The following is a 115,343-nucleotide window of genomic DNA, read 5'->3' as shown; positions in this document are numbered from 1 at the left end:
AATGAACGTCACGCCGCTGGTGGACGTAATGCTCGTGCTGCTGGTGGTGTTCATCGTCACCGCGCCGCTGATGACCAATGCGATCAAGGTCAACCTGCCGAAAACCGACGCCGTCGCCCCCGCCGAAAAGAAAGACCCGGTGGTGGTCAGCGTCGATCAGGACGGCAAGTTCTTCCTGGCCAAGACCGAGCTGGCGCCGGAATCACTGGAGGCCAGCCTCAAGGAGGTCAAGGCCAAGGACGCCGAAGTGCGCGTGCAGCTGCAGGCCGACTCCGCCGTGAATTACGGCCAGGTAGCCAAAGCCATGGCGTCCATCGAGCGCTCGGGCATCACCAAAATATCGGTGATGACCACCCGCTGACGGCGGTGCCGGGCGCGCTGTGAGGGACGCGCCCGACACCGTTCGTTGAATCCCGTCGCAATCGGCCGACCGAAAAAACGCACCGCGTCTTCGGAGGGGATCGGCTTGCTTGAAGAAAGTGGTTTTCGCGGCGCGGCACCACCGTGCTCCGTGCAAAGAGGGCTCACAAGGCCATTTCGATAAACGTCTAACAAAGTCGGAAACAACCATGCTGATGAACACTCCACGCTTCACGCTCAAACCCTTGGTGGCGACGATTTCCCGCCACCGTTTCGTTCCGTTGTACCTGGTGGCCATGGGGATGGGCGCCGGGGTTCAGGCTGCCGAGGACGACAACAGCGTCCCGGCCGCCGCTGCGGTGGTCGCGCCGACCACGCAACTGCAACGGGTCGAAGTGACCGGTTCGGCGATCCGTCGGGTCGATGCGGAAACGGCGGTGCCGATCACCGTGCTCAAGGCCGAGGAACTGCGCAAACAGGGCGTGACCACCACCGCCGAACTGGTGCAGCGCATCACCGGCAGCCAGTCGATCAACAACAGCGCAGGCTCGGTCGGCGCGGCCACCGGCGGCGCATCGTTCGCCGACATGCGCGGCATCGGCGCGAACAAGACGCTGGTGCTGCTCAACGGTCGCCGGCTGGCGAACAACGCCCTGTCGGGCACCAACTCGGCCGGCGGCGCGGTGGATCTGAACATGATCCCGTTTGCCGCGATCGAGCGCGTGGAGGTGCTGCGCGACGGCGCCTCGGCCCTGTACGGCACCGACGCCATCGGCGGCGTGATCAACTTCATCACCAAGAAATCCATGACCGACGGTCAGCTCACCCTCGGCGGCGAAACCCCGACCCACAGCGGCGGCGGTGCGACCAAGGACATGAGCGCCAGTTGGGGTTACGGCGACCTGGAGCAGGACCGCTTCAACGTGCTCGGCGTGTTCAACTACAACAAGCAGCAGAACCTCGACGCCAACGACCGCTCCTTCGCCCGCGACTACGTGCCCGGCCGTGGCCTGGACCAGACCTCCGGCACCGCGTTCCCCGGCAACTACAGCCAGAACGGCAACGCCACCAACCCGCTGGCCAACAGCAATTGCAACGGCCCCAACCTGGTGGCCCGTGACGGCCTCTGCCGCTTCAGCACCCGCGAATACATCGACCTGGTGCCGCAGACCGAGAAGACCTCGTTCTTCGGCAAGACCACCGGCAAACTGGCCGATGATCACAACGTCAACCTCGAATACTTCTGGTCGCGCAACAACAACGCCACCGCTGTCGGCCCGGCGCCATTGACCGGCCTGAGCCTGGATTCGTCCTCGCCCTACTACCCCGGCAACGGCATCACCCCGGCGCCCACCGGCTTCGCCCTCGACCCGACGCAACCGGTGGATGTGAACTGGCGCGAAACGGCTGCCGGCCCGCGCGAATCGAAAGACCAGAACACCAGTCAGCGCTTCCTGCTGAGCTTCGACGGTCTGGTTGGCGGCTGGGACTACAACGTTGGCGCCTCCTACAACCAGAACAAGATCGTCTCCAGCGTCACCAGCGGCTACGTCAGCGATCAGGCGATGATCAGCGGTCTGGCCAGCGGTCTGCTCAACCCGTTCGGGCCGCAGAGCAGCGCCGGTCAGCAATACATCGATCAGGCCATGTACCACGGCGCCTATTCCACGGCGGTCGGTCGGGTCGCCGGTTTCGACGGGCGGATCAGCCGCGAAATCGGTGACTGGTTCGGTGCCGGCCCGTCGGGTCTGGCGCTGGGCGGCGAGTACCGCAAAGAGAAATTCCACCAGGACTTCGAGCCGTTCGCCGGCGACATCCAGAGCCTGGGCATCGACCCGGCCGGCAGCGTTGAAGGCGACCGCAGCGTGAAAGCCGCCTACGCGGAAATCAACGTGCCGGTGCTCGACAGCCTGGAACTGTCCGCCGCCGTACGTCACGACAAATACAGCGACTTCGGCAGCACCACCAACCCGAAATATTCGTTCCGCTATCAGCCGCTCAAGGAGCTGGTAGTACGCGGCGCCTACAGCGAAGGTTTCCGTGCGCCGTCGCTGTATGAGTTGTATTCGCCGCGCAGCATCACCTACACCCAGGGCTACTACAACGACCCGGTGCTGTGTACCGGCGGTGTCGTGCAACCGGGCGGCAACGGCGGGCGCGATTGCGGTCAGCAGTTCCTCAACCAGATCGGCGGCAACGAAGACCTGGCCCCGGAGAAAGCCCGCAACGTGACGCTGGGCTTCGTCTATCAGCCGCTCAGCAATCTGTCCGTGGGCCTGGATTTCTGGTGGATTCACATCTCCAACCAGATCCAGCCGTTCCCGGAATCCACCGTGTTCGATCAGGCCGGCAGCTACCCCGACCGCTTCGTGCGCAACGCCGACGGCACGCTCAATTACATCGTCACCGGCAACGCCAACCTCGGCATCGTCGAAACCAACGGCGTCGATGTGTCGCTGGACTATCGCTTCCCGAACACGCCGTACGGTCAATTCGGTCTGGGCCTGCAAGGCACTTATGTCGACGAGTACGACTTCCAGAGCACCATCAAGGGCCCGTTCACCGACAAGGTCGGCGACTTCAAGGGCGACGGTGTGATTGCCCGCTGGAAACACAACCTGACCGGTTCCTGGACCTTCGGCGCCGCCCGTGCGGCGCTGACCAACCGCTTCACCACCGGCTACAACGACTACGACCGCGAAACCAACGCGCGGGTCGCGTCGTATTCGGTGTGGGACCTGTCGGCCGGTTACACCTTCGACAAGGTGCTAGACGTCGATGCCGGGGTGAAGAACCTGTTCGACCGTGATCCGCCGTTCTCCAACCAGGCCTACAACTTCCAGAGCGGCTATGACCCGCGCTACACCGATCCGCTGGGCCGCACGCTGTTTGCGCGCATGACGTACCACTTCTGAGTCACGGTCGGGGCCGAGCAAGACTCCGGCCGGCCCCCTCCCCTTGCGAATTCGCATCCCGCAGCGGCCAGCCGCCGCTTCGGGTTTTTCCGGCTCCAGAGGAACGACTTCATGACATTCATGCGCAACATGGCCGGCTTGCTGCTCGGCAGCGCGCTGCTGTGCAACGCGGCATCTGCGCTGGCCGGCGGCAGCTACGCGATGACGGTGTACGGCGAGGCGCCGAAATACTCCGCCGGTTTCCAGCACTTCGATTTCGTCAATCCTGACGCCCCGAAGGGTGGCTCGCTCAGCCGCGCCTCGATGGAAATCGGTCAATACAACTACATCACCCCGTATGCCGATCAGGGCATTTCCGTGGTGCAGGTCAACGATTGGGTGTATTCGCCGCTGGCGTTCCGTTCGCTGGACGAGCCCTACACCGTCTACGGTCTGGTGGCGCAATCCATGGAGCGCGATCCCGGCGGCCTGTGGGTGCGTTTCAACCTGAATCCCGAGGCGCGTTTCGCCGACGGCACACCGATCACCGCCGAGGACGTGCGCTACACCTTCGAGTTGTTGATGACCAAGGGCAGCCTGAGTTATCGCCAGCAATACGCCGACGTGCAGGATGTGCTGATCGAAGGCCCGTGGCAGATTCGCTTCACCTTCAAGAACAACCTCAACCGCACGCTGGCGCTGGATCTGGCGTCGCTGCGACCGGTGCCCGAACACTGGTGGAAGACCCGTGACTTCGCCAACGGCGGCGGTTTCGAACCGCCGCTAGGCAGCGGCCCGTACCGGGTGAGCAAGGTCGATGCGGGGCGAAGCATCGGTTTCCAGCGCGATCCGCATTGGTGGGGCAAGGACCTGCCAGTCAGTCGCGGCATGTACAACTTCGACAGCCTGACCGTGAATTTCTACGGCGACACCGACGTCGCCCGGCAACTGCTGCAGGCCGGCGCGTTCGACTACAACCGCGAGTTTTCCTCGTCTGGCTACGTGGTCGGCTACGACAGTCCGGCCCTGCGCGACGGACGCCTGCAACAGGCGATTCTCGCCCCGGACAAACCGACCAGCGCCCAGGGTTTTGTGTTCAACCTGCAGAACCCGCTGTTCAAGGATCGCCGCGTGCGTCAGGCGCTGAGCCTGCTGTGGGATTTCGAGTGGACCAACAAGCAGATGATGCGCGGCTTCTACGTGCGTCAGAACAGCTACTGGCCAAAGAGTGAAATGGCTGCCACCGCACTTCCCGACGCCGGGGAACTGGCGATCCTCGAATCGCTGCGCGGACAGATTCCGGACGAGGCTTTCAGCAGGGTCTATCAGGCGCCTAAAACCGATGGCAGCGGCTACATCCGCGACAAGCAGTTGCAAGCATTAAAGCTGCTGGCCGAAGCCGGATGGACGCCGAAAAACAATCGGCTGGTGAACGCCGCCGGCGAGCCATTCGAATTCACCTTCCTCGACGGCCAGGGCGGTTTCGACCGCATGCTGCTGCCGTACAAACGCACCCTCGCGCAGATCGGCATCACCCTGAATCTGCGACGCATCGATTCGGCGCAGTACATCAACCGGCTCAACGCCCGGGACTACGACATGATCGTCACCAGTTTCCCACGCAGCGGCGATCCGATCGTCTCGCCGGGCCGCGAGTTGTACAGCCTGTACGCCTCGCAGAGCGCCACGCAGGTCGGCAGTTCCAATTCCATGGTGCTGACTGATCCGGCAGTGGACCAACTGATCGACGGCCTGGTGCAGGCCAATACCCGCGACGCCATGGTGCGTTACGCCCGCGCCCTCGACCGGGTGCTGCAATGGGGTGACTACATGATTCCCAACTACTACTCCAAAGGCACGCCGACGGTGTATCAGAACCGCTTCGGCATGCCGCCGGTGCAGCCGATCTACAGCGAAGGCCTCGACACCTGGTGGGAGGTCTCGACCAAGCCGCTGACCAACCCGCAAATGAGTGCCTTGCACCAACTCGCGGGGGGCCAGTGACATGTGGTGTTATCTGAGTCGACGTCTGTTGCTGATCATCCCGACGCTGCTGTGCATTCTGGTGGTCAACTTCGTCATCGTGCAGGCCGCACCCGGCGGCCCGGTGGAACAGGCCATCGCCCGCCTGCAAGGCTTCGGCGGGCACAGCATGGGCGGCGCCAGCGAGGTAACCGCCATCGGCGGTGCCGGGCGCAGCAGTCGTGGCCTGGACCCGGCGCTGATCGAAGAAATCAAACACCACTACGGCTTCGACAAACCGATGCACGAACGCCTGTGGCTGATGCTCAAGAACTACGCGCAACTGGACCTGGGCAGCAGTTTCTTTCGCGGTGCGAAGGTGACGGATCTGATCGTGCAGAAACTACCGGTGTCGCTGTCCCTCGGCCTGTGGGCAACCTTGATCACCTACCTGATCTCGATCCCGCTGGGCATTCGCAAGGCGATCCGAAATGGCAGCGCATTTGATGTCTGGAGTAGCACGGCGATCATCGTCGGCTACGCAATGCCGGCGTTTCTGTTCGCGATCCTGTTGATCGTGGTGTTCGCCGGGGGCAGCTACGTCAACTGGTTTCCGGTGCAGGGGCTGGTCTCGGACAACTTCGACAGTCTGAGCCTGTGGGGCAAGGTCGGCGACTACCTCTGGCACCTGGTGTTGCCGGTGACGGCGCTGGTGATCGGCGGTTTTGCGACGCTGACGATCCTGACCAAGAACAGCTTCCTCAACGAGATCAGCCGCCAGTACGTGATCACCGCGCGCGCCAAGGGGCTGACCGAAAGACGTGTGCTCTACGGCCATGTGTTTCGCAACGCGATGCTGCTGGTGGTGGCCGGTGTGCCGTCGGCGTTGATCGAGGTGTTTTTCGCCGGTTCCCTGCTGATCGAAACCATCTTCAACCTCGACGGCCTCGGGCGCATGAGCTACGAAGCGGCGGTGTCGCGGGACTACCCGGTGGTGTTCGGCACGCTGTTCCTGTTCACCCTGTTCGGCCTGTTGATCAAGCTGATCGGCGACCTCTGCTACACCCTGCTCGACCCGCGCATCGACTTTTCGGCGAGGACTGCCTGATGTTCACACTCTCCCCTCTGGACCGGCGGCGCATCGCGCAATTCAAGGCCAACCGTCGCGGGCGCTGGTCGCTGTGGCTGTTCATCGGGCTGTGCCTGATCTGCCTCGGCGGCGAACTGATCGCCAACGACAAGCCGCTGGTGATCCGCTACCACAACGCCTTTTACTTCCCGATCCTCAGCGATTATCAGGAAACCGATTTCGGCGGCGAACTGCCGTTCCAGCCGGATTACGCCAGCAATTACGTACACAGGCTGATCGAGGATCAGGGCGGCTGGATGCTGTTCCCGCCGATCCCGTTCAGCTACGACACGGTCAATTACGACCTCACGGAACCAGCACCGAGTCCGCCGTCCTCCAGCAACTGGCTGGGCACCGACGATCAGGCGCGGGACGTGTTGGCGCGGGTGATCTTCGGCACACGAATTTCGATTCTGTTTGCGCTGATCCTCACCGCCGTCAGTGCGCTGGTCGGCATCGTCGCCGGGGCGTTGCAGGGTTACTACGGCGGCTGGGTCGACTTGCTCGGGCAACGGGTGCTGGAGATCTGGTCGGGGCTGCCGGTGTTGTACCTGCTGATCATTTTGTCCGGGTTCGTCTCGCCGAGTTTCTGGTGGCTGCTGGGGATCATGGCGCTGTTTTCCTGGCTGGCACTGGTGGACGTGGTGCGCGCCGAGTTCCTGCGCGGGCGCAGCCTGGAATACGTCAAGGCTGCGCGGGCGTTGGGTCTGACGGACAGCGAACTGATGCGCCGGCACATTCTGCCCAACGCCATGACCTCCACCCTCACCTACTTGCCGTTCATTCTGACCGGCGCCATCGCCACACTCACCGCACTGGACTTTCTCGGCTTCGGCATGCCCGCCGGCACCGCGTCGCTGGGGGAACTGATCGGCCAGGCCAAGCGCAATCTGCAAGCGCCGTGGCTGGGGCTGACGGCGTTTTTTGCCCTGGCGCTGATTCTGTCCTTGCTGGTGTTTATCGGCGAAGCCTGCCGTGACGCGTTCGATCCGCGATCCTGATCCCCGGAGCTGAAATGACCGATAACCTGATTGAAATCCGCGACCTGCGCGTCGCCTTCGCCGGGCATGAAGTGGTGCACGGCGTAAACCTCGACATCCGCCGTGGCGAGTGCCTGGCACTGGTCGGCGAATCCGGCTCGGGCAAATCGGTGACGGCGCACTCGATTCTGCGTTTGCTGCCAGGCAAAACCGTCAGCAGCACGGGCAGCATCCGCTACAACGGCGTGGACTTGCTGCACGCCAGCGAAAAACAACTGCGCAGCTTGCGCGGCAATCGCATCGCGATGATTTTCCAGGAGCCGATGACCTCTCTGAACCCGTTGCACACGGTGGAGAAGCAGATCAGCGAAGTGCTGGAGATCCACAAGGGGCTCAAGGGTCGCGCCGCTCGCCAGCGCACGCTGGAGCTGCTGGAACTGGTGGGGATTCGCCAACCGTTGCAACGGTTGAAGGCCTATCCGCACCAGCTCTCCGGCGGCCAGCGGCAACGAGTGATGATCGCCATGGCGCTGGCCAATGAACCCGAATTGCTGATCGCCGATGAGCCGACCACGGCGCTGGACGTGACCGTGCAGCAGAAGATTCTGGAGCTGTTGATCGAGTTGCAGCAACGCCTCGGCATGTCGCTGCTGCTGATCAGTCATGACCTCAATCTGGTGCGGCGCATCGCCCAACGGGTGTGCGTGATGCGCCACGGGGAAATCGTCGAACAGGCCGATTGCGAAACGCTGTTCCGCACCCCGCAGCATCCTTACAGCCGCCTGCTGATCGAGGCGGAACCATCCGGCGCGCCGGTGCCGAGCCGCTACGATCACAACCTGCTGGAGGTGGACGATCTGAAAGTCTGGTTCCCGCTGCCCAAGGCGCTGTTCAGCCGCACCCAGGAATACATCAAGGCGGTAGACGGCGTGAGTTTTCGTCTGCAACGGGGCAAGACCCTGGGCATAGTCGGCGAGTCCGGCTCGGGCAAGTCGACGCTGGGCCAGGCGATTCTGCGGCTGGTGGAATCCGAGGGCGATATTCGGTTCGGCAACAAGCAATTGAGCCTGCTCAATCAGCGTTTGATGCGCCCGTTGCGCCGGCAGATCCAGGTGGTGTTCCAGGATCCGTTCGGCAGCCTCAGCCCACGGATGTCGGTGCAGCAGATCATCGCCGAAGGCCTGCTGACCCACGGCATCGGCACGGCCGAGGAACGTGAGGCAGCGGTGATCCGCGTCCTGGAGGAAGTCGGCCTCGACCCGCAGAGCCGACACCGCTATCCCCACGAATTCTCCGGCGGCCAGCGCCAGCGTATTTCCATCGCCCGGGCGCTGGTGCTGGAACCGGCGCTGATTCTGCTCGACGAGCCGACCTCCGCGCTGGACCGCACGGTACAGAAACAGGTGGTGGAATTGCTGCGGCAGTTGCAGATCCGCCATGGGCTGACGTATCTGTTCATCAGCCATGACCTGGCGGTGGTGCATGCGCTGGCGCACGACTTGATGGTGATCAAGGATGGCAAGGTGGTGGAACAGGGAGCGTCGCGCGAGATTTTTGCGGCGCCGCAGCATGCCTATACCCAGGCGTTGCTCAAGGCTTCCGGGCTCGTGCAGGCACGCCAAATTGAGGGATCTGCAACGGCTGCAAAAAATTTCTCATGAGCCCTGCATCCAAACCGTTCCGTCACGGGTAGTCCCTGTAACAGCCCTCTTTCGGCTGTCAGCGGTTTACCCTTTTCGGAGAAACACTGATGAACATCACCCAATTGATTGGCCTCACCGGTTTGCTCGCTGTCGCCTCGACAAGCTTTGCCCAAAGCAGTTATCCCGACGCGATCAAGGTGCCGGACGGCCACAAGATCGCCCTGGAGACCACGGGGGTCGGCGAGATCACCTACGAATGCCGGGACAAGGCCAATGCCGCCGGGCAGACCGAGTGGGTGTTCGTCGGCCCGAAGGCGGTGCTCAATGATCGCAGCGGCAAACAGGTCGGCACCTACTTCGGCCCACCGGCCACCTGGCAGGCGCAGGACGGTTCGAAAGTCACCGGCACGCAACTGGCCGTTGCCCCCTCAAGTCCGGGCAACCTGCCCTATCAACTGGTGAAGGCCAACCCCGCTGAAGGCAAAGGCGCGATGAGCGGCGTGAGCTACATCCAGCGCGTCGCCCTCAAGGGCGGTGTGGCGCCGGGCAGCGAATGCACGGCCGCAAACAAGGGTAAACAGGAAGTGGTGAAGTACCAGGCCGACTACATTTTCTGGGCGGCGAACTGAGCCTGACTGGACGTTTGGTCGATGCTTGCTAGATTGCAGGACATGCCCTTGCCCGAAAACCTGTTCGATTACGAAGCCCGCCTCGCCGCCTGTACTCGCGGCGAGCGCGAGGCGCTGCGCGAATTGTACGTGCAGGAAGGTCCGCGGCTGCTCGGTGTGGCCCGGCGTCTAGTGCGTGATACGGCGCTGGCGGAGGACATCGTCCATGATGCGTTCATCAAGATCTGGGCCGGCGCGTCGGGGTTCGATCCGTCGCGCGGTTCGGCCCGCGGCTGGATGTTCAGCGTGACCCGGCATCTGGCGCTGAATGTGTTGCGCGATCATGGCCGGGAAACACCGCTGGACGACAGCAACGAATCACTGGCGAGTGATGACGGCTTCGACACGCTGGCGCAATCGACGCGCATCCACCGCTGCCTGCATCAACTGGAACCGCAACGGCGCCGCTGCATCCTTCACGCCTACGTCGACGGTTACAGCCACGCGCAGATCGCCCAACGCCTCGATACGCCGCTGGGCACCGTCAAAGCCTGGATCAAACGCAGCCTCAATGCGTTGCGGGAGTGCATGGGATGACCACCGAATCGGCGCAGGAACGCGATGAACTGGCGGGCGAATACGTGCTTGGCACGCTCTCGGCCGAAGAACGCGCCGAAGTGCAGCGACGCCTGCCGAACGAGCCCGAGCTGCAAGCGGCCGTGGATGCCTGGGAACGGCGTCTGCTGGAACTGACCGACCTCGCCCCGGCGCATCAGCCCTCGTCGCAGTTGTGGCAACGCATTGAACGCAGTGTCGGGCAACTCACCCATAAGATGGCGCCAGAGATTTCATGGTGGAACCGCCTGTCACTGTGGCGCGGTTTGAGCGCTGCCGGGTTGGCCGCAACCTTGTTATTGGGTTCGATCCTGTTAACCCAGACCACGCCGAAACCGAGTTATCTGGTGGTGCTGGTCGCGCCACAAGACAAGGCACCGGGCTGGGTGATCCAGGCCAGCAGTCCCCGGGAGATTCAGTTGATTCCGCTGGGCGTGGTCGAGGTGCCGGCCGACAAGGCGCTGGAGTTCTGGACCAAGGCCGACGGCTGGCAAGGCCCGGTGTCGCTGGGTCTGGTCAAGCCGGGGCAAGCGCTGTCGATCCCGCTGGACAAGCTGCCGCCGCTGCAACCTAACCAGTTGTTCGAGCTGACGCTGGAAGGCGCCAATGGTTCGCCGATCGGCAAACCCACCGGGCCGATCCAGGCGATTGGCCGAGCGGTGAAGGTGCTCTGAAGAACCATCATCGGCGTCGATGTTCACCATCACGTCAATGAAGTTCTCTTAAAAAATGCCGGGCGTAACATCTGCTCCATACCAAACAAACAACACCCCCGGAGCACAAAATCATGAAACGCCAAGTCATCCTCAGCATTGCCCTTTCGGTTCTGGCCTTCAACGCATTTGCCGCCAAACCTGCCCACACCATGATCGCCGAAGGCGGTTCGGATCGGTTGATCGAACAGCGCGTTGCCGAGGGTGGTTCGGATCGTCTGCTAGAACGTCGAGTTGCCGAAGGTGGCTCGGATCGTCTGCTGGAACGTCGAGTTGCCGAAGGTGGCTCGGATCGTCTGCAAGAACGTCGCGTTGCTGAAGGTGGCTCGGATCGTCTGCAAGAACGTCGCGTTGCCGAAGGTGGCTCGGATCGTCTGCAAGAACGTCGTGTTGCCGAAGGTGGCTCGGATCGTCTGATCGAAAGCCGCGTTGCCTGAATGAAGGGCTTTACCGCAGCAATCCAGAAAAAACCCGGCTCCCGTCAGCCGGGTTTTTTTACGTCTTTTTTTGCCTCTTCAGTCCCTGGCCATGCAGCGCCGATAGCGCTCATCGACCCGTTTGGCGAACCACGCAGTGGTCAGTTTGCGGGTGATCTTAGGGCTCTGCAGAACGATCCCCGGCAGCACCGCCCGGGGCAATGATTTGCCTTCTGCCTTGTCCGCCAGTTCAAAGACCCGTTGATACAGCCTGGTCTCCTCGAATCCCAGCGTGTTGCCCTTCTCCAACTGGTCACGGATCTGTGGATTGCGCATACCCAATGACTTGCCGAGCCTGCGCACCGCCAGTTCGGTCGTGCCCGGCATGATCGAGTCGTAGCGGATCAGGTCGCCATCCAGTGCCAGCGGAACGCCCGAGGCGCGACTGACTGCATTCTGAAACGCCGCGTTGCGACTGGCGTACCACCCGGCATTGAAGTCGGCGAAGCGGTACAGCGGCTCGCGATAACTCACCGGATACCCCAGCAAATGGGCGATGCCGAAATACATGCCGCCACGACGCGTGAACACCTCATGGCGAATCGTGCCGCTCACCGGGTACGGATACCCCTTGGCATGCTGTTCGGCGAATTCGATGCTGACCTGCATGGGTCCCGCGGTGTGCACCGGGTTGAAGCCGCCAAACAGCGTTCGCCCCATCGGCACCATGCCGATGAAGTCATCAAAAATGCCGCTCAGGTCTTTCTCGGTGCGTGCCGCGCTCAGGCGTTCGCTGTAGCTCTTGCCGTTGGGCGAGCGCACCTGCAACGCGCCGCTGACCAACAGGCTCGGGATATGGACCTTGGCCGCGCGCCGGTCGATCTCGTCGCGGGCAATCTTGCCCAGGCCGGGCACCGACGGATCGACCTGAAAGTTGGATTCCTGCTCGGCGACGGCCAGCACCGAACACAGGTTTTGCGTGGTCGGGCTGATGCCCTGCGCGGCGAACGCGGTGTAGATGTCCGTGGCCCAGCCCTGGCGGTCGGCGGTTTTCGCTGGCAGCAAACGCACGATCTGCGCCTTGACCTCGGCCGGCGAACGCGGGGCCGGTTCCTGCCCGCGTTGGCCTGCGCAACCGGCCAGCACCAGCAATGCGGCGAGGCTGACGAATAATCGAGGGGTGTGCATAACGCTTCATCCAGTCCGTTGAGGCGGGTTAACCCTACGCTCAATCGCAGGGTGCAGGATAGGACTGCGGGCCGGCGGCGCTGTTCCATCGCCCCGTTTGGCAGGCCGACTGGCCGCCCTCGCCTGCTGATCCATACTTGCTGCTGCACACTCAGTGGCAAAGGGCACGCGAGGAGGACAGACCATGAACCGCAGTGACGTTCTGATCATCGGCGCGGGCCCCACCGGACTGGTACTGGCCCTGTGGCTGAGCAAACTGGGCGTGCGGGTGCGCATCATCGACAAGAACTCCGTGCCGGGCACCACCTCACGGGCGCTGGCGGTGCAGGCGCGCACGCTGGAGTTGTACCGGCAACTGGATCTCGCCGAAGCCGTGGTGCGCAACGGGCACCGGGTGGCGGCGGCGAATTTCTGGGTCAAGGGCAACCCCGTGGCACAACTGCCGCTTAACCGCATCGGCGAAGGCCTGACGCCTTACGCCTTCCTGGAAATCTACCCGCAGGACGAACACGAGCGGTTGCTGATCGACCGCCTCGAAGACTACGACGTGTTCGTCGAGCGCAATACCACCCTCGAAAGCTTCACGGAAAACGGCGACGGCCTCACCGCACATTTGCGCCTGCCGGATGGCGAGCAAGAGATCTGCCAGGCCTGCTACCTGGCCGGTTGTGACGGCGCCCGTTCGGTCGTGCGCAAAACCCTCGACACCGGTTTCCCCGGTGGCACCTATCAGCAGATTTTCTACGTCGCCGACGTGCAGGCCAGCGGCCCGGCGCTCAACGGCGAGTTGCATCTGGATCTGGATGAGGCGGATTTTCTGGCGGTATTCCCGCTGGCCGGCGAAGGCCGTGCGCGGCTGATCGGCACGGTACGCGACGAGCGTGCGGATCGCGCCGAAACCCTGGAATTCTCGGATGTCAGCAGCCGCGCCATCGAGCATTTGAACGTGCACATCGAGGACGTCAACTGGTTCTCCACCTATCGCGTGCATCATCGGGTGGCGGATCACTTTCGCAAGGGCCGGGCCTTTCTGCTCGGCGACGCAGCGCACGTGCACAGCCCCGCCGGCGGCCAAGGCATGAACACCGGCATCGGCGATGCGATCAATCTGGCGTGGAAACTCGCGGCGGTACTCAGCGGTGGCGCCACGGCGAAGCTGCTCGACAGCTACGAAACCGAACGCATCGCCTTCGCCCGGCGACTGGTGTCGACCACTGACAAAGTCTTCAGTTTTGTGACTGCCGAAGGCCGGATGGCCGATCTGTTGCGCACACGACTGGCACCGTTCCTGATCCCGAAAATGGCGTCATTCGAAACCAGTCGCGAATTCCTGTTTCGCACCGTCTCGCAAATCACCGTCAATTATCGGGGCATGGCGTTGAGCGAGGGAGTGGCCGGGCATGTGCACGGCGGCGACCGCTTGCCGTGGGCCCATGATGGCGAGGGGGATAATTACGAACCGCTGCGCAATCCATGCTGGCAGGTGCATGTGTACGGCGACACCAGCGACGAGATGATCGCCTGGTGCAATGAACACCACTTGCCGCTGCACGTGTTCGACTGGCGCCCGGCGTTTGAATCGGCAGGACTGGGGCGCAACGGCTTTTACCTGTTGCGCCCGGACACCTATGTGGCGATTGCCGACAACAGCGCGGATCCAAAGGTGATCGAACGGTATTTCCGTGACCACGGAATCCGGCCGTTTTTCAGTTGCCCCTGACGGATCAGATCCCGGCCAGCGCCAGATCCATCGCAAAGTAGGTGAAGATCAGATCCGCACCTGCGCGTTTGATCGCACCGAGGCTTTCGCGCACCACACGATCTTCGTCGATGGCCCCGGCCTGGGCGCCGAACTTGATCATCGCGTACTCGCCGCTGACCTGATACGCCGACAGCGGCAGGTTCGAGGCTTCACGGATATCGCGAATGATGTCCAGGTACGCGCCCGCCGGTTTGACCATCAGCGCATCGGCGCCTTCCTGCTCATCGAGCAACGATTCGCGCAGGGCTTCGCGGCGGTTCATCGGGTTCATCTGATAGCTTTTGCGGTCGCCTTTCAGCGCGCTGCCACCGGCCTCGCGGAACGGGCCGTAGAGCGCCGAGGCGAATTTGGTCGAGTAGGCCATGATCGGAATCTGCGTGAAGCCGGCATCGTCCAGTGCCCGGCGAATCGCCCGCACCTGACCGTCCATCGCGGCCGACGGTGCGATCACATCGGCACCGGCACGCGCTGCCGCGACCGCTTGTTTGCCGAGGTTGATCAGGGTCTGGTCGTTGTCGACTTCATGGTTGTGCATCACGCCGCAGTGACCGTGGTCGGTGTACTCGCAAAAGCACGTGTCGGACATCACGATCATTTCCGGCACGGCGTCCTTGGCGATCCGCGACATGCGCGACACCAGACCGTTTTCCCGCCAGGTGTCGCTGCCGTTGGCGTCCAGGTGATGGGATACGCCAAAGGTCATCACCGACTTGATCCCGGCCCGGGCGTAACGCTCGATCTCGCTGGCCAGTTTGCGCTCCGGAATGCGCATCACACCGGGCATGCTCTTGATCGGCACGAAGTCGTCGATCTCTTCTTCGACGAAGATCGGCAGCACCAGATCGTTGAGCGAAAACTCGGTTTCCTGGAACAGGCTGCGCAGGCTCGCATTGCGGCGCAGGCGGCGTGGACGTGCTTCGGGGAACTGACTGGACATGGGGCCTTTCCTGAAAACGGGCAGATGAGACGAAAGTCGTAGGGGGCGAAGCTTATGCCTTGCGGGGGACGGGGTACAAACCTGGATCAATCAACAGTGCATTACCGGGCGCGCAATAATCCGCGCACCCGGCTCCCACAGGGTTATGAGGGAATGGTCAGCCCGCGCACCACGGCCGGCCGCGCCAGAAAACGCTCCAGTACCCGGGTGACGTTCGGGAAGTCCTTGATGCCGACCAGATCGCCCGCCTCGTAGAACCCGATCAGGTTGCGCACCCACGGAAACGTGGCGATGTCGGCGATGGTGTAGCGCTCGCCCATGATCCAGTCGCGCCCTTCGAGGCGGGCGTTCAGGACGTTGAGCAGGCGTTTGCTTTCGTCGACGTAACGGTCACGGGGACGTTTGTCTTCGTAGTCCTTGCCGGCGAATTTGTTGAAGAAGCCGAGTTGGCCGAACATCGGGCCGATGCCGCCCATCTGGAACATCAGCCACTGGATCGTCTCGTAGCGCAGCGCGCCTTCCTGGGCCAGCAACTGGCCGCTTTTGTCGGCGAGATAAATCAGGATCGCACCGGACTCGAACAACGGCAGCGGTTTGTCATCCGGGCCGTGGGGATCGAGGATCGCCGGGATCTTGTTGTTCGGGTTCAGCGACAGGAACGCCGGGGACATCTGGTCGTTGGTGTCGAACCCCACACGGTGCGGTTCGTAGGGCAGACCGATCTCTTCGAGCATGATCGAGACCTTGACGCCGTTGGGAGTCGGCAGAGAATAGAGCTGAATCCAGTCAGGGTACTGCGCCGGCCATTTCTGGGTGATCGGGAACGCGGACAGATCGGTCATGTGTAGCATCCAGTCACAAAATGAAAGGCCTGAGCATAATCCACGTTTTCCGCTCTGGCTCGGGTTCTTTTTTGCCGTGGGCACCACGCTTACTTAATTCCGCAACATCCTGTCGCTAACCTTCCCTCAAGCCTTTGGGCGATGCCTTTAGAGTGCGCCCCGGCAGGCGGATCGAACCAAAAGGCCTGCGGGGGCTCCAAGCAAGCCAATCAAGACAGGGAAAAACACCCGGCCCCGGCAGCCCGTGGTGTAGAGGTTTGTCAGCCTTAACCGAACACGCTGAAGAATCCTGATCTCATGACGAACTTGATGAAAGTCGCCAAACGCTTCAAACATCGCGCCTACGTGGCCCTGCCCTCTCTGTTGGCGGTGAGCGCGCTGTTCCTGTCGCTCGAGTCCAGCGAAAGCCGCGCACAACCGGTGGACGGCACCCAGACCCTGATCTTCCTGCGCCACGGGGAAAAACCTGCCGGCGGCCTCGGCCAGCTCAACTGCCAGGGTCTGAACCGCGCCATCGAGCTGTCGACGCTGCTGCCGGAGAAATTCGGCAAGGCCGACTACGTGTTCGCCGCCAACCCGACGCGCAATGTCGAGGAAGGCGAGCTGGACAATTCCTACAGCTACATCCGCCCCTTGATGACCATCAGCCCCGCCGCGATCAAGCTCGGCCTGCCGGTGAACATCGAGTTCTCGGCCAACGACACCAGCGACCTGGCTCGGGAGCTGACCGCCGACAAGTATCACAACTCGACCATCTACACCGCCTGGTCCCACGGCTACCTGCCGGAGCTGATCAACAAGGTCGCCGGCAAGGCTGTTGGCGAGAAACAGTCCATCACCGAGGACTGGGCGTCCGGCGACTATGACTCGCTGTATGTGCTGACCCTGACCTGGCACAACGGCAAGGCCAGCCTGCAGAGCCACAGTTACAAGCAGGGGCTGGATAACGGCAAGGTCACTTGCCCGACTTGAGTGTTCTGGAGCCGGTGCCGGGTCTCCGGTTTCAGCGTTTCTGATTCAACCGCTCGCGCAGATACTCGATCACCGCCCCGCGCTCTCCGGCAAACTCGATCCGCGCGCCCTTCTTCTCGCGCTGAAACACATACATCGGGTCGTAATATTCGCGCAGTAATCCCTCGATCCAGCCTCGGTGCAAATCCACCGCGCCGCTGCGCCCCTGCTCTGCCAATGCGTCTTCCATCAACAGCAGCATCCGCCGATGGCGTTCGCCGCCCAGACGTTTCTGCACATTGTTCAGGCTCTCGAGCAACCGTTCAGAGAACAGCGCAAAACCCTGCTCGCCGTGCACTGCCGAAAACTCGGCCGACAGGTCCACCACGTAATCGCGCAGGATCCGCTGCACACGATCTTCAAAACTGTCCTCCAGCCAGACCATCGGGTAGTGCTGCATGCCCTGATACAACGGCAGCGGCAAGGCGCAGCTGCCGACCACCCGGCTCTCGTCTTCGAGCACGAACTGGCCGATGCCGGTGTCACGCTTCTTGAGGAGGTCGATGGCCAGGCGGTTTTCGAAGTCGATGTTCGACGGTTGCCCGGTGGCGCGTTTGCCGAAACTGGACCCACGATGGTTGGCGTGGCCCTCCAGATCCAGACCGTTGCCCAACTGCACCAGCAGTTCGGTCTTGCCGGTGCCGGTCATGCCGCCCAACAACACGAAATCGCACTGGGTCACGGCTTGCTCGAGGGTGTCGATCAGGAAATTGCGCAGCGCCTTGTAGCCGCCACGGATGCGCGGATAGTCGATCCCGGCCTCGCTCTTGAGCCATTGCCGGGTGATCTGCGAACGCAAGCCGCCGCGAAAGCAATAGAGATAACCGTCGGGATGGGCCCGGGCAAACTCGGCCCAGGCCTCGATACGTTCGGCCTTCACCGCGCCGGACACCAAGCGGTGGCCCAGTTCGATGGCAGCGTGTTGGCCATGCTGCTTGTAGCAAGTGCCGACCTTCTGCCGCTCCAGATCATTCATCAGCGGCAGATTGACCACGCCGGGGAACGCACCTTTGTGAAACTCGACCGGCGCGCGAACATCCATCAGCGGTCGGTCGTTGAGGAAAATATCCCGGTAATCGCCGTAGTCAGGGTCCATCAAGACACCTCGACGGCGTGGGTCTGTCGCTCGACCAGTTCACCAATCGGTTCCAGGCTCAAGCCCAGTTCCGCTGCCACGGCAAGGAATTCGGCGTTGCCTTGCGGGGTCACGGCCACCAGCAACCCGCCGCTGGTCTGCGGGTCGCACAACAGCCGTTTGTGCAGTTCCTGCACCCGCCCGAGCCGGTCCGAATAGCTGTCGAAATTGCGCAAGGTGCCGCCCGGCACACAGCCCTGTTCGAGGTAATATTCGACGCTGTCCAGACGTGGCACGCGGTCATAGACGATGCGTGCGGTGAGGTGGCTGCCGTCAGCCATTTCCACCAGATGCCCGAGCAGGCCGAAACCGGTGACGTCGGTCATCGCGGTGACGCCGGCCAGTTTGCCGAAGCGACTGCCGGGTTTGTTCAGCGTACACATCCAGTCCCGGGCCAGACCGATATCGGCATTGCGCAACTTGCCCTTCTTTTCGGCGGTGGTGAGGATGCCGATCCCCAGCGGTTTGGTCAGGTACAGCAGGCATCCGGCGGTGGCGGTGTCGTTGCGCTTCATGAAGCGTTTTTCCACCAGTCCGGTGACGGCCAGACCGAAAATCGGCTCCGGCGCATCGATCGAATGCCCGCCCGCCAAGGGAATTCCCGCCGCATCGCACACCGCGCGACCGCCACGAATCACTTCGCGCGCCACTTCCGGTGCCAGCACGTTCACCGGCCATCCCAGAATGGCAATGGCCATCAATGGATCGCCGCCCATGGCGTAGATATCGCTGATCGCATTGGTCGCGGCAATCCGGCCGAAGTCGAACGGGTCATCGACGATCGGCATGAAAAAATCGGTGGTCGACACCACGCCGCGCTCGGCATCGATCTCGTACACCGCCGCGTCATCACGCGAGGCGTTGCCGACCCACAATTTCGGATCAAGATTCTGCGCCCCGCTGCCGGCGAGGATCACCTCCAGCACTTTGGGCGAAATCTTGCAGCCACAACCGGCGCCGTGGCTGTACTGGGTCAGACGAATGGGCTCGCTCATCGGGGCAATCTCCGGGAAGGGACAGGGGCGAATTCTAGCAGAGGGCCTCAATGGAGCTGCGAGTGCGTCACACCCTGAACAGGATTGGGCATATTGACATCAGTGTGCAGTCCACCAGAATCGGCGCTCGCCGAGTGGACGGTCACGTCCCCCCGCTTCTACACCATTTAAGGAAGAACATGTCTGAGTTACTGGATGCAGTGGAAAAACACGGAACGCTGGCTGCCAAACTGATAGTGGCGCTGGGTATAGGAATTACCTGGGGCTACTGCGCCTTCATCATCAACTTCTTCCCCACAGGATTAACTCTCGCCGACAGCCTGGTGTTTATTTTTATCGCGCTTGGCTTCGGACTGCTCTATTTCTACTGGTTGCTTTTCGGATTTCTGGGCGTGTATTTCGCGCACGACTTCACTAAAAGCTCCAAAAAAATGGACAAAGCCTTCGCGGTTTTCATGTGTTTTGTTTTTATCGGCTGCCTGATCATCGTCGCCCTTTTAATGCATGATTTTTCACCACTCGCAGCGCCCGTCTTCAGTGGCGCCCTGTTGTTCCTTTCAATCATCTATTGGAAACCTGACGCTGCCGGCGCGACGATTGAACAGATTCGCCAACGTGCACGGATGCGCGTGGCCACGTTCATCACTGCCTTGATTCTGCCGATTGCAGTGGCGGTGCCTGTCATGGGCCTCATCATGGGCCTCATCATTGGCAGCACCTTCGGATTCATCGGCATCGCACAGAAGGATGTCTCGTTGGCGTTGAGTGAAGAGAACCAGAAAGTCGTCAGCGATGTTGCAAAGGAATTCGATATTTCCGTCTACGGATGCCTGAAAAGCGGCAGTCAAACCAACATCGTTCATCACTTCAATATTCTCTGGCATGGCTTGGGCGAACGGAGTCTCGTGGAAATACTTGCATACAACGGAAAAGACTGGTCACCAAAAGCCAGAATCGAGTTGGATCGCAGTGGTTTGAAAGTTTTGAAAGCCTCCAATAAGGAAGCCAGTTTCAGTACCTGCCACACGCTTAACTCCGATGCACTTTTTGACACTTACGAAGACGAAGTCAGCACAAGCGGAAAGCAACAATTGATCACCTTCAGCAGCGAAACCAAACAAAAGCTCGAAAAGGATCACTTACACATCCTGTCAGCAAAAATCATCGGATACACGGACAGAACACCGGTCATGAAATCGGGAGATTCAAACGCGGCCTTGTCTTTGCGACGCGCAGAAAGTGTGCATGCAGAGTTGGAGAGTCTGTTCATCGGCGTGCCAGCGGTCCCGGTTAAGAGTACTGGGCAAGGCTCGCTTTTTCCCAAATCGAACTGCCCCAGGAATCTCGGTTCCGTCGAGCTCAAAGAGTGCCTGGCCGCAGATCGGCGAGTAGAGATTGAGCTGCAACTGCAAATGAAGTCCTCCAGTGCGCGGGCACAACCTTCGACAGCAAGCAAAAGCGGAGCCTGGTATGACGCCATACTTTGCAAAGTCGGGTTCCAAACATGCGTGGATAAAACAACACCTGCCGCCGTTCTTCCTGCGACTAACCCGCCGAACTGACACTCATGATCCGAGATCACGGATTCGAGCGTATTTAGCCAAAAAAAACCGCCCTTTCGGGCGGCTAAAGTGCTTCGACCATGATCAGAAGCTTTGGCTGAAGCTGATGGTCATCGCGCTGTCGTTGTTGTCGCTGGACACCTGACCCGAGTAGCCGATGCCGAGCTTGCCGGTCGGGCTGATCTGGAAGTCCACGCCGGCTTCGAGCAGCGCACTGTCCTTGGCGATCGGCACGCCCTGGGTGCTGAACGACGCGCCGCCGTCGATGAAGGTCAGGTCGGCGTCAGGTTTGGTGTCGCCGTAGGCATGCCGCCAGCCGATCGCCGCCCGTGGCGTGAGTTGGCTGCCGTTGGCCAGGGTCACCAACTTGCCGATGCGCACACCGAGGGTCGAGTAGGTGATGTCCTGATCGGCATCGCCTTTCAGGCGCCCCACTCCGCCTTTTTCCTTGGCGGTGTCGCTGTCGTAGTTGACGTAGGCCAGGCCGGCGAACGGTTCGATGGCCACGCCTGCCGCATTGATGGCGTAACCCACTTCGCCGAACACCTGAGCACTGCGGGCATCGTAGTCAGCCTTCAGGCGATCGTTGTAGGCACCGACGCTGACGTCGCGTTTGGTCTCGATGCTGTGCCAGCTGTAAGCCGCGCCGAGGCGCACGGCCAGTGCATCGAACTGCGAACTCAGGTAACCCGCCAGGTGGTAGCTGTCGACCTTGGCATCGGAGTTGCGATCGTGGGCGTTGAGGTTGCCACGGGTGTAGCCCGCGGCCATCCCGGCGCGCCATTGATCGTCGAGTTGCTTGTCCGTGCCGAGCATGAAACCGCCGAGGCTGCGATCGACTTTCGCCGTGTTGCTGTCGCCGCCCATGTCGCCCCAGGCACCAATGGCCCGGGCCCAACCGACCATTTCACCGTGGCAGCCGTTACTGCTCAGTTGGGTGTCGCTCGGTGCCAATGTACGGCGTGGATCATCCGACGCGCTGCAGGTCGGTTGACGCATACGGTCATTGACTGCTTCACGCACAAAGCGTGAATCCTCGAGAACCGCGCTCACGGTGCTGGCATGGATCTCCCCGGACAGACTGTCGAAGGCGTGACGCGCGCCGGCCACGCTGAGGTTGACGATCTCGTTCTGCAACGCAGCACCCGCCGGCCCGTTGCTCATCAACGCCGAGGCGGTGTTGCGCTGGTTGCTCGTGGCGGCGACGTCGGCGAACGAATTGCCGTTGCGGCTGACCACCAGGTTCACCGCGTCAGGGCTGTACACCAGCGCCGTGTCGAGGAACGCATATTGCGGCAGATCGGCGGCGCTGAAGGTGCCGGTCACGCCACCGCCGGCGGTGATCAGCGAATACACGGTGTTGCCGGTGAACGGCGCCAGGCTGTTCACTTGCAGGCCACCGCCCAGAGTTGCGGTGCCACCAACGGCCAGAGGCGTAGCGGTGGGCGAACTGACGGTCAGGGTCAGCACGCCATCAGCGGCGTTGGTCAGGTTGCCCGCCACACTCAAGGTGCCGTCTGCGCCACCGGAGGCCACCACACCGTGGTTGACCACCGAACCGACGCTGCCGTTACCGCTCAGGGCCGCGCCGTTGGCCACGGTCACTTGTCCGCCCAGGGAGGCCCGCGCTGAACGGCTGCCGACCTGCAGCACGCCTTGATCGACCGACACGGTGCCGCTGAACGGTTGATCGCCGGTCAACAGCAAAGTCCCGACGCCACGCTTGGCCAGCGCACCGAGGCCGCTGAGAACACCATTGAACTGGCCATTGGTATTCTGCTGGAACACCAACGAAGCGTTATCGATGATGTTGCCTTGCAGGCTGGTGGTGTTACCGATCAGCGTACCGCCGCTGACCGTGGTGCCACCGCTGTAAGTGTTGGCGCCGGTGAGGATCAGCGTACCGGAGTCCAGTTTTTCGATACCGCCGGTACCGATCAGTGGCACATCAATCTGCGCGCTGGCGCCGGCATTCACGCGGATTGGCGCCGGGGTGCCACCAGGCCCGTTGACCGGGGTCAGCGTGTCGCCGGCATCCGGTTCCAGGCTGTAGCCGTTGACGAGGAATTGCAGCCCGGTGAAGTTCTGGTTGCCTTGGATGGTGACCGTCCCGCCCTGCCCGCCAAACACTGCGAACTGGCCGTTGGAGCCCAGTGCCTGAGTGCCGGTCGGGTCGGTCCAGTTGGTGCCAGGCCCCCACACGCCGTTGCCGCCACCGATGCTGCCGTCCGGGTTGGTCTTGCCACCGTTCCAGAACTGCACTTCGCCCGGCGTGCCTTGCACCAGCAGGTTGACCTGATTGGCCAGCGCAGTTTGCAGGGTCAGATTGGCCGCCGAAACCGGCAGGCTGCCGTAGACCAGACCGTTGTTGGTCAGCGTGCCACCGTAGCTGAACAGCTGATACACCCCGACGCCGAAGCCACCGGCGTTAGTGATGTTCAGCGTGCCGTCGAGGGTCAGGTTGCCGGCGACGTTGACCACAGTCGTGGAGCTGGCGGCCGAGCCGAGGGTGAAGTCCAGATTCGTCCCCGAAGACAACGCCAGTGAACCAACCGACAACGGTGCGGCGTTACCGCCGCCAAGCAGCGTCGCACCGCTGGCCAGTTGCACAGTCCCACCGAATTGACCGCTGCCACCGATCTTCGCACCGCTGGCGACATTGACGTTGGCGCTGTTGAGCACGCCGTTGACGTTGAGCGTACCGGCCTGCACGGCGGTGTTGCCGGTGAAGGTGTTGTTGCCGGTCAGCAGCAAGGCGCCGGTGCCGGTTTTGTTCAGGGTGCCGGCGCCCGTCAGATTGCCGGTGTAGCTGCCGTCGCTGTTCTGCTCGAAGGTCAGCGCCGCGTTGTTGACGATTGCACCTTGCAGGCTGCTGGTGTCGCCACGGGTGCTGCCGCTGTTCAGCGTCGTGCCGCCGCTGTAGGTGTTGGCGCCGCTGAGCACCAGGTCGCCAGCGCCGTTTTTCACCAGGCTGCCGCTGCCGGTGATCGCGCCGATCAGCGTGGTGCTCTGGTTGCCGGCCAGGGTCAGTTGCGCCCCCAGGTTGATGGCGTTGGCCAGTTGCAGCGCAGAGGTGCTGTCGAGGGTGCCGTTGCCCAGCACACTGAGAGCGCCGCTGCTGATCGCGCTGTTGTTGCCCAGAATCAGCGTACCGCCAGACAGCTGAGTACCGCCGCTGTAAGTGTTGCTGCCGTTGAGGGTCAGGCTCGATGCGCCGGTCTTGATCAGACTGCCGCTGCCGCTGACCACACCGCCGAGGGTCAATGCGTTGGAGCCGGCGACGGTGAGTCCGCCATTGAGCACCACATCGTTGGCCAGGCTGACCGCCGTGTTGCTGTCCAGCGCCGTGCCGTTGGCGGCGGTCAATACGCCAGTGCCGAGGGCCGCATTGTTGCCAACCACAATCTTGCCGCCGTTGAGCGCGGTGCCGCCGGTGTAGCCGTTGGCCGCGTTGAGCACCAGGGTGCCGGTGTCGTATTTGCCCAGCGTGCCGGCGCCATTGAGCGCGACGCCCACGGTCGCGGTGACGTTCGGGTCGACCCGCACGGTGGCATTGCCCAGCGAACCGTTGACCAGATTCAACGAACCGGCCGTGCCGTTCTGCAGGCTGTAGCCATCGGTGACGAACTGCATGCCGGTGATGGTTTGCGCGCCATTGACGGTCACGGTGCCCGCCGTGCCCTGGAACACCGCGAAACTGTTGGTCCAGGCCTGATTGGTGGTGCCGTTGACGTCGGTCCAGTTGGTGGTGCCGGTGCCCCAGGTGCCGCTGCCGCCATCCACCGAACCGTTGGCAACGAGTTGGTTGCCGTCCCAGAACTGCACGGTGACGCCCGGTGCGGTGACCAGCAGGTTGATCTGGTTGGCCAGCGCGGTCTGCAGGGTCAGATCGCCCGGCGTGACGCTGCCCGGCACGGTGCCGATCAGCATGCCGTTGTCGGTCAGGCCGCCGGTGTAGTTGATCAACCGGTACACGCCACTGCCGAAGCCGCCGATGTCGCTGACGTTGAGGGTGCCGTCGAGGATCAGGTTGCCGCCGACGTTGACCAGCGCGTTGCCGCCACCGGAAACCGGTGCGCCGAGGCCGACATCGAAGTTTGAGTTGGCGTTGAACACCAGCGAATTCACCGACAGCGTGCTGCCGGTGGCGCCGGCCAGATGGCCGCCGTCCGCCACGGTCACGGCCCCGCCGAGCGAGCCGCTACCGGTCAGGGTGCCGCCGCTGTTGACCAGTACGCTGGCGCTGTCCAGCGAGCCGCTGACGTTCAAGGTGCCGGCGTTGACCGTGGTGTTGCCGGTCAGGCTGTTGAGGCCGGTCAGGGTCAGCGTACCGATGCCGAGTTTGTTCAATTCGCCCGTACCGGTGAGCACACCGCCGAAAATACTGCTGGCGTTGTTGCCGCCGATGCTCAGCGTGTTGCCGCCGCCGATCAGGGCGGTGCCGCTGCCGGTCAGGCTGGCGAGGCTGCCCGAGCCGCCGAGGTTGAGGGTCGCCGCAGCGCCGAGATTGACCCCGGCGTTACTGCCCAGTGCCGAGTTGCCCAGGGTGGTCAGGCTGCCGGCCTGCACGTCGAAGGTGCCGCTGAAGGTGTTGTTGCCGGACAGCGTCAGGTCGGCCAGACCGTTCTTGGTCAGGGTGCCCGCCCCGGCAATCACGCCACCCAGGGTCAGGTTGTTGTTGCCGGCCACGGTCAGGTTGGCATTGACGTTGACGTTGTTGGCCAGCACCAGCGGCGCAGTGGTGTCGAGAGTCGATGCGCCCGCCACGGTCACCGCGCCGGAGCCCAGGCCCGCCGAGGTACCGAGGGTCACGGTGCCGGCGTTCAGCGTGGTGCCACCGCTGTAGGTGTTGATGCCATTGAGGGTCAGGTTGGAGGCGCCGTTCTTGATCAGTCCGCCGCTGCCGCTGACTACGCCGCTGAGGGCCACGTCGCTGTTGCCGGTGTTGGTCAGGTTGGCGTTGAGCACCACGTTGTTGCCGAGCGACACCGAGGTGTTGCTGTCCAGCGACGACGCCCCGGCCACGGTCAGGTTGCCCAGACCGAGGGCGCCGTTGCTGCCGGCGGTCAGGGTGCCGGCATTGAGGGTGATGCCGCCGAGGAAGTTGTTGGCCCCGTTCAGGATCAGGTTGGCCGCGCCGTTCTTGGTCAGGCTGCCGGCGCCGTTGATGGCTCCGCTGAGTGTCAGATCGTTGCTGCCGACGATGCCGAGGTTGCCCGCCAGGTTGATCGCGTTACCCGCCGTGAAGGCGCCACTGGCATCCAGGGTGGTGCCATTCGCCGCGTTCAGGGTGGCCGAGCCCAGCGCGCTGTTCGACGCCAGAATCAATCCGCCCGCGTTCAGTGCCACCGGCCCGAGGAAGGCGTTGTTGCCACCGAGGGTCAGGCTGGCCGAACCGTTCTTGATCAAGCCGCCAGTGCCGGAAATGACACCGTTGAGGGTCAGCGCATTGCTGCCGAGCACGGTGAGGTTGCCGTTGAGCGTGGCCGCGTTGGCCAGGGTCACGGCGGTGTTGCTGTCCAGTTGCGTACCGGCGTTGGCGATCAAAGCGCCAGTGCCCAGGGCGGTGTTGCTGCCGACGACCAATGTGCCGCCGTCCAGTTGCGTGCCGCCGGTGTAGCTGTTGGCGCCGTTGAGCACCAGTGTGCCCGCATCGAGTTTGTTGAGGATGCCGCTGCCGTCGATGTTCACACCGACCGTGGCGGTCACGCCCGGATCGACCCGCATCGCCGTGGTGCCGCCAGTGCCGTTGACGGCGGTCAGCAGACCCGACGTGCCGTTGACCACGTTGTAGCCATCGGTGAGGAATTGCATCCCGGTGAACAGTTGCGTGCCGTTGACCGACACCGTGCCCGCCGTGCCCTGGAACACCGCAAAGTCGCCGGCCCAGGTCTGGTTCACCGTGCCGCTGGAATTGGTCCAGTTGGTGCCGCCGGCAGTCCATGTACCAGTGCCGCCATCCACGGTGCCATTGGCGATCGTCTGGCTGCCGTCCCAGAAACGCAGGTTGGTGTTCGGCGCCGACACCACCAGGTTCACCTGGTTACCCAGGGTCTGCACGAGGATGTCGCCGAGGCCGTAACCCACCGGCACACCGGCCACGGTCAGGCCGTTGTCGGTCAGCGCGCCGATGTAGTTGAACAAGCGGTAGACACCGACACCGAAACCGCCGGCATCGGTGACGTTGAGATTGCCGTCGAGGGTCAGGTTGCCGCCGATGTTCATCAGCGAGCTGGTCGAAGGCGTGGCGAGGCTAGCGTCGACATTACTGTTGGCGGTGAGGATCAGCGACGAGGTGGACAAGGTGTTGCCCGAGGACAACGCCAGATGACCGCCGCTGTTGATGGTGATGAAGCCCAGCGCCGAACCGGTACCTGTGAGGGTGGCGCCGTTGTTGATGTTGAGCTGGGTGCTGGCCAGCGAACCGGTGAGATTCAGCGTACCGGCGTTGACGTTGGTGTTGCCGGTGAGGCCGCTGCTGCCGGTGAGGTTCAGCGTCCCGGTACCGACTTTGGTCAGGGCGCCACTGCCACCGAGGTCACCGTCGAAGGTGCTGGCGCCGCTCACGCCGCCCACCGTCAGGGTGTTGCCGCCGGCGATCTGCACGCTGCCGCTGCCGCTCAGCCCGTTGAGGCTGGCGCTGCTGTTGAGATAGAGATTGGCGCCGGCGCTGATGTTGGCGCCGGAGGTGTTGCCCAGCGCCCCGCTGCTCACGGTGGTGACGCTGCCGGAGGCGATGTTCAGCGCACCGGTGAAGGTGTTGTTGCCGCTGAGCGTCAGGTCGCCAAAGCCGTCCTTGGTCAGGCTACCGGCGCCATCGATCACGCCACTGAGGTTCAGGGTGTTGCTGCCGGCCAGGGTCAGGCCGGCGTTGAGGGTGATGTTGTTGCCGACGCTCATGCCGGTGCTGGTATCCAGCGTCGAAGCGCCACCGACGGTCAGATCGCCACTGCCCAACGCAGCGGCCGAGCCCAGTGTCAGCGTGCCCGCGTTGAGCGTGCTGCCGCCGCTGAAGGTGTTGGTGCCGTTGACAGTCAGGTTGGCTGCACCGTTCTTGATCAACTGGCCTGCGCCGCTGATCACGCCGCCAAGGGTCAGGTCCTGGGTGCCGCCGACGCTCAGCGCCGCATTGAGCACGACCGCGTTGGCCAGACTGGCCAGCGGCGAACTGCTGTCGAGCGTTGCTGCGCCGCCGACGGTCAAGGCGCCGGTCCCCAGTGCCGAGCTGTTGCCGACGGTCACCGTACCCGCGTTCAGCGTGGTGCCGCCGACGTAGGTATTGGTGCCATTGAGGTTCAGATTGGCTGCGCCGTTTTTCACCAGGCTGCCGGCACCGGCAACAGTGCCAGTGAGGGTCAGATCGGCGCTGCCGCCGATGTTCATCGCACCGGCCAGGTTGACCTGGTTGCCCAGAGTGACGGCTGTGTTGGTATCCAGTGTGGTGCCGGCCGCTGCGTTCAATGCGCCGCTGCCGATCGCGGTATTGCTGCCGACAATCAGCTTGCCGACGTTGAGTGCGGTGTTGCCGAAATAGGTGTTGGCGCCGTTGAGAATCAGGTCGGCGGGGCCGCTTTTGGTCAGGCCACCGACACCGGAGACCACACCCGCGAGCGTCAGCGCGTTGCTGCCGCCGATGGTCACGTTACCGCCGAGGTTGACGTTGTTGGCCAGGCTCGTCGCGGTGCTGGCGTCCAGCGTGGTGTTGTTGCCGGCGTTGAGCACGCCGGTGCCGAGGGCGGTGTTGGAGCCGACGATCAGTGTCCCGGCGTTCAGCGACGTCGCACCGGTGTAGGTGTTGTTGCCGGTCAGGGTCAGGGTAGACGTGCCGGTCTTGATCAGGTTGCTGCCACCGCTGATCACGCCGCCGAGGGTCAGCGGGTTGGCGCCACCGGCGGTGAGGTTGGAGTTCAGCGCAATCGCGTTGTTCAGCGTCACGTTGGCGCTGCTGTTGAGCGTTGCACCCGCCCCGCCCACGGTCAGCGTGCCGGTGCCGAGTGCCGCGCCGTTGCCGACGGTCAGGCTGCCGGCGTTGAGCGCCGTGCCACCGGTGAAGGTGTTGGCGCCGTTGAGGGTCAGGTTGGCGGTACCGTTCTTGATCAACTGACTGGCGCCGCTGAGCACGCCGCCCAGGATCATGCCGTTGCTGCCGCCGATGGCCAGGTTGCCGTTGAGGGCAACGTTGTTGTTGAGGATGACCGAAGTGTTGCTGTCGAGGGTCGCGGCATTCGCGACGGTCAGGGCGCCACTGCCCAGTGCGGCGGCGTTGCCGACAGTGAGCGTCCCGGCGTTCAGCGTGGTGCCACCACTGAAGGTGTTGGCGCCGTTGAGAATCAGGTTGGCCGCGCCGTTCTTGGTCAGCCCGCCGCTGCCGCTGACCACACCGCCGAGGGTCAGGTTGGCGTTGCCGGCGATGTTCAGGTTGCCGCCGAGGGCGACGGCGTTGCTCAGTGCCACGGTGGTGCTGGCGTCGAGGGTAGTGCCCGCCGCCGTGGTCAGTGCGCCGGTACCCAGCGCGGTGTTGGAGCCGACGATCAGCGTCCCGTTGTTCAGCGCCGTACCGCCGGAGAACGTGTTGTTGCCGCTGAGGGTCAGGTTCGCGGTGCCGCCCTTGATCAGGTTGCCGGCGCCGCTGATGACGCCGCTCAGGCCCAGGGCCTGAGTGCCGCCGATGGTCAGGTCCGACGCCAGTGCAACCGCGTTGGCCAGCGTCACCGCCGTCGTTGCATCGAGGGTGGTGCCGGACGCAGCGTTAAGTGCTCCCGTGCCGAGCGCGGTGTTGCTGCCGACGAACAAAGTGCCGCCGTTGAGCGCAGTGGTGCCACTGTTGGTGTTGTTGCCGGTCAGGGTCAGGCTGGCGCTGCCGCTCTTGGTGATTGCGCCGGTGCCGGAGACGATGCCGGACAGCGTCAGAGCATTGCTGCCAAGCACGTTCAACGCACCGGTGATGCCGACGTTGTTGGCCAGGGTCACGTTGCCGGTGCTGTCGAGGCTGGTGCCGTTGCTGGTATTGAGCACCCCGGTGCCCAAGGCGTTGTTGTTGCCGACGCGCAAGGTGCCGGCGCTGAGGCTGGTGATCCCGGTGTAGGTGTTGATGCCGTTGAGGGTCAGGCTGCCGCTGCCGGTTTTGGTCAGGTTCGCGGCGCCGCTGATCACTCCGCCCAGGGTCAGCGCACCGGTGCCGGTCGCGGTCAGGGTGCTGTTGAGCGTGATCGCGTTAGCCAGCGAAATCGGCGTCGTCGCCGAGATGCTCGAAGAGCCGCCAACGGTGATGCTACCGGTGCTGAACGCCTGGTTGTTGCCCACCAGCACCACACCGCCGTTGAGCACGGTATTGCCGGTGTAGGTGTTGATGCCGCTGAGGTCGATCTGGCCGCTGCCGATCTTGGTCAGGCCGCCAGTGCCGGAGATCACCCCGTTCAGAGTCATGCCGTTGATGCCCTGCAGGGTCAGACCGCCGGCGCCCAGGTTGATCTGGTTGGCCAGCGACAGTCCGGCGTTGCTGGCCTGGAGAATCCCGCCGTTGGACGTCAGTACGCCGCTACCGAACGCCGCGTTGTCGTTGAACTGCGCGACACCGCCATTGAGCGTGGTCGCACCGCTGACCAAGGGCCCCTGCAAGGTCCAGGTGCCGCTGTTGAGGGTCAGGTTGTTGAAGTTGACGTAGACCAGGCTGGATGCCGTGCCGGTGCCGGTGGTGCCGCCGCCAAGGCCGATCGGGTTTTGCAGGATCAGCGTGTTGGTACCGGCTGCGCCGCCATCGATCGTCCCGGTCGGGGCGAAGGTCAGGTTGACGCCGATCAAGCCACCGAGGCCGACGGACAATTGCGCACCGTCACCTTGGTTAACGCTGGAACCTGTGATCGCGTAGAAGGTGTTGGTGCTGCCCGCCCCCATCGACACGCCGCCAGTGATGTTACCGGCGTTGGTGAAAGTGTTGCCCGCCACCGACGTCTCGAACGCGACCCGGCCGTTGATCGTGCCGGTGGCGCTGTTGGTCATGTTGACTTGTGAACCGCCATACACCCCGACCACCGGGGTATCGGCCAGGGTGATCCCGCCGACCGACAGCCCGGTCGAGGTAATCGTGCCGTCGTTGGTGATGGTCGTAGTGCCCGACACCGAGTTGTTCACGGCTATCCCCAGCCCGTCGATGCTGGTCAGGTTGAGGCCGAGCAACATGCCGGTACCGCGAATGAGCCCGGTGGTGTTGTTGACGATGCTCACCGTGCTGGTCGCACCGGTGCCGATGAACGCGCCGCCACTGAGGATCGAGACCAGGCCCAGCAAGGCCGGGTCGAGGGTGCCGGAGTTGTTCAGGTTGATGTTGGCCCCGGTCAGGTTGATCACCTTGCCACCCAGGGTCGCGTTCATCTGTGCACCGTTGGTGACGTTGACCGTCAATCCGCTGGTGGCACTGCTGTAATCGTTGAGAAACAGCGGCAGCGTCGGGACGCCCGAACAGGTAATCGTGGAGCCTGCAGCCGAGCAGGTGGCGAACGCCTGCTCACTGACCCCGCCGAACAGTAGCCCGGCGACGCTCAGGTGCACAGCAAGGGAAAGTGGGGAAAAACGCGAAACGAGGGCGACACCAAACCTTGCTTCCACGGGCTACTCCTTTCGTGGCCAATTCATCCTTGAAGGCGTGCAACTGCGGCAAGATCCGACACGCGTATCAAGCGTATGACGGTCATCAGATAAACCGTCTATTCCCGAGACAAGCTAGTTGATGCCCTGCGATGGGGCACCGGTTAAATAGTGTTAATACTTTTGTGCGATAAGCCGGCAAGGCGATGCTCCGAGCCGTTCTGAGCACGGGCTTGAGTACTTTTGGGGAAGGCCTGAGCCATGCTTGACCGAAGGGCCAGGTAAATCACTGAATTGATCTGTTTTTCAGCGTCTTGCGAAACTGGTACGGGTTGTGCAAACGTTTGCGAGTCGCCGTTACTCACAATTTCGTTACAGAACCGTACAAGCCCGCTTTTTCGGGCCTTGATCCGCAAAAAGGACTTTGAATGCACGTTTCTTCCTGCCGCCGCCGTCGTGGTGCGCGCACCGTTGCTGTTTCCCTGCTACTGGCCGGCGTTACCGGAGTTCTCAGCCACACCGCGCTGGCGCAACCTGCCCTGCCCGAAGAATCTGCCCAGGGCGAAGCTCTCAGCCCCGAAGCCAGCCCGCCGAAAAAAGGCGCGTACCTGTCGGACTGGTACAACCAGGACCTGATGCTGATCGGCAGCAAGGACATCAGCTTCGGCCCGCAACCGGCCGACGATATCTATCTGGAATATGAGTACTTCGGGCGCAAGGGCCCGTTCGAGCTGTACGGCTACGTCGACATTCCGAAGATCTTCAACATCGGCAACAGCCACGACAAAGGCGTGTGGGATCACGGCTCGCCGGTGTTCATGGAACACGAACCGCGCATCTCCATCGACTACCTCGCCGGCCGCAGCCTGGCCATCGGGCCGTTCAAGGAATGGTACGTGGCGTTCGACTGGATCTACGATCACGGCAGCCGCAAGGAGAACCGTGCCAACACGCTGTACAGCGGTTTGGGTACCGACATCGACACCCACTCGCGGGTCAACCTGTCGGCCAACCTGTACGGGCGCTACCAGTGGGAAAACTACGGCGCCAGCAACGAGTATTCGTGGGACGGCTACCGCGCGCAGCTGAAGTACATCGTGCCGATCGACAAGTTCAGCAACGGTGCTTCGCTGACCTACATTGGTTTCACCAACTTCGATTTCGGCTCGGACCTGCACAAGGACAACCCGGCGCGCACCGCCAATGCCACGGTGGCGACCAACGTGTTGCTGTACTCGTTCACGCACCTGCGCTTCACCCTCGTCGGCCGTTACTTCCACAACGGCGGCAACTGGGAGGACGGCAGCGAGCTTAACTTCGGCGACGGCAACTTCCGCGCACGTTCCAACGGCTGGGGTTACTACGCCGGCATCGGTTATCAGTTCTGAATCCAGGAGCAATCATGAAAGCAATGACGCGTATATCTCTGGCCGCTGCTGCCCTGCTCTCTTCCACCGCCTGGGCGGCCGAGGCACCGATTCAGCCGAAAGTCGTGCTGATCACCATGTTCGCCCCGGAAGCTCAGCACTGGATCGATCGCCTCGAACTCAAGCAGGAAATCCGCGTGCCGGGCCTGTCCACCGAGTACCCGACCATCCGCTGCAACACGCAACAGGTATGTCTGATGACCACCGGAATGGGTCAGACCAACGCCGCCGCCTCGACCCTGGCACTGGCGCTGTCGCCGAAATTCGACCTGCGCAAAAGCTACTTCCTGATCGCCGGGATTGCCGGCATCAGCCCCAAACACGGAACCATCGGCACCGCTGCCTGGGCGCATTATCTGGTCGAGTTCGGCACCCAGTGGGAACTGGATTCGCGCGATGCGCCATCGAGTTGGCCGACCGGTTACCTCGGCATCAACACGAAAGGCCCGAATGAAAAACCGCCGCTGGACTACAAGACCGAAGTCTTCGAACTCAACCCGAAACTACAGGCCAAGGCCTTCGCCCTGAGCCACAAGGTCGAACTGAGCGAGAGCAAGGAATCGGCGGCGTGGCGCCTGAAATACCCGGCAGCACCGGCCAATCAGCCTCCGGTAGTCACCCGTTGCGACACGCTGGCGGGCAACACCTGGTTCTCCGGCACACGCCTGAGCGAACGCGCCGAGGTCTGGACCAAATTGTTGACCGACAACAAAGGCGAATACTGCACCACCCAACAGGAAGACAACTCCACCTACGAGGCCCTGCTACGCGCCAGCCGCGAGGGCCTGGTGGACGTGCAGCGCCTGGCCGTGGTGCGCGCCGGCTCCGACTTCGACCGCCCGGCGCCGGGCGGTAGCGAAGTGGACAACCTGCTCAAGTACGCCGATCAAGGCGGATTTGTCCCGGCACTGGAAAACCTCTACCGCGCAGGTCATCCGCTGGTGCAGGACATCCTGAAGCACTGGTCGGCGTGGGAGAACGGCGTCCCTGAAGCCTGAGGATCAAGGCATCAGGATGATCTTGTCGCCACTGCCCTGATTCACATCGGCATAGCGCGCCAGTCCTTCGGCCAGCGGCGCTTCGACAAGCCCTTGCGGCAGTGGCAGCAAGTCTTCGTCGAAGAACCGGCCGAACTGTTCGAGCATCGCCGCGCAAGCCTCAACGCCGTACAGCAGGGAGTTGATGCCAACCACGGAACCGCCCTTGCGATACAGGGCCAGCGCCGGCAGTTGCACATGCCCGTCCACCGGCGCAGCGATGATCGCGATGCGCCCGAAAGGTGCCAGCGCCGGCACCGAGGCCGGCAGCCAGAACCCGGTGGTGTCGAAGATCACGTCGGCACCACCGCGGTACACCGCGTTGACCTGAGCGCCGAGCTCCTCGGGCTTGTCCAGTTGGATCGTCTGATAACCCTGCGCCTGCAAATCCATGACCTGCTCCGGCCGCCGCGCCGCCGCCAGCAACTGCGCGCCACGCACCTTGGCCAGCGCCAGTGCCGCCGTCGCCACCGCCCCGCCGCCGATCACCAGCAAACGGGTTTCAGCGCTGACCAGACTGCGCTCCAGCGCATCCCACGCTGTGGTGTAAGGCACACCGAGGCTGGCGGCCTGGGTGAAACTCAGGTGCGAAGGTTTGTGCGCCACGCCATTGGCCGGCAGTTTGACGAACTGCGCATGGGAGCCGTCGGCGAAAAAGCCCAGCTCCCGGCCGGTGCCCCAAACCTCCTGACCAATCAACGCCTGCGGCCCCTCGACCACCACACCGGCAAAGTCCCGACCGGGAATACGCGGCAGCGTGGTGTAAGGGAAACGCCCGAGCACGTTCTTCACGTCGCTGGGGTTCAGGCCCGCCGCCTTGATCTGCACCAGCACCTCGTCGACCCCCGGCACCGGTGTCGGCACCTCGACGAAGCGCAGGGAAGACAAGTCGCCGGTTTTATCGAATTGCAGTGCTTTCATGAGTTGATCCACCGAATGAAAAAAGGAAATTCAGGACAGCCAGCCACTGACCAGTTGCCGGCCCATCGGCCACAACTGCTCGCCCGCCAGCATGCCCAACAGGCCGACCAGCGCGATGGCCGGTGGCGCCGGGGAACGGAAATCCAGCGCGCCATACAGCAGGCCGACGCCCAGACCGATGCCCAGGGAAATCAGGTAGTTCATGGGATCACTCCGCCACATAAAGGGAATGGGCAAAGTCTAGGGAAAGGCTGCGACCGGCACCGGCCAAGGACTTCTGAATTTCGGCCAAATCAGCCTGGAAGCTGCCCGGCACTGAACTGCGAAGGCGCGACACCCAACTCGCGGCGGAACATGTCGCTGAAACTGCTCGGCGAATAACCCAGCTCACGGGCAATCGCGCTGACCGGCACGCCCTGAATCAACTCCGCCACCGCCGTCGCCAACTGCACCTGCCGCCGCCACTCGGCAAAGCCCATGCCCAGGCCTTCCTTGAACAACCGTGCAAGCGTACGCACGCTGGCCCCGGCGTTTTCGGCGTGTTGCTCAAAAGGAATCTCCAGCGACGGCGCAGCCATCACCGCCTGACACAGACTCATCAGCCGCCGGTCGGCATCGTCCGGCAGCGGAATCTTCAACTGTGAACGCCTTGCGCGTCTCAGCTCCAGCAGCGCCAGCCCGACCAACGCTTCGTAATACTCGGCATCGCCGTTATCGCCCTGTTCCACCAGCCCGACGATCAACTCACGCAGCAGACCACCGACCTCGATCACCTGCACCGTTTCATCCAGCGTCGCCGCCAGCGCCGGGCGCAGGTAGATATTGCGCATCTGCAAATCCGACACCACGCGAATCCCGTGCGGCACGCCCGGCGGCAACCAGACCGCCCGCTGCGGCGGCACCACCAGCGCCTCGTGCGGGGTCTCGACCCACATCACGCCGCTCATCGCATACAGCAACTGCCCCCAGACATGCTCGTGCGGCTCGATGAACAACCCGCGCGGATACGTGCGGGCCAGCGGTTGCACCGGCACATCGGTATCACTCAGATCGGGGGGCGCGGCGAGGGCCATGGCGAACATTCATCGGGGTTGACGGAAACGCCATGGTAACCAGTCCGCCCCCTCGCTCGCCATTGATAGATACCGTCGGACAATCCGAGTGAATTTTCCCGGTGCGCGACGATCCTTCTATTACCACAGGGAGGAAGACGGGCTTTATGAACAACGCAAAACTGTTTGTCATCGAATACACCCTTCACGGCGCGCCGAAGTCGTTCATTATCCGCTCGGACAAAATGGACAACACCGAGGCGTGGCACTGGGCAAGCTGCGACGCCGGGGTGGGCCGCATCCCGCGTTTCGGCCGGGAAAAGGTGCAAAAGACCAGCAAGCCCGCGGCGGAAAAATTCGGCGTGGAAAACGTCACGTGGCGACCGGCAAGCTAAGCTGTGGCGCAGGTGGGGACTAATTCGGGGGAACACACATGACGACCATCAGCAGCCCGGCGCACCTGGACTACAGCCTGGACACCGCCTCCGGCAGAGTCACCAGAAGCATCGACTGCCCGGTTGGCCTGGAACCCGTCGAAAACGATCCCTACTGCTTCGCCCTGCGCGTCCCGGCCCCACAGCCGGAAGACCTCGAACAGGCCACAACCGTCGACGTCCGAGTCGAAGGCCGACGCCTGCAAGGCACCGTCCGCCACACCGAACGCCTGGACGACGACAGCCTGAAACTGGAAGTGGAGCCTGACTAGGCTCCACTGTTTCATACAGACCGTTATTTCGGGTGCGCGCACTGGCAACCCTTGCCAGAACACTCCTCGCCACTTTTGTGATGATGCGCGCAGGCCTCACAGCAATAATGCTTACCGTGCGCCACATAAGAATGCTCACCCTCCTTGATCGTGCAACGACATCCCGGACAATCGCATTTTCTATCTGCCATGGAACAGACTCCTTTGGTGGTGGTTGTCTGAGGCTGAAAGAACAAGCCGTGCTACCAGTGTAGAAGGTGAAAACCACCCAACAACCCAACAACCGAACCACTCACTCAACCATCCCCCACCACTCAACACGATGAGCGTTAGCTCGAGTACCGCTTTTGACGCACAGGCCCGTCGGCAGGCTGAGTGGAGGGATTGATCCGGGGGTGGGAGCGCAGCGACCGTGCGGCGAAGCCGCATGCATCGAGAGGAGGTGCAGCGAAGCAAACCGTAGGCGATGCCCCCGGATCAATCCCGGAGCGAAGGAACCCGAGCCACAGCGAGGGCCGTACGTCAGGGCACAGACCTTTTGGTTACTTTTGGGGCGTTTGCCAAAAGTGACCCGCCGTAAGGGCGGAACCCTAAGAAGCCGTTACCGCAGCAACGGATATGTACTCAATCAACCCCCCGCACGCTACTGCGATACATAAACACCAACGCCAACCCCAAACAAACCATCGCCAAAACCCGACTCGAAGACAGCTCAATCGCCGGATTCCCCAACCACCCAAAATTATCAATCAACATCCCCATCCCCAGTTGCCCGACAATCACCGCCACCGTCGCCACCGCAGTCCCCACCCGAGGCACCGCCCCCACCATCACCATCATATAAACCACCCCAAACAACGCCCCGCTCAACTGCCACTTCGGCACCTCCAACAAACTCACCACCTGCGCAGGCTCAAAAAACAGAATCAACAACCCCGTCGAAACTGCCCCCACCACAAACGTCAACAAACTGCTGCGCAGAACGCCGACGGTTTCACCCAGACGCCCATTGATCGCCGCCTGCACACTCAACACCGCGCCAGCCAACACCACCACCGCCAACAAAATAACCAGACTCATCACTTCACCCCCGCGCAATCAAAACCAAAGCCGCCACAATCAACCCCAACGCCAGCCAGCGCTCGGCATTGACCTTCTTGCGCGTAGCCCCAAACCAGCCGAAATGGTCAATCAGCACACTCTTGCCGACCTGCCCCGACAGAATCGCAATCATCGTCATCGCAATCCCGATATGCGGCGTCGCCAACGTCAGCACCACCACATACATCGGCCCCAGAAACCCGCCGATCAACTGCCAGCGCGGCAGATCGGTCAGCGCCGGCCCCTTCTGCGGCCCCGCAAACAGCAACAGCAAAAACAGAATCGCCGAGCCAACCCCGAAGATGCTCAAGGTCGCCCACAGGTGCCCGACCTGTTCACCCAGCGGCCCGAGCAACCCGGCCTCCACCGACAAACCCATGCCAGCCAGAATCACCAACGGCAACAGCAACAAGCGCAAACCGGACCGGACGACAGGAGCCGGCGCAGCACTCACTTCATCAAACGACTGCATCTAAAAAACCTCTGAAGGACACGATGGCGCGGATTATCGGCTGGCGCAGCTGTGCGATAAATGGGAGCATCCTGACAACACTTTTGCGCTACTCGCACAGCAGGACACACGATGCACGGGCTCAACGAACTGGGATTCAAGGCGCTAAGGCTGTTTGTGGCCGTGCTCGATCACGGCAGCTTTTCCGAAGTCGCCCGCCGCGAGGGCGTGGCGCCCTCTTCGATATCCCGGCAGATCCAGTTGATGGAGCAAGCGCTGAACCAGCAACTGCTTTACCGCCACACCCGCGCGGTCACACCAACCGAAGCCGGGCGCATGCTCGGTCATCACGCACGGTTGGTGCTGGTGCAGCTGGAAGAAGCCGAACAGGCGTTGCAGGAACAGCAAAGCGAACCGACCGGACTGGTGCGGATCAACGCCCCGGTGGTGTTCGGCCAGCGCCACCTGACACCGTGGCTCGGCCGTTTGTGCGAGCGCTACCCAAAGCTGCAACTGGACATCCAGCAGACCGACCACTACATCGACCCGCTGCAGGAAGGTGCCGACCTGCTGTTCCGCATCGGCCCGCTGCACGATTCGAGCATGCAGGCACGGATCCTCGCGCCGCACCGGTTTCAGGTCGCGGCCAGCCCGGCGTATCTCAAGCGCTTCGGCACACCGCAGCATCCCGAAGACCTCGCCCGCCACCAGTGCCTGGCCTACAAGGGCGCGACCGGCCAGCAGCGCTGGTTTTTCCGTCAGGATCAGGGCGAGTGGACGCCGTATTCGGTCAAGGGTCCGATCACCGGCAACCACGCGGACACCCTGACCCAGGCCGCCGAACAGGGTTTGGGGCTGGTGATGTTTCCGTCATGGCTGATCGGCGAGGCGGTGCGTGAGGGCACGCTGGTGCCGGTGTTGGGGGATTATCAGGTGTCGAACAGTGTCGAGCCGCAGCAGATTTCGGTGCTGTGGCCGGGGAGTCGGCGGTTGTCGGTGAAGGTGCGGACGGTGATTGATTTCTTTGTTGAGTGTTTTGGGGAGGTTCCTTATTGGGATCGACCCTGAAGATCAAAAGCCAGCCCTCACCCTAACCCTCTCCCGGAGGGAGAGGGGACCGATTGGGGGATATTTAAGAAATGCACCGACGTGAGCGATTAGCTTTGAATCCATAATCGACTGGTTTTTTCAGGTCGATGTATGACGCAAGACACTGCGGTCAGTCCCCTCTCCCTCCGGGAGAGGGTTAGGGTGAGGGGGCTTTCAGGGGTCAGATACGGAACTGCCCAACCAACTTACCCAGCCGCTGCCCCAAATCCGCCAGACTCCGCGAAGTCTGCGCCCCCAACTGGGTCTCATCCGCCACGTTATCCACCGCCACCGCAATCTGATGCACGCTGCGGTTGATCTCTTCGGCCACGGCCGTCTGCTCTTCGGCGGCGCTGGCGATCTGGGCGTTCATCGAGTTGATGGTCGCAATCAGATCCGCCATAGCGTCGAGCGACGCCCCCGCCTGATTGGCCTGGGCCGACGTGCCGTCACCCGCTTCACTGGAACGGCGCATCGCCTCGACCGCCGACTGCGTACCGGCCTGCAAGCGATCAATCATCCCCTGAATTTCCTGAGTGCTGATCTGCGTGCGTGAAGCCAGCGCCCGCACCTCGTCCGCCACCACCGCAAACCCGCGCCCGGCCTCACCGGCCCGCGCCGCTTCAATCGCGGCGTTGAGTGCCAGCAGGTTGGTCTGTTCGGCGATCGAGCGGATCACCCCGAGCACGCCGACAATCGACGACACGTCCTGCTGCAGGCTGTCGAGGGACACGCCACTGCTGCGGATGTCGTCCACCAGCGCATGAATCTGCTTGATGCTGCCGGCCACCACGCGTTTGGCGGTCTGGCCTTCTTCGTCGGTCTGCTGTGCAGCGACGGCGGCGTTCTGTGCGCTCTTGGCAACTTCCTGCGCAGCGGCGGACATTTCGTTGATTGCCGTGGCGACCTGATCGGTCTCGTGGCGCTGACGTTCCATGGCCTGATCGGAGCGCTGGGCCTGATCCGAGACCTGGGTTACCAGACCGGTCAATTGCGAGGTCATCTCGGTGATTTGCCGCACCAGGCCGTGAATCTTGTCGACGAAACGGTTGAACGAACCGGCCAGTTCGCCGAGTTCGTCCTGGCTGGTGATGGTCAGGCGACGAGTCAGGTCGCCCTCACCCGCGGCAATGTCGTCGAGGTTGGCTTTCATCAGGGTCAGCGGCCGCAAAATGGTATTGGCCAGCACCAGCCCCGCCACCGCGATCAGCAGCAACACGATTACCGCCACGCCGACGATGCTCAGCACCACGCCTTCCATTCGGTCCTGAACCTGGGCCTGAACCAGCGCCACTTGCGCCTCGATGCCGTCGAGGTTGACCGACGTACCGAACGCCATGTCCCACTTCGGCAGGTATTCGGTGTAGCCGAGTTTCGGCACCAGCACTTGCGCGTTACCCGGCAGTGGCGAGCTGTATTGCAGGTAGTGAGTACCGTCCTTCGCCACCTTTACCAGATCGCGGTTGACGTAGACGCCGTTCGGGTCGCGGTTGTCCTTGAAGCTCTTGCCCACGCCGTCAGGGTCGGTGGACTTGAACAGGCGCACAGTCTCGGAGTCGTAGCCGAAGAAGTAGCCGTCCTTGCCGTACTTGATGCTCGACAGCAGTTTGATCACCTGCGCCCGCGCGTCGGCGTCACCGGGGGCGGCAGCGTCGTACAGCGGTTTGATGGTGGTCATGGCCACGGCGACATAACTGGCCAGGGTGGCCTTGGCGTCGCCGAGCAGGCGTTCGCGGGTCTGTTCGACTTCCTTGTGCGCCTGCTCCTGGAGGATGAACAGCGTGGTCAGGCTGATCACCAGCGCAAAGAGCAAGACCGGAAGGACGGCAAGGGACAGGACTTTAGCCTTGAGACTCAGGCGCATGGGTGCTCACTCTTTTGGTTTTATTGGCGTGGTTAAAGGCGTTAACGGCACGCGAAAGCAAAAGTTGAGCTGGGTCTTAACCAGATCGTTACCACTCACTGAGCAGTAACGATCCGGTTTGGGCCTTACAAGACCATCGCGGCCATCCAGCCCGCCGCCAGCAACGGCAGGTTGTAGTGCAGGAAGGTCGGCACCACGGTGTCCCAGATGTGGTGATGCTGGCCGTCGATGTTCAGGCCGGAGGTCGGGCCGAGGGTCGAGTCCGAAGCTGGCGAACCGGTGTCGCCCAGAGCACCGGCCGTGCCGACGATGCAGACAATCGCCATCGGGCTGAAACCCAGCTGCACGCACAGCGGCACGAAAATCGCCGCCAGAATCGGCACCGTGGAGAATGAAGAACCAATACCGATGGTCACCATCAGCCCCACCAGCAGCATCAGCAGCGCGCCAATGGCCTTGCTGTGATCAATCTGCGCCGCTGCGCTTTCGACCAGTGTGCGCACCTCGCCGGTGGCCTTCAGCACTTCGGCAAACCCTGAGGCGGCGATCATGATGAAACCGATCATCGCCATCATCTTCATGCCTTCGGTGAACAGGCCGTCAGTCTCGCGCCACTTGACGATGCCCGACGCCGAGAAAATCAGAAACCCGGCCAGCGCCCCGATAATCATCGAATCCAGCAGCAACTGAATAATGAAGGCTGCGGCGATAGCCAGGCCGGCGATGCCGATCGTCATCGGGTTGTAGGCGACGCTGACCTGCTCCACCTGTTCGATCTTTTCCAGGTCGTAGACACGCTTCTTGCGGTAGCTGAAGAACACCGCCATCAACAGGCCGAACACCATGCCCGCCGCCGGGATCGCCATCGCATGCATGACGTTGACCTGGCTGATGTCCACGCCGGCCTTGCTGACGTTGGCCAGCAGGATCTGGTTGAGGAAGATGTTGCCGAAGCCGACCGGAAACACCATGTACGGCGTGATCAGGCCGAAGGTCATGACGCAGGCGATCAGCCGGCGATCCAGTTGCAGCTTGGTCAGTACATATAGAAGCGGCGGCACCAGCAACGGAATGAACGCGATGTGGATCGGCAGGATGTTCTGCGAAGCAATCGCCACCACCCACAACAGACCGATCAGCAGCCATTTGACGCTGCCGCCCCCGGTCGCATGCTGGCGATCGACCATCGCCAGGGCCTTGTCGGCCAGCGCATGGGCCAGGCCAGACTTGGCAATCGCCACCGCGAAAGCACCGAGCAACGCGTAGGACAACGCCACCGTCGCCCCGCCGCCCAGGCCACTGTTGAACGCCTTGAGCGTGGCGTCGATGCCCAGGCCGCCAGTCAGGCCACCGACCAGCGCACCGACGATCAACGCGATCACCACATGCACACGGGACAGGCTGAGGATCAGCATGACGCCGACCGCAGCAATCACTGCATTCATTTCACTACCTCAAAAACACGACGGTAAAGCCATTCACCGCCAGACAGGATGAGTCCGGCCGGCAAGCCACGAGGGTCGCCAGCGGATTTGCATAGAGGGTCTTATTAGAAGGGCGCGCACTGTGCCGCAGAGCGGGCGCAGTGTCAAAGCGACCGGTCGCGACACTGTGTAACTTTCCATGATCAAACTGCGAACGATGGCATATCCGCCACAACGTGCGTCAATTCGCCATATTGCATTTGCGCCATAAAGAAAGTCGAAACGCGGCCGTTACAGTGCAAAGTCTCAGATATTTATCGAATAAGGACGTCTCCATGTCGCTCAGACAACTTTCCATCCAATGGAAAATCACCCTGCTCGCCGGGCTCTGCCTGGCCGGTATCGTGACCCTGTTGGTGGGTCTTTCGCTGTATCGCATGGAGCACAGTTCTGAACTGGTGAAAGCTTCGAGCATGGAAATGCTCACCGAGTCGGCCCAGGCTCGCATCGAATCCCAGGGCGAAGTTCAGGCGGCAGGCATTCGCCAGCAGTTCATGAACGCCTATCAATATGGCCACGGCTTCTCGCGGCAGGTGCTGTTCCTGCGCGAACAGGCCGAGAAGCGCTTCCTCGATGCCTTCGACCTGCGCGAAGACATGACGCGTCAGGTGAAATCGGCGCTGCAGGCCAACCCGGAATTGCTCGGCCTGTCGCTGGTGTTCGAAGCCAACGCGCTGGACGGCAAGGATGAACTGTTTGCCGGCCAGGCCGAACTGGGCAGCAACGACAAGGGCCGCTTCGCCCTGTACTGGTCGCAGCCGACCCCGGGCAAGGTCACCTCGATGGCGCTGCCGGAAAGCGACATGGCCGACACCAGCACCGGCCCCAGCGGCCAGGCCGCCAACGCATGGTTCACCTGCCCGCGCACCACGCTCAAGCCGTGCGTGATCGAGCCGTACTTCTATGTGATCGACGGGCAAAACGTGCTGATGACCAGCATCGTGTTCCCGCTGATGGTCAACGGCAAAGTCATCGCCTCGCTGTCGGTGGACATCAACCTCAACAGCCTGCAAGCGATCAGCCAGGGCGCCAGCAAAAAGCTCTATGACGGCCAGACCGCCGTGAGCATCATCAGCCCTGCCGGCCTGCTCGCCGGTTACAGCCCGGACGCCAGCAAACTCAGCCAGCGCCTCGACGCCGTGGACACCACCAGCGGCGCTGAATTGCTGCGCCTGCTGGCCTCGAGCAAAACCGTCAGCAGCCTGCACAGCAATGCGCAATTGAAAGTGCTGTCGCCGTTCCAGCCGATTCCCGGTGGCCCGTCGTGGGGCGTGCTGCTCGATGTACCGGAGAAAGTCCTGGTCAGCCGCGCCGAAGCGCTCAAGCAGCAACTGGATGCCAGCAACACCTCGGGCACGCTGATCGAACTGAGCCTGGGCGTGCTCGCCGCGCTGGTCGGCCTGCTATTGGTGTGGCTGATGGCACGTAGCGTGACCAAGCCGATCCTTGGCGTGGCCCACATGCTGGAAGACATCGCCAGCGGCGAAGGCGACCTGACCCGTCGTCTGGCCTATGACAAGAAAGACGAACTCGGTCAGTTGGCCGGTTGGTTCAACCGCTTCCTCGACAAGCTGCAACCGATCATCGCCGAGGTGAAACGCTCGGTGCAGGACGCGCGCAACACTGCCGACCAGTCCTCGGCCATTGCCACCCAGACCAGCGCCGGCATGGAACAGCAATACCGTCAGGTCGATCAGGTGGCCACCGCGTCCCACGAAATGAGCGCCACTGCCCAGGACGTGGCCCGCAGCGCCGCGCAAGCGGCGGAAGCCGCCAAAGATGCCGATCGCGCTACCCGTCAGGGCCTGACCGTGATCGACCGCACCACCGCCAGCATCGACCACCTCGCCGCCGACATGAGCGCGGCGATGATCCAGGTCGAAGGCCTGGCCGCCAACAGCGAGAAAATCGGCGCGGTGCTGGAAACCATCCGCGCCATCGCCGAGCAGACCAACCTGCTGGCGCTCAACGCTGCCATCGAAGCCGCCCGCGCTGGTGAGGCCGGTCGTGGCTTTGCGGTGGTCGCCGACGAAGTGCGCAACCTCGCCCGCCGCACCCAGGAATCGGTGGAAGAAACCCGCCAGGTGATCGAACAACTGCAAAGTGGCACGCAGGACGTGGTCGGTTCGATGGGCAACAGCCATCGTCAGGCTCAGGGCAGCGTCGAACAGGTCGGCCAGGCCGTGACCGCGCTGCGCCAGATCGGCGATGCGGTGACGGTGATCAGCGACATGAACCTGCAGATCGCCAGCGCCGCCGAAGAACAGAGCGCAGTAGCCGAAGAGATCAACAACAACGTGGCGACGATTCGTGATGTGACGGAATCGCTGTCGGGGCAGGCGAATGAATCGGCGCGGGTGAGTCAGTCGCTCAATAGCCTGGCGAATCAGCAGCAGAGTCTTATGGATCAGTTCCGGGTCTGACGCTAAAACCCGCTCACCACAGATCCCTGTGGGAGCGGGTTTAACGCCGAGGCAACTGAATCTCTACCTTCAACCCACCCCACTCACTTTCGCCAAGCACCAAAACCCCGCCCCACGTCTCGACAATATCCCGCACAATCCCCAGCCCCAACCCATGCCCATGGGTCTGCTCATCCAGCCGCGTCCCCCGACTGAACACCTGAGCCCGCTGCGCCTCGGGAATCCCCGGCCCGTCGTCTTCCACACTCAGAACAAAGCCTTCAGCCGTCTCGACCACGCTCAGGCGCACCTCGGCATCCGCCCATTTGCAGGCGTTGTCCAGCAGGTTGCCGAGCAATTCCAGCAAGTCTTCACGGTCCCACGGCAATTGCAGCCCGGTCGGCGCGACGTAGCTCAATGCCAGGTGTTCGCCGTGGATCATGTTCAACGTCGCCAGCAGCCCCGGCAGTTCCGCATCGCAATCGAACAGCGCCCCCGGCAACGCATCGCCGGAGAGTCGCGCACGATTGAGCTCGCGGTTAAGCCGTTGCTGCACCTGTTCCAGTTGTTCCTTGAGGATCTTGCGCAACTCGGGATGAGCATCGAGCTTTTCGTTCGAGGCCAGGCTCAGCAGCACCGCCAACGGCGTTTTCAGTGCATGCCCAAGATTGCCCAACGCGTTTCGCGAGCGCTTGAGGCTGTCTTCGGTGTGCGCCAGCAAATGGTTGATCTGCGCCACCAGCGGCTCCAGTTCCGCCGGCACCTGTTCATCGAGTTGTGAGCGTTGGCCCTGCTGCAACTGGGCGATTTGCTCGCGAGCCTTTTCCAGTGGACGCAAGGCCCGATGCACGGTCAGCCGTTGCAGGATCAGGATCAGCAACAACCCGGCCAGCCCGAGCCCGAGCCCGACCTGACGCATGCGCTGGAAGCTCTCGCGCACAGGTGTGTAATCCTGGGCCACGCTGATCGAGATCGACTGGCCGAGCCGTTTGTAATCCGAGCGCAGCACCAGCAGTTGCTGACCGTCCGGCCCCAGTTGCAGATTGCTGTGCAGGCCTGGCCGTTCCAGCAGCGGCAGTTCCTGATCCCACAACGAACGGGAGCGCCAGTGACTCTCGGCGAAATCGATGCGAAAGTAATGCCCGGAAAACGGCCGCTGATAGGCCGGCGACAAGTGCCGCTCGTCCAGCTGCAAGCCTTGCGGGCCGCGCACCAGTGCCACCAGCAAGCTCTCGCTGTCGTTGCGCAGGCCGGCTTCGAGGTAACGCTGCAACCCCACTTCGAACAGCCACAGGCTGGTTTGCGCCAGCACCAGGCCGACGATCACCATCACGCTGATCAGACCCAGGCTCAAGCGGCGCTGGATCGATCTCACGAAGCTTGTCCGCCGAACAGATAACCCTGGCCGCGACGGGTTTCGATCACGCTTTTGCCGAGTTTGCGGCGCAGGTGGTTGACGTGGACTTCAAGCACGTTGGAGTCGCGCTCGGTTTCACCGTCGTAGAGGTGTTCGGCGAGGTGGCTTTTGGAAAGGATTTGCTCCGGGTGCAGCATGAAGTAGCGCAGCAGGCGGAACTCGGCGGCGGTCAGTTGAATATCGGCGCCGTCGCGCACGACGCACTGGCGGCCCTCGTCCAGATGCAGCCCCGCCGACTTGAGCGTCGGCTGGTTGGCCTGCCCCTTGGAGCGGCGCAGCAGCGATTGAATGCGCAAATGCAGTTCTTCCGGGTGGAAGGGTTTGGTCAGGTAATCGTCGGCACCGGCCTTCAGGCCTTCGATGCGCTCGGCCCAGGAATCCCGGGCAGTGAGGATCAGCACCGGCGTCGCCAGCCCACCGGCGCGCCATTGCGCCAGCACTTCAAGGCCCGGCACGCCCGGCAAGCCAAGGTCGAGAACGATCAGGTCGTACGGCTCGCTGCGGCCCTGATAAACCGCATCACGGCCGTCCGCCAGCCAGTCCACGGCGTAGCCCTGGCGTTGCAGGCCGGCGATCAGCTCATCGGCCAGAGGAACGTGGTCTTCCACCAGAAGCAAACGCATCGGTCAATCTTCCTTGTCTTTCAGTAAACGGCCGGTGGCGGCCTCGAGATGCAGCTCGCGTGTCACACCGTCGACGGTCAGCAACTCGACTTCGTAAATGTAGACGTCGTGTTTTTCTTCCAGCTCGACTTCCAGCAGTTTCGCGCCGGGGTAGCGATCCAGCGCGTTATGCAGCACCTGCTCCAGCGGCAGAATCACCCCCTGCTGACGCAGGCGCAGGGCCTCGTCCTGGTCGAGGTCGCGGGCCACCACCGCCGAGCAGACAATCAAAAGCGCCAACGCAGTTCGACTGGCGGCGCGAGCATTAAGCTTCATTACGTATCCTGATGATCCTTGAGCACTTGCCCGCTGACGGCGTCCAATTCCAGATCCCATTCCAGCCCCTGCGGATCACGCAGATCGACCTGATAGAGATACTTGCCGTACTTCTCCTTCAGTTCGGAGTCGGTAATGGTGGAACCCGGATGCCTGGCCAGCGCCGTGGCATTGAGCTTCTCGAAGGGCACGATAGTACCAGCGTCGTGCAAACGTTGGGCTTCGTCCGGCCCTAGATCGCGTGCATGGGCCAGGCTGACGCCCAGACCGATGAACGAGGCGAGGCTCAGGGCAGTCAGGGTTTTCATGGTGTCTCCGTGTTTTATGTGTCGCTACGGTCGGCACCATAACGGTGCGAACTTAACTGAAACTGAATGGCCATCATCGGGCCCGCTCCTGCAGGGCTGGCAACATGTGTTTATAATTCTTCGCTTGCTAACGATCGAGACCGGTATGACAGCCATCCACATCAAGTTCCCTGCCCTCACCCTCAAGGCTGGCCCGCGCGCCATGGCACGCATTCGTGCTCAAGGCCTGAACGCCGCCGACGTCGGCACGCTGCCCGGCGCTGCCGGTGGGCCGAAGGCGTTGGGGATTCAGGGGCTGGATCTGGCGCTGTTCGGCGAGTGGCTGCCGGCCGCACCGCGCGAGCGCTCGCTGATCGGTGCGTCGGTGGGCTCCTGGCGCTTCGCCAGCGCCTGCCTGCCGGATGCCGCCGAAGGCATTCGTCGCCTCGGTCATCTGTACACCGAGCAAAACTTCAACAAAGGCGTGACCATCGGCGACGTCAGCCGCAGTTCGCAGCGCATGCTCGATGACCTGCTTGACGGTCGCGATGCCGTACTGCTCGACAACGCCCATTACCGCTTGAACATCATGGTGGTCAAAAGCCACGGGCGGCTGGCGGACGATCATCGCGGCCGGCTCGGGCTGGCGCTGGGTTCAGTGATCGCCGACAACCTGCGGGGACGGGCGCGGCTGTCGCGGCACTTCGAACGGCTGATCATCCACGACCCGCGCCTGGCGCCGCCGGTGCATGCGCTGAATGACTTCCCGTCGCGCTTTGTTGCCCTCGATGCCGGCAACCTGCGTCAGGCGCTGCTGGCGTCCGGTTCGATCCCGATGGTCATGGAAGGCGTGCGCGACCTGCCGGGCGCCGGAGCCGGCACGTTCCGCGATGGCGGTCTGCTGGACTATCACCTCGACCTGCCCTACAACGGCGACGGCATCGTGCTCTATCCGCACTTCACCGACCGGGTGATTCCGGGCTGGTTCGACAAGACCCTGCCCTGGCGCAAAGCCTCGGTGGAACGCTTGCAGGACGTGCTGTTGCTCGCGCCGTCCAAGGAATACCTGGCGCGCCTGCCCTACGGCAAACTCCCCGACCGTAACGACTTCAAACGCTTCATGGGCGATGCACCGAGCCGGCAGAAATACTGGCGCGCGGCGATGGACGAAAGTCGCCGGCTGGGCGACGAGTTCCTCGAACTGACTGCCAATGGTCGCCTCGCCGAGCGCTTGCTGACCCTTTAGTCAGCACAGCCGGGGACAAGCTGGTAAACTCGCCGCCTGCCCGAATTCGCTGCGGCGAACGCCATCTCAACAGAGCTGAAAACACTGTGGAAATCTTCAAGGAATTTACGTTCGAATCCGCCCACCGCCTGCCCCACGTACCGGACGGCCACAAGTGCGGACGCCTGCACGGTCACTCGTTCAAAGTGGCGATTCACCTGAGCGGCGACCTCGACCCGCACACCGGCTGGATCCGTGATTTCTCCGAGATCAAGGCGATTTTCAAGCCGTTGTACGAGCGTCTGGACCACAACTACCTGAACGATATTCCGGGCCTCGAGAACCCGACCAGCGAAGTGCTGGCCAAGTTCATCTGGAATGAGTTGAAGCCCCTGCTGCCGGAACTCAGTGCGATCCGCATCCACGAGACCTGCACCAGCGGTTGCATCTATCGCGGCGAGTAAATCCAGCGACACCAAAAAACCACCGAGACCGGTGGTTTTTTTACGCCTATGCTTTTTGGCTCGAACCCGCCAAGAGGACAGGCCCATGACGGACTGGCTGCTGGATCAGGTCTTTGACTTCAACGGGCGACAGATTCGCCACGGGGTGCGCGGCGACGGCCCGCCGCTGGTTTTCGTGCACGGCACACCCTTCTCTTCCTACGTGTGGCACCGCATCGCGCCGCATTTTTTCGCCAGCCATCGGGTGCATTACTTCGACCTGCTGGGCTACGGGCGGTCCGAGCAACCGGACGCCGATGTCTCCCTCGGCGTGCAAAACGAATTGCTCGCGCAACTGCTGGATCACTGGGGCCTGCAACGCCCGGACGTGGTTGCCCACGACTTCGGCGGCGCCACCGCCCTGCGCGCGCATCTGCTCAATGGCAAGGATTACCGCACCCTGACGCTGATCGACCCGGTGGCGCTGACACCCTGGGGTTCGCCGTTCGTGCAGCACGTGCGCCAGCATGAAGTGGCGTTCAGCGGCCTGCCCGATTACATCCAGCGCGCCATCGTCCCGGCCTACATTCGCGGGGCGATTCATCGTGACATTCCGGATGATGAACTGGCGCCCTACGTGCAGCCGTGGCTGGGCGATCTGGGGCAAGCGGCGTTCTACCGGCAGATCGCGCAGATGGACCAGCGCTACACGCTGGAAGCGCAGCCGCTGTACCCGACGATTCGCTGTCCGGTGCAGATTCTCTGGGGCGAAGAGGATCAGTGGATTCCCATTGAACGCGGCCGGGCCTTGCACCAGATGATCCCCGGATCGCAGTTTCATCCGATCCCGAATGCCGGGCATCTGGTACAGGAAGATGCGCCTGAAGCCATCGTTGCTGCACTGCTGCGGTTCCTCTGATCGAATCCCATGACCTTGTGGGGGACGCCCTGCTCCCCCATGGTTCGGCAAGGCGCCAAATGCACTGCTTTCGCGCCGATCATCCGTGTCTCGTCTATAAATACCCGCAACATTGCGTTTGGCACGACCGCTGCAACCTCTTCGCGTCCTCCCCTTTCCAGCAAGGAACGCCCCCATGACGCAGAACGATCCCGGCAACGATTACCCCCTCAGTGAAGTCCCGATGCACGCACGCAAAGGCCTGGCCTCCACGGCGATGGTGCTGCTGGGATTCACCTTCTTCACCGCGACCATGTTTGCCGGCGGCAAGCTCGGCGTTGCATTCAATTTCGGCGAAATGCTCGCCGTCATCGTCATCGGCAACCTGCTGCTCGGCGTGTACGCCGCAGGCCTCGGTTACATCGCCTTCAAGAGCGGCCTGAATTCGGTGCTGATGGGACGTTTCTGTTTTGGCGAAGTCGGCAGCAAACTCAGCGACCTGATTCTCGGGTTCACCCAGATCGGCTGGTACGCCTGGGGCACTGCGACGGCGGCGGTGGTGCTCGGCAAGTATTTCGACCTGAACGAAGGCACGGTGCTGGGGCTGATGGTGCTGTTCGGCCTGGTGTTCTGCGCCACGGCGTATGTCGGTTATCGCGGCCTGGAGATCCTGTCGTACATCGCGGTACCGGCGATGATGTTGCTGCTGATGCTGTCGATGTGGGTCGCGACCGTGAAAGTCGGCGGCCTCGACGGATTGCTCAGCGTCGTACCCAGCGGTTCGCTGGATTGGTCGACCGCTATCACACTGGTGTTCGGCACCTTCGTCAGCGGCGCGACCCAGGCCACCAACTGGACGCGTTTTTCCCGCTCGGCGCGGGTCGCGGTGCTGGCCAGCCTCATTGGCTTTTTCATCGGCAACGGACTGATGGTGCTGATCGGCGCTTACGGCGCGATCGTCTATCAACAACCCGACGTGGTCGAAGTGTTGCTGTTGCAGGGCTTCGCCATGGCGGCGATGGCGATGCTGTTGCTGAACATCTGGAGCACCCAGGACAACACCATCTACAACTTCGCCGTCGCCGGTTGCAATCTGCTGCGTACCGGACGCCGCAAGACCGTGACCCTGGTCGGTGCCGTGATCGGCACGGCACTCGCGTTGCTGGGCATGTACGACATGCTGGTGCCTTATCTGATCCTGCTCGGCACGGTGATTCCGCCGATTGGCGGGGTGATCATGGCGGACTTTTTCTTCCGCTGGCGCGGTCAATATCCACGTCTTGCCGATGCGCGCCTGCCCGCGTTCAACTGGCCGGGCCTGGCGGCCTACGCGGCTGGAACCGTCGCTGCGTTCGGCTCGCCGTGGGTCGCGCCGCTGGTCGGCATCGCCGTTGCCGCGTTAACGTATATCGCAGTGACCGGCCTGCTCGGCGCCCGCAACGCGGCCGCCCCTCTACAAGATCTATAAAAGGATTCGCCCGATGCACATCATCAACGCCCGACTGCGCAACCAGGAAGGTCTGCACGAATTGCACCTCGAAGATGGCCTGATCCGCAGCATCGCGCGCCAGACCGAAGCGCCGACCCTGGGCCCCGACGACCTCGACGCCGGCGGCAATCTGGTGGTGCCGCCCTTCGTCGAACCGCACATTCACCTCGACGCCACCCTGACCGCCGGCGAGCCACGCTGGAACATGAGCGGCACGCTGTTCGAAGGCATCGAATGCTGGGGCGAGCGCAAGGTCACCATCACCCAGGAAGACACCAAGGCCCGGGCGAAAAAAACCATCCAGACCCTGGCCGCCCACGGCATCCAGCACGTGCGCACCCACGTCGACGTCACCGACCCGCAACTCACCGCGCTCAAAGCGATGCTCGAAGTGCGCGAAGAAAGCCGTCACCTGATCGACCTGCAAATCGTCGCGTTCCCTCAGGAAGGCATCGAGTCGTTCCGCAATGGCCGCGAACTGATGGAAGAAGCGATCCGCATGGGCGCGGACGTGGTCGGCGGGATTCCGCATTTCGAATACACCCGCGATCAGGGCGTCAGCTCAGTGAAGTTTCTGATGGACCTGGCCGAGCGCACCGGTTGCCTGGTGGACGTGCACTGCGACGAAACCGACGACCCGCATTCGCGCTTCCTCGAAGTGCTGGCCGAAGAGGCCCGCAGCCGCGACATGGGCGCGCTCGTGACGGCCAGTCACACCACGGCGATGGGTTCCTACGACAACGCCTACTGCGCCAAACTGTTCCGCCTGCTCGGGCACTCGGGGATCAGTTTTGTCTCCTGCCCGACCGAAAGCATTCACCTGCAAGGGCGCTTCGACAACTTCCCGAAACGCCGGGGCGTGACCCGCGTCAACGAATTGCTCGAAGCCGGCATGAACGTCTGCTTCGGTCAGGACTCGATCGTCGACCCGTGGTATCCGCTGGGCAACGGCAACATCCTGCGCGTGCTCGAAGCCGGGCTGCACATCTGCCACATGCTCGGTTACCGCAACCTGCAAAGCGCACTGGACCTGGTCACCGACAACAGCGCCAAGGCCATGCACCTTGGTGAACGCTATGGTCTTGAACAGGGTCGCCCGGCGAACCTGCTGATTCTGTCGGCGGACAGCGATTACGAAGTGATCCGCAGCCAGGGCCTGCCGCTGTATTCGATCCGTGGCGGCAAGGTGTTGATGAAGCGGCAGATGCCGGTGGTGGAATTCGTCGAGGGTTGAGCCGTGGTTATGGATCGGGCCGGCCTTATCGCAAAACGATAGAGCCGGCCTGTCAGATCTGACAGGCGACAACCGCAGCGAACCAGCTCACAGTGAAGTCCAAGGGATCCATCGTTCCCGGGGGGACGATCATGAAAGGGACTTCACCTTTTTGTCTGATGCGCGGTGCCGAACAGACGCACGCCGCTCAGTTCACAGTCCTGTTCCTCCAGTAAAATCGGCGCAGTCCCGCCCGGCATCACCACCTTCACTTCTCCCGCCGACACCCAGCCCACCCGCCATGCTGCGCTCGCCACCGCACTGGCGCTGGTGCCGGAGGACGCCGTCGGGCCTTCGCCGCGTTCGAAAACCCGCGCAACAATGCGTTGATCGCCTGCGCGCATCGCCCATTGCAGATTGACCCCGGCCTGGCACGGCTGGCCGGCGCCGACGGGGGTGGCATAGGCGATTGCGGTCAGACTGTCCGCCAGTGGCGGTTCAAGCATCCGCTCGTTGCTCGGCAGTGCCGCTTCATCCTGCACCAGCGTCACGCAGTGGGGATTGCCGATGCGTACGAACTGACTGTTCGCCCAAGCGGGATCGATCTGCACCAACGGCCGAACACGACTGACTTCCACACCGTTGAACGGCACAGGTTCAACACCGAGCGCACCGACGGCTGCCGGACCGAATCCGGGTTGCCCGAGATCCAGCCAGAAGCCTTGCACGCCCGCCACCTCAGCCGGTTTGACCGAGGTCGGCACGGGCGACGGCGCATCCTGTTTGTCGTGATGCACCTGCAGTGGTGCGCCCTCTTTCGGCATCAACCCTTGTTCAAGCAGCGCCTGGGAGAAAATCGTCAAGCCGTTACCGCTGCGCTCGGCCAGCGTGCCGTCGGTATTGACGATCAGCAGATCGAAGGGTGGCGACGATTGAAACGGGCCGATCAGCAAGCCATCGCTACGATGGTGCTTGGCACCGGCGGGACGAATCGCGTCAGGCCATTGGCAGAATGTCTCTATGGCCTGCTCGCTCCAGAAGGCTCTGGATGAAGCGGCGTCTCCGGCACTGGCCGGCAGGTCGATGCCCGCCTCACGCACCTGTCGGGGTGAAACCACACCATAGATATTGCCGCGGGCATCGTAGAACTTCGTCATCTGTTTTCCTGCGCTGAGGCTCCTGTCAGCGCTCCACTCTACTGCCTGACGGGATCGACAATCACCTGGAAATATCAATAAAAGTGATATCACTTTGCCAAGAAATATCTCGTAGCAACTTCAAGCAGCCCTTATAAACCGTGGCCTTCAGGGTATGTGCGCAACTTTTTGCGCAACTTTAAGCCTTTATGATCCGCTTCGGTTCTGGATCAGGCTTTCGCCCGCTGTAGAACTTTCAGGAGATTGTGTTTCACCTCAAGGAGCGCCAAATGTTCAGTCCAGCCAACGAAACGCACTTCAGCCTTACCGTTGAAGACTACGTAGGCGACCTGCAAGTCCTGTCGTTCACCGGCACCGAAGGCATCAGCCAGCCGTTCCGTTTCGACCTGGAACTGGTCAGCGAAAACCCGGATCTGGACCTGGAAAAGCTCCTGCACAAACAGGCGTTCCTCGCTCTCGACCCGCAGGGCTCGGGCATCCACGGCCAGATCTACCGCGTTGCCCAGGGCGATGCCGGCAAGCGCCTGACCCGCTACAAAGTCTCCTTGGTGCCGCAGCTGCAATACCTGCATCACCGCACCAACCAGCGCATCTACCAGCAGATGTCGGCGCCGAAAATCATCGCACTGATCCTCGACGAGCACGGCATCAAGGGCAACGCCTACAGCTTCCAGCTCAGCCAGCCTTGCCCGGATCGCGATTACTGTGTGCAGTACGACGAAACCGACCTGCACTTCGTCCAGCGCCTGTGCGAAGAGGAAGGGATTCACTACCACTTCCAGCACAGCAAGAAAGGTCACCTGCTGGTGTTCGGCGATGACCAGACCGTGTTCCCGAATCTCGGCCAGCCCACTACGTACGTACAGGGCAGCGGCATGGTCGCCGAAGAGCCGGTGATCAAAGGCTTCCGGCTGCGCCTGGAAACCCGCACCAGCCGCACCACCCGCCGCGACTACGATTTCGAAAAACCGCGCCTGCAAATGGAAGCGGCCTACAAACCGGACGGCGAGAGCACTGAACCTGATCTGGAAGACTACGATTACCCCGGCCGCTTCATCGACCGCGCCCGCGGCAAGTTCCTCAGCCAGCGCGCCCTGGAACGCCATCGCGCCGACTACCGTCAGGCCGAAGGTCGCGGCGACCAGACCAGACTGGTCAGCGGCCACTTCATGGAAATGTCCGACCACCCGCGCAGCGAGTGGAACGACCTGTGGCTGCTCACCGAAATTTTCCACGAAGGCAAACAGCCGCAAGTCCTCGAAGAATCGGTCACCAGCGACACCACCGACAACAAGGACGATTTCCACCAGGGCTACCGCAACACCTTCCTCGCCACCCCGTGGGACGTGTTCTACCGCCCGGCCCTCGAACACCCGAAACCCCGCGTGCTCGGCAGCCAGACCGCCATGGTCACCGGCCCCAAAGGCGAAGAAATCCACTGCGACCAGTACGGCCGCATCAAGGTGCAATTCCACTGGGACCGCGAAGGCCAGGCCGACGACAAGACCAGCTGCTGGCTGCGCGTCTCCAGCAGCTGGGCCGGCGATCGCTACGGCGCCATCGCCATCCCGCGCATCGGCATGGAAGTCCTCGTCACCTTCCTCGAAGGCGACCCCGATCAGCCATTGGTGACCGGCTGCCTGTACCACAAGGAAAACCCGGTGCCGTACGCCCTCCCGGCGAACAAAACCCGCAGCGTCTTCAAAACCCTCAGCTCCCCGGGCGGCGGTGGCTACAACGAACTGCGCATCGAAGACAAAAAAGGCGCCGAACAAATCTTCATCCACGCCCAGCGGGACTGGGATGAAAACGTCGAACACGACCAGAAGATCCGGGTCGGCAACGAACGTCACGACACCGTGGTGAAGAACACCTACACCGAGCTGAAGGCCGAAGAACACCGCACCACGATTTCCGATCGCAAAGTGGAAGTGAAGGCGAGTGACCACCTGACCGTGAACCAGGATCAGCACATCAAACTCGGCACCGCGCAGTTGACCAGCGTGGGCAAGGAAATCCATCTCAAGGCCGGTGACAAAATGGTCATCGAGGCCGGCAGCGAACTGACCGTCCAGGCTGGCGGCAGCTTCATCAAACTCGATGGCAGTGGCATCACGGTGGTCGGGCCGGTGGTGAAGATCAACGCAGGTGGCTCGGCGGGAACGGGTTCCGGGATTGCGATCCTGATGCCGCTGCTGCCGATTCCTGCTCCTTCGGCCAGGGCTGGCAATCTCATGGCGCCCGCGCAACCGGGCCAACGACTGCCGGTGCCACCGGTCGAGCCGACCAAACTGAGCTTCGACATTCGTCTGGCTGACCGTCCGGGCGAAGGCGCCTTTGCGCTGGCGAACACGCCGTGGCGAATCATCAGGATGAGCGAACCGAGCTGGAAAAAACTCGGTCGTGTACCAGAGAGCGATGTGATTGCCCAAGGCGAAACCGATGACACGGGGCGTGTCACCTTGTCAGACGCCGCTCAGAAAAAACTCTCCCTTGAGTATCCGCAAAACCCGGAAATGTTCTGGCTGGTTTATCCCGGCCAGTGCGTCGCCCTGAAGGCCCACACAGACAATGGCTGGAGCGACGAACAACGGGAACTGCTGGCGCTGGCGAGCATGGACTTCAGCAGCGAACCTCATGCCGCGCGTCATCACCCGCAAGCCGGTACGGATAAAAACAGTGCATTGGAAAACCTGTCTCTGGCGGACGGCCTAGCACTCTTCGACAAGTTTAAGGAATTCAAGGCATGAGCAATCTGAATGGCGTTCAGCCCAAACAATTGAACCAACTGATTTCAAAAGACGGCAAAGCCTATACCTCGACCTCTGCCCCAGGCTGGTTCATCAAACAACACAATGCCAGGTTCGGTGAAGCCTTTTCACCTGAGCGCTCGGGGAACCAGGTCAAGTTCTTCACCACCGGTAGCGATTACTTCAAAGACGTTGCCAATGCGATAAAAAACGCCAAAAAATCGATCTTCATTTCCGGCTGGCAGATCAACTACGAAGTGCGGCTGGAAGGTGATGTCCGTCTCTGGGACTGTTTGAATCACGCGCTGCGCAAACCAGGCGAAACGCCCGACATTTATCTGATGCCCTGGCTGTCACCCAAGGCTGCCGTCGATACCGGTGACCTGGAGACCATGGTAGCCGCCTTCGTTTTGAACGCCGGTCTGCCAAAGAAAAAAGTCTGGTGCCTGCCGGCGATTCAACAAAGTGACATGGGCACCTTGGGACTGTTCTTTTCTCATCACCAGAAAATGGTGGTGATCGACAACGAAATCGCCTACGTCGGCGGGATCGATCTGGCTTACGGTCGCCGTGATGACAACAACTTTCGTCTGGCCGCGAACGGGAGAACCGCGAACGAGTTTTACAACCCGTGCATCCCGCCACTCACGGAAATCGAGGCACACAAGCAATACCCTTACATGACCACCGTCGAACTGATCGGCGCCGCGTTGATGGAAGGCGATGCGCTGAGCAAAGGCCAGCGCACGTATGCGTGGGCCATGGACAACAAGATGTTCAACGTCATGCGCGAGGCAAAAAAAGACGCTGGCGAATGGTTCGCCGAAAAGGGCAAGGATGGTTTGCGCTTGCTCGGAGCAGGCGCGGCGTACTCCACCGGCGGCGTGATCTACATTGCCGAGTTTGTTCAGAAACAGTTGACCGGTGACAACCTGGAGGCCTGGAAAAAGACTCTGCGCCAATGGAAAACTTCGCTTGATGGCGCGGTCAGCACCATGGATCAAGAAGTCCAGACGCTGCAAAAAACCGACAGCGCGCTGACTGAGCTGCGCCAGGAAGCCAAGTCCATCAGCACGGCCATCGGCGTGGCGCTCGACAAACCGGAACAAGCGTCGGCGATTCAGCAGCGGGTCGAGAACTGGCTGGCACGCGCGCAGCAGAAAATCCCGGTGGTGACTTCCGTCACTCAACCGGGGCGTGCCAGGTTGCAGACACAGGTGAACCGGCTCAAGGGCGAAGTACAAACCTGGTCGCAAAAAGTCGCGCCACAGGCTGACCAACTTCAAAAGGACTTGTCGGCATGGGCCACCCAGATCATCAAGTCCGGAGAGAACATCACGGACGAGTTGTTGAACAAGGGCAGCGAAATTGCCAGTTTGTGGATTCAGCAAACCGGGCTGGGAGCCTTTTACGCCTGGATCAACAACACGCCCTCCCCGATCCTCACGGCGAAGGCGATTGATGAGTTCGAGAAGATCTCAACCCCCTTCATCCTCTACCTGCATTCAGTTCTCGACCGCTTGAGTACTGCCCAGGTGGGCAAGCCCTATTCTTTCCTGGCGGATCCCGCGACCCGTTTGCTGCCGCGCGGGGGGATGATGCTCGACAGCGCGAAACAACCGCGCATGCCCTGGCACGACGTGCACATGCGTCTGGAGGGCAGCTCTGTTTTTGACCTGTCACGCAACTTCATCGATCGCTGGAACAGTTTGCAGGCACGCTTCGACGGCAAGGTGCAGAAGATGCCAAGCGCGCTGATCGGCCTCCTGAAGTTTGCCGACAAAAAACTGGAACCGGTTCCGTTCAAGGCGCGCTACCTTGCTCAACCTGAACCTGTCGCACCCAAGGGAAACATCAGCATGCAGGTTCTGCGAAGTGCCCCGCTGCATCTGCAAAACGAAGAGCGCCAGGGCGCCAGAAAATCAGGCGCAACCAGTCCTGCCTCATCACCGACGGGCGTTCAGGCGAACTGCATGCAGGCCATGTTGCAGGCGATCTCCGGGGCCCAGCATTTCATCTACATTGAAAACCAGTTTTTTCAGAGTGCTTATGGCAAGGACAACAAGGCAGCGCCTACGGTCATCGATGGGCCGATGCAAAGCCTGATGAGCATCTCCGGGTTGCCGGGCTATGAAACCTATAAAAAACGCCTGCGGCTGGACGAGGTCGATAAAGATCCCAAAAAACTGCACAAAATCGATTATTTCGCTTTGGCGGAGATGATACGAAACAAGGAAGCCGAAGCCTTTACCCAAGGCATCATGCAGGTGCTGAGCAATCAGGCGACCGTCGAAGGCTTGAAGCTCTTCCAGACGCCACAAAAAGCATTGATAAACCCGCTGTGCGAAGCACTGGCCGACCGGATTGTACGCGCGATTGAAATGGGCGAAAACTTTCACGTCTACATGGTGCTTCCCGTCCACCCTGAAGGTCCGCTCAACGCGATCAACCTGATGACGCAGGTTCACTTGACGATGCAGAGTATTTCGCTGGGTGAGCAGAGTTTGATAAAACGGGTGCAGCGGGCGATGGCGATCAAGGAGCAAATGGATAGAGGCAGAACGGAGGAGCAGGCCAAGACTGGCGTGGAGGTCCCTTCCGGTGAAAATAAAAAACTTCGAGTTTTTGAAACGATGAAGTGGACCCGCTATTTGACTTTGTTGAACCTCCGCTCTTGGGAAAGTCTTGATCGGCCAGTGACGGAACAAATTTACGTACACAGTAAATTGCTGATTGCAGATGATCGTGTGGCAATACTTGGCAGTGCAAACATCAATGATCGTAGCCAACTGGGTGATCGAGATTCCGAATTGGCTGTGATCGTGTCAGGCACCGTTTCGACGCCTGCACCAGTGAACGGCAAAAAGCAACATCCAGTCTGTCCTGAGATCAAGGCGCTTCGAAGCAAACTCTGGAGCAAGCTATTTGCTCTTGACGTCACCGATAAAAACGTCAAAGTCCGGCCCGCTACGCTGTTGGGCAGCCTGATCAATGAGCCTGCATCACCGGGAACTTGGAAGGCGATTCAAGAGCAGGCACAAATAAACTCTGACGCATACAAAGAGGCCTTCCCTTTTATCCCTAGCGACAATATGTCAATCTGGCCGACTTGGAAAAAAGCACTCAAAAAGCAAGAAGCAAATACGAGCTATTCAACTGGTAAAAAAGAAAAACCAATGCCATTCGAGGCTGAATTCTGGAAGAAATACACACCCAGCGGAATGCCTGGAGAAATCCTCGGGTTTATTACGGCACTTCCCGTCAACTGGACAAAAGACGAAAATAATGATTCCGAATTCAATTTGACTATCCTTGCTCAAATACAGCCCAACAAACAGGACAGTGATTACAAAGCTATCGCAGCTTTAACTAATGATCGAGTCACGGAAAACTCCTAATGCACCCCACTCAATTAATTTTAATTTTTTCCAGCTGCCTTTTGTTATCAATCCAAACTACACAAGCAGAAACCCATAGCATAAAAAATCAAACAAAAACCGAATGCCTGGGGCGTTCTTTGTTTGATATAAAGCCAGAAATAACATGGCACCTGCTTAACGACCAGTGGACTTATACCGACGGCATCAACTTCCCTAACTATTCACCGGACATCAGACTAGCTGACAAACAGCTCAGTTACGGCAGTGACCCCACAAATGACGCCTACGGGCTTGTCACTATAGAAGTCAGCCCAAAAACAAATATAGAAACCTTCAACGATCTAGTCGGCAGGCACCACCCAGACATAAGAGAAGCTAAAGAACGTGTTTTAAAAAGTAGAATCGACAAAATATCAGAAACAATGACAGGAGATTTGTCGCGCTCCAACCCGGCCCTATACAAGTCACTACAAAATGAAAGATTCGAACTCCGAGAAAAAATAGACAGAGTAAGAAAAATAAGCACCGAGCTCGTCGTACTTCCAGACTTTATAAGCCAATTCAAAAGAGAAAACCGCCCCTACGAAAAATTCGAGATCGAGCTGGAAGCCTACAAAAAAGAATTCGACACCTACCCCACAGACGAACTCTACGCCGAGCAGTCCGCCTTCGACTTCGGCATGCCGGACGCCTACGGCGCTCGCTACCCCGACAAACTCATAGTCCTGTTGTGGCGTGACGAGCGCGTCTATCGTTTTGCATTCGGCCAGCAAAGCGACTACTCCGAACACAGAAGCTCGTTCGAAAAACTGCTGCCCGCCGCCCGTGACGTGCTCTCGCGCTTTCGCACGCGCGCCGAGTTTGAAATCCCCAAGGAAAGCGGATTCTGCCTGCCCTTCGGTTTTATTGCCGATGATGGCAAGCCCCACTACTCGATCACCATGGCCTGGCACCCGACAAACACCCCGGACACGCTCTACAGCCTGAGTTTGAGTGACGACATCGGAAAAGCGTTGAACCTGTTGCCGGTACTGGCCTCGCCCATTCAAGGCAACCCGTTCCCGGCCGCCGGCGCCATCCAGACGTTCGGCCCGACATCGGTTCAGATCGGTACCCGCACCGGCATCATGGGCGGCAAGTCCTTCAAGGACCCTGAAGGCGCCGGATCCGAGCGATTCGTGATGACTGCCGGCCTCGCCAACAAAGGGTACGAACCGAGCATGGTGTTGAAGGTCGAGAATTACTCTTCAACCCAGACCACATCGTTTGAACAGACCAAGGAAGACTTCCTGAACACACTGAAAAGCTTTCGACTGCAATCCGGTGCGGGTATGACCGCCACAAACTGATCGAAGTCCCTTGTCTGCAAGGGACTGCCAATCACACCGAGTAAAACCACCCGCCCCAGGAACTCCAGGTCGCGGCCCATGGACTGATATGCAAGGATGTTGCCCTGCATCACGCCATTGACCGCAAGACCAAGGACGTTTCATGACTGCCATCAACACCCCGCCTCCCCTCGCCCCCGGACGCCTGCAACAGATGTCCACGCGCATCGCCTTCTTCATCGCCGGGCTCGGCATCGCCGCGTGGGCGCCGCTGGTGCCGTATGCCAAGGCACGGGCCGGGCTCGATGAAGGGACGTTGGGGCTGTTGTTGTTGTGCCTTGGCGTGGGCTCGATTCTGGCGATGCCGCTGGCGGGGATTCTGGCCACGCGGTTTGGCTGCCGGAAAGTGGCCACCGGCGGCACGCTGTTGATCTGTGCAGCGTTGCCGTTGCTGGCAACGGTATCGTCGATTCCGGCGTTGATTGCCACACTGTTCATGTTCGGTGCCGGGCTCGGCACGGTGGACTCGACGGTGAACCTGCAAGCGGTGATCGTCGAGCGGGCCAGCGGCAAGAACATGATGTCGGGCTTTCACGGCCTGTTCAGCCTCGGCGGGATCGTTGGCGCGGCAGGCGTGAGCGCCCTGCTCGGCCTTGGGTTGTCGCCATTGGCGGCGATGCTGGTGGTGGTCGTGGTGCTGATCGCGGCGCTGTTCAAGGCTGTGCCGCACATGTTGCCTTACGGCAGCGAAAGCTCGGGCCCGGCGTTCGCAGTGCCCCACGGGATCGTGCTGTTCATCGGCGGGATGTGCTTCATCGTGTTCCTCACCGAAGGCGCAGCGCTGGACTGGAGCGCGGTATTTCTGGCGCAGGAACGCGGGATCGATACGGCATATGCAGGCCTGGGTTACGCAGCGTTTGCGCTGACGATGACGGCGGGCCGTTTGACCGGTGACCGGATCGTTCGCGCACTGGGCGCAACGCGGGTCATTCTGTTCGGCGGTCTGTTGGCAGCGGCGGGGTTGTTTCTGGCGACGTTCGCGCCGAGCTGGGAAGCCGCACTGGTCGGTTATGCACTGGTCGGCGCCGGCTGCTCGAACATAGTGCCGGTGCTGTACACAGCTGTCGGCAAGCAGACGGTGATGCCGGAAAGCATCGCGGTGCCGGCGATCACCACGCTGGGTTATGCAGGCATTCTGGCGGGGCCGGCGGTGATCGGGTTTGTCGCCCATGCCAGCAGCCTGAGTTTCGCCTTCGGGTTGATGGCAGCGCTGCTGGTAGCGGTGGCGATTGGCGGGAAAGCGCTGAAGGTCTGAGCCAGCTCGTTCCCACGTAGCGTGGGAGCGAGCCAAGCAGCGTCAGAAACCGACGCTGGCCTGCACGAAGAACGTACGCGGCGCGCCGACATACATCCCCGAGTTGTTGTCGCTGGAGCGGGTGAAGTACTGTTTGTCGAAGATGTTTTTCACCCCGGCACCGAGCTTCAGGTTCGACAGCTGCGCACCGAAGTCATAGCCGCCACGCACGTTCCAGGTCACGTAACCCGGAATGTCGCCGTACTGCCCGTCCGCCGTGCCTTCGGTGATGTAGTTGTTGCTGAAGCTGCCGTCGGCATTCACGCCGGTACCCGGCGAGCGCTGTTTGGACTGGGCGAAACCGTCGATGTTGTAGGTCCAGCGGTTGATGTCGTAACGCAGGCCGACGGTTGCCACCTGACGCGAATAGAACGGCAGGTCGCGGCCCTTGAAGCCCGGGATCTCGCCTTCGTAGGTCGCGCGGGTGTAAGTGAAACCGGCGTTGGCGGTCAGGCCATCGAGACGCGGATCCAGCGCAGCCATGTCGTAGTGCACCGAAGCCTCGATACCCTGGTGCTTGGTGGCGCCGAGGTTGGTCCAGCCCACGTCGTTGCTGATGTATTGCAGCTCGTCATCGAAGTCGATGTAGAACAGCGTCACTTCACCGCCCCACACGTCATCGTTGTAGCGCGTGCCGATCTCGTAGGTCTTGGCTTTCTCAGGCTCCAGACCGTTGGCCGTCTGGTCACCCGAGCCGCCCTGACCGAGCTGGAAATACTGCAGGCTGCCGAACGAGGTTTCGTAGTTGGCAAACAGCTTCCACGCATCCGACAGGTGATACATCACGCTCAGTGCCGGCAGCGGTTCGTTGCTCTCGATGCTGCGGTTTTTCTCCGGCACGCGCTTGCCGGCGGTGTCGAGCACGGCGCGGTCGTGCCAGTCGGTGCTGATGTGCTCGAAGCGAATGCCCGGGGTGATGGTCCAGTTGCCGACGTCGATTTTGTTGTCGAGGTAGACCGAGTTGGCCTCGGTGCCACCGGTACGGTCCTGGAACACATGGCCGTCGGACGACGGGGTGACCACCGGCACATTGTTGACCAGCGCCAGACGGCTCGACTGCTCGTGCATCGCCTCTTTCAGGTAGCGATAACCGACGCTGACTTCCTGAGTGGTCGGGCCGACATCGAATACCCGGGAGACGCGTGGCTCGATGCCCAGCGTGTAGTAGGAGCGCGGATACGAACTCAGGGTTTTCTGGTCGCGGGCGGCGATGGTGCTGCCACGGAAGCTATCGGTGTAATAGGTCAGCACTTCAGCCTGGGTGCGCTCGTCGATCTGGCGGATCCACTTGAACGACACGTCCTTGCGGCGGCCGCTGAAGTTGTCGTAGTCGCGCACCGAGTCATACGGTTTGTCGTCGTACTGCTTCTGCGTCAGGCCGCCGGGCATGTCGGCACTGGCGTCGTAGTAGTGGAAATTGAGGCTGAAATCGTCCTGATCGGTCGGCGCCCAGTGGGTCTTGAGCAGCACGTCGTCGATGTCGTTGCCGTTGTTGCGCTCGCGGTAACCATTGCCGTTGACCCCGGAGTACAACAGCGCCACGCCCATGCCGTTGTCGGCCGTGCCGCCAAGGAACGCGGTATCGATGTGTTTCCAGCCGCCGTAGCGGGTGGTTTCCAGCGTGGTGCCGATTTCACCGGTGGCTTTTTCCGGGATGGCACGGGTCACGAAGTTGATCACCCCGCCGACGTTCTGTGGCCCATAACGCACGGAGCCGGCGCCGCGCACGACGTCGATGCTGTCGAGGTTGCCGGAGGAAATCGGCGCCATCGACAGTTGTGGCTGACCGTACGGCGCGAACGCCGCCGGTACGCCGTCGATCAGCACGGTGGAGCGCGGCGACAGACGCGAAGTCAGGCCACGCACGCCGACGTTCAGCGAAATATCGCTGCCGCCGGTGCCGTTGGAGTCCTGCACCTGCACGCCCGGTACACGTTTGAGGACGTCGCTGACGTTCATCGCGCCCTGCTCGACCATCGCTTCACGACGGATCACCGTCCGCGCGCCCGGGTGGTTCTGCACCACGGCGGCATCGGCGTCGCCGAGCCAGTCACCGACCACTTTGATGTCGGTCACGCCCAGTTCCAACGGGCTATTGGCGGCTGCGGTCGGTGCCGGCGACAGGGTCACCGAGCCTTCATTGATCTGATAGTTCAGGCCGCTGCCTTGCAGCAACTGGCGCAGTGCGTCCTCCGGCAAGAGGTTGCCATCGACGGCCGGGGCCTGCTTGCCGGCCACCAGATCCGGGCTGAAAAACACCTGCAGCGAGGTTTGCTGACCCAGTTCGCTCAGCGCCTGGCCCAGTGGCTGCGCGCGGATATGAATGGCGTCGGCCGCAAATGCCATCGGCATCGCAGCGTTGACCGCCAGCGCGAGCGCCAGCGGCAACCAAGGGGATTTTTTGTTGTTGGCAGTGGTGTTTTTCACGTCGTACGTAGTCCTGTGGATCGCAAGAGTGTGCGGCTGTTAATGCAAACCAGTTGCAGTTGAACAGGAAGACGACGAACTCGAAAAAAACCTGAATTTTATTTTGAAATTATTTCCTGGCTGCCGTCGGCGAGGGTGCGCACGGCCACCGGAAGGATGCTCGGCAAGGCCTTGAGCAAGGCGTCAGTGTTGTCGGATTTGAACACACTGGTCAGGCGCAGTCTGGCCACGGTCGGGTTGGCGACGGTCAGCGGCTTCTCGCGATAACGGGAAATCTCTTCGACGACTTCGCTGAGGCTGGCGTTGTTGAACACCAGTTTGCCGCTGCGCCACGCCGTCAGTTCCGCCGGGTTGACCGCATAGGCCTGGGCCACCACACCGTGGGCATCGACATGGGTACCGAGGCCGGCCGTCAGGTTGATGAACTCGTTGTCCGGCGCATTACGCCCCTGCACCTTGACGGTGCCCTGCTCCACCGCAACCCGGGTTTGCGTCACGTCGCGGCGCACATCGAAGCGGGTGCCGGTGACCGTGACCTTGCCGCTGCCGGCCTCGACCACGAACGGGCGCGAGGTATCGTGCTCGACGCTGAACATCGCTTCGCCTTCGGTCAACTCGATGAGCCGCCGATCCTTCTCGAAACGTACCTGCAAGCGGCTGCGGCTGTTGAGGTCGATCACCGAGCCGTCCGGCAATGCCACATGGCGACGCTCGCCCAGCGCCGTGGCGAATTCGGCGCGGTAACCCGCCGGGTGATTCAAGCCACTGAACAGACCGAGCCCAAGGGCCACCGCGACCACACTGGCCGCCACGGCATAACGCAACAGCGGACGGCGTTCGCGACGCGCTGGCGGGGTTTCGCACAGAGCCTTGAGCCGTGGCGCCGGCAGCAGATCCGCCGCCGTCCACAGGCCTTGGAGCAACTGGAATTCGTCACGGTGCTGCGGATGTTCGTTCAGCCAGGCGTCGAAGCGCCGGTATTGTTCGGCATCGACGGCTGGTTCCTGCAAACGCACAAACCAGCGTGCCGCGTCATCGCGCACCGTTGTTTGCCCGCACGCGCAATCACGAGTATCCATCATGGAATGTCCTGTTTGGCTGGGGATGAAAAGACGCCGCGGCTCATGATTGCGCCCCGTCCAGGCGATCACGCAGATGCCGCAGGGTGCGGATCATATACTTTTCCACCATGTTCTTGGACAGGCCCAGGCGTTCGGCGATTTCCGCCTGAGTCAGGCCTTCGATCTTCTGCCAGACAAAAATTCGCCGACAGTTGACCGGCAATTCGGTGAGCGCCCGCTCGATGGAATCGGCCAGCTGGATCGCATGCATGTAATGCTCCGGGTCACCGGTCGGCGACTCACTGAGATCGATCGCCTCCGACTCCATGGCGCCCCGCCGGTCCTCACGTCGATAGCCGTCCACCGCGATGTTGCGCGCCGTCTGGTGCAAATACGCCCGGGGTTGCTGCACCGCCGACGAATCGGACTCGAGCACCCGCACAAAGGTGTCGTGCGCCAGATCCTCGGCCTGCGAGCGATTGCGCAGGCGGCGGGTCCAGGTGCCGATCAACTCTTCGTAATGCTCGAGAAAGCCGGGTCTGCGGGGCAGCATGGGGATCATTGCGGCGTGCTGGGGAAAGGGGCGTGAATAGTAATGCTTCGTATTAAGCCGAAGCAATGCATTACTCGGGATACCGACCGCAGGCACTCAAGAAATGTAAACACGCGCCCGATTTGGCACCACGGGTTTTCATAGGCCTGGGTGATCGCGCTCGATCCGGCATCAGCGTTCACAACAGAGCCCGACAGATAATCACTTCCATGAATAATGGTCGACAATAACAGCCGCTTGAAAGCCTTAATGACTGATTGTCTGACAGACTTTTATAAGCATCTAACGCTAAAGCTTTTTTATTAACTTTCCTGACCAGTCAGCCAATAACAGAAGAAAAAATTCTCCTCGTTGCAACGCTTCCTCCATTTCATTCCAGCCCGCATTTCTTATAAGCTACGCCACCTTAATGGCTCGTAGCCACCAACCCTGACAGCTTGACGAACTCTTGAATCTGAAAAACATGCCACATCCTGCTGCGTCTCGTCTTGACGTCATCCGGCACAACCCCGAAAAACAACTTCCTTCGCCACAACCCTGAACGACCGGCCAGACACTTTCTGCCCGACTGCTCGTTTTTTCCAACCTTTCCCTATCTGTCTGCGACAGAGGAGGATTATTTGCTGCGCAAGTTTGCACCGCCTCATGGCTTGAGAACGATCCTGACCACTGCACTGGTATTCCAATGTGCAACTTTAGTCCTCAGCTTTTGGTTGGTGACCAGCAACCAGTCGAGCATCGGCAATCTTTCCAGTGTTGCCGTCGATCAAGTCGATGCTGTAGCAGAAACCGTTCAACACTTGATGGAAGCGCGACTCTCGCTGTCGCGCGCCAACACCCGCATCGTACTGTTCAACACAATTCCACATGAAATGGTGCAACACGCCCGCACGGAGTTGACACTGGCGAATGAATCTTTCGACCGTTTTCTGACAAGTACAAGGGTTGATGAAGAAAATCACATCCGTGTACAGGCATTAAAAGACGTGTATTCACGTTATGTGGACGTGCTCAATCGATTGGTCCGGTACACCGGGGCTGGCGATGTGCAATGGGCTCTTGCCCAGCCGGTACAGGACATCCAAGAGCAGTTCCTGGTGGAACAGAAAAACTTCATCAAGTACGGAAACAGCATCAGCCAGACTTCACTTCAGTCCATGGGTGATCGTTTCAAGATATATATCGCTGCCGCCGCAATGATACTTCTACTGGTATTGGCAACTACATTCTTCCTGCTCTACATCATAAAAAAGGTTGAGAAAAGCCGACTTCTTAAAATTGCCGTAAATCGAACTGACAGTGCAATTATCGTCACCGATCCGAACAGGATGATTACTTATGTAAACGAGGGATTCGTGCGCATGCTGGGTTATGAAACAGACGACCTGGTGGGCAAGAGGCCGGATGAAGTTTTTTATGGCCGGCATACCGATCCGGAAGCGGTCCTGTCTTTCAGGAACAGTATCCAGAGCGGAAAAAGCCATACCACTGAATTACTGGTTTACAACAAATCGAAGAATCCTCTGTGGGTACGAGTGATCGCCAATCCGGTGCTCGATCCACAAGGTGTCCAACAGGACGTAGTGGCAATCGTGACTGACATCACCGAGGCCAAGATGAATGATGAGTTGCAGTTCAAGGTACTCAGTGCCATGGCCCGTGAAGAATCGCTTCCCGACGTCATGAAATTGATTTGCCAGGAGATTGGCCGAATTGCACCTGAAATCGGTATTTCAATAAGGCAGTTCGACGAGCAGGGTTGCCTTCCACTGGTAGCGGAGTTCAACCTGCCGGCGGGATTGATTCAGTCGCTGGAAAGCCTCGCTGAAAGATCCATCCTGAAAAAGATGGACGTGAAAAAAAGCATCATGCTGAACTTCACTGACCCTGCGTCGGACAATGGCGAATGCGTCGATCATCAGCTCTCGCAATCATTCGGTTTCACGGCTGGCTGGGTTAACACCATTCGCTCCAACAACGGACGTACTTTAGGCACATTCACGCTTTATTACCGCGAGAACCACCTCCCGGCTGTCCAGCACCACAGACTGCTTGAAACCAGCCTGAAGCTTTGCGCCCTCGCCCTCGAGAGGGACAGCTTCATCAACGATATCGAACGACTGGCCTACTATGACAGCCTGACGACGTTGCCCAATCGACGACTGTTGATGATGAAAGCAAACACGATGATCGCGAATGCGCAGCGGTCACAATCATCCATGGCAGTTCTGTTCATCGACATCAATAAGTTCAAGCAGATCAACGATTCCCTCGGGCATGCCGCCGGGGATTCGCTTCTGTCCGAAATAGCCAACAGGCTTCAGAGCTCTGTGCGGGGAAATGATTTTGTCAGCCGTCTTTCGGGAGATGAATTCGTCGTTATTCTGTCCCCCTCCAATACTGAACAAGCCATTGCCTTTTCAGAAAGAATGATCAACAAACTGTCGGAACCCGTGATGTTGGACGATGTAAAAATCACACCGTCCGCCAGTATTGGCATTGGTATTTATCCAGACCACGGTAACGACATTCATTCCTTGCTTTTGCACGCCGATCAGGCGATGTACAAAGCCAAGTCCGCAGGACGCCAGGCCATTGAAGTATTCGATCCAGTGATCAGCGATTCAGCCGATGACGAACTGACACTCAGCATGGCACTCAAGAGTGCCCTGGAGTCCAACCAGCTGGCGCTGCATTACCAACCCCAGATAATCCTCGATAACAACCAGCTCTTTGGTGTCGAGGCGCTGGCCCGCTGGTGTCATCCCGAGCTTGGCGATATTCCTCCCGGTCGATTCATCCCGTTGGTGCGCGACGCGGGAATGATGCCCGGACTCAATCAATGGGTACTTACCGAAGCCTGTCGGCAAATGGCGCAATGGCGCGATTCCGGGCTCGAAGTGCCTCATATGTCGGTCAATATCTTCCCCGTCGCCTTTCGCGACAGAGCCATTGTTGAACTCATTGAAACGCTGCTGGAAAAGTATCGGCTCCTGCCCTCCTGCCTGACACTGGAGGTCACTGAAGACTTCATACTGGACGCCACCGACACTGTCATATCGGTCATTACCGAAGTCCGGCAATCCGGTGTCAGCTTGTCCATCGACGACTTTGGCACCGGTTATTCCAGCTTGAGCTACCTGCTGCGCCTGCCCGTCAACACCATCAAGTTGGACAAGAGCTTCATCGACGATATCGAAGACAGCGCCAGTGCCCGGACATTGGCCCAGTCGATTGCCGGGATCTGCAAGAGCCTGCATTTGAACATCGTCGCCGAAGGTGTTGAAAACGATGCGCAGCTGGAAATTCTTCGCGGCCTGGGGTACCAGATCGCACAGGGTTATTGCATCGCTCGTCCTTTACCCTCTCAGGATTTGGCGAAATGGGTCCGTGAGAGGCCTCCAGCGCTCTGACTCGCATCGATCCGGGCCTTGCGCGGGCAAAACCACCCATGCATCAAACCCGCCTGGAAGAACTGGACCGGCGCCTCGAACCCGGCCGACTCGATCAGCCCGGCGACTTGCGGCGCCGGCAGGATCGCCACATCGCTGGCATACGCCGCACGCGCTCGTTCGAGCATTTGCGGCGGCACCTGGGCCGAAGCCATCAGCGTCATCCAGTGACGCAGCAATGCTTCGTAGGCCGGCGACGCGGTGTCAGAAGCGAGATCAGCATTCGCCAGAACCCCGCCCGGCACCAGACGACGGGCAATCTCATGGAAAAAGTCGATACGAACCTGTGGTTCGAGCAAAAACTGCGACACCAGAAAACAGGTCGCGCCGTCGTAACCCGATTCATCCGTCAGCGTATCGAGATAGCCCTCGTGAAAACGGCAACGGGCAAGGAAACCGCCCTCCGTCGCTCTTTGGCGGCAGACATCGAGCATGGCGCCAGAAGGGTCGACTGCCGTGAATTGCCAGCCGGGAAACCGCTGGGCCAGGTGCGCAATTTCCACACCGGTACCCACGCCAACACAGAGTATCCGGGCATTTTCCGGCAGGCCCGCGAACACCGAATCCAGCAGCAGGTACAGCGCATCACGAATGGGCGCCATCCCGCTCCACTGTTTGTCATAGACAGCGGACTGCTGGTCGAACAAGGCCTTGAGTGCTTGATTGTCCATGGAAAACCCTCCTCTGCATCATGATCGCGGTGAAGTTTGATTATCGCAGGGCTGTCAAGGCCTCCCCGGTACAGCATGGGATTGATCATTCCACCCATCAACTGGTCGCAATCCATCAACCCCACCCCCGTCCCGCGCCCTAGATTAGATCCCACAACAACACGCCGCCCCGAGCGGCCCGCTACCGTGGAGATCGCCTCATGCACAGTTTCCAGACCCGCAAGCAGCACAGTCCGGTCGACGCTTGGGATCAGCAGGATCCGGAGCAAGCCTTCACCCTGCCCTCGCGCTATTTCTACGACGACAGCCTGTTTCGTGCCGAGCGCGACAACATTTTCATGAAGGCCTGGCATGTCGCCGGGCATGTCAGTGAGTTCGCCGAACCGGGGCAGTTCGTGGTCACCGATCTGTTCGACCAGAGCGTGGTGGTGGCGAAGAATCGGCAGGGGCAGATCCACGGTTTTCACAACGTCTGCCAGCACCGCGGCAATCGCTTGCTGGAGGAGCGCCGTGGCACCACCGGCGGCGTGGTGCGCTGCGCCTATCACTCGTGGTGCTACGAGATGGACGGCAGCCTGCGCGGTGCGCCGCGTTGTGAGCGGATGAAGAATTTCGAGCTGGCGCAGTTCAACATTCCGCAAGTGCGCATCGAAGAACTCGGCGGCTTCATCTACTTCAACCTCGACCCGAATGCGCCGTCGCTGCGGGATCTGTTCCCCGGCGCGGACGAAGAAATGCGCCGGGTGTTCCCAGACCTGACCGACATGCGACTGATCGAGGAACAGGACGTGATCGTGCCGGCCAACTGGAAAGTGATCATGGACAATTCCATCGAGGGCTATCACTTCAAGCTGTCCGGCCCGTGCCACATCGACCTCGCCCGACTGATCGACTTCAAGGGTTACCAGTTGATCAAACGCGACAACTGGTGGACCTATGCTGCACCGGCCAATCTGTCGGCGACCGAAGCCTATGGCGTACCGCTGAAAAGCGAGCCGAATCCGCAAGAATGCTTTTTCAACATCGGCATGTGGCCGAACAACACCTTCTACACCTTCCCGTTCTCCGAGTTTCTCGGCTCGTTCATCATGATTCCGCTGGATGCCGAACGCTCGCTGCTGCGCTTCGGTTACTACTCAAGCAACCCCGAGACCGCTGCGGTCAGCACCGCGTGCATGAAGTGGATGAACGAAGACCTCGGCCCCGAAGACATCGCCCTGAACATCTCGGTGCAAAAAGGCCTGCGCTCGCTCGGCTACGACCAGGGCCGCTACATGATCGATGCCCAGCGCAGCAATGAAAGCGAGCATCTGGTGCATCACTTTCATCGCCTGGTGTTCAACGGCATTCACGGCCACACCGTGGACTGATCCGCCCTTCCCTCGCCATTCGTTAAAAAGGAGCAGACCATGGACGAAACCGGGTTTGATTACCTGATCGTGGGCGCCGGCTCGGCCGGTTGCGTGTTGGCCAATCGCCTGAGCGAAGACCCGAACGTACGCATCCTGCTGCTGGAAGCCGGCCCCGAGGACAAGAGCTGGACGATCGACATGCCGTCCGCCGTGGGCCTTGTGGTGGGCGGGTCGCGCTACAACTGGCGCTATCAGTCGGAGCCGGAGCCGTACCTCGACGGCCGGCGGATCGGTACGCCGAGAGGCCGCACCCTCGGCGGTTCATCGTCGATCAACGGCATGGTCTACATCCGTGGCCATGCCCGGGATTATGACGGCTGGGCCGAACAGGGCTGCACCGGCTGGAGTTATCGCGAAGTGCTGCCGTACTTCAAGCGTGCGCAGACTCACGCCGACGGCGGCGATGACTATCGCGGTGCCAGCGGCCATTTGCACGTCACTCCCGGCGATGTCGAAACACCGTTGTGCGCAGCGTTTATCGCGGCCGGCGCCGAGGCCGGCTATGGCGTCAGCGAGGACTTGAACGGCTATCGGCAGGAAGCCTTCGGCCCGGTCGATCGCACCACGCGCAACGGTCGGCGCTGGAGCACTTCGCGCGGTTATCTCAGCGAAGCCTTGGCACGGGGCAATGTGCGGGTGATCACCGATGCGCTGGTGTTGCGCATTCTGTTCGAGGGCCAGCGGGCCGTCGGCATCGATTACGAACAGAGCGGCGAAACCTGCACCGTTCGCGCCCGTCGTGAAGTGCTGCTGACCGCCGGGGCGATCAACTCGCCGCAGTTGCTGATGCTCTCGGGCGTAGGCCCGGCGGCAGAATTGCGCGACCTCGGAATTAGCGTGATTCACGACCTGCCCGGCGTCGGTAAACGCCTCAACGATCACCCGGATGCCGTGGTGCAATTTCGCTGCAAGCAACCAGTGTCGCTGTATCGCTGGACCACCGCGCCGGGCAAATGGTGGATCGGTGCGCGCTGGTTCGTCCGTCACGATGGCCTGGCGGCAAGCAATCATTTCGAGGCCGGCGCGTTCCTGCGTTCCCGGGCCGGCGTCGAGCACCCGGATCTGCAACTGACCTTCATGCCGCTGGCGGTGCAACCGGGCAGCGTCGAGCTGGTGCCGACCCACGCGTTCCAGATCCACATCGACCTGATGCGCCCCACCAGCCTGGGCAGCGTGACGTTGCACAGCGCCGAACCGCGGCGACCGCCAAGGATTCTGTTCAACTACCTGAAGACCGCACAGGACCGTGCCGACATGCGCGCCGGCGCACGACTGGTGCGCGAAATCCTCGACCAACCGGCGATGGCCCCGTTCAAGGGCGAAGAACTGGTGCCGGGCCGTTCGGTGCAGACCGACGCCGAGCTCGATGCCTGGGCGCGGCAGGTCACGGAAACCGGCTACCATGCCAGCGGCACCTGCAAGATGGGGCCGGCAGGCGACCCTGAAGCGGTGGTCGATCCACAATTGCGGGTGCATGGCCTCGACGGTTTGCGGGTGGTGGACGCGTCGATCATGCCGGTGATCGTCAGCGGCAACACCAACGCACCGACGGTGATGATCGCGGAAAAGGCCAGCGACCTGATCCGCAACCTCGCGCCGTTGCCAGCCCTCGATGTACCGGTGTGGATCAACCCGCACTGGCAGACCGGACAACGATGAAGCCGAGATGGTGATGACCCGATCCGCTGAAGCTGTACTGCAAAACGGCGCACCGCTGCGAGTGGCGGTGCTGTTGTTGCCGGCGTTTTCCAACTTCGGGCTGGCGGCGGTGCTGGAACCGCTGGCCATCGCCAACTGGCTGAGCCAGCGCACGCTGTTCGAGTGGACGCTGTTGTCCTTGCAGCCCGGCCCGGTAACCGCCAGCAACGGTCTGGTAAGCATCGCCGAAGCTGGCTTGAACACTGAACAGGCCTTCGACGCCTGCGTAGTGCTGGCCAGTTTCGAGGTGCATCAACACAGCCGCAACCCGGCGCTCAAGAGCTGGTTGCGCAAGCAGGCGCTGTTCGGTTCGGTGTTGATTGGCGTGGAAACCGGCACCGAACTGCTGGCCGCTGCCGGCGTGCTCGACGGCTACGAGGCGGCGGTGCATTGGGACAACCTGCAGGGTTTTCAGGAGAGTTACCCCAAGGTCCGCGCCCGACCGCAGCTCTACACCCTCGAACGCCAGCGCCTGACCTGCGCGGGCGCCACCACCATTCTCGACATGCTGCTGGGCTGGATCGGCCAGCGCTTCGATGCGGACCTGGCCCGGGAAATCGGCCTGCACCTGTTGATGGGCCAGATGCGCGCCCCGGCGGACAATCAGCTCGACGGTGGCTTGGGTAACAGCGGGATGTACGGCAGCAAGATCCGCCGCGCTGTGCAGTTGATGGAAAAGGCTCTGGAAGAACCGCTGGACTGCGAAGCAATTGCCAGCGAAGTCGGCCTGTCTCGGCGGCAACTGGAGCGCCAGTTCAAGCATCAGACCGGGCTCTCGCCGCTCAAGTACTACATCACCCTGCGCCTGGCCCGGGCGCACAACCTGCTGCAACAGACGCAGATGAGCGTGGCCCAGGTGGCGGCGTGCTCGGGGTTTGGATCGCTGGAGCATTTCTCCCGCACTTACCGTGCGCGGTTTGGCTGCCCGCCAAGCGAAGATCGGCGCCAGGCGTGGAGCGCGCCGGTGATGCGCCAGCCGTTGAGCAAGGCGCACCTGCCGCAGAAGTGAGTCACTGCCGGTAAGCCGGCTCTTCCTCATCGAGGATGTTCATCAATGCCGCAAAATGCTTATCGGCAAACCCCGGATAATCCAGCCACTGCCGACACGTCTTGCGCGCCACTTCATCGCTGACCACCCGCAACTCACGCCCGGTGGCCAACGCGGTGATGTACACCTCGCAAGCCCGCTCGTAGTAATACAGATCATCGAACGCCTGAGCCACGCTCGGCGCCGCGACCAGCAATCCATGATTGCCCATCAGCAGGATCGGCTTGTCGCCGAGCAACCGACTCACCCGCTCCGCCTCTTCCCCAAGCCCCATGCCGTCAAAGCCGTCATCGATCGCCACCCGCTCGAAAAACCGCATGCTGTTCTGCTCGATCGGTGGCAGCCGCGAGTCCTTCAGACAGGCCAGCGTCGTCGCGTATTTGCTGTGGGTGTGGAGGATGCAGCGGGCCTGGGGCTGGTTGCGGTGCAAGGCGCTGTGCAAGGCCCAGGCGGTGATGTCCGGGGCGTCCGGGCGGTCGAGACTGGCCGGATCGTCGGCATCGAGCAGCAGCAGATCTCTGGCGCGAATCCGCGAGAAGTGTTTGCCGTAAGGGTTGATCAGAAACTCGCGGCCGTCCGGTGACGTCGCCACGCTGAAATGATTGGCGATGGACTCGTGCAGGTTCAGTCGCGCGGCCCAGCGCAGGGCGCAGGCCAGCTGGATTCTCAGGGTCGGGATACTGTCGTTCATGGCTCGGGCGCTCCCGGCAGGCAGGGGTTTTCGTCCACTGTAGACGCCTGAAAAGCCCGTGCTTGACGGTAAGCGACAATGGCTGCCGTTTTTTGCAGACCTGGCAAAAGTCACAAATCAGTTAATTGACAGGGCTGTTTTATGCGCCTACGTTACCCCGCGAAGTGTTACCAAATGCTTCAACCTCACAACAAGAAACACCGCCAAGGATTGGCGTCATGCAACGGTTCCAGCCCCGCCTGACCCACCTGGCGCACCCCTGAAAAACTGAAAACGGCGCTTGCCGTCGATTCCGGACCTGTCGCTTTCGCGCCAACCGGAATGGGCACGGTATTGCCTGCCGAAAACCCGACGCAACGGAAGAAAGGATGACTCTTATGCGTGACGTACACTCGTGCCCGCTTTCCACGGCACAGCAGGAAGTCTGCCTGGCCATCAGCCAGAACCACAGCAACCTCAACTACCATCTGTGCGATGTCATCGAACTGCGCGGCGAGCTGAACCTGACCTGGCTCGAAGCCGCCATCGGCGCGCAGTTCCGCCAAACCGACACCCTGCGCGCCACCTTCAGGACCGACCCGCAGACCGGCACCTTCGCCCAGTACATCCAGCCCATCGATACTCTGCCAGCCAAGGCCTTCGAGCATCTGGACGTCAGCGACCAGCCTGACCCCGAAGCCGCCTGGCGCCAGGTGCTCGACCACCTGTTGCAAACCGACATGGACCTGCAACACGGCCCGTTGATCCGTTACGTGCTGATCCGCCTCGCACCCCACCACCACCGCATGATTGAACTGGCCTCGCACCTGGTGGTGGACGGGTTCGGCCACGGGATTCTGTTCGGCAACATCACTGCCCACTACAACGCCCTCAGTCGCGGCGAAGGGGTCGAGCCGTTGACGCTGGCGCCGTTGTCGAGCGTATTCGAGGCGCAGGAGGAATATCGCCTCAGCGAGATGCACAACAAGGATCGCACCTACTGGCGCCAGTACTGCCTGAAGATGCCCGAACCGACCCAACTGGTGCCGGGCGATGCGCCGCTGATCCGGCTCAATCGCCTGCGCAAAGTGTTCGGCGGCAGAACCCTGCAACGCCTGCGCGCCGCCGCCAGCGAACACCAACTGCGGCTGTCGAGCATCCTGCTGGCACTGTGCGCGACTTACTTGCAGCGCATGACCGGGCAAGACGAACTGGCGCTCGGCATGCCAGTGGCGGCGCGTCAGCTCAAGGCCCTGCGCAATGTGCCGTCGATGGTCGCCAACATCCTGCCGCTGCACCTGTCGTTCAACGCCGAGAGCACGGTGCTGACGGTGGCGGCCAACCTTCAGCGGCAACTGCGCCATCACTTGTTGCACCAGAGCTACCGCAGCGAAAGCATGATCCGCGACCTGCACGCCGAGCGCGGCAACAAGCCGCTGTTCAACACCCTGCTGAACATCGTCGCCTACGATCAGGGGCCGGGGTTTGCCGGGTGCGAAACCACCCTGCAGAACGTCGCCAACGGGCCGGCGGATCACTTGGGCATCGACATCTTCGACCGTCACGCCGATGGCCGACTGGAGATCGGCTTCAATGCCAACGCCGACCTGTATTCCCCTGAAGCACTGGAGCTGCATTACCAACGCCTGACCGCGCTGTTCGAACGTTTCGCCACTGCGCCCGAAACCCTGGCGGCCGACTACGATCTGTTTCTGCCCGACGAACAGCAGCGTTTCTACTCGCACCCGCAAAGCGATGCGCCGTTGCCGGTCTTCGCCGAGGCCTTCGCCGAGTCCGTCCGCGAACATGCCCAGCGCCCGGCGCTGAGCCAGGGTGGGCGACACCTGAGCTATGCACGCCTCGATGACGAGGCCACCCGACTGGCCGCGCATTTGCGCGAACGCGGTGTGCAGGCCGGTGACTGCGTGGTGGTGATGTTCTCCCGCAGCCTCGAATGGGCGGTGGCCGCCGTGGCCCTGTTCAAACTCGGTGCCTGCTATGTACCGGTGGACCCGGACCTGCCCGAGGCACGGATCGAACACATCTTCAGCGATGCCGATCCGGCGGTGGTGATCGTCGCCCCCGGCAGTCAGCTCAAAGTCGAGATCGCCGCCGACAAACAGCTGTGGCTGAACACCGAGTTCCTGGCGCAACTGCCGCCAGCCAACGAGCCGTTGGCGCCGTTCGAAGCTGGGCTGCCGGGCTACCTGATCTACACCTCCGGCTCCACCGGCAAGCCCAAGGGCGTGGAAGTCACCCAGCGCAATCTGGTGCCGATCGCTCGCACCGCCATCGACGCCGCGCAGTTGCAGCCCGGCGCGCGGGTGCTGCAATTCATCGCCGCCGGTTTCGACATGTCGGTGCTGGAAATCATGATGACCCTGTTGGCCGGTGCCGAACTGGTGATCACCGACAAAGTCACCAGTGCTCCCGGCCGGGCCCTGGCGCAACTGGTCAAGCGTGAATCCATCGATTTGCTGGTGATGACACCGAGTCTGCTGGCCTGTCATCAAACCGAGGACTTCCCTCAGGACACCGTACTCATGCTTGGCGGCGAGCCGTGCACCCCGGCGCTGCTGGCGCGTTTCTCCCATTGCCGCCTGCTCAACGTTTACGGCCCGACGGAAACCTCCTTCGCCACCTCGATCAACGCCTGCTACGGCGCCGGTGATCTGTCCATCGGACCGGCCACCGCCAACACCCGCCTGTACGTGGTCGACAACCGCCAGCGCTTGTTGCCGCCGGGGGCCTGGGGCGATCTGTTCATTGGTGGGCCGGGCGTCGCGCGGGGCTATCGCAATCGTCCCGACCTCACGGCCAAGGGCTTTGTCGCCGACCTGCTCGACGCGCAAGACACCATGTACCGCGCGGGCGACCGGGTGTTTTTCGATCATGCCGGGCGCATTCACTACCTAGGCCGACAGGACAACCAGATCAAGCTGCGCGGTCTGCGCATCGAGCTGGACGAGATCAAGAACGTCCTGCTCGGTTGCGCCGGTGTCGATGACGCCACGGTCATGCTGCGTGAACTGGCCCACGGCCCGGCCATCGTCGGCTACGTGGCGAGCAAGGATGAAAGCCTCGACAGCCAGCAACTGAAACAGGCGCTCGGCCGACACCTGCCGCAACACATGGTGCCGAGCGTGATCATGCGCGTGGCCGAATTCCCGTTGACCCCCAACGGCAAACTGGCTGTCGATCGCCTGCCCGCGCCGACGCGGCAGGACGCAGCCGAACTGTCGCCTGCGCAGACCCTGGAAGAAGCCACGATGTGCAACCTGTTCGCCGAAGCCCTGGGTTGCAGCGAAGTGTTCGCCAACCAGAGTTTCTTCGACCTCGGCGGGCATTCGTTGCTCGGGTTGCAACTGGTCAGCCGGATCAAGGAACAGTTCGGCATCGCGCTGGGCATCGCCGATTTCCTCGCAGGGCCGACCCCGCGACAACTGGCCCGACGCCTGCAACACAACACCGGTGCCAGCGATCCGTTCGATGCCGTGCTGGCGCTGCGCACCGAAGGCAAGCGGCCGCCGCTGTTCTGCATCCACCCCGGCGGCGGGATTGCCTGGCCCTACGCAGGACTGTTGCCGTACCTGCCCGAGGATCAACCGCTGTACGCGCTGCAATCGCCGATCCTGCGCGATCCGACGCGGGTGATCGAGTCGCTGGATGAACTGGCCGAGGAATACCTGCAACGCATCATCGAGCTGTATCCCGAGGGGCCGTATCAACTGGCCGGCTGGTCGGTGGGCGGCAACCTGGCGTTGCGCATGGCGGCGATGTTGCAGGCCCGGGGACGTGAGGTGAGCTTCCTGTGCATGTTCGACAGCTATCCGCTGCAGGGTGGCCCGGCGTCGCTGAAACTCGACGATGCGATGATCATCAGCCGTATGACCCGCGCCATCGTCGGCACGCCACGGGCCGGTCTCAAGGGTCTGAAAAGTGCGATGGAAGAAGTGCTCGGCAGCCGGCAGATCGGCGACGAGTTCCTGAGCCGTCTGGTCGACGATTCGAAGCGGATGCTGGAGTTGTTGGGCAGGACGCAGTACGAACAGTACCGGGGCGATATGTTGTTCATCCGTGCCACCGCAGACATCCTGCGTCAGGATGAACAGCAGCCGTCGCTGTGGTCGCCGTACATCAGCGGCGAGCTGATCCGGCATGACGTCGAAGCCCCCCACGAGTGCCTGTTGCAGCGTCAGTACCTGGAGCAATTCGGCAAACGCTTTGTGGAGGAACTGCTCAAGCGGCAGACCGTTCAAACGCTGACCGCGGTTTAACCGCTACAAAAAAAGGTGGGAGCCCGTTACCGGGCTCCCACCTTTTTTATTGCCGACGAATCAACCTCTTTCGTCGATCCCCGCTTGCAGGGACTGGCTGTCCAGGTGACCGCTCAAGGTCACCGGGCCGACTTTCAGGTTACCGTTTTCAAGGGAAACCTTCGGTGCGTTTTCTTCGGTTTTGTGCGGCAGATCCAACCCGGCTTTCACGCCGTAGTCGCGGTTGCTCAGGTCGCTGCTGCTGACCTTCGAACCACCCAGATCGACGTTGCCCCCGGTGGCGGAAATCCGCGCGCCGGTCAGTTGCGTAGCGCCGCCGACAGTGAGGTTCACACCCTGGCTGCCGCTGATACCGGAAGCCTGTTTCACGCTGTCCTTGTGCGCGTATTCGCCGTCGACTTTCAGCGTTGGCTTGTAGTCGGTGCCGGCCAGTTTGCCTTTGTCATCCGCGGGAGTCTTCTTGGCGGTCAGGCCCAGATCCACATCGACCTTGGCATGAGTGCTGGAGTCCTGACGGCTTTCGACCGTCAGATCACCGGCCACTTTGCCGCTGACGTCGCGCGCATCGATCCGCGCACCGCTCAGGCTCGCATCGCCCGCGCTGTTCAGCACCACAGTGTCAGCCTTGATCTGACTGTTCTGCTGGGTGGTGCCTTGCAGGTAGTCCACGCCGACTTTGGCCCCGGCATTGAAGCCGTGATCGCTGCTGACTTTTTCATCGGCGGCGGTAGGCGTACTTTTGCTCAGATTGCCGCCGGCGTTCAGCGCAACGTTCCAGTTGTTGCGGTTGTCGCTGGACTGTGCGGACTCCTGAACGAAGCCGCCCTTCTGCGCGTCGATGTTGACGTTTGGCGCGCTGACCTGAGTGCCTTGCAGGCGCACCGAGTCGCCGCTCAGCGCAATGCCGTTCTGGCTGTTGAGCTGACCACCGGTGAGGGTCTGCGTGTTCTCGTTGACCCGACCGATGTTGAAGTTGCCGCTGAGGTTGCCGCCCTGATCACGGCTCTTCTCGCTGCTGGTTTTGCTGCCGCCCGCCTTCAGGCCACCACCGAGATTGCTGCCGGTGGCGACGTGCGTGTCGGTGGCCGCTTGCAGGTCGAGCTTGCCGTCGGCCTTCAGGTCGATGTTGCCGACGCTGTCGATCTTCGTGCCTTGTTGAACCTGATTGCCGCCGCTGCTCAATTGCACCGGGCCGTTGCCGCTGATACTGGCGACATGCGCCTGGCTGTCAGTGGTCTGGTTGCCTTTGTGATCGAGCTGGAACCCGGCGCCGAGATCGACATTGGTGCCGTCGGTGCCCGGCAAGGTGCCGACGGTCAGCGAGCCGTTGCCGCGCAAGCTTGAGCTGTCGCTGCTCTGACGGTCGTTGGCCTGATTCAGGGCCAGATCACCGCCGGTCTTGACGCTGACACCGCCCTGGCCGCCGTCGAAACGGCTGCCTTCGAACTGTGCGTCGCGGGCGACATTGATGTTCACGCCCTGGTTGCCAGCGTAACCACCGACCACCGCCGTGGCGCTGTTCTTGCTCGACTGGCTGCTGCCGCCCGCGCCGCTGCCGGCCACGTTCACGTCTTCACCGGTCTTGGTGTAGACGCGCACATCAACCTTGGCATCCACCGAATTTTCGGTGCTGCTGCGGGTGTTGTTCGCGGCATCGGCCACCAGTTTGTCAGCGCTGATGTTCACTTTGCCGGCGCTGGCGTTGTACTGGGTGCCCTGGTCGTGCAGCGTGCCGCCGACCTTCACGTCCACGGTCTTGCCGTCGAACTGGCTGACCACGGCGTTGCTGCTCTGCTCGGTTTTATCCGCGCTGGCATGACCTACCGCCACGTCAATACCGACGTTCGGCTGACCGAGATTGGCCAGTGCGTCCTTGTCCGGCACTTTGCCGTCGAGCACGTCTTTCACCGCGCCGGCAATCGGCCGGGCGATGTCTTTGTACTCGACGTTGGCGCCGATGTCTGCCGACCAGTTGCTCTCCTTGTGAGTGCTGCTCTCGGTGTTGCTGGCAGCACGGTTGTCCACTTCGTTGGCGGCGACGTTCAGACCGTTGCCGGACTTCAGTTGCGCACCCTCGGTGACGAGTTTGTCAGCGTTGATGTTCAGGCTGCCGCTGCTCTGCACACCGGTAGTTTGCGCAGTGGTTTTGCCGGTGGTGTCTTGCGAAGTGCTGTGCGAGAAGTCCACGCCGCTGCCCGCGCGGTCGAGGCCGCCGGTGTAGTAGAAACCGCCGCCGGTGCTGCGGGTCTCGGTCGAAGTATTGTGGCTGTCCTGCTCGGCCAGCAACGAAACGTTCTTGCCACTCAGGGTGGTGTCGCCGGCGGTGGATTTCACCTCGGCGCCCTTGAGCGTCACATCGCCGCCCGCCTTCACTTGCACAGTGCCGCCGCTGAGGCTGGAACCCTGCTGCGTGACGTCGTTGGCAGTGACGGTTTGCGCCTTGTCTTCGTAATGCACGCCGGCGCGATATTGCTCCGCCGTCTGCTCCTTGGCGTAAGCGTCAAAACCACGGGTCTGTGTGCTGTTGCTGCTGTCGTGGGTGTTCTGCGTCGAATGCACATTCACATCACCCGCCGCATCCGCCATCAGCGAACCGCCGGCCTTGACCTTGGAGCCGGCGACTTCGATGTCCTTGGCGCTTTTCAGCTTGAGGTTGCTGTCCGACACCAGCTCGCTGCGCACCGTGGTGCTGTCCTTGCTGTTCTGCCGGGACTCGTCCTTGGTGATGCCGAAGAACTTGCTGTCCTTGTCGTGGTTGTTGCTGTGCGAGGTGTCCTGCACGCCGTCGATGGTCAGCGAACCGTTGTCGCTGATCACGCTGGCGTCCTGGCCGCCGCGCACCTGGCTGCCGCTGATGCGCACGTCGTCTGCCTTGACCACCAGTTTGCCGGCCGCGTTGATCTTGCTGCCCTGATGCTGGGTCTGGCCCTTGTCGGCGTCGCCGGTCTTGCCGAAGAAACCGCCGCCGACCAGATCACCGGAATAGCGGTTATCGCTGCTGCGGTTGGTGCGGGTCGCGGTGGTGATTTCCACTTGTTTGCCGGCCAGTTGCAGATCGCCGGCGCTGTTCAGCTCGGCGCCTTCGGAGCGCAACAGTGCAGCGGTTTGCAGGGCGATGTTGCCGCCTTTCAACTGGCTGGTGACGCTGCGTTGCTCTTCGCTGCTGCTGTCCCAATCGGCTTTCCACAGGTGTTTGCGATGCTTGCCCTGATCGGTCTGGGTGTGGCTTTCAGTAGCGGCGGTCAAACGCAGGTCGCCGCCGCTTTGCACGCTGAGGTTGTTCTTCGCTTCGACCTTGGCCGCTTTCAGTTCGGTGTCTTTGCCGGACGACAGCTGCGCGTCGCGGCTGGCGACGATCTGGCTGCCGTGCTGGCGCGAATCGCTGTCAGTCTTGGTGCGCTCGTAGGTTTCCCAGGTGATGCCAATGGTGCTGTTGTTCCAGTTCTCGCGCTGTTCCTGGAGCTTGCGGCTCTCGACGGTGGTCAAGGTCAGATTGCGCTTGGCATCGACCTTCACGTCACGACCGCTGACGTCGGTGGCGGCCAGCGTCAGGTCCTTGCCGCTGTGCAGGCCGACGTCGCCCTGGCTGCTGCGGATGCCGGCGCGGGTCACATCGAGGCTGTCCGGGATCGCCTGGCCGCTGACGCTCAAGTCGCCAGCCGAACGAATCTGTACGCCATCACGCCCGGCGACTTGCACAGCCCCGACCTTCACGCCTGCACCTTCAGCGGTACTGACGATGTTGATGCGCCCGGCCTGCATCGCGCCGAACAGGCTGGCGTCGATCCGCTGATCGGTGGTGTTGCCCGCCGGGTCCACGGCTTTCACCTGGCCGCTGGCGTAGTCGATCTGATTGCGTCCGACAGTGAGGTTCAGTTGGTCACGTGCAGTGATCGCACCCTGGCTGTCGATGCGCGGGGCGATCAGGTTGATCGAGCCTTCGCCATTGCGCAGCCCGCCGCCCTGAATCTGCAACTGACCGGTGGCGTCACGGGTGCTCAGGGCTTGCAGCTTGCCGTCGTTCAGCTCGGGACGGCCGACCACCAGATTGGCGTTCGGCGTGTTGATGAAACTGCCGCCGTTCACCGAAATGCCGTTCGGGTTGGCGAGCACGTAGTCGGCGGCGCGACCGAAGATTTCCTGGGCGCCGTTGATGGCCGACGGGTTGCGGCTGATCACTTCGTTGAGGATCACGCTCGCGGCCTGGCCCTGCAATTGCGGGTTGGCCGCCAGTTGCCCGGCGAGCTGCGATTGCCCGGCCTGCAAGGCGTTGTTCAGCACCAGTCCCTGACGGTCGACGTTGTAGTCGAGGAACTGGTTGTGCGACAGGCCCGAGCCGTTCGGCGCGACGATGTTGACGATCGGGACGCCGCCCTGGGTTTGCAGTTGCGCGGTGCCGCCGGGGCCGGGTGCGACCACCACACCGCCGGCCATGGCGCCCGGCAGATGAGCGACCAGGAACAGGCTGGCGATGGCCCAGCGCAGTTTGCCCCGTGGGGAAAGATGAAACGCAAAGGTATTCATTGGCATAAAAAACTCTCCATGTAGTGCGGCATCACGTTGCGCGTTGAGTAGAAGGCCACGGCTGTCGCGCTCAGGTCCGATGGCTGTTGTTCACTGACGTTCATATCTGTAATCCGACCCGCATCAGCCAGGTTTCAGGCTCGCTGTGCAGACCGGTCGGGGTGTTGAGGCTGCGTTGGTAATCGACATCCACTTGCAGGTTTTTCCAGCCCAGGTTGAGGCCGATGCTGGCGCCGCTCAGGCGTTGAACCGAGGCGCCGTGGTCGGCCTTGATCCAGCCGTGGTCGAGCCCGATTCGCGGGGTGAGCTGCACGGGAAAATCACTGCGCAGCGGCAGGCGCAAGGTATTGCGCCAGATCGCACCGCTGGCGCCGGACGCGCTGCTGACCCGATAACCGCGCACGGCGGAATCGTCGGTGCCGAGCAGTTGTTCGATCGCCGGCAACGGATCCGGGCTGTACTGCACGTTCAGTTGGCTCTGCCATTGCCAGGCTTGCGCGCCGAGCTGGCCGTTGCGCCACTGGCTGAGGCCGGCGCGGTACTTGCGAAACTGTGCTTTGGGCAGGTTCTTGACCTGATGATCGGCATCGTCATCGGCACCCAGCCAGCGCAGGCCCTGGGCGTAGTTGAAATCCAGGTTCCACACCGCGCGATCGAGCCAGAACAGATTGAGCCCGGCCTCGGCCACGGTCAGGGTCGGGCTCTGGATACCGAGGCGGACGTTTTCCAGATAGCTGTCGACGTCCTTGTGCGCCAGTTGCAGGTTGGCGCTGAGCTGATGGCTCTGGTCGCGCCACAACACGCGGTCGGCGCGCAGGCTGAGCTGATCGGTGATGCCGGTGCTGTGCAGGGTCGCCGCGCTGAGTTTGAACGGTGCGCGATATTCGGCGTGGCTGGCGAAGGTGCTGAACGTCCAGTAACCGTAGGGAATTGCGTAATAGAGGCTGGCGTTGCGGCTGTAGCGGTCGCCCTGATTGAGCGTGTCGCTGGCACTGAGGCTCAACAGGTCGTTGAGTTCGAGCGGACTGTCGAGCGTCAGGCTGAGCGTGTCGCGATCACGGCCGGTGCTGGCGCTGCCGAGGTTGTCGAAACCGGCCCCGAGTGCCCAGCGCGACTGCCCCGAGGTCCGCGAACGCAAGATGATTTTTGACGCGCCGGGCTGGCTGCCGGGAGCAATGTCGGCGGTCAGATCGAGCGAGCGCAGACGATTCAACTGATCCAGCCCCTGCTCCAGATCCCGCAGGTTCAGCGGCTTGCCGAGCATGCCCGGGAATGCACCGCCGAGGGACACCGGCAGGCTCTGGTCGGCCAGTTCGATGGATTCGATGTAGCCTTCGTCGATCAGGATATCCAGCGACTGGCCCGCTGCCGGCGCACTGCTCAGGTACGGACGGCTGGCGATGTAGCCCTTCTCCACGTACAGCGCAGTGATGGTCGCCAGCAAATGGTTGATCTGGCCGACACCCATACACGGTGCCAGCAGCGGTTTGATCCGGGCGTTGAGCTTGTCCTTATCGATCAGTGTGACACCGCCGATGCGCGTGCCGCTCAAGGGCCAGCAACGTTCGTCGGGTTTGATCGATTCAGCAATGGCCGGGGTGGCAGGCGCCGGGCCGAACGCACCGCGCTCCAGTTGCCGCTTGCGCTGTTCGAGTTGCAGTTGTTGCAGATCGCGCTGTTGCAGTTGTTGCTGGCGCAGCACTTCCTGGCCCGGGGCTGGAGCTTCGGCGGCGAGAACGCTGGGCGCACACACACTCAACAACAAGGCCGACAACAGCGGGCGAGGCAGGAAACTACAACGGGTAACAGCGCGAATCGAATACGGCACTCAACATCCTTGCAATCAAATGGCTTAATGCCATCCCATCAATTGCAGTGATAGTCAGAGCCTTCCTACACAATTGCAAGACGCTTCCTACATTGCTTACATTTCTTAAACAAATGCCTTTTTCGCGCGAATCGCCAGCGATAACGCGAGCAAGTTGCAGATCATCAGGGTTTCCCCGAGGGCCTGAGACCACGCTGCCAACATCAATCCCGCACCGATCAGCAGGTAATAAAACAGCCCCAGCAATGCACCGGCGGTGCCCAAACGATCGGTGTAATTGCTCAGTGCTGCGCCCAGAATGTTCGGGATCGCCATGCCGAACGCCAGTACCACCAGCAGCATCGGCAGCACGAACCAGACATGCGTCTGCAACAGCCACACGCCGATGCCACCGAGTAAACCAGTGAGGGCCGCAAGGCGAATCAACTGCAGCGGCCTGCAACCGATGTGCAGCAAGCGTTTGTTGAGCCATGCTCCAAACCCTGAGGCCAATGCGAGCATCACGCCGCTGTAGCCGAACCATGAACTGCTCAGTCCGAGACGTTCGAACTGAAAAGGCCCGAGGCTGTAATAGCTGAACAATGCGACGTTGAACGATGCAATCCACAGCGCCGAACGCCAGATACGGGGATCGCGCAACATGTCGCCCATGGTTGCGAACAGGCCAACGTAGGTGAGTTGTGGCGGACGGGTTTCCGGCAGGTTGCGCCAACTCCAGATCCACAAGGCCGATGCCAGCAACAGCAGCGCACCGAGCACGCCGCGATAACCGAAGCCCTGAACCAGGCTCGCGCCGCTGAACAAACCGATGGCCGGGCTGGCCGACAGCGCCATGCCCACCAGAGAAAACACCTGGGCCAGTTCGCTCCCGCGATAGCGGTCACGCAACAGCGTCTGGGTCACCACCGAGCCGACGGCGGCGCCAAATGCCGCCAGCGCCTGGGCCATCAACAAGCCGTTGAAACTGCGCACGCTCAAGCCCAGTACGCAGGCAACCGCATAAATCGCCAGACCGGCGAGCATCGAGGGCCGCCGGCCGATCCGGTCGCACACTCGTCCCCACGTCACCACACCAAACGCGAAAGCCAGGAAGTACACCGACAGGGTTTGCGCCGCCGCTTGCGGGCCAACATCAAATGCACGGCCGATATCCCCCAGCGCCGGGCTGAACAGGGTCTGGGCGATCTGCGGAAACATCAGCAGCGCAATCGCCAACATCAAAAACTTTCCAGGGTTCATCACCATGACTCCTCAACAAAAACGCCGAGGAGTTTAAAAAGTCGCGACTGACGTATTATCCAAACCCTGACAATTTATCGTTGAAATCGGACAACCCATGGCCTGGCTCGAAGCCCACGACCGTTTTGACCCGGATCGCTTCCCTGCGCCGGTAATCGGCATCGCCTCTACCCTCGGCGATCACGACTCCGGCCTGCATCGGCATCAGCGCGGGCAACTGCTCTACACCCGACAGGGCTGCACGCGCATCACGCTGGCACAGCAATTGTGTCTGCTGCCGCCGTCGCGAGCGGCGTGGATTCCCGGTGGCGTCACGCATCGGGCGGTGATGCAGCAAAGCGTCGATTACCGCTCCATCTACCTGACACCCGAGTTGTGTCGCGAGCTGCCGCAACAGATCTGCGTGATCGAGGTCAGCCCGCTGCTGCGCGCCGTGCTGGAACCGATGGCGATTGCCGAGTTCGCCACCGATTGGCAGCAGGGCAAATTCGTCCATCTGCTGGGGCTGTGCCTGAGTGAAATCCGTGACGCGGCGCAGCAGCCGATGCTTTTGCCATTGCCGCAAGACAAACGCCTGGCGCCTCTGCTTGCACGCCCCGAACAACTGCCACCGGAGCTGCAAGTGCTGGAGCAACAGATCGGCGCCAGCAGCCGCACCATCGGCCGGATCTTCCAGCGCGAAACCGGCATGAGCTATCAACAATGGCGCCAGCAATGGCGATTGATGCGCGCCATGGAATTGCTCGCTACCGGGCGCAACCTCGGCTATTGCGCGTTTGAACTGGGTTTCGCCAGCGACAGCGCATTCATTGCGTTCTTCAAGACCATGACCGGCACGACGCCCGGCACCTGGCTGCGATAAGCAAACGACGACCGGCAGCAAAAATCATTTGCCACAAAATATTACCTGCGTCATATTACAGCCGTAATAACAACCCGTTTTTGCCGGTATCAGCCGCAGGTATTACGCCATGACCAGCATGCCCACCGTTGAACCCGATCTCGCCGTTCCGGTCAGCGCTTCCAAACCTCCCCTGCTCAAACGCCTGCTGTTGCCCACTGCGGGTCTGGCCGCGCTGGTGTTCGCCGGGTTGTACGCCGCGCATTGGTGGGGTGCCGGTCGATTTCTCGAAGAGACCGACGATGCCTACATTGGCGGTGACGTCACGGTGATCGGGCCGAAAGTCGCCGGTTACATCGAGGAAGTGTTGGTCAGCGACAACCAGCCGGTGAAGGCCGGCGACGTGCTGATCCGCCTCGACGCCCGCGACTATCGCGCCAATCTGGCCAAGGCCGAAGGCGCAGTAGCCGCCGAAGAAGCGCTGCTGGCCAACCTCGACGCCACCGAGCAACTGCAACAAGCGGTGATCGGTCAGGCCCGCGCCGGCATCGATGCTGCCGGTGCCGAAACCGCCCGTTCCCGGGACGACAACGCACGCTACAAACGCCTGGTGACCACCAATGCAGTCTCGGTGGAAAGTGCGCAACGGGCCGACGCCACCTTCAAGACCGCGCAAGCCTTGAGCGCCAAGGCCCAGGCCGAACTGCTGGCTGCGCAACGCCAACTCACCGTGATCGAAACCCAGAAACAACAGGCCCGCGCCGCCCTCCAGCAAGCCCGGGCCGAGCGTGATCTGGCGCAACTCAACCTTGGTTACACCGAACTGCGCGCCCCGGTCGACGGCGTGATCGGCAACCGCCGCGCGCGGGTCGGCGCCTACGCTCAGGCCGGTTCGCAACAATTGTCGGTGGTGCCGGCCAGCGGTCTGTGGGTCGATGCCAACTTCAAGGAAGACCAGTTGGCGCGGATGAAACCGGGCCAGCGCGTGAGCATCCGCGCCGACGTTTTATCCGGCCAGGAATTCCACGGCCGCCTCGACAGCCTCGCCCCCGCCACCGGTTCGCAGTTCAGCGTGCTGCCGCCGGAAAACGCCACGGGCAACTTCACCAAGATCGTCCAGCGTGTGCCGGTGCGGATCCTGCTCGACCCCGCCGACGGCGTGCTCGGTCATCTGCGTCCGGGCCTGTCGGTGACGGCTGAAGTCGACACCCGTGCCCAGCCTGAAACCACCGCCGTGGCCAGCGCGCCATGAGCCGCGCCCTCGCTGTCCCTGCGCAGCCGTTCAATGCCGCCGAGATGGCGACGGCAACCAAAGTGTTCGCCTTCGCCACCATGTGCATCGGCATGTTCATCGCGCTGTTGGACATTCAGATCGTCTCGGCCTCGCTGCGGGATATCGGCGGCGGGTTGTCCGCCGGCACCGATGAAACGGCGTGGGTGCAGACCAGTTACCTGATCGCCGAGATCATCGTGATCCCGCTGTCGGGTTGGCTGTCGCGGGTGTTCTCGACCCGCTGGCTGTTCTGCGCCTCGGCAGTCGGTTTTACCCTCGCCAGCCTGTTGTGCGGCGCGGCCTGGAACATCCAGAGCATGATCGCCTTTCGGGCGCTGCAAGGGTTTCTCGGCGGCTCGATGATTCCGCTGGTGTTCACCACGGCGTTCTTTTTCTTCACGGGCAAGCAGCGAGTGATTGCTGCCGCCACCATCGGCGCCGTGGCTTCGCTGGCACCGACATTGGGCCCGGTGATTGGTGGCTGGATCACCGACATTTCGTCCTGGCACTGGCTGTTCTACATCAACCTGGTGCCGGGGATTTTCGTCGCCGTGACGGTGCCGATGCTGGTCAAGATCGATCAGCCGGAACTGTCGCTGCTCAAGGGCGCGGACTATCTGAGCATGGTGTTTCTCGCACTGTTTCTCGGCTGCCTGGAATACACCCTCGAAGAAGGCCCGCGCTGGAACTGGTTCAGCGACCAGACCATCCTGACCACCGCGTGGATCAGCGCCCTGGCCGGCGTGGCGTTCGTTGGCCGCACGCTGCACGTGGCCAATCCGATCGTCGACCTGCGCGCGCTCAAGGATCGCAACTTCGCCCTCGGCTGCTTCTTTTCCTTCGTCACCGGGATCGGCCTGTTCGCGACGATTTACCTGACGCCGCTGTTTCTCGGCCGGGTGCGTGGCTACGGTGCGCTGGACATTGGTCTGGCGGTTTTTTCCACCGGGGTGTTCCAGATCATGGCGATTCCGCTGTACGCCTTTCTGGCCAATCGCATCGATCTGCGCTGGATCATGATGGCGGGCCTGGCGTTGTTTGCGTTGTCGATGTGGGAATTCAGTCCGATCACCCACGATTGGGGTGCCGGGCAATTGATGCTGCCGCAAGCCCTGCGCGGGATTGCCCAGCAACTGGCGGTGCCGCCGGCCGTAACGCTGACGCTTGGCGGGCTGGCCCCGGCGCGGTTGAAACACGCCTCGGGCCTGTTCAACCTGATGCGCAACCTGGGCGGTGCGATCGGGATTGCGGCGTGCGCGACCATTCTCAACGACCGCACCAACCTGCACTTCACGCGGTTGGCGGAGCATCTGAACAGCAGTAACGAAGCGTTGAATCAGTGGCTGGCCCAGGTCGGCGGCAACTTCGCCGCACAGGGTCAGAGCGGTGACGTCGGCATCACCGCCGGCCTGCATCAGTTATGGCTGCTGACCTACCGCGAGGCGCAGACCCAAACCTATGGCGACACGTTCCTGATGATCATGGTGTGCTTCGTGATCGCCACGGCGATGGTGCCCTTGATGCGCAAGGTGCAACCACCGGCCGCGCCGAGTGCCGATGCACATTGACCGATCAGGCTTGTGGGGTTTTGCGAAAGCCCACGGCCAGACGGTTCCAGCTGTTGATGGTGCTGATCGCCACGGTCAGGTCGACCATTTCTTTCGGCGAAAACTGGGCAGCGACCGCTTCGTAATCTTCGTCCGGGGCGTGGGTCAGGCTCAGTTGAGTCAGGGATTCGGTCCACAGCAGCGCGGCGCGCTCACGGTCGGTGAAGAACGGGGCTTCGCGCCAGGCCGTCACGGCGAACAATCGACGTGGGGTTTCGCCGCCCTTGATCGCGTCAGTGGTGTGCATGTCGATGCAGAACGCACAGCCATTGATTTGCGAGGCGCGCAGCTTGACCAGTTCGATCAGGGTCTTTTCCAGCGGCAGTTTCGAGACGGCGGTTTCCAGGGCGATCATCGCTTTCAGGGCGTCTGGGGAAGCGGTGTAGAAATCGGCACGAGGTTTCATGGTGGTTCTCCGGGGCGAGTGAATGTGTGGCTACGTTAGTCCCGGGGGCGGGTCAGGCAAATAGCCAATCTCCCGGAAGACGAGTAGGCCACTTGGTTGGCGTCAGAAAAGAAAGTGTCGGGGGGCAATTGCCAGCGCTCGTTCCGTGCCACTAGAATGCGATCAATTCTTAATTGCACACTTTTCGCACTCTCGATTGCACCTCTACATTGCAACCAGGCAACGGACGCCCGAAACGAGTATCTGCCCTTCATGTCGTCCCTCGATCAGCCCTTGAATCAGCAAGTCCAGACGCTCTACAGCGAACACCACGGGTGGCTGCAGGGCTGGTTGCAGCGCAAGCTGGGCAATCGCTGCGATGCGGCCGACCTGGCGCACGATACGTTCCTGCGCCTGCTCACCCGCCAGGTGATCAAACCGCTGGGCAGCGAACCCCGGGCGCTGTTGACGCACATTGCCAAAGGTCTGGTGATCGACCGCTGGCGCCGTCAGGACATCGAGCGCGCCTACCTGGAAACCATCGCCAGCCTCCCCGCCGCCGAGGTGCCGTCGCCGGAGACCCGCTATCTGATTCTCGAAACCCTGTGGCGCATCGAAGCGTTGCTGCGCGAGTTGCCGGCGCAGACCCGCGACACTTTCCTGCTGTCGCAGATCGAAGGCCTGACCTACGCACAGATCGCCACGCGCCTGAGTGTTTCGCTGATTACCGTCAAACGCCACATGCGCGCCGCGTTCATTGCCTGCCTGAGTGTCGCCTGATGAGTTCGTCGATGATCAATCCGCAGATTCTCGGTGAAGCCGCCGACTGGCTGGTGCAATTGCATTCGGGCAGCGCCTCGCCGTCGGATCATCAGGCCATCGCCCAATGGCGCAGCCGCAGCGCCGAACACGCCCAGGCCTGGCTGCGGGCCGAAGCGCTGCTGGGGGATTTACGCAGTGTGCCGGCCAATGTGGCGATCCAGACCTTGCAACGGGCTTCGCGCAAAGAAGGCCTCAGCCGTCGTCAGACGCTCACCCGCCTCGGCCTGCTGTTGATGGCGGGACCACTGGGCATCGCCTCGCAACATGTGCCCTGGCAGCAATGGACCGCCGATCAGCGCACCGCCGTCGGCGAGCAAAAAACGCTGCAACTGCCGGACGGCACTCAGTTGCTGCTCAACACCGACAGCGCCGTGAACATCGCTTTCAGCCCGGTCGAGCGCCGGGTCTTGCTGCTCAACGGCGAGGTGCTGATCAACACCGCCAGCGATGCCGCCGCCCGCCCGTTCATGGTCGAAACCCCACAAGGCGTGGCCCGTGCGTTCGGCACGCGGTTCTGCGTGCGCACCGAGGGGTCGCGCAGCCTGGTGTCGGTGCTGGAGGGGCAAGTACAAATCACCCCGGAACTGCTCAAGCAAAACGCAATGCTCAAGGCCGGCGAGCGCCAGCGCTTCAAACTGAACGGCTTCGACAGCGCCGAAACCTTCGACACCGCGAGCCTGGCCTGGGACAAAGGCATGCTGCTGGCCAGCAACATGCGCCTGGACGAATTGCTCGGCGAACTGAGCCGCTATCGTCGGGGCGTCTTGCGCTGTCATCCGGACGTCGCGGCGATGCGCGTGTCCGGGGCATTTTCCCTGCGCGACACCGACGCCAGCCTGCGTCTACTCAGCGACACCCTGCCGCTGAACATCAACAGCCTGACCCGCTATTGGCTGTCGGTGGAGCCCCGTGTCTGAAGCCGGTGAAATTAATTTCGATGTTCACTGATACCTTTTCGCGTCTCGTTCGGTGAGTGGATAGACCTTTCAATTCCACGCGCTCGACAGGATCGCCGAATGACCGCATTGCCCACGTCCCGCCCCGCCACTTTCCCGCTCAAGGCCCTGAACCTGAGCCTTGCCCTGGCCTTCGGCGCGCTGCTGCCGACCCTCGGCCACGCCGCCGACAGCACCCGCGAAAGCACCAGCCAAAGTGTCAACATCGGCCCCGGCCTGCTCAGCCATGTGCTGGCGCAATTTGCGGTCAGCGTCGGCGTGCCGTTGTCGTTCGATCCGGCGCAACTGGGCAATCGCCAGAGCCCCGGCCTGCAAGGCAGTTACACCGCGCAGAGCGGTTTTGCCCGCTTGCTGGAAGGCAGCGGTTTCGAGCTGATCAGCACTGGTCACAACGGTTACACGGTGGCGCCGAAAGTCGCGGCGGACGGCGCACTGGAACTGGGCGCCACCAATGTCAGTGCCTTGCGCGACGACAGCGGCGACACCTACGGCGGCGAACAGGTCGCCCGCCGCGCGCAGGTCGGCATGCTCGGCAACCAGGAAGTCAACGACCTGCCGTTCAGCGTCACCAGTTACACCGCCAAGACCATGGCCGATCAACAGGCGCAAACCGTCGGCGATGTGCTGCTCAACGATGCCTCGGTGCGCCAGTCCAACGGCTTCGGCAACTTCTCGCAGATGTTCATGATCCGCGGTCTGCCGCTGGCCTCCGATGACATTTCCTATAACGGCCTCTACGGCGTGCTGCCAAGGCAGATCATCGCCGTCGAAGCGCTGGATCGGGTGGAACTGTTCAAGGGCCCGAACGCGTTCGTCAACGGCGTGACTCCGAGCGGCAGCGGCATTGGGGGCGGGATCAACCTGCAACCCAAACGCGCCATGGACACGCCAACACGCAGCGTCACCCTCGACTACAGCGCTGACGGTCGGGTCGGCGGGCATCTGGATCTGGGCCAGCGCTTCGGCGAAGACAACCGCTTCGGCGCGCGGGTCAACCTGATGCAGCGCGAAGGTGACACCGCCGTCGATGACGAAGACCAGCGCTCGTCGCTGTTCAGCGTCGGCCTGGACTATCGCGGTGAACGCCTGCGGGTCTCGACCGACTTCGGTTATCAGAAGCAGGTGATCAATCAGGGGCGCTCGGTGATCTATGTCGATTCGAGCCTGACAAAAGCCCCCAAGGTGCCGGACGCCAACGCCAGCTACGCCCAGCGCTGGAGCTATTCGCAACTCGAAGACACCTTCGGCATGGCCCGCGCCGAATATGACCTCAACGACAACTGGACCGCCTATGTGTCCGGTGGTGCCAAACACACCCGGGAAAACGGGGTGTACTCGTCGCTGACCGTCACCGACCTCAACGGCAACGCCCGTGGCGGCATGCTCTATTCGCCCCACGACGAAGACAACCAAAGCGCCATGGCCGGGCTCAACGGTCGCTTCGACACCGGTCCCGTTACCCATCAGTTGAACCTCGGTTGGGCCGGCATCTGGGGCGAGCAGCGCTCGGCCTACGAAACCATCGGCAGCGCCGCACGCTACAGCACCAACCTGTACAACGTCACCGACAAGCCGCGCCCGCCCGCCACCTCGTTTGCCAGCGACATCAACGACCCGCGCATCACCGGCAAGAACACCCTGCGCAGCGAGGCGATTTCCGACACTCTCGGCTTCGTCGATGACCGCATCCTGCTGACCCTCGGCGTGCGCCGCCAGACACTGAAAGTCGACGGCTGGAGCACCGTCACCGGGGCACGCACGTCAAGTTATGACGAATCGATCACCACCCCGGTCTACGGCCTGGTGATCAAGCCGTGGGAACACGTGTCGTTCTACGCCAACCGCATCGAAGGCCTGGCCAAGGGCCCGACGCCGCCGACCACCGCGATCAACCGCGACGAAACCTTCGCCCCGGTGCGCAGCAAACAGGTCGAGGCCGGCGTGCGCCTGGACATGGGCAGCTACGGCGCCAGCCTCGGCGTCTACCGCATCGAACAGCCGTCGAGTTACACCCAGGACGGGATCTTCCGGGTCGACGGCCAGCAGACCAACAAAGGCGTGGAACTCAACGTCTATGGCGAACCGCTCGACGGCCTGCGCCTGCTCAGCGGCGCGACCTTGATGAAGACGGAACTCGAAGGCAGCGCCAACGGCGTGAATGACGGCAACCGCGCCGTCGGGGTGCCGCGCTTTCAATTCAACCTCGGTGCCGACTGGGACATTCCGGGGCTCGAAGGCGCCGCCCTCAGCGCCCGCATGTTGCGCACCGGCGGTCAGTACCTGAACGCGGCCAATACGCAGAGCATTCCAGCGTGGACCCGCTTCGACCTCGGCTCGCGCTACGCCTTCAAACTGGACGAAAAACAGATCACCCTGCGAGCCAATCTGGAAAACGTCGCCAACGAAGCCTACTGGGCCTCGGCCAACGGCGGCTACCTGACCCAGGGCACGCCTCGCACGCTGAAAGTCTCGGCGACCGTGGACTTCTGAGTCACGGCACTTCATCCGCCGCCCCAACGAAAAAGAGCAGGCCGTGGCCTGCTCTTTTTTATGTTGGCGATCAGCGGTCCGAACGCATCAACTCACCAATGCCGCAGTCCATCGACAACACCGCAGCGCGATTGCGACCAGCGTTCTTGGCTTGATACAGCGCCGCATCGGCACGCTGGATGAACAATTCCGGGCTGTCGTTGCCGAGCGGAATGAACGAATAGCAGCCCAGGCTCACGGTGAGATAACCGGTGGGCGAGCCGCTGTGGGTAATGTGTTTGTCCATGACGCTGCGGCGGATCTGCCCGGCAATCGCCAGCGCGCCGTTGATGTCGGTGTCCGGCAACAGCACCGCAAACTCTTCGCCGCCGTAGCGCACCGCCAGATCGGATTTGCGCTGGCAGCAGTTCTTCACCACCAGAGCGACCTGGGTCAGGCAATGATCGCCGGCCACATGGCCGTAGGCATCGTTGTAGCGCTTGAAGAAATCGATATCGAGCATGATCAGGCTGATCGGACTCGACTGCCGGGCGCCCCGGGCGAATTCAATCTCCAGCGATTGCTCGAACAGGCGCCGGTTGGCCAGCCCGGTCAGGCTGTCGTGGGTGGCAATCAGCTCCAGCGCCCGCTGGGCCTTGAGCAGGTTTTTCTCGATCCGCTCGCCGTCACGCACCTGATGGATGAACACCCAGCCAAACAGCCCAACCCCAAGCATCACCAGCGCCACGATGACGCTGGACTGGAAGGCGCGGTCATGCCAGCCCTTGAGAATCGTGTCCCGCGAGGAAGAGGCAGACACCACCAGCGGATAACTTTCGAGCTGCCGATAACCGTAAAGTCGTGTGACCCCATCGACCACAGAATCGATCATCGCCGTACCGGCGGAGGCGTTCGGCAACAGCGTCTGATAGATCTCGCCCTTGGCCAGCGAGGTACCGATCAACGCATCGTCGAACGGCCGGCGCGCAAGCAAAGTGCCGTCGGTCAGTCCGAGGAACATGGTGCCGTTGTCATCCAGGCTGAAGCTTTTGAAGAACCGGTCGAAGTACGACATCTTGATGCCGGCCAGCAACACGCCCTGGAAATTTCCGGCGCGGTCGTTGACCCGTTTGGAGATCGGGATGATCCAATCACCGTTTTCACGGCTGCGGATCGCCGGGCCGATGTGCGCCACGGCCGACACGTTCTGTTGGTGAAACTTGAAGTACTCGCGATCCGCCACGCCGTTGCCTCGCGGCAGATCAGGGAATGAGGTGATCACCCACTGCCCTTCGCGATCGAACAGGAACATGCCGTGCAACTGCTCCAGTTGCTGCACCCGGCGCGCGAAGGTTCTCTGCAAACGCGGCTTCTGCGCCGCACCATAGCCGTCTTCCTGAATCCAGTCGACCAGGCTGGTCATCACCAGATCAGCGGCCAGAAAGGTGTCTTCGGCCTGCTGCGCCATCGCCCGGGTCAGGTTGGCCGAAGACATCTGCGCATTCGCCAGATCCTGCCGGCGCGACTGCTCGATCTGCAAATACAGCAGACCGGACAGGCACAGACACACCGCAACGATGAACAGCACCGCCGCCTTTCGCAGCGGCAAACGCTTGAGTGTGCCGCCGGGGGCCTGATGCGGATCGTGAATGGGGATAGGCAAAAGCGTGTCCTGGGCAGGTACGACAGGGGCAAAGGCCCGAAACCCTTGTTTTTTGTGAGCGTAGCCCACCGGATAGTGCGGGGCAACCAAGTGCCACCGAGACAATCCCGACCCCGTTGATATCGGCGCGCAGCGGAAATGGATGACCTGCGATGTAATTTATTTTTCTTTGATACAGTTCTCCCCCACAAACGTGATGACAGGAGTCAAATGATGGCAAAGCCTGCCGCCCGTCTTACCGATCCCAGCAAATGCCCACTCCCCGGACACGGGACCAATGCGATAGCGACTGGCTCTCCGGACGTATTTTTCGATGGCTTGGCGGCTGCACGCCAGGGTGATACCTGTTCCAGTGGCATTGCACTGCTACGGCCACCGGCCTCATGAGATTACTGATCGTCCTCGCACTAGCAGCATTGACCTCAGCACTCTTTTTTGTGGGTTACTACAAAAAATTGGAAGATGCGTATCCAGAGAAAGTTTTTTTCATCAAAAAGCACCCGACGCTCAAGTTGAGATTCGTGAACATCTTCGCGTACGAGTCAGACGATAAAAAACTGTCCGAACTCAATGATGAAGAGAGAACTCAAGTCATGGACTACTGCTGGTATCGACTTGGTATCTCTACTCAGTTAGCCAGCCAGCAAGAGCTTGAAGAATGTAAACGTCGTTGAAACAGGGAAGGCCTGTCTGTGTTAATGCAGAGGCTCGCCGGCGACCGGCCTGGGCTATGTACGAAAACTGCCTGATCGACACTCGGCGATTTTTCGTACAGCCGCTGGCTAGCAGGAGGTGAGTCAGTTCACCAGTGACGGTTGGGTAGCAACCGAGACGGTGAAGGCCACGACAAACAGCACCACGAGCACCCAGAACATCACCACAAGTATCTGCATGACGACCTTCAGGCGTTTATAAAGCCAGCGCAACCAATGGCCTTCGGGTTTAGCTTCCGAGCGAGTTCTGAGTACGCCGTTCAAATAAAAGCCGAGAAGGGCCAACAGTGCACCATCAATGAACAGCGCAGGCAGGCCGGCTGAGGGAAAAATGCTTCCCCACCGATAAAATGACGACCGGCTCAGAAACACCACATAACACGTGAGGCTGCCGTAGGGGATGGCTCTCCACCATTTGCCGGTCAGCGCTCCGGCCATCAGGCACATCATCACCATGAGCGGGTTGAGGAGAATATGGATCATCCAATCCAGTACGTTGGGGAAGTAGCCTGGGGAATTGATGCTGCGCCAGATATATTCAAACATTGTTCAGTTTCTTGCCTTCTATGGAGTCAGTGGTGCTTCCGTGCCGCTGTACGGTATCGGCGTATCTTCGGATGACATAAGCCCTGTCGTGTAAACATAAAAAAACAGGCGCCTGAAAAGGCGCCTGTTTTTGTGGTCGGTTACCGCTCAGGTCAGCGCGACGGCGGAACCCGGATATCCCCTGCCCGGCACTGGGTTTTCACGCCCTTGCCGCAGGCGCCGAATTGCAGGTCCTTGCCCATGCACACCCGTACTTCCGAGAGTTCCGGGCCGCTGCAGATCACGGCAATGCCGTCTGCCGGGATGCCCGGATTGCTCTTGCGGAACAGGTCGGCGATTTCTTGCGCTTCGAAGTAATAAGAGTTGCTGAACGGTTGCAGCTCTTGCGGGATTGTCACCGCCGCCACGGCTTTATCCGCTTCGTCGAAATAGCCCATTGCACCGAGACCGCTGCAGGTACCGTGCTTGCTCCATTCGTGATCGAGGAGTTTCTTCGTCGGGAACAGCGTCAAGCCCTTGGCGGTTTCGGCGGCCGACAGGTTGGTCAGCGGCGGGCAGGATTCCGGCCAGCCGCCCTTGGCGTATTGCGGCCACAGGCCATGCAGGACAAAACCGTAGCCCTTGCCGGTGCACTGAGGATCGTCCTTGTGAGTCAGACAGAACGTCGGCGACCAGGACAGCGTCAGCAGGTAGTAATCGAACACCCCCGCCACTGATTCCGTGGGTGCCTTGTTGGCATGCGACTGACGCGCCGAACTCAGGCCGATGCTACCGACCGTCAGCGCAATCAGCGCCATAATTGTAAAAAGCTTTTTCATCTTCCCGTTCCTTGGGACGCTGGCGTCCATGGTTTTTGTGATCTGACCGTCAAGTGGTCAGGGGCTGATTGAGTCATGCCAGTGTTGCAAGCGCATGACGCAAGGCAAAGCTGTACTACGTTGAAAGGTCTACGATTAATAAGCAGACACCAAAAACAGGGATCCCGAAATGAGTAAAGCAGACGAACTCGCCGCGAAGCTCAAGCAAACCCGGCACACCCACGCGGACGACATCACCTGCGCCGAACTGGAAATCGATTGCTGGCCGGCGGTGGTCTACGACCTGTATCACCGCATCGAGGGCTGGTTACAACCGGTCACCGAGGTGGGACTGAAGATTCGGCGAAATCCTACCCATGTTTGCGAAAGTTCGCCGGAAGGCGAGACGCACGACTACGCCATCGACCAATTGATCATCGAGGCCAACCATCACAGCCTGACCTTTGATCCCATCGCGCGTTTCACCGAGGACGGTGCCGGTCGCGTGCAGATCGTCCTGCCGGGCCGGGACACTTCCCTGCTGCGGACCGTCGACGAACACGGCGAGAGTCATTGGTGGTTGCAGACGATCGAGACCGGGCAACAGCTGGATGCGATTGCCCTGACGGAAAACAACCTGCTGCTGGTGGTTCAGGAAGGTCTCGGGTTGTAGGACGCTTCACTCCCGTCGCGCCGAGCAATAGTCGACGATCACCCGGGAAACCGCTTCGATCATCTGTGGATCGGCATGACTCGCCGTGAACAGGCGAAACTCCGCGTCCGGCAGCGTCGGCAAACCCAGCTCCACACCGAGCGCCGCCAGGCCCTGCCCCAACTGGCTGGCGGCCATCGGCGCCACCGCGAACCCGGCCAACGCCGCGGCACGCAAGCCAGCGGTGCTGGTGCAGAGCATCGCGGTGCGCTGGGCAATGCCGGCCTGGGCCAGGCGGGTCAACGCGGCTTCGCGATACGGACAGGGTTCGGGGAACAGCGCCAGCGGCAACGGCGTCGGCAATTGGGCGACCGGTTGCGCCGACCACGCCCACACCAGCGGTTCCTGCCACAGCAACAACCCCGGCTCTCGGGTCTCGCACAGCGACCCGATGACCAACTCCAGATTGCCCTGCTTCATCTGGTTCAACAACGTACCGGGAATGTTGACCTGCACATCGATCTCCATGCCCGGATGCTGCGCCGCGCAGTCCTGCAGTGCCCTCAGCAACCGTGGCTCGACAAAATCCTCCGACACGCCAATCCGCACCCGTCCCTGAAACGGCGTGCGCGTGAGCTGTGCCCAGGCGTCACGATTCAGCGCCAGAATCGTGCGCGCATAGGCGATCAAGCGCTCGCCATCCGCCGTCAATTGCTGGGAGCGGGTCGTGCGTTTGAGCAACGGTTTGCCGATCTGCTCTTCCAGCCGTCGCAGATGACCGCTGACCGCCGATTGGGTCAGGTGCAGTTTTTCGGCGGCACGGCTGAAGCCGTCCTCGTCGACAACGGTGACAAAGGTCTTCAACAACAGGGCGTCGAACATAGTTGAATACGTGATCAATGGCCGATTTATTTACGATTTATAGTGAGAAGCCAGCTATGTTGCAATACCTCGCCTTCCCTACCCGAATGTCGAGGCTCACCGTGACCACCCTCCTGCACATCGAATGCTCTCCCCGCAAACAGCGCTCCGCGTCCATTGAAGTGGCGCACCGTTTCATTGAGCGCTATCGGCAAAATGATCCGCAGACCCAGGTTCGCACGCTCGATTTATGGAGCCTGCACCTGCCGGAGTTCGACGAGGACGCGATGAACGCCAAATACGCAGGCCTGAGTGGAACGCCGCTGACGCCGTCGCAACAATCGGCCTGGCAGACCCTCGAAGACCTCGCCGCCCACCTACGCGGGGCCGATGTGCTGGTGTTCTCGGTGCCGCTGTGGAATTTCAGCATTCCCTACAAGCTCAAGCACTTCATCGACCTGGTGTCGCAGAAAGACATCCTCTTCAGCTTCGATCCGGAGCGCGGGTTGCGAGGTTTGCTGCAAGGCAAGAAAGCCGTCGTGGCCTATGCGCGGGGGATGGATTTTTCCGCGCAGTCGATCACGCCGGCCGAGCGTTTCGATTTTCAGAAACCGTACATGGAAGCGTGGCTGGAGTTTATCGGCGTGAGCGATGTGCACACGTTGATTGTCGAGAAAACGATCTTCGGTGAAGAGGTCGATCGCGATTCGCGGTTCGCCGCATCGCAACAGGCACGAGACCTGGCGGACAACCTCGCCCGCCGAACCTGACACAACTGTAATCCGCGCCTCAGCCAACTGAAAGCCGGCGCTGGTTAGCCTCCCCGTCATTGGTCAAACGGGGACTTCCAGCGCATGCCTTCCACCACCTCAAGACGCACCTTTGTCAAAGGCCTGGCCGCCGGCGGTCTGCTCGGCGGCCTCGGTCTGTGGCGTACGCCGGTCTGGGCGTTGAACAGCCCCGGCCAGGTAAATGAGCTCAGCGGTACAGACTTCGAACTGTTCATCGGCGAAACCCCGGTCAACTTCACCGGCCAGCCGCGCACCGCGATGACCATCAACGGCGGCGTGCCCGGCCCGCTGCTGCGCTGGCGCGAAGGCGACACCGTGACCCTGCGGGTGCGCAACCGGCTCAAGGCCGACACCTCGATCCATTGGCACGGCATTCTGCTGCCGGCCAACATGGACGGCGTGCCGGGTTTGAGTTTTCACGGCATCGAACCGGGTGGCGTGTACGTCTATCAATTCACGGTGCGCCAGCACGGCACCTACTGGTATCACAGCCATTCCGGGTTGCAGGAGCAGGCCGGCGTCTATGGGCCGCTGGTGATCGACGCCCGGGAGCCGGAGCCGTTCCACTACGACCGCGAGCATGTGGTGATGCTCAGCGACTGGACCGACGAAGAGCCGGCCAGCCTGATGAAGACCCTGAAAAAGCAGTCCGACTACTACAACTTCCACAAACGCACCGTCGGCGATTTCATCCATGACGTCGGCGAAAAAGGCTGGGGCGCCACCGTCGCTGATCGCACGATGTGGGCGCAGATGAAGATGAATCCCACCGACATCGCCGATGTCAGCGGCGCCACGTACACCTTCCTGATGAACGGCCACGCACCGGATTCCAACTGGACGGGGCTGTTCCGGCCCGGTGAAAAGCTGCGTCTGCGGCTGATCAACGGTTCGGCCATGACTTACTTCGACGTGCGTATTCCCGGCTTGAAAATGACCGTGGTCGCCGCCGATGGCCTGCACGTCAAACCGGTGACCGTCGATGAGTTGCGCATCGCCGTGGCGGAAACCTATGACGTGATCGTCGAGCCTGCCGCCGACGCCTACACCCTGTTCGCCCAGGCCATGGACCGCACCGGCTACGCCCGAGGCACCCTCGCCGCCCGCGCCGGGTTGTCGGCCCCGGTGCCGGCGCTGGACCCGCGCCCGCTGGTGACCATGGACGACATGGGCATGGGCGGCATGGATCATGGTTCGATGGACATGAGCGGCATGGACCACGCCAGCATGAACATGGGCCCGATGCAGTCGCACCCCGACAGCGAAAAGGACAATCCATTGGTGGACATGCAAGCCATGACCACCGCCCCGAAACTCGACGACCCCGGCCTCGGCCTGCGCAACAACGGGCGCCGCGTGCTGACCTACGCCGACCTGCGCAGCACCTTCGAAGACCCCGACGGCCGCGACCCGAGCCGCACCATCGAACTGCACCTCACCGGCCACATGGAGAAATTCGCCTGGTCGTTCAACGGCATCAAGTTCTCCGACGCCGAGCCCCTGCGTTTGAAGTACGGCGAGCGCATCCGCCTGGTGCTGGTCAACGACACGATGATGACTCACCCCATTCACCTGCACGGCATGTGGAGCGATCTGGAAGACGAAAACGGCGACTTCCAGGTGCGCAAACACACCATCGACATGCCCCCCGGCACGCGCCGCAGCTATCGCGTGACCGCTGATGCGCTGGGCCGCTGGGCCTTTCACTGTCATCTGCTTTATCACATGGAAATGGGCATGTTCCGTGAAGTGCGGGTGGAAGAATGAGGACGCCGACCATGACTCGATTTGCCGTGTTTTCGTTGTCACTCCTGTCGATGGCCTCGGCGTTTGCCGCCAACGACATGCAGGGCATGGACCACAGCCAGATGGGCGATATGCAAAGCATGGACGACGGCATGATGCAGCCCGCCGCGCCAACTGAAAGCCGCACGCCGATCCCGAAGCTGACCGACGCCGACCGCGCCGCCGTGTTCACCAGTCACGGTGGCCACCAGGTGCACGACAGCGCGATCAACACTTACTTCCTCGCCGACAAACTCGAATGGCAGAACGGCGACGACGCCAGCACCCTGGCCTGGGATTTGTCTGGCTGGATCGGCGGCGACATCGATCGTCTGTGGCTGCGTTCCGAGGGTGAACGCAGCAACGGCAAGACCGAAGACGCGGAGATCCAGGCGCTGTGGGGCCACGCGATTTCGCCGTGGTGGGACGTGGTCAGCGGCGTGCGCCAGGACTTCAAACCCGGCGCCCCGCAAACCTGGGCCGCGTTCGGTCTGCAAGGCATGGCGCTGTACAACTTCGAAGCCGAAGCCACGGCATTCATCGGCGAAAACGGCCAGAGCGCCGTACGGCTGGAGGGCGACTACGACATCCTGCTGACCAATCGCCTGATCCTGCAGCCGACCGCCGAACTCAACGTCTATGGCAAAAACGACCCGCAACGCGGCCTCGGCTCCGGTCTCTCGAACACCGAAGCCGGGTTGCGCTTGCGCTATGAAATCCGCCGCGAATTCGCGCCATACATCGGCGTGACCTGGAACCGCACCTACGGCAACACCGCCGATTACGCACGGGAAGAAGGCGAGGATCGCAGCGAAGCGCGACTCGTCCTCGGCGTACGGCTGTGGTTCTGAATCCGTTTCATCCACCCCTGAAAACCACCGCCGAAGAGCGGTAAGAGGCCTCGCATGCGCATGATCAAAACAACCTTCATCCTCGCCACCGGATTGCTCTTGAGCTCCCTGGCTCAGGCCCACCCGAAACTGCTGTCGTCGACCCCGGCCGAAGGCGCGGACGGCGCACCACCGGAGAAAATCGAACTGCGCTTCTCGGAGAACCTGATGACCCAGTTCTCCGGCGCCAAACTGGTGATGACCGAAATGCCCGGCATGGCCCACTCGCCGATGCCGATGAAGGCCAAAGTCAGCGCCGGCAGCGATCCGAAAACCATGCTTGTCACCCCGCTCTCGCCTTTGCCGGCCGGCACCTACAAGGTCGAATGGCGCGCGGTGTCGTCGGACACTCACCCGATCACCGGCAACGTCACGTTCAAAGTGAAGTGACCGATGGCCGACCTGATCAACATCCTCCTGCGGATGGCGTTGTACGTGGATTTGCTGCTGTTGTTCGGGGTGGCGTTGTTTGGGTTGTACAACGTTGACGCGATGCTGCGGTGTCGGCCGATGCTGCGCGGGATGGCGTTGATCGGGGCATTGCTGTCGGTCGCCGGACTGGTGCTGATGACCCGCGCCATGAGCGGCGAAACGGAATTCGCGGCGCTGTGGCCGCATCTGCAAATGATGCTGTTTGAAACCGATGTCGGGCTGGCGTGGGCGGTGCGGATGATTGCGCTGATCGTCGTGATGATCTGGCCGGGTGTGTGGCTGGCGTCGATAGCCGGCGCACTCGCCCTCGCCTCTCTGGCCTGGAGCGGGCACGGCGCGATGGATAACGCCTGGCATCTGCTCAGCGACATCCTGCACCTGCTCGCGGCGGGTGCGTGGATGGGCGCCATGCTGGCGTTGATCTTGATGTCGCGGCTCGACGCTCTGTTCAGCGAAACACGTATTCGTTCGCTGGCCGAGGCCGTCAAACGTTTCGAAGGCGTGGGCGCGGCGATTGTGCTCATCCTTTCCGTGAGCGGCGTACTGAATTACCTGTTCATCGTCGGCCCGACACTGGACGATGTCTTGCTCCGCACCTACGGGATGCTGCTGGCGATCAAGGTTGTGCTGTTTGCCGGCATGCTGGTTTTAGCAGCGCTGAACCGCTTTCACCTCGGCCCGTTGCTGGAAAAATCGTTGCGCGACGGCCAGCATCAAGTGGCGGCCAATGCCCTACGGCGCAGTGTTGCGGTGGAGCTCGGGATTGCGCTGTTGATCGTGGCGCTGGTGGCGTGGCTGGGGACGCTCGGGCCGGACGCGGGATGACACCCGGCAAACCCTTTCACTACACTGGCCCGCACTCCCACTGCACAAGCCCGATCTCCATGACAATTCGAAAAAACACGACGATCCTCTGCGGTTTGCTGGCGCTGGCCAGCACCGCCCATGCGCAAGAGCCAGTCTCACACCTGGACACCATCCAGCAACAAGGCCAGTTGCGCGTCTGCACCACCGGCGACTACAAACCCTACACCTTCAAGCGCGCAGACGGCGGTTTCGAAGGCATCGACATCGCCATGGCGCAATCCTTGGCCGACAGTCTCGGCGTGAAGATCGAATGGGTGCAGACCACGTGGAAAACCCTGATGCCGGACATGCAGGCCGGCAAGTGCGACATCGGCATGGGCGGCATTTCGGTAACGCTGGAGCGGCAGAAAAAGGCCTACTTCAGCAACACCCTCGACGTCGACGGCAAGATCCCGCTGGTACGTTGCGCCGACCAGTCCAAGTACCAGACCATCGACCAGATCAACCAGCCAAATGTGCGCCTGGTCGAACCCGCCGGCGGCACCAACGAAGCCTTCGTCCACGCCTTCCTGCCCAAGGCGCAACTGGCCTTGCACGACAACGTGACGATCTTCGAACAACTGCTCGACAACAAGGCTGATGTGATGATCACCGACGCCTCCGAAGCGCGGTATCAACAGAAACAGAAACCCGGTCTCTGCGCGGTCAACCCGGAGCAATTCATGCAGTACGGGGAAAAGGCCTATTTGCTGCCACGTGATGACATGAGCTGGAAGCTGTATGTCGATCAGTGGCTGCACCTGAGCAAGGTGACCGGGAAGTATCAGAAGGTCATTGGCGAGTGGCTGGCAGGGCCGCAGTGAGTCTTTCAGGACGAAATACGTAAAACGAAAAAGGGCGCCTCCATAGGCGCCCTTTTTTATGAGCAAAACACTGACGCCGTTCAATAACGCCTTGAAACATTTGGTGTTTATTTCGCGATTGCTCTGGAAAAAACGATACCCCCAAATCCCACCCCTCCCGCGCGCCTGCCCGGGAACACAACCTGAAACATCAACGATCGACCCCGCGGGTTCAGCTCAGGCGCCCGCGCGACAAGGAAAGCACCATGCAGTTTGTCCCCCTCACCGAGGCCAACCCCGCCATCCAGGCCCACGTCCGCACCCTTCGAAACCAGGAAGACGTGCGCAAGTACATGTACACCTCCCATGAAATCAGCGACCAGGAACATGCGAACTGGTTGACGTCCCTCAAAGGCAATTCGCGCCAGCAAGTGTTTGTCGTGCTCAAGGAAGAGCGCGCGGTTGGCGTTGTTTCACTCAATGCAATCAACACCGTACAGAAGACGGCTGATTGGGCGTTTTACCTCGACGTTCAACTACAAGGCAAAGGCCTGGGCAGCGTGGTCGAGTTCTGGATGCTGGATTACGCATTTGCCGAAGCGGGGCTGGAAAAGCTCAATTGCGAAGTGCTGGCGAGCAATCCGGCGGTGGTGAAAATGCATCAGAAGTTCGGATTTGAGCTGGAGGGCGTCAGACGGCAGAACATCCTCAAGGACGGCGAGCGTATTGATGTGGTGCTGCTGGGGATTACCAAGGCTGAGTGGCTGGCCAAGCGACCGGCATTGCAGAAAGTCGTCGAGCGCATCGGCGCGATCTAGGCCATACGAAAAAGGGCGCCCGCGATGGGCGCCCTTTTCTATTCAATCGTCATGCAACATGCCGGAGCTGTACTGGTTGAGACTGGCACCAATACCGGTGCCGCCGAACTTCAGCGTATTGGCGCTGGCGCGCCCTTCCGGCGACTGGCAATCCGAAGAAAAACAACTGGTAGTGGTCAACCCACCGGAGCCCGAACAGGCACTCAATACCGAGACAGCTGCAGCGATCAACAGCACTTTGACGACATTGGCACGCATGGTGGGGCTCCCCTGGGATCAAACGCGAAATAGCACGACCTTATGCCTGCATCGTAGGCGCTTGTGGGAGCTGGGAAGATGAAACTTTCTTGATCGACAGCGCGGGTTCAGGTTTGGGCAACCGCAGGCGAGGACTTCTCTTTCAATCACCCGCAGCCTCAAAGATGGTCTGTTGTACTTACCACGAAATTTTTAACAAAGGTTTACATCGGTTATTCATTTCGCTCGGTATAGTTTTTTGCAACTAGCGAGACTTGGATAAGACTCAATGCAGTCGAATAAAACACTAATAGATCCTGAACTGATAAAGATTCGACGGCTGTTCGCAACACCCCTGGCGAGTATCCAATACCCGGATGCAGAAAGACTCAATGCTGAACTGAAAGTTATAATCACCCGCCGTATGGCGGAAGATCGCCGCGGCGCACATCGGAGTAATGAAGGTGGCTGGCAGTCTGCAAACGACTTCCCTGAATGGGGTGGCGAAGCCTGCGATGCATTGGTGAAATTCGCCACCGACTTTGCCATTCAACTGACAGCGGTTCATAGCGACCAATATGGATTAACCGAACCCAGCTTCGAGTGGAAACTCAACGCGTGGGCAAACGTTAACGAGGCTGGCCACAGCAACTCCCTCCATGGGCACCCCGGTGCTTTTTGGTCAGGGGTTTACTGGGTCGACGCCGGCGGCCGCGAGGACGGTGCAGCGGTGGGCGGCGACCTGGAATTCGTAGACCCTCGGGGCATGGTCGCATCGACCTACAATCCTGCGCTGCGAATGAGAGTCGAAGATTGCCTGACTGCCGGCTTCAGTTGCAGGTGCGCCGCCAAAAGTGGAACCTTCATCATGTTTCCATCCTGGTTGATGCATTCCGTACAACGTTTTGAAGGAACGAGACCGCGAATTTCCATAGCCTTTAACTTCGGGGCTTAGGAAATTACGGCTAACTTTAATCACTACCTGGTTTCGTCGATTTATTGAAATGGCCGCTTTGACTTTTGGCTAAAGCGGCCACTAACAGATCATCAACGCCTGATCATTACTCGTTCAGATCCTTGACCAGATAATTGCCGACAATCTGCGACACACCGGTCAACGCCTCACGGACCAGCTCCGGCTCGGTGCGATAACGCAGCGGCTCGTAACCATACGTGTTGGCACCGTTGAACGCGGTAATCGGCTCATTGCGCTGCCAGATCAACTCCTCGCCGCGCTTCAACGAACCGTTCACCACAATCGTCGGGTACACCACACTGCTGAAACCCTGAGTCAGCGCAAAGCCCCAATTGACCACAGTCAACTTGATCTCTGCATCGGCCGGTTCATTCTCGGCAACCACCTTGAAACGGCCGGTCGCCGCCAGTTGATCTTCGAAACCTTTCTTGACCAACTTGCCCAAGTCGATATCAGCACTCGCCATGTTGTACTGAATCGCCTCGACCGTGGACATCGACGCCAGATCCCCAGCCTTCAACCCCGCCGCAAACCCGGCCCCACTGAGCGCCGCCGTACCCAGCTTCCCGGCACCCGACGCCATCCCTACACCCGCGCCGACGCCGGCACCCAACGCAGCACCCCAGGCCTGTTCACGGCCCATGTAGGTCATTTCCTTGTTGCTCCACGTCACCGGGAGAATCTTCACCGTGTGGATTTGAGTGCGGTATTCGGGTTTGAACTTCTGATTGGCACAGCCTGCGAGAAACAGGACGGCGAACATCACGACAACTAGTTTTTTCATGGACAACTCAAAACGCGGAATGGAATGCGTAAGTTGTCGTCCATGGTGGGGAAATCTGAAGAAACACTGCCCTTCCGTGGCACGGGCCACGGAAGGGTTTTCCGTTACACCTTGATTTCGACGTTATCCAACGCCTGATTCACAGCCAGCCCGGAACAGAATGGGGACTGATTTATTTACTATCTAGAAATCCGATAAAAATAAATCTGTCCCCTTTTGCCCTGTTCTGATCCGCACCTTGGAGACCATCAAAACCTCGGTGGGGCGTTATCTGAGACACAGGCCGAACGAGGGCACATTGCCACAACTGCACTTAGGATTATCTGCACTCAGTGGAATGAGTTTATTACCGTGTGTGTTACACCTAGGCGCGCAATGGCATAGGGCCCGGTCGTTTGTATCGTGAAGTTCCCAGCCTTGATTTGTCGCCTCAGTTTCTGCCAAGTGTGAAGGAACGTTTTCATAGCAGCCAGGGTAGGTGGAGCGAACCATTCGGCTATATCGCGGTGCCGCAGGCGTGGAATGCCTGGTAATTGCCCCTCCATGGTGAGGGGCAGCCATGCCAGTTAGCCCCTTAAGATAGTGAGCGGGGATGGAGGGGAAATCTGAGTCTCCGGTCAGTAATACTTTTTCAGGGCGGCTCTCAAGCTTTGCCGCTAGCGCCAACGACTCATTGTTCCTGAGATACGCAGAGTTCGCTTTCCCGTTTTTTGGAGGGCCGCATCGGATAATTGTGTAGTTGGTGAAAGATAACTTCGAATGTTTTGCAGGCCAAAATGTTAGAGCGCACGTCCCATCTGGAAGGAAAGTACGACTCAGCGTCAAGAGGAAATGAATGTGGCTCGGACCAAGCTTGTGGCGATGAAATCGTGGCCGGCGCATTAGCCATGGCCGTTTTAGGGCGTCTTCCTTGTATTTGGGGACTGAATGCCAATGGCCGTTCTGATGATCAAACCGGGCCCTACCGGAAAGTTGCGCAAACCCCCAGTGGTCCCAGTCAAGATGAGACAAAACTACCGGCTGTGGGCCGTTTCTTTGCAAGGATTCATCAATAGGCGAAAACGGACCTGGCAACCGCAACGACTTTTTGTTGAATGACAGCGGCCAACCAAAATCGAAGAACATTAAGGGGTGTTCATATTGGTCTACCAGAGCGCAAAAGCTCGCTTGGCCCACGTCATAAACCGCAACGCCTACAGCGTCGTGCGCGCAGTCGAAAGGGATCAGAGTCGGAGCTGTGGCATCCGCCACCGTGGGAAATTCCGCTATCGCTGCAAGCGCGCTCAGATTTCTCTTTGCAACAGAAGTCGATCGCACCCGAACCCAAAATATAGTTTCTGCTTGTTCTTCATCGCCTTCGAACGTGATCGATGAGGCTTGGAAACTTTCCTCGTCGCCATGCGGGTCAGTGCTAATCGACAATTCGATCCAACCTGAATTTTCCACAAGGTCGTTCGCTCGCTTCACCTCAAGCTTCGCAGTCAGCATGAACACCGGGAAGTACCTATCCAGATCTTCGAAAGCCCTATCAACGTTGAGCGTTCTGAGGGCAACAGCTGAAGACTTTGGGATAGCGTCGATCACAACGGTGGCGAAATCGGTCTGGGTATCGCCATCGTTGACGACTGTTTCGAACGAGGCGTAGTAATCAACCCAGCGTGGTTCGAGAGGGGCTCTGCTTTCCATGCTGCTTTCTAATCCATGAGTAATAAGTGGTACGGCTTGGTGGCTTCTTGGCGCAAGGGAGCAATGATAACGTGCAGTGAGGGCAATGTGCTATTGCGGTGCGCAGCCTTAATTTCCCCTTTCCTCGGCTGATGTCCGAGAGTTCAGCATGACTCGTGATGACGCAGGCAGGAATAACTGGAGAAAAATAAATCTGTCCCCTTTCGCTGTCCGGGAGCCGCCGGCGGCTTCCTTGCGGGGTGTGAGCTCAATTTGCGGCCCAGCGGCACCAGCGTGCGCTGTAGCCGTAGTTTTATTAGGCAGCATGGCAGGTGGCATTGCTGGAAGCGTAGTTGCAGATACTTTTGACGAAGAATTAGAGGAGCTTTCCCATTGGGAAGTATTTTAACTCCGGAAGATAAAGCCAAGATCCAGATAGCATTGGCTGAAGCCTTCGTTGACAACGAAGTCGACTATGCATACATCGCGGAGCGAATTAAATCCTATGATCTGAAAATTGTTGAAGACATACTGTATTCAGAAGTGGCTCCTGTGTGCTTTGGCAATCTTGAGACGCCAGCACCTCCCATCTGGACAGGGTTCAAAGATGAGTGGTTGTTAGACAAGATTGAAAAAGAACTGCAAGCTCGTGAAAAAAACAGGGCGCGTCGAGCTTTTGACAAACTGAAGGTTCTTTGGCTTCGACGTAGTTATAGCTATATCTGGAAAGAAATCTTAAAAAACATTAACAATTAAGATAAATCCTGCAACCAACAAGACACACATTGAAACCTATGAATTCAAACACCTCATTGAAAGAATTTTTTTTTAAATCTGATACCTTTATGACAAAACAGCAGAGAGCGGATATACGCTGGGCGCTATCAGATGCATTCGTTGATAACGACGTCGACTATACTGCAATTGCAAGGCGGACAAGAGAATTCGATCGAGATGAAATAAAACGCATCCTTTTTGAAGAGGTGGCACCTATTTGCCACTCCAACCTTGAGAGCACACTTCCAACTACATGGCTTTGCTTCAACAGGGAGGAGCTGGAAGACGACATTGAAAAAAAAATGCTGAAGTCGAAAAAGAGCACCTGGCTTAAAATCAAAACCAATGATTTACTAGTGATGTGGTTGAAGAATAGATACAGGTACATCTGGATAAAATTAGAAGAGCAGTATCAAGACCAAAGGTGAGCATTCTAAAAAATAAACCCTTCACCTTTTTTCTGCAACTTTCTTTCCGCACACCAAAATTAAGAAAAGAACCTGACCGGAAAAGTTGATAAGAGATACAGCGCTGACAACGAGGCGATACCAATTTGATAACTTTAAAGGACTAAAACTAGAGATGACAACGAAACAAAAATTTCTGATGCTCGCGCTATTCGCGCTCGGCTTTTTCCTGCTCCTTTATGGCACACCGAAACTCTTGAGTACCGAATATGCACCAGTAGGTTTTTTCAGCACGGTTGTGAGAATTTCCATCATATTCATAACCTTACTTGAAATCGTACTGGAGCGATTTATCAAAGGTATGTGGCTGATTGCATTGGGAGTTCTCTATCCAATCTTCTACCCACAGTATCTGGATTTAGTTCTGTACCCCATGCACATTCCCGAGGATATTGGAAAGCAAATTGAACTGCTTAATCAGGTAATCTTGCTGGGCTGCTCTGGAGCTGGAGGAAGCATAATTGCGAATTATGCCGATACAAATACTCGTGAATACCGCGCGAGAAATGACGCTCACCCACAAATGATAGACAACACCCAAAAAATCGAAGAGCTGATTAACCACTCAAAGGCTATGAACAAAAAATTCAACCTTTTGATTTTTGCTTGTTTAGCATGGACATTTTCTATCACTACAGCCGTATTTTTCATCAAGTAATCAGGCTTTTGCCAAAATCCAGTTATTCTTGTATGGCTATAAGTATCACGAGCAATCTAGCCACCATAGCTAGTTCCATCGAGAATATTGTTCCGCCTTGGTACATGTTGCCTCAATTAAGCGCCCGCGCGCAGATCCCGAGCCATTCCCTCGTCACCGACTGCCCCCGTATGGATAGTTAATCGTACGACTAATAAATAATGAGCAAAAAATAGCAAAAAAATAGGGACCAAAAAAATAGGGACAGATTTATTTATTACCTATAAATAAAAACAGATAAATCCGCCCTCTTTTTGCACCACCCAACTTAACCATGATATGTCAAATCAGAACTTCTATAGCGCTGAAGTAGCGTTTCCAGGAATGCAGTCACGGTCGAATCGTCCTGCAAAAACGCTTTCACTTTTTTGATTTCGTCTTTTCCCAGATCCGCTATGTCTTCATCAAGCGTGCCCGCCCAATCCGAAAGTATGTCCTGCCACTGTACATCTTCCTCTTCCGATATCTCGAAGTTCTCTTTCAGCCACGCATAGGCTTCAAATTCACCGCCAAAACCTTCCGTCCCCCAAACGCGATCCATTTCAGCAAGAATTGATTCAATTAACTGCAATCTGGTTAGATGTGCCATGGTTTGATTCACCTTTTCGATCCAGAAAAAATGGGGACGGATTTATTTACTACCTAAAAATCCAAAAAAATAAATCTGTCCCCTTTCAGTTCTGCAGCCCCCCCCTTTAACTTTATAGCGTTAAAACAAATAACCCCGCCTCCTCTTCCTTCACTCCTGAAGACTGGCAAAAGACAAATTCGTACATTTTTTCAACGGACCTAGGGGTAATGTGATGTATTGCGGTTAGGGGTGTTGCAACCATTGCAGAGAGGACGAAGATTAATAATGTGATTCATACAGGCAATAGCGAGCTCTTGAAGCATATTGCGGTGAAAAAAAAGAGAGTAATAAATCTCACCTTGGGTATTCAAGGTGTACTTGTCCGCCCTAGCAGTAGAGACAGATGCTACTCCACCCACTGCGGCCATATGGATGGCTTGAAAATGCGCGCCTTTTGGGCCTTGGACCGTACCACGGGTGAGGCCCAATGCACGAAAGACTTTACAGATAGCTTCGTACGGATTACCTCCAATGGGGCGTTGGTGGTCAATTGAAATGTTGTCGAGCGTATGCACTAACCCACAGTCGTAGCAGGGTACGGTGTCTGGCAACGGCGCTGGAGGGCCGGCGGGTGCACCAGCGTGGTCTACATAGACAAGGGCGCGCGGCGCAACATTGTAGAAGCCTCGCCACGTCGCATTGGTGAGCACACCTCGATGCGCTTGATCATCGTAAGAGTTTTGATTAATAAAGTTGACGAAGGCTAGTAGTTGCGCCTGCGTGATGCTTACCGCCGGGTTTACGGCACTCCAATTGGTGCCAGACATCGGCCGGGTCTGCAACACCATGTCAGTACTGTTCGCTGCAATGCTGACTCGATTCAGCCATTGAGACGTTTGAGGTGAATTTTCTGTGACATGCCGCCCGCTGACAATGGTGGCGCGCGCGAAGAGGCGAACATTATGGTTATTATTTGCGGTCCAGTTATATGCACTGCTTATGTCGGGCATTTCTGCAATCCTTGTGCTTACAACGCCGAAAAAAACACGCAGAAAAGTAACTATAGACGAAAAAACAGGACAGATTTATTTATTAGAAATCACTAGAAAATAGGGACTTGTTTATTTACCACATAGAAATCAAAAAATAAATCTGTCCATCTTTGTTCATAGAGGCCCTGTTACCCGAAAAAGGCAGCAGGGCCGGCTATACAAGGAAACGTAGCGTGAACCTCAGAGTCGAGCCCACCCTTGCGCTATCGCCCTAACCGCTTTCACTACTCAAATCAGTTATGCCGATCTCCAGTGGTCAGGGTTGCCTTTGCTGGTATCCCGCACACGTCCCACTAAGGGACTGTGCCCCAAGCTTTTAGCTGCTTTGATGGCAGCCTCCTGCGTTCCGTGACGAATTCCATCAACGCTCAGTCCACCGGCATGCTCAAGCACATAGTGATCGATTGCCGCGCCGTCTGGCCTGCCCTTCGGGCGCGGTTCCACATATACGTTAGCCATATTTATAGTCCGTTATCTGCCATCATTGGCATCATTGGCATCATTGGCATCATTGGCATCATTGGCATCATTGGCATCATTGGCATCATTGGCATCATT

General features: G+C 60.8%; 90 protein-coding genes and 2 pseudogenes (1 of these 92 cut by a window edge). 55 read left to right on the top strand and 37 right to left on the bottom strand.

The genetic code is table 11. The features are described 5' to 3' along the window. From AC1RR7_RS00945 to AC1RR7_RS00900, 10 genes are all read left to right on the top strand, one after another. Positions 1 to 361: the 3' portion of an ExbD/TolR family protein gene (locus AC1RR7_RS00945; RefSeq protein WP_007959059.1), read on the top strand. It extends 41 nt beyond the left edge of the window; only the last 361 of its 402 coding nucleotides appear in the window; the start codon falls outside the window, past its left edge; the stop codon is at positions 359 to 361. Between the two features lie 208 nt (positions 362 to 569). Continuing rightward, entirely contained in the window at positions 570 to 3,275 is a 2,706-nt protein-coding gene (locus tag AC1RR7_RS00940) for a TonB-dependent receptor (protein WP_493155760.1), read from the top strand. A gap of 111 nt (positions 3,276 to 3,386) precedes the next feature. Next, positions 3,387 to 5,258, top strand: coding sequence for an extracellular solute-binding protein (locus tag AC1RR7_RS00935; protein ID WP_493155758.1), 1,872 nt, complete (start codon positions 3,387 to 3,389; stop codon positions 5,256 to 5,258). A gap of 1 nt (position 5,259) precedes the next feature. After that, positions 5,260 to 6,324 (top strand): microcin C ABC transporter permease YejB, encoded by a 1,065-nt coding sequence (locus AC1RR7_RS00930; RefSeq protein ID WP_493155756.1) that lies wholly within the window; start codon positions 5,260 to 5,262, stop codon positions 6,322 to 6,324. After that, positions 6,324 to 7,346, top strand: coding sequence for an ABC transporter permease (locus AC1RR7_RS00925; RefSeq protein ID WP_493155754.1), 1,023 nt, complete (start codon positions 6,324 to 6,326; stop codon positions 7,344 to 7,346). The genes AC1RR7_RS00930 and AC1RR7_RS00925 overlap by 1 nt, the downstream gene beginning before the upstream one ends. A 14-nt stretch (positions 7,347 to 7,360) precedes the next feature. After that, positions 7,361 to 8,986, top strand: coding sequence for an ABC transporter ATP-binding protein (locus tag AC1RR7_RS00920; protein WP_493155752.1), 1,626 nt, complete (start codon positions 7,361 to 7,363; stop codon positions 8,984 to 8,986). Between the two features lie 89 nt (positions 8,987 to 9,075). Further along, the gene (locus AC1RR7_RS00915) at positions 9,076 to 9,597 is read left to right on the top strand and encodes a DUF3455 domain-containing protein (protein ID WP_493155750.1); all 522 of its coding nucleotides are present in this window, start codon (positions 9,076 to 9,078) and stop codon (positions 9,595 to 9,597) included. 42 nt (positions 9,598 to 9,639) lie between these two features. Continuing rightward, entirely contained in the window at positions 9,640 to 10,173 is a 534-nt protein-coding gene (locus AC1RR7_RS00910) for a sigma-70 family RNA polymerase sigma factor (protein ID WP_273535764.1), read from the top strand. Continuing rightward, positions 10,170 to 10,865 carry an anti-sigma factor gene (locus tag AC1RR7_RS00905; RefSeq protein ID WP_096823066.1) on the top strand — a complete coding sequence of 232 codons (696 nt, stop codon included), beginning with the start codon at positions 10,170 to 10,172 and terminating at the stop codon, positions 10,863 to 10,865. The genes AC1RR7_RS00910 and AC1RR7_RS00905 overlap by 4 nt, the downstream gene beginning before the upstream one ends. 113 nt (positions 10,866 to 10,978) lie before the next feature. Next, positions 10,979 to 11,341: a hypothetical protein gene (locus tag AC1RR7_RS00900; protein WP_493155748.1), complete on the top strand. Its 363-nt coding sequence runs from the start codon at positions 10,979 to 10,981 to the stop codon at positions 11,339 to 11,341. Between the two features lie 78 nt (positions 11,342 to 11,419). On the opposite strand, the gene AC1RR7_RS00895 is transcribed toward AC1RR7_RS00900, so the two are convergent. Beyond that, positions 11,420 to 12,508, bottom strand: coding sequence for a DUF1615 domain-containing protein (locus tag AC1RR7_RS00895; protein ID WP_493155746.1), 1,089 nt, complete (start codon positions 12,506 to 12,508; stop codon positions 11,420 to 11,422). A 184-nt stretch (positions 12,509 to 12,692) separates the two neighbouring features. Here AC1RR7_RS00895 and AC1RR7_RS00890 point away from each other — a divergent pair, with 184 nt between their 5' ends. Further along, a complete protein-coding gene (locus AC1RR7_RS00890; protein WP_493155744.1) occupies positions 12,693 to 14,228 on the top strand; it encodes an FAD-dependent oxidoreductase in 1,536 nt (511 codons plus the stop codon). A 4-nt stretch (positions 14,229 to 14,232) separates the two neighbouring features. On the opposite strand, the gene hemB is transcribed toward AC1RR7_RS00890, so the two are convergent. Further along, entirely contained in the window at positions 14,233 to 15,207 is a 975-nt protein-coding gene (gene hemB / locus AC1RR7_RS00885; RefSeq protein ID WP_003223551.1) for a porphobilinogen synthase, read from the bottom strand. A 143-nt stretch (positions 15,208 to 15,350) separates the two neighbouring features. Beyond that, positions 15,351 to 16,049 carry a glutathione binding-like protein gene (locus AC1RR7_RS00880; protein WP_096823070.1) on the bottom strand — a complete coding sequence of 233 codons (699 nt, stop codon included), beginning with the start codon at positions 16,047 to 16,049 and terminating at the stop codon, positions 15,351 to 15,353. A 297-nt stretch (positions 16,050 to 16,346) separates the two neighbouring features. Here AC1RR7_RS00880 and AC1RR7_RS00875 point away from each other — a divergent pair, with 297 nt between their 5' ends. Continuing rightward, positions 16,347 to 17,021 (top strand): histidine phosphatase family protein, encoded by a 675-nt coding sequence (locus tag AC1RR7_RS00875; protein WP_096823071.1) that lies wholly within the window; start codon positions 16,347 to 16,349, stop codon positions 17,019 to 17,021. Positions 17,022 to 17,052: 31 nt separating this feature from the next. Here AC1RR7_RS00875 and mnmH read toward each other — a convergent pair whose 3' ends face one another. Next, on the bottom strand, positions 17,053 to 18,156 hold the full coding sequence (gene mnmH / locus AC1RR7_RS00870; RefSeq protein ID WP_493155742.1) for a tRNA 2-selenouridine(34) synthase MnmH: 1,104 nt from the start codon (positions 18,154 to 18,156) through the stop codon (positions 17,053 to 17,055). After that, the gene (gene selD / locus AC1RR7_RS00865; RefSeq protein ID WP_096823073.1) at positions 18,156 to 19,190 is read right to left on the bottom strand and encodes a selenide, water dikinase SelD; all 1,035 of its coding nucleotides are present in this window, start codon (positions 19,188 to 19,190) and stop codon (positions 18,156 to 18,158) included. The genes mnmH and selD overlap by 1 nt, the downstream gene beginning before the upstream one ends. 179 nt (positions 19,191 to 19,369) lie before the next feature. Between selD and AC1RR7_RS00860 the strand changes: the two genes are divergently transcribed. Then, entirely contained in the window at positions 19,370 to 20,752 is a 1,383-nt protein-coding gene (locus tag AC1RR7_RS00860; RefSeq protein ID WP_493155740.1) for a hypothetical protein, read from the top strand. Between the two features lie 84 nt (positions 20,753 to 20,836). Here AC1RR7_RS00860 and AC1RR7_RS00855 read toward each other — a convergent pair whose 3' ends face one another. Continuing rightward, positions 20,837 to 31,357 (bottom strand): autotransporter-associated beta strand repeat-containing protein, encoded by a 10,521-nt coding sequence (locus AC1RR7_RS00855; protein ID WP_493155738.1) that lies wholly within the window; start codon positions 31,355 to 31,357, stop codon positions 20,837 to 20,839. Between the two features lie 407 nt (positions 31,358 to 31,764). On the opposite strand from AC1RR7_RS00855, the gene AC1RR7_RS00850 reads away from it, so the two are divergent. Further along, complete coding sequence (locus AC1RR7_RS00850; RefSeq protein ID WP_096821989.1) at positions 31,765 to 32,724, top strand: nucleoside-specific channel-forming protein Tsx; 960 nt, start codon at positions 31,765 to 31,767, stop codon at positions 32,722 to 32,724. 14 nt (positions 32,725 to 32,738) lie between these two features. Continuing rightward, positions 32,739 to 33,761, top strand: a complete 1,023-nt coding sequence (locus tag AC1RR7_RS00845) for a purine-nucleoside phosphorylase (protein WP_493155736.1) — start codon at positions 32,739 to 32,741, stop codon at positions 33,759 to 33,761. A 3-nt stretch (positions 33,762 to 33,764) separates the two neighbouring features. Here AC1RR7_RS00845 and AC1RR7_RS00840 read toward each other — a convergent pair whose 3' ends face one another. From AC1RR7_RS00840 to AC1RR7_RS00830, 3 genes are all read right to left on the bottom strand, one after another. Next, positions 33,765 to 34,721: a quinone oxidoreductase family protein gene (locus AC1RR7_RS00840; protein ID WP_493155734.1), complete on the bottom strand. Its 957-nt coding sequence runs from the start codon at positions 34,719 to 34,721 to the stop codon at positions 33,765 to 33,767. Positions 34,722 to 34,751: 30 nt separating this feature from the next. After that, positions 34,752 to 34,925, bottom strand: coding sequence for a DUF1427 family protein (locus tag AC1RR7_RS00835; protein ID WP_085733565.1), 174 nt, complete (start codon positions 34,923 to 34,925; stop codon positions 34,752 to 34,754). 89 nt (positions 34,926 to 35,014) lie between these two features. Continuing rightward, complete coding sequence (locus tag AC1RR7_RS00830; RefSeq protein WP_493066560.1) at positions 35,015 to 35,794, bottom strand: AraC family transcriptional regulator; 780 nt, start codon at positions 35,792 to 35,794, stop codon at positions 35,015 to 35,017. Between the two features lie 146 nt (positions 35,795 to 35,940). Here AC1RR7_RS00830 and AC1RR7_RS00825 point away from each other — a divergent pair, with 146 nt between their 5' ends. Both AC1RR7_RS00825 and AC1RR7_RS00820 read left to right on the top strand, forming a co-directional pair. After that, entirely contained in the window at positions 35,941 to 36,168 is a 228-nt protein-coding gene (locus AC1RR7_RS00825) for a DUF6555 family protein (protein WP_096821993.1), read from the top strand. A gap of 38 nt (positions 36,169 to 36,206) precedes the next feature. Continuing rightward, on the top strand, positions 36,207 to 36,479 hold the full coding sequence (locus AC1RR7_RS00820; RefSeq protein ID WP_096821994.1) for a hypothetical protein: 273 nt from the start codon (positions 36,207 to 36,209) through the stop codon (positions 36,477 to 36,479). Between the two features lie 23 nt (positions 36,480 to 36,502). On the opposite strand, the gene AC1RR7_RS00815 is transcribed toward AC1RR7_RS00820, so the two are convergent. The 3 genes from AC1RR7_RS00815 to AC1RR7_RS00805 form a co-directional block, all read right to left on the bottom strand. Continuing rightward, positions 36,503 to 36,670 (bottom strand): metallothionein, encoded by a 168-nt coding sequence (locus tag AC1RR7_RS00815; RefSeq protein WP_074689145.1) that lies wholly within the window; start codon positions 36,668 to 36,670, stop codon positions 36,503 to 36,505. Positions 36,671 to 37,103: 433 nt separating this feature from the next. After that, positions 37,104 to 37,559: a DMT family transporter gene (locus tag AC1RR7_RS00810; protein WP_493091927.1), complete on the bottom strand. Its 456-nt coding sequence runs from the start codon at positions 37,557 to 37,559 to the stop codon at positions 37,104 to 37,106. A gap of 4 nt (positions 37,560 to 37,563) precedes the next feature. Next, positions 37,564 to 38,052 carry a DMT family transporter gene (locus AC1RR7_RS00805; protein WP_192558511.1) on the bottom strand — a complete coding sequence of 163 codons (489 nt, stop codon included), beginning with the start codon at positions 38,050 to 38,052 and terminating at the stop codon, positions 37,564 to 37,566. A 111-nt stretch (positions 38,053 to 38,163) separates the two neighbouring features. Here AC1RR7_RS00805 and AC1RR7_RS00800 point away from each other — a divergent pair, with 111 nt between their 5' ends. Next, entirely contained in the window at positions 38,164 to 39,099 is a 936-nt protein-coding gene (locus AC1RR7_RS00800; protein ID WP_493155732.1) for a LysR family transcriptional regulator, read from the top strand. Positions 39,100 to 39,301: 202 nt separating this feature from the next. Here the strand turns inward: AC1RR7_RS00800 and ctpM are convergent, their stop codons facing one another. Together ctpM and AC1RR7_RS00790 are read right to left on the bottom strand one after the other, a co-directional pair. Then, positions 39,302 to 40,984, bottom strand: coding sequence for a methyl-accepting chemotaxis protein CtpM (gene ctpM, locus AC1RR7_RS00795; protein ID WP_493066558.1), 1,683 nt, complete (start codon positions 40,982 to 40,984; stop codon positions 39,302 to 39,304). 125 nt (positions 40,985 to 41,109) lie between these two features. Then, positions 41,110 to 42,429 carry a Na+/H+ antiporter family protein gene (locus AC1RR7_RS00790; protein WP_096821997.1) on the bottom strand — a complete coding sequence of 440 codons (1,320 nt, stop codon included), beginning with the start codon at positions 42,427 to 42,429 and terminating at the stop codon, positions 41,110 to 41,112. 314 nt (positions 42,430 to 42,743) lie between these two features. Between AC1RR7_RS00790 and AC1RR7_RS00785 the strand changes: the two are divergent. Both AC1RR7_RS00785 and AC1RR7_RS00780 read left to right on the top strand, forming a co-directional pair. Further along, a pseudogene (locus AC1RR7_RS00785) lies at positions 42,744 to 44,033 on the top strand (cache domain-containing protein); the annotation flags it as partial. 102 nt (positions 44,034 to 44,135) lie between these two features. Beyond that, positions 44,136 to 44,891, top strand: a complete 756-nt coding sequence (locus tag AC1RR7_RS00780; RefSeq protein WP_404943238.1) for a methyl-accepting chemotaxis protein — start codon at positions 44,136 to 44,138, stop codon at positions 44,889 to 44,891. A 40-nt stretch (positions 44,892 to 44,931) separates the two neighbouring features. Here AC1RR7_RS00780 and AC1RR7_RS00775 read toward each other — a convergent pair whose 3' ends face one another. Genes AC1RR7_RS00775 through AC1RR7_RS00760 form a run of 4 tightly spaced genes read right to left on the bottom strand, consistent with a single transcriptional unit; the run spans position 44,932 to position 47,533 of the window. Then, positions 44,932 to 46,245, bottom strand: coding sequence for an ATP-binding protein (locus tag AC1RR7_RS00775; RefSeq protein WP_493155728.1), 1,314 nt, complete (start codon positions 46,243 to 46,245; stop codon positions 44,932 to 44,934). After that, positions 46,242 to 46,910 carry a response regulator transcription factor gene (locus AC1RR7_RS00770; protein WP_096822000.1) on the bottom strand — a complete coding sequence of 223 codons (669 nt, stop codon included), beginning with the start codon at positions 46,908 to 46,910 and terminating at the stop codon, positions 46,242 to 46,244. Before AC1RR7_RS00770 ends, AC1RR7_RS00775 begins: the two co-directional genes overlap by 4 nt. Positions 46,911 to 46,913: 3 nt before the next feature. Beyond that, positions 46,914 to 47,225: a PepSY domain-containing protein gene (locus AC1RR7_RS00765; RefSeq protein ID WP_249489970.1), complete on the bottom strand. Its 312-nt coding sequence runs from the start codon at positions 47,223 to 47,225 to the stop codon at positions 46,914 to 46,916. Next, positions 47,225 to 47,533: a PepSY domain-containing protein gene (locus AC1RR7_RS00760; RefSeq protein ID WP_493155726.1), complete on the bottom strand. Its 309-nt coding sequence runs from the start codon at positions 47,531 to 47,533 to the stop codon at positions 47,225 to 47,227. Before AC1RR7_RS00760 ends, AC1RR7_RS00765 begins: the two co-directional genes overlap by 1 nt. A 145-nt stretch (positions 47,534 to 47,678) precedes the next feature. Between AC1RR7_RS00760 and AC1RR7_RS00755 the strand changes: the two genes are divergently transcribed. From AC1RR7_RS00755 to codA, 5 genes are all read left to right on the top strand, one after another. Continuing rightward, entirely contained in the window at positions 47,679 to 48,758 is a 1,080-nt protein-coding gene (locus tag AC1RR7_RS00755) for a patatin-like phospholipase family protein (protein ID WP_493073184.1), read from the top strand. Positions 48,759 to 48,844: 86 nt separating this feature from the next. Then, the gene (gene queD / locus AC1RR7_RS00750) at positions 48,845 to 49,201 is read left to right on the top strand and encodes a 6-carboxytetrahydropterin synthase QueD (RefSeq protein ID WP_007955941.1); all 357 of its coding nucleotides are present in this window, start codon (positions 48,845 to 48,847) and stop codon (positions 49,199 to 49,201) included. A gap of 85 nt (positions 49,202 to 49,286) precedes the next feature. After that, entirely contained in the window at positions 49,287 to 50,099 is an 813-nt protein-coding gene (locus AC1RR7_RS00745; protein ID WP_493155724.1) for an alpha/beta fold hydrolase, read from the top strand. A gap of 175 nt (positions 50,100 to 50,274) precedes the next feature. Beyond that, complete coding sequence (gene codB, locus AC1RR7_RS00740) at positions 50,275 to 51,546, top strand: cytosine permease (RefSeq protein ID WP_102622361.1); 1,272 nt, start codon at positions 50,275 to 50,277, stop codon at positions 51,544 to 51,546. Positions 51,547 to 51,559: 13 nt separating this feature from the next. Then, positions 51,560 to 52,801 (top strand): cytosine deaminase, encoded by a 1,242-nt coding sequence (codA, locus tag AC1RR7_RS00735; protein WP_493155722.1) that lies wholly within the window; start codon positions 51,560 to 51,562, stop codon positions 52,799 to 52,801. 143 nt (positions 52,802 to 52,944) lie between these two features. Here the strand turns inward: codA and AC1RR7_RS00730 are convergent, their stop codons facing one another. After that, entirely contained in the window at positions 52,945 to 53,937 is a 993-nt protein-coding gene (locus AC1RR7_RS00730) for a diaminopimelate epimerase (RefSeq protein WP_493155720.1), read from the bottom strand. A gap of 269 nt (positions 53,938 to 54,206) precedes the next feature. On the opposite strand from AC1RR7_RS00730, the gene AC1RR7_RS00725 reads away from it, so the two are divergent. The 4 genes from AC1RR7_RS00725 (at position 54,207) to AC1RR7_RS00710 (ending at position 62,710) form a co-directional block, all read left to right on the top strand. Beyond that, positions 54,207 to 56,687: a type VI secretion system Vgr family protein gene (locus tag AC1RR7_RS00725; RefSeq protein WP_493155718.1), complete on the top strand. Its 2,481-nt coding sequence runs from the start codon at positions 54,207 to 54,209 to the stop codon at positions 56,685 to 56,687. Next, positions 56,684 to 60,085, top strand: coding sequence for a hypothetical protein (locus tag AC1RR7_RS00720; RefSeq protein ID WP_102622358.1), 3,402 nt, complete (start codon positions 56,684 to 56,686; stop codon positions 60,083 to 60,085). Before AC1RR7_RS00725 ends, AC1RR7_RS00720 begins: the two co-directional genes overlap by 4 nt. Next, entirely contained in the window at positions 60,085 to 61,416 is a 1,332-nt protein-coding gene (locus AC1RR7_RS00715) for a T6SS immunity protein Tli4 family protein (RefSeq protein WP_102622357.1), read from the top strand. Before AC1RR7_RS00720 ends, AC1RR7_RS00715 begins: the two co-directional genes overlap by 1 nt. A 142-nt stretch (positions 61,417 to 61,558) precedes the next feature. Then, positions 61,559 to 62,710: an MFS transporter gene (locus AC1RR7_RS00710; RefSeq protein WP_493155716.1), complete on the top strand. Its 1,152-nt coding sequence runs from the start codon at positions 61,559 to 61,561 to the stop codon at positions 62,708 to 62,710. Positions 62,711 to 62,752: 42 nt separating this feature from the next. Here the strand turns inward: AC1RR7_RS00710 and AC1RR7_RS00705 are convergent, their stop codons facing one another. The 3 genes from AC1RR7_RS00705 to AC1RR7_RS00695 all read right to left on the bottom strand — a co-directional run bounded on the left by AC1RR7_RS00705 (position 62,753) and on the right by AC1RR7_RS00695 (position 66,799). Beyond that, the gene (locus tag AC1RR7_RS00705; RefSeq protein ID WP_493155714.1) at positions 62,753 to 65,176 is read right to left on the bottom strand and encodes a TonB-dependent siderophore receptor; all 2,424 of its coding nucleotides are present in this window, start codon (positions 65,174 to 65,176) and stop codon (positions 62,753 to 62,755) included. A gap of 98 nt (positions 65,177 to 65,274) precedes the next feature. Further along, on the bottom strand, positions 65,275 to 66,258 hold the full coding sequence (locus AC1RR7_RS00700) for a FecR family protein (RefSeq protein WP_493155712.1): 984 nt from the start codon (positions 66,256 to 66,258) through the stop codon (positions 65,275 to 65,277). A 40-nt stretch (positions 66,259 to 66,298) separates the two neighbouring features. Continuing rightward, entirely contained in the window at positions 66,299 to 66,799 is a 501-nt protein-coding gene (locus AC1RR7_RS00695; RefSeq protein ID WP_045121794.1) for a sigma-70 family RNA polymerase sigma factor, read from the bottom strand. A 611-nt stretch (positions 66,800 to 67,410) separates the two neighbouring features. Between AC1RR7_RS00695 and AC1RR7_RS00690 the strand changes: the two genes are divergently transcribed. Next, a complete protein-coding gene (locus tag AC1RR7_RS00690) occupies positions 67,411 to 70,203 on the top strand; it encodes an EAL domain-containing protein (RefSeq protein WP_493066546.1) in 2,793 nt (930 codons plus the stop codon). Here the strand turns inward: AC1RR7_RS00690 and AC1RR7_RS00685 are convergent. Then, complete coding sequence (locus AC1RR7_RS00685; protein WP_493155710.1) at positions 70,158 to 70,913, bottom strand: class I SAM-dependent methyltransferase; 756 nt, start codon at positions 70,911 to 70,913, stop codon at positions 70,158 to 70,160. The two genes, AC1RR7_RS00690 and AC1RR7_RS00685, sit on opposite strands and share 46 nt — an antisense overlap. A gap of 200 nt (positions 70,914 to 71,113) precedes the next feature. Here AC1RR7_RS00685 and AC1RR7_RS00680 point away from each other — a divergent pair, with 200 nt between their 5' ends. The 3 genes from AC1RR7_RS00680 to AC1RR7_RS00670 are packed head-to-tail and all read left to right on the top strand — an operon-like array spanning position 71,114 to position 75,032. Next, entirely contained in the window at positions 71,114 to 72,283 is a 1,170-nt protein-coding gene (locus tag AC1RR7_RS00680) for an aromatic ring-hydroxylating oxygenase subunit alpha (RefSeq protein WP_493066544.1), read from the top strand. 39 nt (positions 72,284 to 72,322) lie between these two features. After that, positions 72,323 to 73,984 carry a choline dehydrogenase gene (locus tag AC1RR7_RS00675; protein ID WP_493155708.1) on the top strand — a complete coding sequence of 554 codons (1,662 nt, stop codon included), beginning with the start codon at positions 72,323 to 72,325 and terminating at the stop codon, positions 73,982 to 73,984. 13 nt (positions 73,985 to 73,997) lie between these two features. Continuing rightward, the gene (locus tag AC1RR7_RS00670; RefSeq protein ID WP_493155707.1) at positions 73,998 to 75,032 is read left to right on the top strand and encodes a GlxA family transcriptional regulator; all 1,035 of its coding nucleotides are present in this window, start codon (positions 73,998 to 74,000) and stop codon (positions 75,030 to 75,032) included. 1 nt (position 75,033) lies between these two features. Here AC1RR7_RS00670 and AC1RR7_RS00665 read toward each other — a convergent pair whose 3' ends face one another. Beyond that, positions 75,034 to 75,762, bottom strand: coding sequence for a class II aldolase and adducin N-terminal domain-containing protein (locus tag AC1RR7_RS00665; protein WP_493155705.1), 729 nt, complete (start codon positions 75,760 to 75,762; stop codon positions 75,034 to 75,036). 377 nt (positions 75,763 to 76,139) lie between these two features. On the opposite strand from AC1RR7_RS00665, the gene AC1RR7_RS00660 reads away from it, so the two are divergent. Further along, positions 76,140 to 80,018 (top strand): amino acid adenylation domain-containing protein, encoded by a 3,879-nt coding sequence (locus AC1RR7_RS00660; protein ID WP_493155703.1) that lies wholly within the window; start codon positions 76,140 to 76,142, stop codon positions 80,016 to 80,018. 60 nt (positions 80,019 to 80,078) lie between these two features. Here AC1RR7_RS00660 and AC1RR7_RS00655 read toward each other — a convergent pair whose 3' ends face one another. The 3 genes from AC1RR7_RS00655 to AC1RR7_RS00645 form a co-directional block, all read right to left on the bottom strand. Continuing rightward, complete coding sequence (locus tag AC1RR7_RS00655; RefSeq protein WP_493155701.1) at positions 80,079 to 84,548, bottom strand: hemagglutinin repeat-containing protein; 4,470 nt, start codon at positions 84,546 to 84,548, stop codon at positions 80,079 to 80,081. Positions 84,549 to 84,642: 94 nt separating this feature from the next. Next, positions 84,643 to 86,370: a ShlB/FhaC/HecB family hemolysin secretion/activation protein gene (locus AC1RR7_RS00650; RefSeq protein ID WP_273539130.1), complete on the bottom strand. Its 1,728-nt coding sequence runs from the start codon at positions 86,368 to 86,370 to the stop codon at positions 84,643 to 84,645. Positions 86,371 to 86,475: 105 nt separating this feature from the next. Next, positions 86,476 to 87,609, bottom strand: a complete 1,134-nt coding sequence (locus AC1RR7_RS00645; RefSeq protein ID WP_493155699.1) for an MFS transporter — start codon at positions 87,607 to 87,609, stop codon at positions 86,476 to 86,478. A 97-nt stretch (positions 87,610 to 87,706) separates the two neighbouring features. On the opposite strand from AC1RR7_RS00645, the gene AC1RR7_RS00640 reads away from it, so the two are divergent. The 3 genes from AC1RR7_RS00640 (at position 87,707) to AC1RR7_RS00630 (ending at position 91,291) form a co-directional block, all read left to right on the top strand. Continuing rightward, positions 87,707 to 88,471, top strand: a complete 765-nt coding sequence (locus AC1RR7_RS00640; protein ID WP_493155697.1) for an AraC family transcriptional regulator — start codon at positions 87,707 to 87,709, stop codon at positions 88,469 to 88,471. Between the two features lie 109 nt (positions 88,472 to 88,580). Beyond that, positions 88,581 to 89,702 carry an HlyD family secretion protein gene (locus AC1RR7_RS00635; RefSeq protein ID WP_096822021.1) on the top strand — a complete coding sequence of 374 codons (1,122 nt, stop codon included), beginning with the start codon at positions 88,581 to 88,583 and terminating at the stop codon, positions 89,700 to 89,702. After that, entirely contained in the window at positions 89,699 to 91,291 is a 1,593-nt protein-coding gene (locus AC1RR7_RS00630; RefSeq protein ID WP_493155695.1) for a DHA2 family efflux MFS transporter permease subunit, read from the top strand. The genes AC1RR7_RS00635 and AC1RR7_RS00630 overlap by 4 nt, the downstream gene beginning before the upstream one ends. Positions 91,292 to 91,295: 4 nt before the next feature. Here the strand turns inward: AC1RR7_RS00630 and AC1RR7_RS00625 are convergent, their stop codons facing one another. Beyond that, positions 91,296 to 91,736: a carboxymuconolactone decarboxylase family protein gene (locus tag AC1RR7_RS00625; RefSeq protein ID WP_096822023.1), complete on the bottom strand. Its 441-nt coding sequence runs from the start codon at positions 91,734 to 91,736 to the stop codon at positions 91,296 to 91,298. 252 nt (positions 91,737 to 91,988) lie between these two features. On the opposite strand from AC1RR7_RS00625, the gene AC1RR7_RS00620 reads away from it, so the two are divergent. The 3 genes from AC1RR7_RS00620 (at position 91,989) to AC1RR7_RS00610 (ending at position 95,983) form a co-directional block, all read left to right on the top strand. After that, positions 91,989 to 92,495 (top strand): sigma-70 family RNA polymerase sigma factor, encoded by a 507-nt coding sequence (locus AC1RR7_RS00620; protein WP_493155693.1) that lies wholly within the window; start codon positions 91,989 to 91,991, stop codon positions 92,493 to 92,495. After that, entirely contained in the window at positions 92,495 to 93,454 is a 960-nt protein-coding gene (locus AC1RR7_RS00615) for a FecR domain-containing protein (RefSeq protein WP_102622343.1), read from the top strand. Before AC1RR7_RS00620 ends, AC1RR7_RS00615 begins: the two co-directional genes overlap by 1 nt. 99 nt (positions 93,455 to 93,553) lie before the next feature. Further along, positions 93,554 to 95,983, top strand: coding sequence for a TonB-dependent siderophore receptor (locus tag AC1RR7_RS00610; RefSeq protein WP_493155691.1), 2,430 nt, complete (start codon positions 93,554 to 93,556; stop codon positions 95,981 to 95,983). Between the two features lie 70 nt (positions 95,984 to 96,053). On the opposite strand, the gene AC1RR7_RS00605 is transcribed toward AC1RR7_RS00610, so the two are convergent. Beyond that, positions 96,054 to 97,625, bottom strand: a complete 1,572-nt coding sequence (locus AC1RR7_RS00605) for a sensor domain-containing diguanylate cyclase (protein WP_493155689.1) — start codon at positions 97,623 to 97,625, stop codon at positions 96,054 to 96,056. Between the two features lie 213 nt (positions 97,626 to 97,838). Here AC1RR7_RS00605 and AC1RR7_RS00600 point away from each other — a divergent pair. Together AC1RR7_RS00600 and AC1RR7_RS00595 are read left to right on the top strand one after the other, a co-directional pair. After that, a pseudogene (locus AC1RR7_RS00600) lies at positions 97,839 to 97,991 on the top strand (PAAR domain-containing protein); the annotation flags it as partial. 17 nt (positions 97,992 to 98,008) lie between these two features. Continuing rightward, complete coding sequence (locus AC1RR7_RS00595; RefSeq protein ID WP_102622341.1) at positions 98,009 to 98,299, top strand: hypothetical protein; 291 nt, start codon at positions 98,009 to 98,011, stop codon at positions 98,297 to 98,299. 123 nt (positions 98,300 to 98,422) lie between these two features. Here AC1RR7_RS00595 and AC1RR7_RS00590 read toward each other — a convergent pair whose 3' ends face one another. Then, positions 98,423 to 98,884 (bottom strand): hypothetical protein, encoded by a 462-nt coding sequence (locus AC1RR7_RS00590; RefSeq protein ID WP_493155687.1) that lies wholly within the window; start codon positions 98,882 to 98,884, stop codon positions 98,423 to 98,425. Positions 98,885 to 99,036: 152 nt separating this feature from the next. Further along, a complete protein-coding gene (locus AC1RR7_RS00585) occupies positions 99,037 to 99,702 on the bottom strand; it encodes a ribonuclease T2 (protein WP_096822029.1) in 666 nt (221 codons plus the stop codon). A gap of 169 nt (positions 99,703 to 99,871) precedes the next feature. Between AC1RR7_RS00585 and AC1RR7_RS00580 the strand changes: the two genes are divergently transcribed. Then, positions 99,872 to 100,354 carry a hypothetical protein gene (locus tag AC1RR7_RS00580; RefSeq protein WP_096822030.1) on the top strand — a complete coding sequence of 161 codons (483 nt, stop codon included), beginning with the start codon at positions 99,872 to 99,874 and terminating at the stop codon, positions 100,352 to 100,354. A gap of 6 nt (positions 100,355 to 100,360) precedes the next feature. Here the strand turns inward: AC1RR7_RS00580 and AC1RR7_RS00575 are convergent, their stop codons facing one another. Continuing rightward, positions 100,361 to 101,215 (bottom strand): LysR substrate-binding domain-containing protein, encoded by an 855-nt coding sequence (locus AC1RR7_RS00575; RefSeq protein ID WP_192558537.1) that lies wholly within the window; start codon positions 101,213 to 101,215, stop codon positions 100,361 to 100,363. A gap of 101 nt (positions 101,216 to 101,316) precedes the next feature. Between AC1RR7_RS00575 and AC1RR7_RS00570 the strand changes: the two genes are divergently transcribed. The 7 genes from AC1RR7_RS00570 to pseH all read left to right on the top strand — a co-directional run bounded on the left by AC1RR7_RS00570 (position 101,317) and on the right by pseH (position 107,559). Continuing rightward, positions 101,317 to 101,964, top strand: a complete 648-nt coding sequence (locus AC1RR7_RS00570) for an NAD(P)H-dependent oxidoreductase (RefSeq protein ID WP_273539191.1) — start codon at positions 101,317 to 101,319, stop codon at positions 101,962 to 101,964. An 84-nt stretch (positions 101,965 to 102,048) separates the two neighbouring features. Next, positions 102,049 to 103,752: a copper resistance system multicopper oxidase gene (locus tag AC1RR7_RS00565; protein ID WP_493155685.1), complete on the top strand. Its 1,704-nt coding sequence runs from the start codon at positions 102,049 to 102,051 to the stop codon at positions 103,750 to 103,752. A gap of 11 nt (positions 103,753 to 103,763) precedes the next feature. Next, positions 103,764 to 104,621 (top strand): copper resistance protein B, encoded by an 858-nt coding sequence (locus tag AC1RR7_RS00560; protein ID WP_493155683.1) that lies wholly within the window; start codon positions 103,764 to 103,766, stop codon positions 104,619 to 104,621. Positions 104,622 to 104,675: 54 nt separating this feature from the next. After that, positions 104,676 to 105,050, top strand: a complete 375-nt coding sequence (gene copC / locus AC1RR7_RS00555; protein WP_102622334.1) for a copper homeostasis periplasmic binding protein CopC — start codon at positions 104,676 to 104,678, stop codon at positions 105,048 to 105,050. A 3-nt stretch (positions 105,051 to 105,053) separates the two neighbouring features. Continuing rightward, on the top strand, positions 105,054 to 105,917 hold the full coding sequence (copD, locus tag AC1RR7_RS00550; protein WP_493155681.1) for a copper homeostasis membrane protein CopD: 864 nt from the start codon (positions 105,054 to 105,056) through the stop codon (positions 105,915 to 105,917). 59 nt (positions 105,918 to 105,976) lie between these two features. Then, the gene (locus AC1RR7_RS00545; RefSeq protein WP_173861401.1) at positions 105,977 to 106,762 is read left to right on the top strand and encodes a transporter substrate-binding domain-containing protein; all 786 of its coding nucleotides are present in this window, start codon (positions 105,977 to 105,979) and stop codon (positions 106,760 to 106,762) included. A gap of 245 nt (positions 106,763 to 107,007) precedes the next feature. Further along, positions 107,008 to 107,559, top strand: a complete 552-nt coding sequence (gene pseH / locus AC1RR7_RS00540; protein WP_493155679.1) for a UDP-4-amino-4,6-dideoxy-N-acetyl-beta-L-altrosamine N-acetyltransferase — start codon at positions 107,008 to 107,010, stop codon at positions 107,557 to 107,559. A gap of 42 nt (positions 107,560 to 107,601) precedes the next feature. Here the strand turns inward: pseH and AC1RR7_RS00535 are convergent, their stop codons facing one another. Beyond that, the gene (locus AC1RR7_RS00535; RefSeq protein ID WP_096822039.1) at positions 107,602 to 107,817 is read right to left on the bottom strand and encodes a hypothetical protein; all 216 of its coding nucleotides are present in this window, start codon (positions 107,815 to 107,817) and stop codon (positions 107,602 to 107,604) included. Positions 107,818 to 108,085: 268 nt separating this feature from the next. On the opposite strand from AC1RR7_RS00535, the gene AC1RR7_RS00530 reads away from it, so the two are divergent. Next, positions 108,086 to 108,751 carry a TIGR02466 family protein gene (locus tag AC1RR7_RS00530; RefSeq protein WP_273540045.1) on the top strand — a complete coding sequence of 222 codons (666 nt, stop codon included), beginning with the start codon at positions 108,086 to 108,088 and terminating at the stop codon, positions 108,749 to 108,751. Between the two features lie 106 nt (positions 108,752 to 108,857). Here AC1RR7_RS00530 and AC1RR7_RS00525 read toward each other — a convergent pair whose 3' ends face one another. Beyond that, the gene (locus tag AC1RR7_RS00525; protein ID WP_493155677.1) at positions 108,858 to 109,556 is read right to left on the bottom strand and encodes a hypothetical protein; all 699 of its coding nucleotides are present in this window, start codon (positions 109,554 to 109,556) and stop codon (positions 108,858 to 108,860) included. Positions 109,557 to 109,823: 267 nt separating this feature from the next. Further along, a complete protein-coding gene (locus tag AC1RR7_RS00520; protein ID WP_273536830.1) occupies positions 109,824 to 111,242 on the bottom strand; it encodes a hypothetical protein in 1,419 nt (472 codons plus the stop codon). Positions 111,243 to 111,614: 372 nt separating this feature from the next. Between AC1RR7_RS00520 and AC1RR7_RS00515 the strand changes: the two genes are divergently transcribed. The 3 genes from AC1RR7_RS00515 to AC1RR7_RS00505 all read left to right on the top strand — a co-directional run bounded on the left by AC1RR7_RS00515 (position 111,615) and on the right by AC1RR7_RS00505 (position 113,123). Then, the gene (locus AC1RR7_RS00515; RefSeq protein WP_493155675.1) at positions 111,615 to 111,977 is read left to right on the top strand and encodes a DUF7079 family protein; all 363 of its coding nucleotides are present in this window, start codon (positions 111,615 to 111,617) and stop codon (positions 111,975 to 111,977) included. Positions 111,978 to 112,015: 38 nt separating this feature from the next. After that, on the top strand, positions 112,016 to 112,426 hold the full coding sequence (locus AC1RR7_RS00510) for a DUF7079 family protein (protein ID WP_493155674.1): 411 nt from the start codon (positions 112,016 to 112,018) through the stop codon (positions 112,424 to 112,426). A gap of 154 nt (positions 112,427 to 112,580) precedes the next feature. Next, a complete protein-coding gene (locus tag AC1RR7_RS00505) occupies positions 112,581 to 113,123 on the top strand; it encodes a hypothetical protein (protein ID WP_493155672.1) in 543 nt (180 codons plus the stop codon). A 307-nt stretch (positions 113,124 to 113,430) separates the two neighbouring features. On the opposite strand, the gene AC1RR7_RS00500 is transcribed toward AC1RR7_RS00505, so the two are convergent. Further along, positions 113,431 to 113,751, bottom strand: a complete 321-nt coding sequence (locus tag AC1RR7_RS00500; RefSeq protein ID WP_493155671.1) for a hypothetical protein — start codon at positions 113,749 to 113,751, stop codon at positions 113,431 to 113,433. Between the two features lie 200 nt (positions 113,752 to 113,951). After that, entirely contained in the window at positions 113,952 to 114,743 is a 792-nt protein-coding gene (locus AC1RR7_RS00495; RefSeq protein WP_493155669.1) for a hypothetical protein, read from the bottom strand. A 390-nt stretch (positions 114,744 to 115,133) separates the two neighbouring features. Between AC1RR7_RS00495 and AC1RR7_RS00490 the strand changes: the two genes are divergently transcribed. Then, positions 115,134 to 115,343: hypothetical protein (locus AC1RR7_RS00490; protein WP_493155668.1), on the top strand; the 210-nt coding region annotated here is incomplete at its 3' end.

The sequence above is a fragment of the Pseudomonas sp. GW821-FHT11G12 genome (genome assembly GCF_058808055.1).
Note: the sequence above shows the minus strand (reverse complement) of the source record. Positions and strands in the feature narration are given on the sequence as shown.

Bases quoted from the DNA above. Each gene is read 5' to 3' on its own strand.
- AC1RR7_RS00940 (WP_493155760.1), top strand. From the start codon at position 570: ATGCTGATGAACACTCCACGCTTCACGCTCAAACCCTTGGTGGCGACG.
- AC1RR7_RS00935 (WP_493155758.1), top strand. From the start codon at position 3,387: ATGACATTCATGCGCAACATGGCCGGCTTGCTGCTCGGCAGCGCGCTG.
- AC1RR7_RS00930 (WP_493155756.1), top strand. From the start codon at position 5,260: ATGTGGTGTTATCTGAGTCGACGTCTGTTGCTGATCATCCCGACGCTG.
- AC1RR7_RS00925 (WP_493155754.1), top strand. From the start codon at position 6,324: ATGTTCACACTCTCCCCTCTGGACCGGCGGCGCATCGCGCAATTCAAG.
- AC1RR7_RS00920 (WP_493155752.1), top strand. From the start codon at position 7,361: ATGACCGATAACCTGATTGAAATCCGCGACCTGCGCGTCGCCTTCGCC.
- AC1RR7_RS00915 (WP_493155750.1), top strand. From the start codon at position 9,076: ATGAACATCACCCAATTGATTGGCCTCACCGGTTTGCTCGCTGTCGCC.
- AC1RR7_RS00910 (WP_273535764.1), top strand. From the start codon at position 9,640: ATGCCCTTGCCCGAAAACCTGTTCGATTACGAAGCCCGCCTCGCCGCC.
- AC1RR7_RS00905 (WP_096823066.1), top strand. From the start codon at position 10,170: ATGACCACCGAATCGGCGCAGGAACGCGATGAACTGGCGGGCGAATAC.
- AC1RR7_RS00900 (WP_493155748.1), top strand. From the start codon at position 10,979: ATGAAACGCCAAGTCATCCTCAGCATTGCCCTTTCGGTTCTGGCCTTC.
- AC1RR7_RS00895 (WP_493155746.1), bottom strand. From the start codon at position 12,508: ATGCACACCCCTCGATTATTCGTCAGCCTCGCCGCATTGCTGGTGCTG.
- AC1RR7_RS00890 (WP_493155744.1), top strand. From the start codon at position 12,693: ATGAACCGCAGTGACGTTCTGATCATCGGCGCGGGCCCCACCGGACTG.
- hemB (WP_003223551.1), bottom strand. From the start codon at position 15,207: ATGTCCAGTCAGTTCCCCGAAGCACGTCCACGCCGCCTGCGCCGCAAT.
- AC1RR7_RS00880 (WP_096823070.1), bottom strand. From the start codon at position 16,049: ATGACCGATCTGTCCGCGTTCCCGATCACCCAGAAATGGCCGGCGCAG.
- AC1RR7_RS00875 (WP_096823071.1), top strand. From the start codon at position 16,347: ATGACGAACTTGATGAAAGTCGCCAAACGCTTCAAACATCGCGCCTAC.
- mnmH (WP_493155742.1), bottom strand. From the start codon at position 18,156: ATGGACCCTGACTACGGCGATTACCGGGATATTTTCCTCAACGACCGA.
- selD (WP_096823073.1), bottom strand. From the start codon at position 19,190: ATGAGCGAGCCCATTCGTCTGACCCAGTACAGCCACGGCGCCGGTTGT.
- AC1RR7_RS00860 (WP_493155740.1), top strand. From the start codon at position 19,370: ATGTCTGAGTTACTGGATGCAGTGGAAAAACACGGAACGCTGGCTGCC.
- AC1RR7_RS00850 (WP_096821989.1), top strand. From the start codon at position 31,765: ATGCACGTTTCTTCCTGCCGCCGCCGTCGTGGTGCGCGCACCGTTGCT.
- AC1RR7_RS00845 (WP_493155736.1), top strand. From the start codon at position 32,739: ATGAAAGCAATGACGCGTATATCTCTGGCCGCTGCTGCCCTGCTCTCT.
- AC1RR7_RS00840 (WP_493155734.1), bottom strand. From the start codon at position 34,721: ATGAAAGCACTGCAATTCGATAAAACCGGCGACTTGTCTTCCCTGCGC.
- AC1RR7_RS00835 (WP_085733565.1), bottom strand. From the start codon at position 34,925: ATGAACTACCTGATTTCCCTGGGCATCGGTCTGGGCGTCGGCCTGCTG.
- AC1RR7_RS00830 (WP_493066560.1), bottom strand. From the start codon at position 35,794: ATGGCCCTCGCCGCGCCCCCCGATCTGAGTGATACCGATGTGCCGGTG.
- AC1RR7_RS00825 (WP_096821993.1), top strand. From the start codon at position 35,941: ATGAACAACGCAAAACTGTTTGTCATCGAATACACCCTTCACGGCGCG.
- AC1RR7_RS00820 (WP_096821994.1), top strand. From the start codon at position 36,207: ATGACGACCATCAGCAGCCCGGCGCACCTGGACTACAGCCTGGACACC.
- AC1RR7_RS00815 (WP_074689145.1), bottom strand. From the start codon at position 36,670: ATGGCAGATAGAAAATGCGATTGTCCGGGATGTCGTTGCACGATCAAG.
- AC1RR7_RS00810 (WP_493091927.1), bottom strand. From the start codon at position 37,559: ATGAGTCTGGTTATTTTGTTGGCGGTGGTGGTGTTGGCTGGCGCGGTG.
- AC1RR7_RS00805 (WP_192558511.1), bottom strand. From the start codon at position 38,052: ATGCAGTCGTTTGATGAAGTGAGTGCTGCGCCGGCTCCTGTCGTCCGG.
- AC1RR7_RS00800 (WP_493155732.1), top strand. From the start codon at position 38,164: ATGCACGGGCTCAACGAACTGGGATTCAAGGCGCTAAGGCTGTTTGTG.
- ctpM (WP_493066558.1), bottom strand. From the start codon at position 40,984: ATGCGCCTGAGTCTCAAGGCTAAAGTCCTGTCCCTTGCCGTCCTTCCG.
- AC1RR7_RS00790 (WP_096821997.1), bottom strand. From the start codon at position 42,429: ATGAATGCAGTGATTGCTGCGGTCGGCGTCATGCTGATCCTCAGCCTG.
- AC1RR7_RS00780 (WP_404943238.1), top strand. From the start codon at position 44,136: ATGGAACAGCAATACCGTCAGGTCGATCAGGTGGCCACCGCGTCCCAC.
- AC1RR7_RS00770 (WP_096822000.1), bottom strand. From the start codon at position 46,910: ATGCGTTTGCTTCTGGTGGAAGACCACGTTCCTCTGGCCGATGAGCTG.
- AC1RR7_RS00765 (WP_249489970.1), bottom strand. From the start codon at position 47,225: ATGAAGCTTAATGCTCGCGCCGCCAGTCGAACTGCGTTGGCGCTTTTG.
- AC1RR7_RS00760 (WP_493155726.1), bottom strand. From the start codon at position 47,533: ATGAAAACCCTGACTGCCCTGAGCCTCGCCTCGTTCATCGGTCTGGGC.
- AC1RR7_RS00755 (WP_493073184.1), top strand. From the start codon at position 47,679: ATGACAGCCATCCACATCAAGTTCCCTGCCCTCACCCTCAAGGCTGGC.
- AC1RR7_RS00745 (WP_493155724.1), top strand. From the start codon at position 49,287: ATGACGGACTGGCTGCTGGATCAGGTCTTTGACTTCAACGGGCGACAG.
- codB (WP_102622361.1), top strand. From the start codon at position 50,275: ATGACGCAGAACGATCCCGGCAACGATTACCCCCTCAGTGAAGTCCCG.
- codA (WP_493155722.1), top strand. From the start codon at position 51,560: ATGCACATCATCAACGCCCGACTGCGCAACCAGGAAGGTCTGCACGAA.
- AC1RR7_RS00730 (WP_493155720.1), bottom strand. From the start codon at position 53,937: ATGACGAAGTTCTACGATGCCCGCGGCAATATCTATGGTGTGGTTTCA.
- AC1RR7_RS00725 (WP_493155718.1), top strand. From the start codon at position 54,207: ATGTTCAGTCCAGCCAACGAAACGCACTTCAGCCTTACCGTTGAAGAC.
- AC1RR7_RS00720 (WP_102622358.1), top strand. From the start codon at position 56,684: ATGAGCAATCTGAATGGCGTTCAGCCCAAACAATTGAACCAACTGATT.
- AC1RR7_RS00715 (WP_102622357.1), top strand. From the start codon at position 60,085: ATGCACCCCACTCAATTAATTTTAATTTTTTCCAGCTGCCTTTTGTTA.
- AC1RR7_RS00710 (WP_493155716.1), top strand. From the start codon at position 61,559: ATGACTGCCATCAACACCCCGCCTCCCCTCGCCCCCGGACGCCTGCAA.
- AC1RR7_RS00700 (WP_493155712.1), bottom strand. From the start codon at position 66,258: ATGATGGATACTCGTGATTGCGCGTGCGGGCAAACAACGGTGCGCGAT.
- AC1RR7_RS00695 (WP_045121794.1), bottom strand. From the start codon at position 66,799: ATGATCCCCATGCTGCCCCGCAGACCCGGCTTTCTCGAGCATTACGAA.
- AC1RR7_RS00685 (WP_493155710.1), bottom strand. From the start codon at position 70,913: ATGGACAATCAAGCACTCAAGGCCTTGTTCGACCAGCAGTCCGCTGTC.
- AC1RR7_RS00680 (WP_493066544.1), top strand. From the start codon at position 71,114: ATGCACAGTTTCCAGACCCGCAAGCAGCACAGTCCGGTCGACGCTTGG.
- AC1RR7_RS00675 (WP_493155708.1), top strand. From the start codon at position 72,323: ATGGACGAAACCGGGTTTGATTACCTGATCGTGGGCGCCGGCTCGGCC.
- AC1RR7_RS00670 (WP_493155707.1), top strand. From the start codon at position 73,998: ATGACCCGATCCGCTGAAGCTGTACTGCAAAACGGCGCACCGCTGCGA.
- AC1RR7_RS00665 (WP_493155705.1), bottom strand. From the start codon at position 75,762: ATGAACGACAGTATCCCGACCCTGAGAATCCAGCTGGCCTGCGCCCTG.
- AC1RR7_RS00660 (WP_493155703.1), top strand. From the start codon at position 76,140: ATGCGTGACGTACACTCGTGCCCGCTTTCCACGGCACAGCAGGAAGTC.
- AC1RR7_RS00655 (WP_493155701.1), bottom strand. From the start codon at position 84,548: ATGCCAATGAATACCTTTGCGTTTCATCTTTCCCCACGGGGCAAACTG.
- AC1RR7_RS00645 (WP_493155699.1), bottom strand. From the start codon at position 87,609: ATGAACCCTGGAAAGTTTTTGATGTTGGCGATTGCGCTGCTGATGTTT.
- AC1RR7_RS00640 (WP_493155697.1), top strand. From the start codon at position 87,707: ATGGCCTGGCTCGAAGCCCACGACCGTTTTGACCCGGATCGCTTCCCT.
- AC1RR7_RS00635 (WP_096822021.1), top strand. From the start codon at position 88,581: ATGACCAGCATGCCCACCGTTGAACCCGATCTCGCCGTTCCGGTCAGC.
- AC1RR7_RS00630 (WP_493155695.1), top strand. From the start codon at position 89,699: ATGAGCCGCGCCCTCGCTGTCCCTGCGCAGCCGTTCAATGCCGCCGAG.
- AC1RR7_RS00625 (WP_096822023.1), bottom strand. From the start codon at position 91,736: ATGAAACCTCGTGCCGATTTCTACACCGCTTCCCCAGACGCCCTGAAA.
- AC1RR7_RS00620 (WP_493155693.1), top strand. From the start codon at position 91,989: ATGTCGTCCCTCGATCAGCCCTTGAATCAGCAAGTCCAGACGCTCTAC.
- AC1RR7_RS00615 (WP_102622343.1), top strand. From the start codon at position 92,495: ATGAGTTCGTCGATGATCAATCCGCAGATTCTCGGTGAAGCCGCCGAC.
- AC1RR7_RS00610 (WP_493155691.1), top strand. From the start codon at position 93,554: ATGACCGCATTGCCCACGTCCCGCCCCGCCACTTTCCCGCTCAAGGCC.
- AC1RR7_RS00595 (WP_102622341.1), top strand. From the start codon at position 98,009: ATGAGATTACTGATCGTCCTCGCACTAGCAGCATTGACCTCAGCACTC.
- AC1RR7_RS00590 (WP_493155687.1), bottom strand. From the start codon at position 98,884: ATGTTTGAATATATCTGGCGCAGCATCAATTCCCCAGGCTACTTCCCC.
- AC1RR7_RS00585 (WP_096822029.1), bottom strand. From the start codon at position 99,702: ATGAAAAAGCTTTTTACAATTATGGCGCTGATTGCGCTGACGGTCGGT.
- AC1RR7_RS00580 (WP_096822030.1), top strand. From the start codon at position 99,872: ATGAGTAAAGCAGACGAACTCGCCGCGAAGCTCAAGCAAACCCGGCAC.
- AC1RR7_RS00575 (WP_192558537.1), bottom strand. From the start codon at position 101,215: ATGTTCGACGCCCTGTTGTTGAAGACCTTTGTCACCGTTGTCGACGAG.
- AC1RR7_RS00565 (WP_493155685.1), top strand. From the start codon at position 102,049: ATGCCTTCCACCACCTCAAGACGCACCTTTGTCAAAGGCCTGGCCGCC.
- AC1RR7_RS00560 (WP_493155683.1), top strand. From the start codon at position 103,764: ATGACTCGATTTGCCGTGTTTTCGTTGTCACTCCTGTCGATGGCCTCG.
- copC (WP_102622334.1), top strand. From the start codon at position 104,676: ATGCGCATGATCAAAACAACCTTCATCCTCGCCACCGGATTGCTCTTG.
- copD (WP_493155681.1), top strand. From the start codon at position 105,054: ATGGCCGACCTGATCAACATCCTCCTGCGGATGGCGTTGTACGTGGAT.
- AC1RR7_RS00545 (WP_173861401.1), top strand. From the start codon at position 105,977: ATGACAATTCGAAAAAACACGACGATCCTCTGCGGTTTGCTGGCGCTG.
- pseH (WP_493155679.1), top strand. From the start codon at position 107,008: ATGCAGTTTGTCCCCCTCACCGAGGCCAACCCCGCCATCCAGGCCCAC.
- AC1RR7_RS00535 (WP_096822039.1), bottom strand. From the start codon at position 107,817: ATGCGTGCCAATGTCGTCAAAGTGCTGTTGATCGCTGCAGCTGTCTCG.
- AC1RR7_RS00530 (WP_273540045.1), top strand. From the start codon at position 108,086: ATGCAGTCGAATAAAACACTAATAGATCCTGAACTGATAAAGATTCGA.
- AC1RR7_RS00525 (WP_493155677.1), bottom strand. From the start codon at position 109,556: ATGAAAAAACTAGTTGTCGTGATGTTCGCCGTCCTGTTTCTCGCAGGC.
- AC1RR7_RS00520 (WP_273536830.1), bottom strand. From the start codon at position 111,242: ATGGAAAGCAGAGCCCCTCTCGAACCACGCTGGGTTGATTACTACGCC.
- AC1RR7_RS00510 (WP_493155674.1), top strand. From the start codon at position 112,016: ATGAATTCAAACACCTCATTGAAAGAATTTTTTTTTAAATCTGATACC.
- AC1RR7_RS00505 (WP_493155672.1), top strand. From the start codon at position 112,581: ATGACAACGAAACAAAAATTTCTGATGCTCGCGCTATTCGCGCTCGGC.
- AC1RR7_RS00500 (WP_493155671.1), bottom strand. From the start codon at position 113,751: ATGGCACATCTAACCAGATTGCAGTTAATTGAATCAATTCTTGCTGAA.
- AC1RR7_RS00495 (WP_493155669.1), bottom strand. From the start codon at position 114,743: ATGCCCGACATAAGCAGTGCATATAACTGGACCGCAAATAATAACCAT.